This window comes from Sphingomonas sp. LY29, from assembly GCF_035593985.1.
Taxonomy (GTDB): domain Bacteria; phylum Pseudomonadota; class Alphaproteobacteria; order Sphingomonadales; family Sphingomonadaceae; genus Sphingomicrobium.
Map to the genome: position 1 here is coordinate 339,374 of NZ_CP141587.1, position 113,439 is coordinate 452,812.

Genomic DNA, 113,439 nt, shown 5'->3' on the forward strand with positions numbered 1-113,439 from the left:
ACCGGCGGCCAGCAACAGGATGGGCGCGAACCACAACGGCCAGGTCAGCGGTGCGACCGGCGGTCGATAACTGACCCACTCACCATACCGATCGACCAGCCACGCGCGCACGGCTTCCGGCTCCTCGCCAGCGGATATTCGCTGACGGACCAGCGCGCGCATGTCCCCGGCAAGCTCGGCATCGCTGTCGGCGATCGACTGGCCTTGGCAGACAAGGCAACGCAGCTCTTCCATCAGCGCCTTGGCCTTCGCCTCCTGCACGGGATCGGCCAATTGCTGATTGGCAAACTGGGCGGGTGGAAGGCTGCTGTCCGCCCATGCGGGCGCCGCAAGGAGCGCGAGGGCAAGAAGAATAGGCTTCATCGCGCTGCCTGCCATTCACGCATCAGTGCCGGAAGGTCGGCGGGCTCGATCGGACCGAGATGCTGATAGCGGATGATCCCACGACCATCGACGATGAAGGTCTCGGGCACGCCCGATGATCCCAACGCCAGTTGCACGCGGCTTTCGGGATCGGTGCCGATCCTCTGGAACGGGTCACCGTGTCTGGCCAGGAATTGCTCAACGTCTTCCTGCCGGTCGCGAACCGCGATGGCGTCGATGGGAATCCCACCCTTCGACATTTCGAGCAGCAGCGGCGCTTCGGCGATACATGGCACGCACCAGCTGGCGAAGACGTTGACCATCCGCGGCTGTCCCGACGCCAGGTCAGCCGACGCCAGGCCCGGTTTGCCGGGCACGGCAGCGTCAAGCTGGAACGTCGGAACGGGCTTGCCCGCAAGCTTCGACCGCACTTCCTCGCTGGCGGGAACGGCTAGGCGCCAAGCCAGTCCACCGACGAGAAGCAATAGCACCGCCAGTGGCAGAAAACGCAGCCAACGGTTCACGGGTAAAGCTCCATGTCGGCAAGACGGCGGCGCTGGCGGCGCTCGGTCCAGCTTCGCCCGGCCAGCGCCATCACGCCGCCCAGCGCAATGAGGAAGCCTCCGAGCCAGATGAGCGTGACGAATGGCTTCCACCAGAGGCGAAGCTGCCAGCGGCCGTCGGCGTCGCGCTCGCCGAGTACGGCGTAGAGTTGCCCGTTCCAGAAGCTTTCGATCGCTGCCTCGTTGGTGGTCGTCGGCGGCTCGGAAAAGAACCGGCTTTGCGGACGCAGGACGTTGACGCCGCTTCCGCGCGAGGCGCGTAGCTCCGCTTCGAGCGCGGTCCAGTTCTGCCCCGCGACCGGCATGACACTGCGGAAATTGACCAGCCACGGACCGACATCGACGGTCTGCCCCGACCGGACCGACGCCAGCTTCTCCTTGGTGAAGGCCGAGTCCGACGCAGCTCCCAGGATCGCCACTGCGACACCAAGATGGGCGATCACCATGCCGTAAGTCGCCAGGGGCGTTCGACGGAGCGACCTGCCGAACAAGGGCTGAAAGCTGGCCGGGACGAGCCCCAGGCCGATCGCCAGACCAAGGCGAGGCAACCACCCGATCGTCGGCGCGGCCCAGAACGTCAGGCCGAGGATCGCGAGCGCGACGAATACGCCAGGCAGCAGTCGCGGCAGGATCGGCGCCGAATCGCGACGCCAGCGAAGTTGCGGGGCGATGATCATCATGGCGGCAAGCGCGAGGGCGAGCGGGCTGGCGACCGAATCGAAGTAGGGCGGCCCCACCGACAACTTCTCACCCGTCATCGCCTCCGCGAAAAGTGGGTACAGCGTGCCGACGAAGACGATTCCGAGGATGACCGACAGCAGCAGGTTGTTAGCGACGAGGCCGCCCTCCCTGCTGACGACCTCAAACGGCGCGCCCTCCTTCACGTCGCCGATGCGCAGCGCGAACAGAAACAGCGCGCCGCCGATGTAGATCGTCAGCAAGGCAAGGATGAAGCTGCCGCGCGCCGGATCGACCGCAAAGCTGTGCACCGACGTGAGGATGCCCGACCGCACGAGGAAGGTCCCGACCATCGACATGGAGAAAGCGATCAGCGCGAGCATCATCGTCCAAGCGCGAAGACCCCCGCGTGCTGCAAGCACGTTGACGCTGTGAAGCAAAGCGGTCGCCGCGAGCCACGGCATGAGGGAGGCATTCTCGACCGGATCCCAGAACCACCATCCGCCCCAGCCAAGTTCGTAATAGGCCCAGTAGCTACCCGCGGTAATTCCAAGCGTCAGTAGGATCCAGGCGGCAAGCACCCACGGGCGCATCGCGCGCGCCAGGGCCGGACCGACGTCGCGCGTGATCAGGGCGCCGACGGCGAGACTGAACGCGACCGACAGGCCGACGTAACCGAGGTAGAGCGTGGGCGGGTGGAAGGCGAGGCCGGGATCCTGAAGCAGCGGATTGAGTCCCCTTCCCTCCAGCGGTGCCGGATTGAGCCGTTCGAACGGGTTGGACGCGAACAGCAGAAAGGCGAAGAAGCCCAGCGCGAGCGCAGCCTGCGCGCCGAGAGTCGCGCCGAGCGTCCGCTCGTCGAGACGGCGTTCGAACAAGGCGACGGCGGCCCCTGCCAGTGCCAGCACGGTGACCCACAGGAGCATCGAGCCTTCGTGATTTCCCCAGGCGCCGGCGAATTTGTAGAGCCATGGTTTCTGGCTGTGGCTGTTGCTGGCGACCAGCAGCACGCTCATGTCGCTGCGGAGAAAGAGTGCGAGCAGCGCGGCAAAGGCGATCGCGGACATGAGGCCCTGCCCGATCGCGACTGCCTGAACGGTCGCGATTCGCCGCCCTTCCCCACCACCAAGACCGAAAGCCAGCCCGAGTTGAAGCAACGCCAGCGCTGCCGCCAGCCACAGCGCGGCGAGGCCGGCTTCGGCGATCACTGGACGTTGGCCGTCATGTTGCCGGTCATCGGCTCCATCTGCGGAGGCATGTAGCGCTCGTCATGCTTGGCGAGGATGGTGTCGGCGACGAACAGATCGCCTTCCATACGCCCTTCGGCCACCACGCCGCTGCCTTCACGAAACAGGTCGGGCGTGATGCCGCGGAAACGGACCGGGGTCGTCGCCTTGCCGTCGCCCACGATGAAATCGACGGTGACGCCGTCGGCGTTGCGGCGGAGCGACCCGTTGACGACCATGCCGCCCAGGCGAACTGCGCGGCCATCGCCGGCCTTCCCCGCCGCGATGTCGACGGGCGTGACGAAATAGGCGGCACGGTCCTGAAGCCCCCACATCGCCAACAGCACCGCGCCCATCAGCGCGACGAGGGCGAGCGAAAGAAGGATCAGCCGCTGGTGCTTGGGGCGAATGGTCATCGGCGGCGGGTCACTGCTTCAGCATCTCGCTCTGCACGACGCATCGATGCGTACGACCAGAGCAGCAAGGCTACCGTCGCAAAGGTGGTGAGGCCGTATGACGCGACGACGAAGGGCCAGGGGTTCATGACGCGGCGTTCCGCCGAAGGCGCGCTTCGACCTTCATCCGCGCAAGATCGCCGCGCATCCGCATGAGCACCGCGGCGGCGAACAGCGACGTAAAGCCGAACATCGTCAGTGGCAAAGGCCACAACATTTCCGGCGCAATCGACGACCCGCCGGCGATGCTGATCGACTGCCCTTGATGGAGCGTGCGCCACCACAAGACCGAATAATGGATGATCGGCAGATTAACTGCGCCGACGATGCCGAACAGCGCGGTCATCTTGCCCTCGCCGCCCCGCTCGCGCTCCGCGGACGCCAAAGCAATGTAGCCGAGGTAGAGGAACAGCAGAATGAGCATCGAGGTCAGTCGGCCGTCCCACTCCCACCACGTACCCCAGGTCGGCCGACCCCAGATCGAGCCGGTCGCAAGGCAGATCGCAGCGAATGTCGCGCCGGCGGGTGCAAATGCCCGGCCGGCGACGGCGGCCAACGGGTGACGCCAGACCAGCTGGCTGATCGAGGCGGCGGCAAGCGCGGCCCATCCCGCCATGCCAAGCCATGCGGCCGGGACGTGGATGTAAAGGATCCGCGCCGTCTCGCCCTGCAGATAATCGGGCGGCGTGACGAACAGGCCGCCGCCGACGCCAGCGAGCACGAGCAACGCGCCGACCGCCAGCAGCCAGCCTGTGACGGGCCGGGCGATCTTGAGGAAACGGGCGGGATTGGCAAAGCCGTGCATGATTTCGCGCGCTTCTAGCGAAAGGCGACCGTCATGGCGAGGCGGTGTTTAGCCCCGACCGATAAGCTTGCGGGCCATGTCGTCGGCGACCGCGGCAGGGTCCTGCCCGGTCTCGGCGCTCTTCGCCCAGATCGTCTCGAGCCGTCCCGGAATGCCTTCGATCCGCTGACGCACCAGCGATGCATCACCGTCAGCAAGATACTCTGTCGACACGTTGATGATGCCTCCCGCGTTGATGACATAGTCGGGCGCATAGAGGATTCCCCGCGCCGCGAGGCGCTGGCCATCCTGCGCGGTCGCAAGCTGGTTGTTCGCGCCGCCCGCCACGATCGGCGTATTCAACGCGGCAATGCTTTCCTCGGTCAGGATTGCACCAAGCGCGCAGGGGCTGACGACATCGGCCTCGATCGAGAGAATCGAGGATGGGTCGACGATCGCGGCACCGGTTTCGGCGGCCAGCGCGGAGACCCGACCCTGATCGACGTCGGCGATCGACAGACGCGCGCCCTCGGCGGCGGCATGACGGGCGACGCCGCCGGCGACGCTGCCCGCGCCCTGGATGGCGAGGTGGAGGCCTTCAAGGCTATCCTTGCCGAGCGCGCGACGAACTGCCGCCTTGATACCGAGGAAAACGCCGAGCGACGTGTGCGGCCCGGGATCACCCCCGACCTCACCGCCTTCGACCGGCAGGCCGGCGACGAAGCGGGTCTGCCGCGAAACCGCGATCATGTCCTTCACCGACATGCCGACGTCTTCCGCGGTGACGTAATTGCCGCCCAGGCGATCAACCGCACGACCGAAGGCCGCAAGCATTTCCTGGGTCTTGGTGCGGTCAGCGTCCGCAAGAACCACCGCCTTGCCGCCGCCCAATGGCAGCCCGGCCATCGCATTTTTGAAGCTCATCCCGCGCGACAGGCGAAGCGCATCGGTCAGTGCGTCGGCGTCGTCGGCGTAATGCCACAGCCGCGTTCCGCCCGCGGCCGGACCGAGGTGGGTCGAGTGCATGGCGATGATCGCGCGCAGACCGCTCTTCTCGTCGGTGACGAAATGCAGCGCTTCGTGCGCGTCGAAGTCGGGAAAGCCCCAGGGCGTGTTCATGGATCGCTATCTGCCTGTCGTGGCGGAAAAAATGGGGCGATCGACGGGGCTTGAACCCGCGACCCTCGGTACCACAAACCGATGCTCTAACCAACTGAGCTACGATCGCCATGAGGCGCCTTGGAAGGGGCGCGTCGGCTCCTTAAGGTCGCTGAAACGAAATGACAAGCGAAGGTGCCGCCCTGCCATGATCAATGCCACGATGACCAAGTTCGGCTATCCGCACACGCTGATCCACGAAGGCGAGCATTGGGCGGTCCTCGTCCGGCCGGCGCAGGTCACGCTGGGCTCGCTGATCCTCGTCTCGAAGAGCGCGGCCACTTCCTACTCGGATCTTCCCGCAGCAGCCTTCGCCGAACAGCGCGACATGATCGTCGCCATCGAGCGCTTGCTTCGTAAATGCGTTCATTTCGAGCGGATCAATTACCGCATGCTCATGATGGTCGACCCTCACGTCCACTTCCACGTGATCCCGCGCTACGAAGGCTCGCGACAGCTCGGATCTTTGAGCTTCGCCGACAAGGGTTGGCCGGGACAGCCCGATCTCGGCTCTGGCGTCGCACTTCAAGATGAAGCCGTTACCGAACTTGCCGGAATGATTCGCTCGGCCATGCAGAGCGAATGAACTTGCTTTGCATCAAGTTGAGATCATAATTGCGCGAGGAGCAGAACCGTGGCGCAAATGTCGATAAGTCAGGAACGAGCGAGGCTGACTGAGACATTGGTCGCCGCCGGCTTGGACGAGCCCACCGCGCGGATGCTCGAGGAAATGCCCTCCACGCTCGTGCAGGTCGACCCTCGCCGCCCCTTCCGCGAGCCGGGCGCGGTTCGCGACGAGGTCATGTTCGTTCGCTCCGGATTATTGTCGAAATTCAAGGTGGACGGTTCCGGACGTCGGCAGATCGTAGCGCTGCGCTTTCCCGGCGAGGGTGTCCTTCCGCGCGAAGGCACCGCCGATTACGGCCTGCAGGCAATCGTCAAGAGCGAAGTGATGGTCGGACAGGCGAAGGATTTCGATCCCATTGTGGACGCCAATCCGCAGTTGGGTCGTTTCTTCTGGCGACTGGTTCAGCGCAACGAGTCGATCGGTTATGAGTGGCTGGTGAATTGCGGACGGCGGGATTCGGTCGCCCGCGTTGCGCACCTGCTGCTCGAGACGGCCGCGCGGACGGGGATCGACGAGAATGATCCCAATTTCGTCAATCCGTTCACGCAGCAACAGATCGCCGACATCACCGGGCAGACGTCGGTCAACGTCAATCGCGTGATGGCAGACCTTGAGCGGCATGGACTGATCGAACGGAAAGGTCGCGCGTTGCGCTTCACCGACCTAACGGGTCTTCGCCGCGTTGCGGAATTCCAGTCGAATTACCTGAGCTGAGGGCGGGCATGGTGGGCGCGGCAGGGATTGAACCTGCGACCCCACCCGTGTGAAGGGTGTGCTCTACCACTGAGCTACGCGCCCATGCCGCGCTGGCAGGCCCCTTAAGTGAGCCTGCCGAGGCTGTCCAGACTTACTGAACCGCGTCCTTCAGGACCTTGCCCGGCCGAAACTTAGGCTGTGAGGTCGCCTTGATCTGCATCGGCTCGCCGGTCCGCGGATTACGACCAGTCGATGCCTTGCGGCGGGTCACGGAAAAATTGCCGAATCCGACCAAGCGAACTTCATCGCCACGCTTGAGAGTCGATGTCACGACCTCAAGCATCGTCTCGACCGCACGGCTCGCGTCATTGCGCGATAGGCCTGCGCGGTCGGCAACATGGCCGATAAGTTCCTGCTTGTTCATGCTTCAACACTCCCGGATTTCATTGCCGCGGGGAATCGCCACAAGACAATGGCTCGTCTTAAAGGCCAGTTCCCCACTCCAAGTCAAAATTTAGTGCCGGATAGCCGACGTTTCGCCACCCACCGTCGGTGGAGTGAGGGGTTCAGTCGCCTGTTCGTCGGGATCGACCCATTCGATCGGCGTCAACGGCTTCGACAGGGCGCGCAGCAAGACTTCGTCCACATGGAAGACCGGAACGATCTCCAGCGCTTCCTTGATCGAAGCGGGAATGTCCGCCAAATCTTTCTCATTCTCGGCCGGGATGAGCACGGTAGTGATGCCGCCGCGAAGCGCTGCTAGCAGCTTTTCCTTGAGCCCGCCGATCGGAAGGACGCGGCCGCGGAGTGTGACCTCGCCAGTCATTGCAATGTCGCGACGAACCGGAATACCGGTCAGCGTCGAGATCATGGCGGTCACCATCCCGATCCCCGCCGAGGGACCGTCCTTAGGGACGGCGCCTTCGGGCAAGTGGACGTGAATGTCCTTCTTGGCGAAGATCGACGGCTTCACCCCGTAAGACGGCGAACGTGCCTTCACGAAGCTCATCGCGGTGGCGATGGACTCGGTCATCACGTCGCCGAGCTTGCCAGTGGTCTTAATCGCGCCCTTGCCGGGAACGGTGACCGCTTCAATCGTCAGGAGTTCGCCGCCGACCTCGGTCCAGGCCAGTCCGGTGACTGCGCCGATCTGATCCTCTTCCTCGCCAACGCCGTAGCGATAGCGCTTCACGCCCAGAAATTCGTTGACGTTGTCGTCGGTCAGGACGACCCGCTCAACCTTGCCTTCGAGGATTTGACGAAGCGACTTGCGGGCGACCTTGGCCAGCTCGCGCTCGAGCGTCCGAACCCCGGCTTCGCGCGTGTAGTGACGGATTGCCGAGCGAAGACCCTCGTCGGAGAATTCCAGCTCCTCCGCCTTCAGGCCGTGCGCTTCCATCTGCTTGGGGATGAGGTGACGCTTGGCGATCTCGACCTTTTCGTCCTCGGTATATCCCTCGAGCCGGATGATCTCCATTCGGTCGAGCAACGGCTGGGGCATGTCGAGGCTGTTCGCCGTAGTCACAAACATGACGTCGCTGAGGTCGTAATCAAGCTCGAGATAATGGTCCTGGAACTTCGAATTCTGCTCAGGATCGAGCACCTCGAGCAGCGCCGACGCAGGATCGCCGCGGAAATCGGTGCCAAGCTTGTCGATTTCGTCGAGTAGGAACAGTGGGTTTGACGTCCCCGCCTTCTTCAGGTTCGAGATAATTTTACCGGGAAGCGAACCGATGTAGGTCCGGCGGTGACCGCGGATCTCGGCTTCGTCTCGCACGCCGCCAAGCGACTGACGTGCAAATTCGCGGCCCGTCGCCTTCGCGATCGAGCGACCGAGCGAGGTCTTACCGACACCGGGCGGTCCGACCAGGCAAAGGATCGGCCCCTTCAAGCGGTTCGTCCGTGCTTGCACCGCCAGATATTCGACGATGCGGTCCTTGACCTTGTCGAGTCCGTAGTGATCCTCGTCGAGAACCGCCTGCGCCTCGGCAATGTCGCGCTTGAGACGCGACTTCTTGCCCCACGGAAGGCCGAGCAAGACATCGAGATAATTGCGCGCAACGGTGGCTTCGGCGCTCATCGGCGCCATGCCACGAAGCTTCTTCAACTCGGCGTTCGCACGGGTCCGCGCTTCCTTGCTGAGCCGAGTCTTACGGATCTTCGCGGCGAGTTCGTTCAGCTCGTCGCCGCCCTCCTCGCCCTCGTTCCCGAGTTCGCGCTGGATCGCCTTAAGCTGCTCGTTGAGATAATATTCGCGCTGGGTCTTTTCCATCTGCCGCTTCACGCGGCTGCGGATCTTCTTCTCGACCTGCAGGACGCCGAGTTCGCCTTCCATGAAGGCGAACACCATCTCCAAGCGTCGCCCAGGGTGCAATTCGCCGAGCAGGGCTTGCTTGTCCGCGACCTTGATCGAAAGGTTCGACGCGACCGCATCGGCCAGGACCGAGGCATCTTCGATTTCGCCAAGCTGCATCGACGTTTCGGCCGGGAGACGCTTGTTGAGCTTCGCGTAATTTTCGAATTGATCGATGACGGACCGCATCAGCGCCTGCGCTTCGGTCTGGTCGCCATCTTCCTCATCGACCAGCTCGACCTCGGCGGCTTGATGGCCATCGGCGTCGACAAGATTAACCAAGCGGGCGCGCTGCACCCCCTCGACGAGCACGCGCACGGTGCCGTCGGGCAGCTTGAGAAGCTGCATCGCGGTGGCGATGACGCCAAGGTCGTAGAGCGCGTCGCGGTCGGGATCGTCCTCGCTCGGATCGAGCTGTGCGACCAGGAAAAGTTGCTTGTCGGCGCCCATCGCCGCTTCGAGTGCGGCCACCGATTTCTCGCGGCCGACGAAGAGCGGAACGATGCGATGGGGGAAAACGACGATGTCGCGGAGCGGTAGAACGGGAAGCGTCTGTGTAGGCATGACGACTATATGGGCAGCACGAAGCCGGGGCGCAACGGCAGAACCGTTACGCCCCGGACAATCATCAGAACCTCGAAATTGTTAGGCGGCGTCGCCGGTCGTGCCCGACGCGGTCTTTTCCTTCTTCGAATAGACGCGCACCGGCTCCTTGCGGCCGTCGATCACGTCCTTGTCGACATGGACCTCGTCGACGCCTTCCATCGAGGGCAGGTCGAACATCGTGTCGAGCAGGATGCCCTCAAGGATTGAGCGGAGGCCGCGGGCACCGGTCTTGCGCTCGATCGCCTTCTTCGCGACGGCATTCAGCGCATCGTCGGAGAAAGCCAACTCGACATCCTCCATGTCGAAGAGCTTCTGATACTGCTTCACCAGCGCGTTCTTCGGCTCGACCAGAATCTTGACCAACGCGGTCTCGTCGAGGTCCTCCAGCGTCGCGATGACGGGCATACGACCGATGAATTCGGGTATCAGGCCGAACTTCATCAGATCTTCCGGCTCGGTCGACTTTAGGACTTCGCCAGTCCGTCGATCCTCGGGCGCCGAGACGTGAGCGCCGAAGCCGATCGACTTGCCTTGCAGGCGGTCGCCGATGATCTTGTCGAGGCCCGCAAAGGCACCGCCACAGATGAACAGGATGTTCGTCGTATCGACCTGCAGGAATTCCTGCTGCGGATGCTTGCGCCCACCCTGCGGCGGTACACTCGCGGTCGTGCCTTCCATCAGCTTGAGCAGCGCCTGCTGGACGCCCTCACCCGACACGTCGCGCGTGATCGAGGGATTGTCCGACTTGCGGCTGATCTTGTCGATCTCGTCGATGTAGACGATCCCGCGCTGCGCCTTTTCGACATTGTAATCCGATGCCTGGAGCAGCTTGAGGATAATGTTCTCGACATCCTCGCCGACATAGCCAGCCTCAGTCAGCGTGGTGGCGTCGGCCATCGTGAAGGGTACGTCGAGGATGCGCGCCAAGGTCTGCGCGAGCAGGGTCTTGCCGCATCCGGTCGGCCCGATCAGCAGGATGTTCGACTTGGCAAGCTCGACCTCGTTGCCGGTCTTGGCGCCGTGATTGAGCCGCTTGTAGTGGTTATGCACCGCAACCGACAGAACGCGCTTGGCGCGGTTCTGGCCGATCACATAATCGTCGAGGACTTTGTAGATTTCGCCCGGAGTCGGAACGCCGTCGCGGGTCTTCACCAGCGCTGACTTGGTCTCCTCTCGGATGATGTCGTTGCACAGCTCGACGCACTCATCGCAGATGAACACAGTCGGGCCGGCGATGAGCTTCCTCACCTCGTGCTGCGACTTGCCGCAGAAGCTGCAGTAAAGCGTGCTCTTGCTGTCGCCGCCGCCGGAAAGCTTAGTCATACCAGTCCTTGTCTCGTCACCCGCGATCGGGTTGTCCGCGGCCATGCTAGACCGCTTTATCGCACAATCAAACTGGCAGAGCGGTTAACATCTCCGCCAGTCTCGTGCCTTCGGGTCGAATATGGAGCCCTGGGCCAAGGGCCGCAAGGCCTTCCGAGAGGCAAAGTCGGCGCATCCTCAACATCTTGGCCGCGGCGATCCTGGTTCAATAGCGCTCGGTAATGATCTCCGGCTCGATCTCGCGAATGGTGTCCGGCCCCAATTCCCAATCCTGCTGGCCGTCGATCGCCGCCGCGATCGGCTGCCCCGTCGCGTCTCGGGCAGGCCGATATCGCAGCCGTCGTTCCAGCAGCGGGCATGTCGCCGCGTCGAGATCGCGGTGGCCGCTCGACCGCGTCACCCTGCAATCGCGGACCCGGCCGTCGCGAAGAACCGTGAAGCGGACGAAGGTCTTGCCTTGGGCGCGGCGCTGAATGGCTCTGCGTGGGTAATCGTCCGGATCGATGCCGCCCGAGAGGTAGCGCGCCTTGGCACCCCGGCCACCCCCTCCGCCGCCCGTTCCGTTGCCATACAGTCCGCTACCAAGGCCGTTGCCGACACCTCCAGCCCCGCTGCCGGGGCCAGGAACCGGCGCAGCGCCGGCGGCCGGCGCCGACCCTAGACCCGCCACCGGCGCCACGGGAATCGGCGGCGGCACCGGAAGCTGGATAACGGGTTCCGGCGCCACGACTTCGGTCGGCGTGTTCTTCAGGTTGGCGGGCGACGCTGCTCCTTCGGGGTCTTTGGGGCGCGGCTTTTCTTCGGTCTGCGTGTCGGGCTGCGCCGGGATTGCGGGTGGCGGCGGGGGTATCAAGGCGACGTCGATGAGTTGCGGGATGCTGCGTGCCGCGGGGTGTACCGTCACCCCCAAGCCGCGTAGCAATGCCAACCCGACGAGGGCGTGGATGACCGCCACGCCGAGCATGGATTTGATGCGATCGCGTGGCTCTGCGGACAGACGGGTCATCGACCACAGCCTAAGCCTATCCGACTGAAATTAAAGCCTAGAACAGCGTCGTGAGGAGGTAGAACAGCGCGGCCACGGTGGCGGAGGCCGGAATCGTGATCAGCCACGCGGTCACGACGTTCTGCGCCACGCCCCAGCGCACCGCCGACGCACGGCGCGCGACGCCCGCGCCGATAATGCTGCCGGTGATCGTGTGTGTGGTCGACACTGGAATGCCGAGCAGCGAGGCGGTGAAGAGCATGATCGACCCGCCCATCGACGCGGAGAAGCCCTGATGCTGGGACAGCTTGGTGATGCGGCTGCCCATCGTCTCGATGATCTTCCAACCACCCATCATCGTCCCGAGCCCGATCGCGATGTAGCAGCTGATCGCAACCCAGTGTGGGACCTCGAAATCGCCGCTGAGATAGCCGGTCGAATAAAGGAGGACGGTGATGATCCCCATCGTCTTTTGCGCATCGTTCAGTCCATGGCTGAGCGAATAGGCCGCCGACGAGACGAGATGAAGCGAGCGGAACGTCCGCTCGGCATTGCGTGCGCTGACCTTCACCAGCGCCCAACTCGACGCCAACATGATCAGCATCGACAGCAGCATGCCGAGCGTCGGCGACAGGACGATCGCGATCAGCGTCTTGTTCAACCCCGACCACTGAATTCCGGTCACGCCAGCATGCGCCACGCCTGCGCCGACCAGTCCGCCGACCAGCGCATGGCTCGATGACGAGGGAATACCCTTCAGCCATGTGACCACGTTCCAGAACATCGCCCCGACCAGCGCGCCGAAGACGACCGACGGCGTGACCAGATCCTTGTCGACCAGCCCCTTGCCGATCGTGTCCGCGACCGCATGAAGCTGCGGCCACGCCAAGGTCAGAAAATAGGCAGCGAAGTTGAAAAAGGCGGCAAACAAGACGGCCTGGACCGGACCGAGCAGCTTCGTCGCCACCACCGTCGCGATCGAATTGGCCGCGTCGTGAAGGCCGTTCAGGAAGTCGAACGCCAGCGCGAGCAGGATCAGGCCGACGAGCAGCGGGAAAGCAAGTTCATGCATCGGTCAGCCGTTTCAGCTGTGGTCGATGACGATGCCGTCGATGACGTTGGCGACGTCCTCGAAGGCGTCGACGATCCGTTCGAGATGCTTGAAGATTTCGCGCCGCACGACGAAATCGATCGCGTCGCCGTTCCGATGCGTCTGGAACACTTTTTTCAGGCCGGCCGAGTGAATTTCGTCGGCATGTCCCTCCATGCGCACGAGCCGCTCAGTCAGTTCGTGGAGGCGGCCGCCATTGGTAGCCACGTCGCGCAAAAGCGGCATCGCTTCGGCGACCAAGCGTCCGCTGTCGACGATGATCGCCGCCATGTCCTTCATCTCGGGCTCGAAGTCCTTCACCTCGTAAAGCTCGATCGCCGACGCGGCTGCCTGCATTTCGTCGACGGCATTGTCCATGGCGCTGATCAGGGCGGTGATCGAGCTGCGGTCAAACGGCGTCAGGAAGGTCTCGCGAACGGTCTTCAACACTTCGCGAATGATCTGGTCAGCGTCATTTTCGCGCTCGAAGATTTCGCGCGCGTTCTCGTGCATCGACGCGCCGCCCTGAACCAATCGACCAGTCGCGTCGGCTGCGGCGACGAGCGCGACCGCATGCGCCTCGAACAGTTCGAAAAAGCCGCCGGTCTTCGGCAAAAGGCGTTGGAACCAGGCGAACATCGGGCCTACTTTCGATTTTCGGGCCACCGAGACCAGCATGTTGGGTCGGCGGGCAATCTTGTTGAATTCGGACGCGCCAAAGGTGCGGATCAAGTCGCGAAGGTCGGGCTCCTCGACCGCGTTGGCCGCATCGGCAAGGCTGAACCAGCGCCGCTCGCGCTGCCCCTTTTCCTTCCATTCGGACAATTCCTCGCTAACGGCGAGCGGGAACACTTCGACGTCGGCCATCAGGGATGCGCCGCTGCCCTTCCGCTTTCGATAGCGATACGTGCCGAGCGAGGTCGGGCAGACCGCCCCGCGGACGCCAGCCTCTTCTTCGGCCTCAAGCGCCGCGGCGGCATGAGGCGAGATGGATTTACCGAAGTTGCCCTTGGGAATGACCCACCGCTTCGTTTCGCGCGACGTCACCAGCAGGACGTGCACGGGCGCATCGAGTTCGCGACCGACGTTGCGGTACGGAAGGGCGGCAATCTGGCGAATGGTGAACCTCGATCTGGCAACAGAAGGAACCCCGCCGCCTTTCGGCGACGGGGCTAATACGCGACCTTCCGGCCTGCAAGAAAAATGACCGGATGGTTACAGATTGGTGACAGGCTTAGGCGGGCGTGATGTCCGCGGCGCCGGTGGTGTCGCCCTCGCCCGCATCGGGGCGACGATCGAACACCTCGTCGATCAGGCCGAACGCCTTGGCTTCGTCGGCCTCGAGGAACTTGTCGCGATCCATCGCCGCCTCGATCTCCTCGATCGGCTTGCCGGTATACTTGGCATAGAGCGAGTTGAGGCGGCTACGCATGCGAAGGATTTCGCGCGCCTGGATCTCAATGTCCGCGGCCATGCCCTGCGCACCGCCCGAAGGCTGATGAACCATGATGCGGCTGTTGCTGAGCGCGACGCGCATGCCCGGCTCGCCGGCGGCAAGAAGGAAGCTGCCCATCGATGCGGCCTGCCCGATACACACCGTTCCGACGCGCGGACGGATGTATTGCATCGTGTCATGGATCGCGAGGCCAGCCGTGACGACGCCGCCCGGCGAGTTGATGTACATGAAAATGTCCTTCTTCGGATTCTCCGATTCAAGGAACAGCAGCTGGGCGGTGATCAGCGAGGCCATATGATCCTCGACGCCGCCAGTGATGAAAATAATCCGCTCGCGCAGCAGACGCGAATAAATATCGAAGCTCCGCTCTCCGCGATTCGACTGCTCGATAACGATCGGCACGAGGGCGGAGGCGATGTCCTGATGGTCCATGATGATGCGCTGGTCCTTTAGAATGGCGTGGGACCCTACATCGGGGCCTGTTCAAAAAGGTTCAAGCCTAAGCTGACGCCGGACCCGAATGGGCAAGGTAGGCGAGCCGCCTGACCTCGCGGCGCCCGCGCGTGACCGTGTCGAGGATCAGGCCGGCGAACAGACACAACACCGCAACGATCGTCATTCCAGTGACCAGGATGGCAGTAGGGAAGCGCGGGACCAGCCCGGTGTCGAGGTAAGTCAGGACGAGCGGCACAGCGAGGATGACGGCGGTGAGCATGAGCAGCAGACCGATCGAGCCATAAAACAACACCGGCCGCTCGACGCGGTAGAGCGTGCCAATGGTCTTCAGGATGCGCCAACCGTCTCGGTAAGTCGACAATTTGGACGCCGACCCTTCTGGGCGAACGCCGTAAGCCGTGACCATTTCGCCCACGGGCATTTTCAGTTCGAGCGCATGAACGCTCATCTCGGTCTCGATTTCGAAACCTTCCGACAGCACTGGAAAACTCTTCACGAAACGCCGGGAAAAGGCCCGATACCCTGAAAAAATGTCGGTAAAGCTTCTTCCGAAAAGCTTGGAGAGAAGCCCGGTAAATACCTGGTTTCCCAGCACATGCCCCCCGCGATAGGCATCTGCCTCGGCATGCTGGCGAGTGCCGACAACCATGTCGAGGCCTTCGTCGACCAGCATGCGCACCATTTCCGGTGCAGCCTTGGGGTCGTAGGTCAGGTCACCGTCGGCCATCAGGTAAACGTCGGCGTCAACGTCGGCGAACATCCGCCGCACAACGTTGCCCTTACCCTGCATCCGCTCGGTGCGGACGATCGCGCCGGCCTCGCGAGCACGTTCCACCGTCGCGTCCCGGCTATTGTTGTCGAACACGTAGATGACGGCGTCGGGTAGCGCCGCACGGAAGCCCTTCACCGTCTCGGCAATGGCGGCCTCTTCGTTGTAGCAGGGCAGGACGACTGCGATCCGACGCTGTTCGCTCAACCTGTCCCCCGTTCGTCAGGTCCCGCCCCGCGGAAACCCGGAATTGCTACCGGGTTTCCGTCTAGGCGCAAATCGCGAAGATTTGATTATTTCTTCGTCGTCTTCTTGGCCGGCGCCTTCTTGGCGGGCTTCTCGGCCACGGCAGCGTCGTCGGCCTTGGCCGCAGCCTTCTTCGGCTCTGCCTTCGGCTTATCGGCCTTTTCAGCCTTCGCCGGCGCGTCGGCCTTCTTCGCGGCAGCCTTCTTCTTAGCCGGCTTGGCTTCGGCATGGTCGTGGCCGCAGCCCGGACCATGGACGTGGCCCTCTTCGCTCTCCAGATCGGCTTCGACCTCGGCGCGGGTCACCGCGCGATCGGTGATGTCGGCCTTGCTGAACAGGAAGTCGACGACCTTATCTTCATACAGCGGCGCACGAAGCTGCGCGGCGGCCATCGGGTTCTGCTGAAGGTAGCGGACGAAATTGTCGCGGTCCTTCGGCTGATACTGCGACGCGGCCTGACCAATCAGGCGGTTCATCTCCGCTTGGGTCACTTCCACGCCATTTGCTGCGCCGATTTCGCTGAGCAGAAGGCCCAGACGAACACGGCGAACCGCGATCGTGCGATATTCGGCGGCGTCGCCTTCGATTTCCTTCAGCGCGGCTTCGGGATCGGCCTCATGGCCCGCTTCGTGACGAAGCTGCGCCATGATGTTTTCATACTCGGCTTCGACCATTGATTCCGGGACGTCGAAGTCGTGATCGGCGGCCAGCTGATCGAGCAGGCGACGCTTCATGTGCGTGCGCGTCAGGCCGTTCAGTTCCTGCTGCTGCTGGTCGCGAAGCAGACCCTTGAGCTGGTCAAGGTCGTTGAGGCCAAGCTGCTTTGCGAAGTCGTCGTCGATCTTGGTCTCGCCGGCCGTCTTCACCGCCGAAACCTTGACGTCGAACGTCGCCGCCTTGCCCTTCAGATTTTCGGCCTGGTAGTCGGCCGGGAATGTCACATTGAGTTGCTTCTCGTCGCCAACCTTGACGCCCACGAGCTGCTCTTCGAAGCCCGGGATCAACTGGCCGGAGCCAAGGATGACCGCCATGCCTTCGCCCGTTCCCCCGTCGAAGGCGACACCGTCGACCTTGCCGACGAAGTCGATGACGACCTGGTCGCCGTCCTTGGCCTTGGCACCCTTCTTCGCGTCGTCATAGCGCGCCTGCGAACCGGCAAGCTGCTTGAGCTGCTCGTCGAGGGCGGCATCGTCGGCTTCGATCGTGAGGCGCTCGAGCTTGATCCCGTCGATCTTCGGAGCGGGCACGTCCGGAAGCGTCTCGACGCTCACGCGCACTTCGGCGTCCTTGCCGGCGGCATACCCCTCGTCGAGTTCGACCTGCGGCTGCATCGCCGGGCGAATCTTCTTTTCCGCCATCAACTGCTCGACGCTCTGCTGGACAGTCGTGTTGAGCGCTTCGGCCATCAGCGCTTCGCCATGCATCTTGCGGATCAGGTTCGGCGGAACCTTGCCGGGGCGGAAGCCGGGCATTTTGATCGTCGGGGCAATGCGCTTGATCTCGCCGTCGACGCGCGCGTCGATTTCCTTGGCCGGAATGGTCAGCGTGTAGGCCCGCTTCAGGCCCTCGTTCTGCGTTTCGACGGTCTTCGTGCTCACGTGCGTAATCCTGCTCAATTTCAACGGTCTGCGCGATTTTCGTGCAACGGCATCCACCGGATGCCCATCACGCGAAAATGGTGCGGGCGAAGGGACTCGAACCCCCACATCTTTCGATACTGGTACCTAAAACCAGCGCGTCTACCAATTCCGCCACGCCCGCGCGGACGCTTTTAAAGGTGGGGCGCCTATAGCAAGGATCGTGACGCGGGCAAGAGCGACGAGACAGGCAACCTCTTGGTCGCGACAAGGTTATCTCCTTATCGAACAAGGAGAAGCGATCATGGCCACCAATCCAGGCGAGATTCCCACCGAACAGCCGCCCGAGCCCACCACCCCACCGTCGGAAGCACCGGTCAATCCGGGCGATGTCGATGTGCCCGCGCCCGGCACTGACGCTCCCGGCCGCTGAGCGATGGCAAGTCAGCCCCCTCTGACCGATCCGGTCATCCCGGAAGACGAGGATGGCGGCGCCATCCCGCCGCTTCCCGGGGAGCCGGTCGAGCCGCCCCCTACCGACCCGGTTTGAAGTCAGACGCGACGGGCAGAGCGGACGATCGCCTCATAATCGGGGAGCGAAGCACCGTAATAATGTGAAGCCGTTGCGTCGAAGAGAATGAGATACAGACGGCCATCGATGACGGCACCGACCGCGCGTCCCTTGCGACGGACTTCGTCGCTGTCGAGATGCTCGAAATCCTGCTGAAAGCCCGCCGCGCCGAGAAATGGGCGCGGCATCAGCGAAACGGTTTTGAAGTCGACCGTCCCGCCACGAATGCGGAACAGGCTTTCGATCATCGACGCGACCTCCGGCGCGGTCATGTTCGAACGGAATGTCGGCACCTGCCGATCGTCGCGGCGACGTTGCCTGACGACGGCCTTACCGTCGCGCATTCCGGTCACGAAACTGATCGTGTCGAGGTAGGGCCCGTTCTGGGTCCAGTCCTCGACCGTGGAAATATCGTCGAACAGGATCGTCGACTGGCGATTCCACTCGCGCGGCGGTGTCACCGCGAGACTGTTATTGCCAACTCGGACCTCCTTGGCGCGAATCAGCGAGTATCCCCCGAAGCCGAGCCCGCCTCCGCCAAGCGAAGAACAGCCCGCGAGCGCCAAGGCCGCACCGCCGATGATCATCCTGTAAAGTACGCGCATCATACCCCCTACCCGGCAACCATCTGGCGAACAAATGCGGCGTCCGGCGCGGTTGGCGCCATGCGAAGATAGCGCGCTAACGCCAGCTTCGCCTCCGCGCTTCGTCCCGCCTTCATCAGCATGATCCCGTGCCAGCGCCACGCGTCCGCAGGCGCATCGGCATAGAGGACCGCAGCCGCATACCCCTGCCCCGCGCGAAGCTCGTCACCCTTGAGGTTGCGCAGCCGCCAGATTTCGCCCTCGTGGAAGCGAAGCATTCCGTTCCACCCATCCTTGGCGAGCGTGTTGACGACATACTGGCTCGCGCCGGGATCGTTCAGCTTGACCTGGTCGTCGAGCAGTGTCGGTCGAACGTTGGCGGTCGCCGAAAGATACCGATCGCGGAACGCGTCATAGGACCGGCCCGCCTGCTTGGCCTCGGCCGCCGAGATCTTGAGATCGGCCATGCGCGCTTCGGGATTGGGATGCGTCGAAAATATCGAGAAGTCCCGATCGCGCCGCTTGCGCCGATACTTCGCGCTGAGGTCGAGCTCGCCGATCAGTTGCGCCCACGTGCGGCTCATTTCGGTCGGGTCATAGCCCGCCTCGGCCAGCAACCGCACGCCCATCGCATCGGCTTCGGCCTCGAGCACGCGGTTGTAGCGGAGCAGCGACAGGATCGTCCCGAATTCGGCCAAACGGACTAGGTCGCCCGCGTAGACACCCGCCGCCCCGCCGGCGACGCCCGCGCCCATCGCCAGGATCGAAAAGATGTCGGTCTTCCGCTTCAAATCGCGCCACTGCCGAAGTTGATGCTTGCGAAGGAAATGCGCGCTTTCATGCGCGATCACCCCGGCCAGCTGCGCCTCGTTCCGCATCCGCAGCAGCAGCCCACTGAAGATGACCGTAAAGCCGGTCGGGAACATCACCGCGTTGAACTCAGGGATGCGCGCCAGGTAGATGCGCATGTCGCGTGCTGCCGGGCCACCCACGCGGCCGATCAGGTCGCCGAGATAGCGCGTCAGCGCGGGGTCCTTGATCAGCAAATTGGATCCGGAGATTTCCTCCTCGACCCGCTCCATCTGCTGCCACATGCCCTTTTCGTCGACGTCTTGTGCGCGATATCCCGGGCCGATGAGCGGCACCATCTCGTTGGGCCGGATGCGGGCTTGGGCGACGCCGGTCGTCAGGCTGGCAGCAGCAATTCCTCCGCCCACCAGTAACGAGCGCCTTGAGACTGACGTCATGACGCCGCTCTTTCGCGCCGCCGTACTTCCCGACCGGGCTTCATCCGGCCGAGCAACCGCTCGACCATCTGGCCCGCACCTTCGTCGGTGCGGATATCACCGAGCTGCGATCGCAACAGGTTGAACCAAACCACTTCGCCAGTGCGAAGATCAACGAGGCTCGCGTAAGCGACCTGCTGGCCCAGCCCGATGTTCGGCGCGCAGAAGCCGACGAAGCAGCCGGCCACGCCCAGCACCTGCAGCGCGACACGACCGGTCGACGCGAAACTGTCCTCCGCATGAAGGAAGAGCGCATAATCGTACCCGGTGCGCCGACCCAGCGCGACCGCATCCTCGCCGAGCGTGTAATCAAGTCCCTTGCGCCGCTTCGTCGGCAGGGTCGCGCCCGAATATTTGTGGAGCGCGATCGAACCGCCGACCGCGGAATGAAGACGCTCCAGTTCGGCGATGCTGTCGGCGCTCACCCCGGCCAGCGAATCGCGGCGGTCGAGAACCATGACGTTGCCGCCTCGCCCCGCCTGCTGCGCCCGAAGCGCGGCAAGCAATTTGGCGCGAGCGCTTTCGGTCCAGTCGGCGCGCGGTTCGACCAGGCCGCCAGTCGTCATCGATCCGACGCTGACGTCGGGTCGCATGACGAGGAGTTTATAGTCGCCTTGAGGCGGCGCGAACTCGACATCCGCATATTGGCGCGTGCTGACGCAGCCCGCGAGCACCAACGACGCTGCCACCGTCACGGCAAGTCCCGCCTTACGCATACACCCCTCCCCCTCACTCGACGCCGAATGACTGGGCCGAGTTTGGGAAAAAGGCAAGACGATCAAACGCCTAGCGGGAAGGGCAGGTCACTCCCACGATTCCGGATAGGCATTCGCCGTCAATCTTGCCTGCATCGACGGGGAGGCCGATCGTCGCGGCGAGCGTCGGCATGATGTCGGCCGTCTCGATCGCATCCGCGCGATCCGATGCCGCCATGCCTCGGCGCCAGAACAGGATCGGGACCCGGCGGTCGTAGTCCCACGGGCTGCCGTGTGTGGCCACATAGCTGCCCGCCGATGGCTTTGGGATGGGAGTCACATCCCGCTTCAGCAGCACGATGAAGTCACCCGAGCGCTCTTCGTCAAATGATGCACGGACGCGCTCGATCAGGCTCCAGCGGTCGGGCGCTGCCGTCGGGGACGGCGTTCGACGGACCTGCTCACGCGTGAACACGGCCTCGACTTGCGGATGAGCCTTGTAGGCGGACACCGCGGCGGTGAGCACCCGCGCGTGCTCGGATGCAGACAGCGCGCGGTCAACGTAGATGTCGCCAAAGGCTCCTTCGCCGACCAGCACCGGTCCGCGAAGGCCGAGCTTGGCGCCAAGCGCTTTGCCCATTTCGTCGGCTTCCAGCGCCACGTCGACCCGCGAGGCGGCGGGATGTCCGGCATCGCGGCTTCGCTCGGGGATATCGGCCCCGCCGTGGTCGGCGGTCAGCATCACCAGATAATCGATCCCGCGGGAGTCGAGCAGCTTGAAGAAGTCCCCGAGATCGCGGTCAAGCGAGAACATCTGCAAGCACATTTCGGCGCCGTCGTTGCCGTAAGCGTGTCCGACGATGTCCGTGCCCGCCAGGCTCACCGACAGGATGTCGGTCGATTGCTCACGCCCAAGCTGCATCTCGTCGACAAGCGAAGCGGCGAGCGCCAGAGTGGCGCCGTCGAATTCGGGGCTATTGCGGAAAGCGCGGACGTCTCCGGCCTTCCGCGCGAAGGCCCCCGCCCCAACCGCCGCTGTCCCTGGCAGCGAGACCGACCGCGCCTTGCCTTGGCACAAGGTCGGCAATTGCAGTGCGGGACGATCCTGCGCGATCGCGTTGGCGACGATCGACCGCGTTGCCGTGACGCTCCGCGGAACGACAGCGTTCTTGATGTCGGTCGAGAAAGTCTTCCCATCCCAATACCAGCGCTGGTCGACATTGCGGCCGCCCATCATCACCGCGGACCGATCCTTGCCGGCGACGGCGACGTTGCGCGCACCCGGCTGCCGCTGTTTCCACAAGTCGCCAAGCGTCGGAACGCGCAGATGATAGGGACTGACGGTGTAGCTACTGGACGAGCTGCCGGCGACGCGTTCGTCCTCGGCGCAATAGACGCTCTTGTCGGACCGAGCTTGCGACAGGTCGAACCAATTGTTGGCAATGATCCCGGTGCGCGACGGACGCGATCCGGTCATGATGGTCGAGTGACCCGGACACGTCTCGGTCGCATTGTGACCCTGATAGCCGTTGCGGAACGTCGTGCCCTTAGAGAGGCGTCCGATCCCGCCGAACAACACCGGGCGATACCGTTCGAACAGGTCGGAGGAAAGTTGGTCGACCGACAGGGCGACGATCAGCTTCGGCGGAGGAGCCTGCTGGGCCAGTGCCGGCGCCGCGACCATCGAGGCAACGAGGGCTAGTTCGATACGCATCGCCATCTCCGCGGCTGTTAAGAATTGAGCTTGGATTTCAGCCGTTCGTTGACGACGCCCGGATTGGCCTTGCCCTGCATCGCCTTCATCGTCTGGCCGACGAAGAAACCGAACAACGCCTCCTTACCCGCCTTATATTGCTCTACCTTTTCAGCGTTCGCCGCGAGGATTTCGTCGATCTTCGCATCGATCTCGCCCGTGTCGCTGGTCTGCTTGAGGCCGCGCTCCTCGACGACCGCGCCCGCGCTCTGTCCGGTTTCGAGCATGATCTCGAACACCTGCTTCGCCAAGCTGCCCGAGAGAGTCTTGTCCGCAACCAAGCCAATCAGCTCGGCGGCCTGCGTCGGACTGACCGGGCTGTCCCCGATCGAGCGTCCGAGGCGGTTGAGTGCGCCGAATAGTTCTCCGGTCACCCAGTTCGCCGCGGCGACCGGCGCAGCACCTTCGTCGAGCAACTGATCAAACCAGCGCGCGATCTCGACCTCGGCGGTCAGGACCGAAGCATTGTACGGCGTGATTCCCAGCCCTTCGAAACGCTTTCGCTTGGCGTCAGGCAATTCCGGCAACGATGCCCGGCATTCTTCGAGGAATGCGTCGTCGAGTTCCAGCGGAAGCAAATCGGGATCGGGGAAGTAGCGATAGTCGTGTGCATCTTCCTTTGATCGCAAGGTCCGGGTGACGCCCTTGTCGGGGTCGAACAACCGCGTTTCCTGGACGACTGCGCCGCCTTCCTCGATCAGCTCGACCTGGCGCCGCGCTTCGTGCTCGATCACCGCCATGACGAAACGAACCGAGTTGACGTTCTTGGTCTCGGTCCGCGTGCCTAGTTCCTCGCCGGGTCGACGAACGCTGACGTTGACATCGGCGCGCATCGAGCCTTCTTCCATATTGCCGTCGCACGAGCCGACGTAGCGTAGGATCGCCCTCAACTTGCGCAGGTAAGCCCCTGCTTCGGCAGGAGAAGTCATGTCGGGCTTCGACACGATTTCCATCAGCGCCACGCCCGATCGGTTGAGGTCGACGTAGGACATCGTCGGATGCTGGTCGTGCATCAGCTTGCCCGCGTCCTGTTCAACGTGGATCCGCTCAACGCCGATCGTGACCGCGCTCGTTTCGTCCTTGTCATCGGTCAGGACGGTGATCGCCCCCTCGCCCACCAGCGGATGGTAGAGCTGCGAAATCTGGTAGCCCTGCGGGAGGTCGGCATAGAAATAATTCTTCCGATCGAAGCGCGACCATTTGTTGATCTGCGCCTCGATCGCCATTCCCGTGCGCACCGCCTGGCGAATGCACTCGCGATTGGGAACCGGGAGCATTCCTGGCATCGCCGCGTCGACCAGCGACACCTGCGTATTGGGTTCAGCCCCGAACGCAGTCGCGGCGCCGCTGAACAGCTTGGCGTTCGACACGACCTGCGCGTGCACCTCAAGGCCAATCACGACCTCCCACTCGCCGGTTTCGCCCTTGATCCGGTAGTCGCTCACCACCACTTCTCCGCCCTTGCCGTAAACCCGGACCGTTCCTCGATCGCCAGCCCGGCATTGAGCACGCCCTGCTCGTCCAACTCGTTACCGATCAGATGAAGGCCGAGCGGCAGCCCCTGGCTGTCGAGCCCACCTGGGACCGACATGGCCGGAAGACCCGCAAGGCTAGCCGGCACCGCGAAGACGTCGTTGAGATACATCGCCAGCGGGTCGCTCATCTTCTCGTTGAGCCCGAACGCCGCCGACGGTGCCGTCGGGGTCAGGATGAGGTCGCACTTGGTGAAGGCGTCGCGGAAGTCTTGCTTGATGAGCGTGCGAACCTTCTGGGCCTTGGTGAAGTAAGCATCGTAGAAGCCCGCCGACAGCACATAAGTGCCAATCATGATGCGGCGCTTGACCTCCGGCCCAAAGCCGGCAGCACGCGTCGCGGCGTACATCGCGTCGAGGTTCGCGCCTTCCGGCACCTCCCGCAGACCGTAGCGGACACCATCATAGCGCGCGAGGTTCGATGACGCTTCGGCGGGTGCGATGATGTAATAGGTCGGCAGCGCATATTTGGTGTGCGGCAGGCTGATCGGAACGACTTCCGCGCCCGCGTCTTTCAGCCATTCGATCCCGCGATCCCAGATCGCGTTGATCTCTTCCGGAACGCCATCGATCCGATATTCCTTGGGAATTCCGATCCGCTTGCCCTTGAGGTCGCTCGACAATCCCGCTTCCCAGTTCGGCACCGGCAGGTCGAGGCTCGTTCCGTCTCGCGGGTCGAAGCCGCACATATTTTGCAGCAGGATCGCGCAGTCGCGCACGTCCTTTGCCATTGGCCCGGCCTGGTCGAGCGACGAGGCGAAGGCGACCATGCCCCAACGCGAGCAGCGCCCGTAAGTCGGCTTGATCCCCGAAATGCCGGTGAATGCGGCGGGCTGGCGGATCGACCCGCCGGTGTCGGTACCGGTCACCCCCGGCGCCATCCGCGCCGCGACCGCTGCCGCCGATCCGCCCGAGCTTCCGCCCGGGGTCAGCGCGGCATTGCCGCCGTCGCTCCGCTTCCACGGGCTGATCACCGGGCCGTAGGCGCTGGTCTCGTTCGACGACCCCATTGCGAACTCGTCCATGTTGAGCTTGCCCAACATGCCCGCGCCAGCGTCCTTGAGCTTGCCCGACACCGTGCTTTCGTAAGGCGGCTTGAAGCCCTTCAGCATGTTCGATCCGGTCGTGCTGTCGACGCCCTCGGTCGCGAACAAATCCTTGATGCCCAGCGGGATGCCCGACAGTGGCTTCAACGCATCAGAGGAACGAGCCGCATCCGCGGCATCGGCCGCGGCAAGCGCTATCTCGGGGGTTTCGACGGTCCACGCATTGAGCGAGCGTCCCGCGACGACGGCGGCATTGAATGCCTCGGCAATCTCGCGCGCCTTGAAGTCGCCGCCGCGGAAGCCGTCGCGGAGTTCGGCAATGGTCTTGGAAGTCAGGTCGGACACTATTCGATCACCTTCGGGACCGCGAAGAAGCCATGCTGCGCATCAGGCGCATTGGCGAGCACCTTCTCACGGACATTGCCGTCATCGACGACATCGTCGCGAAGCCGCAGCTTCTGATCGATCACGGCGGTAAGCGGTTCGACGCCCTGCGTATCGACCTCACCAAGCTGGTCGACCCAGCCCAGGATATTATTGAGTTCGGGCACGAGCGCCTCGATCTCCGAATCGCTCATCGCGAGGCGCGCGAGCTTTGCGACATGGCGCACGGTATCGGCGTTGACGGACATGATGTTCCTGGTTGCTTTTGGGTCTGCAATCGGTTGCGAAGGCGGCTAGCAGGGGGAAGGCGGGCCTTCAAGCTTGCCGGTCGCCGCGTCACGCCATAGAGGCCGCGCCATGTGTGCCCGCCGCTTCCTTATCGTCATTGCGCTGCTGACGATCCTCGCCGTCACGGGCGCGTTCGCCATCTTCCAGTTCGGCGATCGCGCCCTCACCAGCATGGCGACACCGTCCGGTCATTTCGAGGCACCGGCGCCCCAGACCGGACCGGATTACCTGGCCGACGCGAGCTGGCTGGCCAAGCCCGGCCTCGCCGACGATCCGTCGCGGTGGGTGCCCGAAGGCGTCGTGTCGACGAGTGAGGCACAGCCTGCCGCGACCTTCTTCGTGCATCCGACTACCTACCTCGAGCGTGACCGCTGGAACGCGCCGCTAGTCACCGGCGGCGAAGCCGCCACGCGCGCCACGCTGTTCGTGCGCAGTCAGGCGAGTGCGTTTAACGCCGTGTCGGACGTGTGGGCGCCGCGCTACCGGCAGGCGGCGTTTGGCGCGTTCCTGCTCACCAACGAAGATGCGACCAAGGCGCTCGACCTCGCCTATGGTGACGTTCTCAAGGCCTTCGATGCGTTCATCGCCGCGCAGGGCGCGACGACCCCGATCATCGTCGCCGGTCACAGCCAGGGATCGCTCCACCTGCTTCGTCTTCTGCGCGACCGACAGGATGCGCTGAAGGGGCGATTAGTTGCGGCCTATGTCGGCGGCTGGCCCGTCTCGACCGCCGCCGATCTGCCCGCGACCGGCCTCATGGCGTGCACCAATGCCGCCGAAGCAGGCTGCCTGCTTAGCTGGCAAAGCTTCGGCGAGCCGGCCAATCCGCAACTCGTCACTGGGGCATGGGTCGGCACCACCGGCCTGACCGGCGCGACGCGCGAGCGCCGCGACATGCTTTGCGTCAATCCGCTCACCGGTACGAAGGACGGGGTGGCTCAACCGTCGGCGAACCTTGGCACCTTACTGCCCGACAGCGCTTTTTCGACCGCTGGTCTCGGCGTCGGGCAGGTCGGCGCGCGCTGCGAGGATGGCTTCCTGCTGATTGGCGGCGCGGTGCCGGAGATGGGGCCATACGTCCTGCCCGGAAACAATTATCACGTTTATGATTACGCCCTTTTCTGGGGATCGATCCGCGCCGACGCGGCGCGGCGACTGGCGGCATGGCGGGCGCGCTGATCACTGCCAACGCCGCGGACTTCGCAAGCGCCATCGGCGCAAGCGGGCGGCTCGCCGGCCTTGACGTCGGGACCCGGACGATTGGCATGGCGACCTGCGATTCGGGATGGAGCTTTGCCACCGCGGCGGGCACGATCAAGCGTACCAAGTTCGGCGCCGATCTTGCCGCGCTAAAGGATTTCGCCACGAGGCACGGCACCGTCGGACTGGTAGTCGGCCTTCCCCTCAACCTCGACGGTAGCGACAGTCCCCGCACCCAGTCGGTTCGGGCCTTCGCCCGCAATCTCGCGCCCACAGGCTTGCCGGTCCTGCTGTGGGATGAGCGCTGGTCCACGGTGGCGGTCGAGCGCGCGATGATCGCCGCCGACATGAGCCGCGCCAAGCGGGCGGAAAAAGTGGATTCCCACGCGGCCGCACACATCCTGCAAGGCGCGATCGACGCGCTGGTCAATCTGCCAGAGGCTCGCTAGCGAACAGGATCATGGACCTGCTTTCGATCGACAGCCTTTCCGACGCCGACATCGCGGTTCTCCTCGACGAGGCCGCGCGCTGGTTCGACTATAATCGGCAGCCCCGGCGGAACGACCATCGGCTCGACGGTCTCACGATCGTAAACGCCTTCTTCGAGAACTCGACGCGGACGTTGCTCAGTTTTGAAATCGCCGCGCACCGCCTCGGCGCGCAGGTCGTGACGATGCAGGTCGAGCACAGCTCGATCAAGAAGGGGGAAACGCTCGACGATACCGCCAGAACGCTCAACGCGATGCGACCCGATGCGCTGGTGATCCGTCACGGCAGTCGCGGCGCGCCGGCCGACGTCGCCCGGCTGATGGACTGCCCGGTGATCAATGCCGGTGATGGGACGGGCGAGCATCCGACCCAGGCGCTGCTCGACGCCGCGACGCTTAGTCGTCACTTCGGCCGGATCGAAGGTCTGACGATCGCGATCTGCGGCGACCTGAAACACAGCCGCGTCGCGCGCTCTAGCGCCGTGCTGCTGAAACGTCTTGGGGCTAACTTACGCTTCGCGGGACCGCCGTCCCTCACCAGCGAGATCGAAGGTGCGGCGAGCATCGACGACGCCGTGGTCGGCGCCGACGCCGTCATGATGCTGCGCGTGCAACGCGAGAGGATGTCGGAGGAATTGGGCGACGGCCCGGGCGAGTATCTCGAGCGCTACGGCCTGACCCGCGACCGTTTTGCCCTCGCCTCCCCCACGGCGGTTGTCATGCATCCCGGTCCGATCAACCGAGGAGTCGAGATCGACGGCGCCCTAGCCGACGATCCCGATCGATCATTGATCGTCACGCAGGTCGAAATGGGTGTGGCGATACGGATGGCCTGCCTCGACCGCCTCACCGCCTCACGTCGCGATTAGCGCTGGGCGAATCGCACCGGCGCGTCGTTGAATGTCGCCCGGACGAAGCAATTGCCCCCTGCTCGCTTGAGCGATCCGCAAAGGGCAATCGCGTCACGCTGGCTGGCGAAGCCCTTTACCGACAGGCGATAGAAGGTGCCCTTCGCCGTCGTGAAGCGAGCCGTCACTGGCTCGTACGAGCGCAGGCTGGGCTGGCGGGCGACGCGGCGGGCCCAGGCGCCGGCCAGCTGTTCGCGCGATGAATAGGCGCCAAGCTGGACGACGGCGCGGCTGTTACCGGCAGTCGGACGGACTGCGACCGCGCTACGCGCCTTGGCCTTTGCAAAGATTTCCCGCGAAAGGGCCGGACGCGCGACTGGCGCACTTTCCACTGGCGCACTGGCCTCGATCACCGGCGCGCTGACGGGTTCCTGCACGGGCGGCGGCTCGACCGTTTCAGCCTGAGCGACCTCGACCGGTGCGGGCGGCGGCAGGTCGACGGTAACCGCGGAGGCGACCTCGACCGGCGGCGCTACGACCGGCGCAGGCGCCGGGACCGGAGCCGCTTCAGCCTGACGAGTGTCGTTGCCCGAAGCATTGAGCGCCAGACGCGTCGGCTGGCCAGGATCACTTGCGACCGGCTGAATTCCAATGAAGGCGGCAACCTGGTCCGAAGGCCGAGCCGGCTTGGCGAGCGCCATCCATTGCTCGAGCCGGGCATCCAACTGGTCTGCGGGAACATCCTGCGCCGCGACAACGCGGGCTTGGGTCCAGTCACCCGCGAGCGCATGGGCGAGTGCCAGATTCTGACGAAGCCGCGCGTCGGCGCCCGGCTGCCGCGCGGAAGCGTCGAGAAGCTGGACGGCAGACGCCGCATCACCCGACAGGGCAAGTGCCAGGCCAAGGTCGGCCGGATCGAGCATCGTTTGGGCGGAGGCGAGCAGCGATGCCGCATCCGGACCCTTGCCAAGGGCGATCTGGACGAGTGCCAACTTCAGTACCTGTTGCGGCTGGTTGTTCACGAGCGTCAGCGATTCGCGGAACGCGGTCTCGGCCGACGAGAATCGACCTGCGGCGAGATAGACGTTGCCGAGAAGCGCGCGGAAGCCGGCGTCGTTCGGGCTATTCGCAACGGCCCGCTCGGCCAGCGACAAGGCCTCGTCCACCTTGTTATCGGCCAACGCGAGTTGTGCGCGGGTGGCCAGGCCGATGTTGGACTTGTCGACCTTGCCGCCGAAGATCGAGGCGCTGCGGACGCCCGATCCGCCGGGGGAAGCACAAGCCGCGACGAGCGCGACCATCGAGGCTGCTGCGAGCTTGGCCCCCAGACGATTGTTCCTCAACATGGCAATTCCCCCCATTTTTGTATCAGCGCGCGGTGCGCGGAGCCTTGCTGGCCATTCCGTCGAGTTCCGGCATGTCTGCCAGCAGCCGGTCGAGCGCTTCGGTCACCAACTGCTGGGCGGACTGACCCGTGACCGCGCAGGCAAGCCGAAGCTTGAGATGGCGGTCGGGATCGAGACGCAACGTGAAGGCGGCCTTTGGCTTGCTGCCAGGTGCTGATCGCGTGCGGCGCGAACGCGCCGGAGCGACCTTGACCGGTTCGACGGCGACCGGGACGTCCGGCGGCAGAACGACCTGCGCCTTGGCGAACGGTGCCAGCGAGACGGGCTCGGCAACCTCTTCCAACTCGAGCGTTTCCTCGACGTCGGCTTCGTCCTCGAACGCCGGCGCATTGACCGACGATTTCGACGTAAGCACCACGTGCGAGCGATCGTCCTCGACCTTCGGGTCGTAGAGTTCGGCGGTCTCGTCGATATATTCGCCGTCCTCGTCCTCTCCGTCCTCGTCGTGCGCAGCGAAGCGCTCGGCGATTTCGGCCTGCTGGTCGTGGACCGGCGATGCGATCGGGGTCAGCGCGCTCAGCGGGTTGCGAAGCGGCTGTTCGCCAACCTCGTTACCGAAGGCGTCATGATCCTGGTCGAGAACGGGGGCGAGAACCGGCTTGGGCGCTTCGAAGCCCATGTCGTTCCAGCCAAGATCCTCGAGCCCTGCGCCAACCTGCCCGAAGCCCTGCGGCCGCATGGCGGGTCGTGCGGCACCCTTACGGGCCAGCAAGCCTGAGGAAAGGGAGGCAAATGCCTTGGGTTCACCCATGACGACCAACTCCCTTACTGGCCGACAACGCGGCGGCCGAAGCCACCCACGGGACGCGGCGAAATCGACGGGGCGGCATTCGGCGCCGCGAACACAGTGCGACGGAAATTCTTTTCAAGCCGATCCGAGATATAATCCCACAGCTCGGTCACTTCGCGTGCCGAACGACCCTTGGGGTCGACTTCCATCACGGTGCGACCGTCGATCATCGATGCGGCGAAATCGGTGCGGTGGTGAAGGGTGACGGGAGCAACGGTGCCGTGCTGCGACAGAGCGACGGCGGCCTCGTAGGTGATCTTGGCTTTCGGGGTCGCCGCGTTGACCACGAAGATCAGCGGCTTGCCGGCGCGATCGCACAGATCGACGGTGGCGCCCACGGCGCGAAGATCGTGCGGGCTGGGACGGGTCGGAATGACGATCAATTCGGCCACGGCGATGACCGACTGGATCGCCATCGTGATGGCGGGCGGCGTATCGATGACGGCTAGGCGGAAGCCTTGCTGGCGAAGAACCTCAAGGTCCGACGCGAGCCGGGCGACGGTTGTCTGCGCAAAGGCCGGCATGTCGTCGGACCGCTCGTTCCACCAGTCGGCGAGCGACCCTTGCGGATCGATGTCGATAAGGCAGACGGGGCCGGCTCCGGCCAGCTGCGCCTGCACCGCAAGATGTCCGGACAGCGTCGTCTTGCCCGACCCACCCTTCTGCGATGCCATTGCCAGAACGCGCATTCTATTCCCCTCGCCAAATGACGCTGATTTCCCTGCCAACTGACAGCAAAGCCCCTAAATATTGGTTAATCCCGGCCCGACCTTGTTGTGCGGCACGAGCGGCGCGCTAGGGTGAGCCGCCGAAGACGGGGAATGAAATGCGGACGAAATTGTTGTGCCTCGCGATCCTCCTCGCTGCCCCGGCGGCGGGGCAAACGGTGCGTGCGGGTATCGACGCCTGGCAAAAGGGCGATGCCAAGGCCGCGGTCGCGATCTGGAAGCCGCTTGCCGACAAGGGTGACCCCGACGCCGCCTTCAATCTCGGCCAGGCCTACCGACTCGGCAAGGGCGTGCCACTCGACCTCGCCCAAGCGCAGGGTTGGCTCGAGCGTGCCGCGCGCAAAAACCATGTCGACGCGCAAACGACCTTGGGATTGCTGCTTTTCCAGAACGGCAATCGCTTCGCGGCGATGCGGTGGCTTCGGCCTGCGGCGACTGCCGGGGAAGCGCGGGCCATGCTGATTTATGGGACCGCACTCTATAATGGGGACGGTGTCCCGGAGGACGAGATCGCCGGCTATGCCTTCATCAGCCGCGCCGCCGCGCAGGGCCTCGGTCCAGCCGCCGCGGCGCTTGCCGATCTCGACCAGACGATGCCGCTGGAAAAACGCAAACAGGGACTTGCCCGCGCCCAGGCGATGATGGCCGTCAAATCGAAGTCGCCGGAGCCGGCAAAGGCAGCACCGAGCCGAAGCGCACATGTCCAGCAGATGACTCCAAAGCCCGTCGCAGCTGGGCCAGTCGTTTCGCAACCGGTGGCCGTCGGCGCACGAGGAAGTTGGCGGATCCAACTTGGCGCATTCAGCCAGAAGCAATCGGCGGAGCGGCTTTTTGGACAGGTGTCGCCGCGCCTGCCCGGCGTCGGCGCGTCTTACGTTCCGGCGGGAAAGATGATCCGGCTGCAGGTCGGACCCTTTTCTTCGCGGGCAGCAGCCTCTTCAGCCTGCGCCCGCCTCACCCCTCAACCCTGTTTCCCGGTCGGCGGACGCTAGACTTCAATCCACTCGGATCGCGGAATACCCTGCGCCCACAGCAGAGCATCGAGCGGGTGATGATCAAGCCTGGCGTCGGCGATGTCGGCAAGGATCGGCTTGGCTCGGTACGCAATGCCGAGGCCTGCTTCCTCGATCATCAAGGCGTCGTTCGCGCCGTCGCCAATCGCCATAACGTCCACAGGCCCAATCCCGCCCTCCTCGCGCGCAGCAATCAATGAGGAACGCTTGAACCCGGCGTCGACGATTCGGCCAGTGACCCGGCCGGTCAGCCTTCCGGCTTCGATGCCGAGCACGTTGGCCTCAACATGCTCGACGCCCAGGATTTCGGCCACCGGCCGGGCGAAGGCTGTGAACCCGCCGGAAACGAGGAGCGTTTTGGCTCCCCACGCCCGCATCGTCCGGACCAGCGTTCCGGCACCAGGATTGGGGCGCACCCTCTCCGCGAGGCACTGGGAAATGATCGCCTCGTCTAGCCCCTTGAGCAGCGCGACACGCTCGCCGAGAGCCCCCGCAAAATCGAGTTCGCCCTTCATGGCGCGCTCGGTGATCGCAGACACCTCCGCCTTGACGCCGGCATAGTCGGCCAACTCGTCGACGCATTCCTGGCCGATCATGGTAGAATCCATATCGGCGATCAGAAGCGATTTTCGCCTCGGGCCGCCGGTATGCATGACGATATCGACTCCTTCCCACCCTTCGTAGGCGGAACGGATCTCGCTAGGTGTCGCATCAAATTCCACGTCAGCAGCATCGCGGCGCTCGACCCATCGCGCCAGCCGCGCTCCCTCGATCCGCGCCAACGCGCCCGCCAGCAGCCTTTCGTCGAGCCGTCCGGCTGCTATCAGTGTGGCAATGGTCACGTCGCGCCCTCCAGTTCTTCTCATTGCCGGTCCCACCGCCAGCGGCAAGTCGGCGCTCGCGCTGGCGGCCGCCGAGCGATGGGACGGCGTCATCGTTAACGCGGATAGCGCACAGCTCTATCGGGACCTGCCGATCCTGTCCGCGGCGCCTGGCAGAGACGATCGTGGCCGCGCCGACCACCGCCTCTACGGCTTCCGCGATGGTGCAGAGCCCTGCTCGGCGGCGGAGTGGGCAGCGCTTGTAAAGCAGGAACTCGCCGACATTCACGACAGGGGTCGTGTGCCCATCCTTGTCGGAGGGACCGGCCTCTACATCCGGACCTTACTCGACGGCATCGCCCCAATCCCGCCGATCGACCCCGCCGTGCGGGCCGAAGTTCGCGGCGCTGGCGTCGCGGAGAACCTTGCCGCGCTTACCTTGCTCGATCCCGTGTCGGCGGCCAGCCTCAATGCTGGGGACACGACCCGAATTGCCCGCGCCCTCGAAGTGGTGAAGTCGACCGGCACCACTATCGGACGGTGGCAGCAGCAGAAAGAAGGCGGCATCGGCGCCACGATCGAGCTTCGACCGATCATCCTCTGCCCTGATCGCGCGTGGCTCAACGCCCGCTGCGACGCGCGGTTCGAAACGATGCTTGAGGTCGGCGCCGTAGAGGAAGTGGAAAAGCTGCGCGCGCGCCACCTCGACCCCCAGTTGCCGGTGATGCGCGCCATCGGAGTTGGCGAAATCGGCGCCTATCTCGATGGTCATCTAGAGCTCGACCAAGCAGTCGCCGCCGGTCAGGCCGCAACACGGCGATATGCCAAGCGGCAATATACGTGGTTCGCGCACCAGCCACCAGCGCACTGGCCGCGATTTGCGGGGCCGCCTGAAGGAGACGGCCTCGAGCGGGCGCTGGCGCACTTAGGGCCGAAGGAGTAGCGCCGTCCGATGGATGCGATCCGCGATCACGACATCGACCCCGCCGCGCTCGCCGACAAGCGCGTTGCCATCGTCGGCTATGGCAATCAGGGGCGAGCACAGGCGCTGAATCTGCGTGATAGCGGCATCGAGGTTGTCGTCGCGCTTCGCGATGGCTCGGAATCGGCCAGCCGCGCGGCCAGCGACGGCGTAGCCACCGCCACCATGATCGACGCGGTGTCGAGCGCCGACCTCACCATGTTGCTCGCCCCCGACGAGACGCTGTCCAGAATATACGAAAGTGTCGTCGGAGCGCTTCGGCCCGGATCGGCGATCGGCTTCAGCCACGGTCTCGCCATTCGCTTCGGCCAGATTGTCCCCCGAGATGACCTCGATGTCATCATGATCGCGCCGAAGGGTCCGGGCACCGCGCTTCGGTCGCTTTATGCGGAAGGCCGCGGCATGGTGGCCCTGTTCGCCATTGCCCAGGACCGGAGCGGACAGGCGGAGCGGCTCTCTTTGGCCTATGGGCGTGCGATCGGTTGCGGGCGCGCCGGCTTGCTTCGCTCGAGCTTTGCCGAGGAATGCGAAGCTGATTTGTTCAATGAGCAGGCCGTCGTGTGGGGGGCAGTACCGGAAATCCTCATCGCGGGCTTCGACACGCTCGTGGAGGCAGGGATTAATCCCGAGGTCGCCTACATGGAATGCGTCGGCGAACTGAAATTGCTCGCGGACCTTATCGAGCGGCGAGGCATCGCCGGGATGCGGGAGGCGATCAGCAACACGGCCGAACTCGGCGCGGTGCTTGGCGGTCCGCGCATCGTCGGCAATGCTGTACGCGCTCGAATGCGGGAAATCTTGTCCGAGATCCGCGCGGGCGAATTTGCCGACGCGCTAAGTGCTGAGGCGGCTAGCGGATATCCGCAACTGAAGGCGGCACGATCGGCCGCGGCCGTGCTGCCGGTGGAAGAGGCGCGGCGACTGATCGAGGATTAGCCGACGATTTGCGGCTGCTCGATTTCGCGATCGCCGATCGAGGCCCGCTCGATGTAGGCTCGTTGCAATCGACGATGGGCTTCCTGCGCCTGCGGATCGGTCGTTTCGAGCGCGCGTTCGGCCTCTTCCGCCGCCCGCCGTGCGAAATAGCTCTTGTCCCGTTCGCTCATCACACTCTCCCGCCGCCGGATGGCCGGTGCCGTTCCGAATAGGGAAAAACCGCTCTTTTCGCAAGCTTGCGCGATATCCTTCAGCGGCGTCCGAACAGTTTCTCAATGTCGGCGTGGGCGAGTTTGACCCATGTCGGCCGCCCGTGGTTGCATTGGCCGCTGTGCGGCGTGACTTCCATCTCACGAAGAAGGGCATTCATTTCCGTCACCGACAGGATGCGTCCCGCGCGAACCGAGCCGTGACACGCCATGGTGGCGGCGACGTGGTCGAGCCGATCGCGAAGCGCAAGCGCTGTTCCGAGTTCGGCGAGTTCACCGGCGAGGTCGTGAAGGAGACCGCTGACGTCGGTCATTCCGAGGGGTGCGGGTGTCGCTCGAACGATCATCGCCGAGGGACCAAACCGCTCGATCTCCAGTCCAAGCCCGGCAAGCTCGGTCGCGGCTGCCTCCAGCCGGTCGCAGTCGGGCTCGTCCATTTCGACGACGTCGGGAAGGAGCAAGGCCTGCCGCGCCACCTCGCCCCCGCGGGCCGCAGCACGCATCCGCTCGAGGACCAGTCTCTCATGCGCGGCATGCTGATCGACAATGACCAATCCGTCTTCCGCCTCGGCAACGATGTAGGTTGCGGCGACCTGCCCCCTCGCCGCCCCTAGCGGAAAACTCGGGACAGGCGCGGTCGCCGGCTCGGCGCGAGCGAGTGGCCGGAAATCGACATGGCGATCCGCGACCGCCGCCGAGGGGACGGCGTCGGGCGACCAAGGTGCGAATGCCGGGGCGAAGGTCGATTGCGGCGGCGGAGCGAGCGGTTCCTGCTGCCAAGCGGCCGGCGCCGCAAATTGCTCTCGCGCGACGCCGCGATGGCCTGCTTCCTCCAGCGCCGCACGCAGGCCCCCGACGATCAGGCCGCGGACGGCAGCAGGATCGCGAAAGCGGACTTCGGTTTTCGCGGGGTGGACATTGATGTCGAGTTCGCCGCTGGGCACGGTCACAAATAGGGCCGCGACCGGATGGCGATCGCGTGGAACGAGGTCGCGGTAAGCCGCCCGCAAGGCCCCCGTCAGCAGGCGATCCTTTACCGGCCGCTCGTTGACGAACAGATATTGCTGGTCCGCCATTCCCCGGTTGAAGGTCGGCAGGCTGATCACTCCGGTCAATCGCAATCCGTCACGGACGCAATCGATGCCGAGGCCGTGCCGCTCCAATTCGTGGCTGAGCAGCGCGGCGACACGCGTCGGCGCGTCCGAAGGCTGCACGCTCAACGTGCGCCGACCGTCATGGTCGACGCTGAAGCCGACATCGGGACGCGCCATTGCCAAGCGCTTCACCACATCGAGGCAGGCGGCATATTCGGCGCGGGGCGATCGGAGAAACTTGCGCCGGGCCGGGACCTTGTCGAATAGGCCTTCGACCCGGACCGTGGTTCCAGGCGGGACGGCTACCGGCCCCTCGCCCGCCGGTTCTCCGTGATCAACGACGATCCGCCACCCCTCGCCCTCGACTGTCCGGCTCGTCACGGACAAACGCGCGACGCTGGCGATCGACGGAAGCGCTTCGCCGCGGAAACCGAAGCTCGCCACGTCCTCGATCCGGTCGTCGGGGAGCTTGGAGGTCGCGTGCCGCTCGAGGGCCAAGGCCATCTCGGATGGCGCCATGCCCGACCCGTTGTCGGCCACCTCCACGAGGTCCAGACCACCCGCCGCCAATCGAATCCCGACCATCGAGGCACCGGCGTCCAGCGCGTTTTCGACGACTTCCTTCAACGCACTGGCTGGCCGCTCCACCACCTCACCGGCAGCGATACGATTGATGAGGTCCGAGGGCAGCCTTCTTATTGACATGTTAACGGTCCTAGCCCAATCGAAAGGCTCCTGCGAAGCGGTGAATTTTGCACGCAATTCATGTCGTTTTCACAAGGGCTTGGACAAGGATAATTATATCGCGCCGGGTGGGCGGTGCGACGATCTTCACACGATAGAGCGAGAGACGGGGAAAGCATGTTCTGGACGCGCTGGTTCAAATGGATGTCGCACGACATGGCGATCGACTTGGGCACCGCCAATACGTTGGTGTATGTTCGCGGCCGGGGCATCGTCCTCAACGAGCCGTCGGTCGTCGCGATCGAGACCATCAACGGCGTCAAGAAGGTCAAGGCGGTCGGTGACGACGCCAAGCTGATGATGGGCAAGACCCCCGATCAGATCGAGGCGATCCGTCCGCTACGCGATGGCGTCATCGCCGACATCGATGTCGCCGAGCAGATGATCAAGCACTTCATTCACAAGGTTCATGGCGGCAAGATGCGCGCCTGGCGCTTCCCGGAGATCGTGATCTGCGTGCCATCCGGCTCGACCAGCGTCGAACGCCGCGCGATCCGCGACGCGGCCTCGAATGCCGGCGCCAGCGCGGTCTTTCTGATTGAGGAGCCGATGGCCGCCGCGATCGGCGCCGACATGCCCGTGACCCAACCGATCGGATCGATGGTCGTCGACATTGGCGGCGGCACGACTGAAGTCGCCGTGCTCTCGCTTCGCGGCCTAGCCTACACCACTTCGGTGCGCGTCGGCGGGGACAAGATGGACGAGGCGATCTCGTCCTACGTCCGCCGCAACCACAATTTGCTGATCGGCGAAGCGACGGCCGAGCGGATCAAGAAGGAAGTCGGCATCGCCAAGCCGCCCGTCGATGGCATCGGTAAGACCGTGCACATCAAGGGCCGCGATCTCGTCAACGGCGTGCCCAAGGAGATCTCGATCAATCAGGGCCAGATCGCCGAAGCGCTGAGCGAGCCTGTTGGCACGATCGTCGAAGGAGTTCGTATCGCGCTGGAGAATACTGCTCCTGAGCTTGCCGCCGACATTTGTGACCAGGGCATTGTCCTTACCGGGGGCGGCGCGCTGCTTCAGGGTCTCGACGAAGTTCTCCGCGACGAAACCGGCCTGCCGGTGACGGTCGCCGAGGACCCGTTGACCTGCGTCGCGCTTGGAACGGGCCGCGCGCTCGAAGAAGAGCAGTTCCGCGGCGTCCTCCAGACGGCGTAGCGGTTCGCGATGGCAGCCTCGGCGGGACCGCGCCCGGGCTGGTCGCGGCGTGCACAATATAGCCTGTTCTTCAGCTTTCTGGCGGTGCTCGCCGGGCTGATCGTCGGTCTGGCGATGCTGATCCTGTCGATCGCTGCGCCGCAGAGCTATTCGGCGGTCCGCGGAGCCGCACTCGACGTCACCGCGCCGATTACCGGCGCGCTCGACGAGGTGACGACGACCGTCGCGGGCCTCAGCAATGGCGCCGGCGACTATTGGGACGCGATCGATCAGAACGGCCAGCTGAAACGCGAGCGAACGGTCATGATGCGCCGAATGGTCGAGGCGCGCGCGATCCTCGAAGAGAACCGCCAACTCAAGTCGGCGCTCGGGCTTCGCGATCAGCTTCCGGAGTCGGTCGCGACCGCGCGGGTCGTCGGATCGTCGTTCGAAAGTCCGCGCCGGTTCGCGGTAATCACGGCTGGGTCGAACGACGGCGTCTCGATCGGAATGCCCGTCCGGGCCGCGGAAGGCCTGATTGGTCGAGTGGTTGATTCGGGACGGATCGCCAGTCGGGTTCTTTTGGTCAGCGATCGCGCGAACATCGTCCCCGCCCGAATCCTTCGCGGCGGCCAGCCGGTGATCTCGACCGGGCGCGGCGACGGGACGATCGATGTTCGGCCGTTGGAGGTCGGGCGCAATCCTTTCAAACCCGGCGATATCATCGTCACCTCCGGCACCGGTGGGCTCTATCCTCCGCTCGTCCCGATTGGAAAAGTGATCCGGCTGGACGATGACGGCGCCGTGGCGATCCCGATCGCCGATCCATCCAAGGTCAGTTTCGCCGTCATTCAGCGGCCTTACCAACCGGCGGCGCTGGCCGCCGCCGCCGCGCCCGACCCCGAGGCGCCCTGATGGTCCGCTCCGCGCTCGGCAACCGCGGTGGCACCGGACCGCTCGCGAAGGGGCCGCGAGCCTTCGCGGCCTATTACCCTGCGGCGACCGTCGTGGCGGGTTCGATGATGTCGCTCCTGCCGATCGTCTCGCACTCCGGCTGGTGGCCCGATTGGGGCCTGCTGATGCTGGTCGCATGGCGCCTTCTTCGCGCCGATCCCTTCCCCGCGTGGTGGGCGGCGCCACTCGGCTTCGTGAACGACCTGATCGTCGGGAATCCCATCGGCCTGTCGGTGGCGCTATGGGCCGCGATCATGGTCGCGATGGATATCCTCGACCGTCGGACGATGTGGCGGGACTATTGGATCGAATGGGCGATTGCCTGCCTGTTTATCGCGCTCGACGAACTGGCGCAGTGGCAGGTCGCCGCGCTTCTCGGTGCGCCGGTCCCGATGCGTCTCTCGACTACTCCCGCCATCATCCTCTCGATCCTGTGCTTTCCGATCGTGGCCTTCCTCGCCGCGCGGATTGATCGGTGGAGGCTGGGCCGATGAAGGGCGGACGCTTCACCAACGTTCACCAGTCGATGACCTTCACCCGGCGGATGACCATCGTCGGCGGGGTCCAGGCCGCGTTCGGGTCGTTGTTGATCGCTCGGCTCGGCTACCTGTCGGTCAACCAGAACGAGCATTACCAGCTGTTGTCCGAAAGCAACCGCGTCCAGTTGATCGTCGTCCCGCCCCGCCGCGGCTGGATCGTCGATCGGGGCGGCAAGCCGATCGCGATCAATCGCTCCGACTTTCGCATCGACATCATCCCCGACCAGCTTGAAAAGCCAACCGAAACGCTTCGCCTGCTGACCAGCCTGCTCGCGCTGAGCGCAGATGACGTCGACCGGATCATCAAGGAACTGAAGGCGGCCAAGGGCTACCAGCCGGTGCAGGTCGCCGAGAACGTACCCTACGACCAATATGCGGCCGTGACGGTCCGTCTCCCGGAGATGCCGGGCGTCCAGCCGATGCGCGGCTTTTCCCGCTTCTACCCGACCGGACCGGCAGTGGGACATCTTGTCGGATATGTCGGCGCCGCCTCTGCGAAGGATTACGAAGAGGAAAAGAATCCCCTCCTGATCACACCGGGTTTCAAGATCGGTAAAGAAGGCCTTGAAAAGACCCTCGAAAAGAGTCTTCGTGGCGCACCCGGTGGTCAGCGCGTCGAACTCACCGCGCGAGGCAAGCTCGTCCGCGAATTGACGCCGAAGCCCGACAAGTCCGGATCCACCATCCGCCTGTCGATCAATGCCGACCTTCAGGAATTTGCGGCACGACGTTTGGGCGAAGAGTCTGGCAGTTGCACCGTCATCGACTGTTTGACGGGCGACATTCTTTGCATGGCGTCGATGCCTGCCTACGATCCGAACAGTTTCTCCGACGGGATCGGATCGACCGAGTGGCGAATGCTGTCCCAGGACGAGCGGCATCCGCTTAATAACAAGATCCTTTCGGCGCTTTACCCTCCGGGTTCGACGATCAAGCCGATGAATGGGCTGGCACTGATGGCGCATGGCATCGACCCGGACGAAACTGTCCATTGTCCAGGCGGCTATCGGCTCGGCAACCGCTTCTTCCGCTGCCTCGGGCGTCACGGGTCGGTGAACATGCGCCGTGCCATCGCGAAAAGCTGCAACACCTATTTCTACGCAATGGGCAACCGCATCGGCTACGACAACATCGCGCCGATGGCCAGGCGCCTCGGGCTCGGCCAGAAGTTCGACCTGCCGGTCGCCAGCCAGAGCTTCGGTACGGTGCCCGACAGCGCATGGAAGCGGCGGCGGTTCGAAACGACCAAGCGGCTAATCGAGCGTCCGGACTGGACGTCGTCGGACACGCTCAACGCCTCGATCGGTCAGGGTTTCCTGATCGTCAATCCACTGCAATTGGCCGTCATGTCGGCGCGCATCGCGTCGGGCCGCGACTTGCAGCCGGGCCTTGTCGGGGTGCGGACGAAACCTGCCCCGCTCCTCGGCATTCCCCAGGAACATCTCGACGCAGTGCGCGGCGGGATGTGGGAAGTCGTCAACGGCGACGGAACCGCGGGCGCGAGCCGGCTGCAACTCCCCGGAATTGAGATGGGCGGCAAGACGGGCACCGCGCAGGTACGCAAGATCGCCGGTTCCCAGAGGGGCCAGTCGGGCGAATGGAAGTATCGCGATCACGGCCTGTTCGTCTGTTTCGCGCCGACCAGCAACCCGCGATACGCCGCCTCGGTCGTGATCGAGCATGGGATGGGCGGCTCGCGCGCCGCGGCGCCGGTCGCGAAGGACGTGCTGACCTTCCTGTTCGACCGCGACAAAGCAATGGCCTCGCTTACGGCACTGGAAACGCAGTGGGGCGGAACGCTCGCCCAGCGAACCGCGCGACGCCAGTCCGAATTCGAAGCCTTGTCCAAGGCGGCGTTGAGCCAGTCGGCATGATCAGCTCGGCCATCATTCCACAGCCACTCGCCCGCCTTCCTTGGCGGCTGATCTGGCTGGTCGCGCTGATCTGCACGATCGGCGTCGTCACGCTCTATTCCGCGGCGGGTGGATCGATGTCGCCGTGGGCGGTCAAGCAGGGCGTCACGATTCTCGGCTTCGCCGCTGTCTCGATCGCGATCAGCTACATCCCCGAAAGCTTCATCAAGCAAACGACCTTCCCTGCCTATCTCGCGATCGTGGTGATGCTCGTGATCGTCGAAATGGTTGGATTCGTCGGCAAGGGCGCCCAGCGCTGGATCGACCTTGGCTTCATCCGGCTGCAGCCTTCGGAGTTCATGAAACCCGCGATCGTGCTGACGCTGGCACGCTTCTATGAGCTCCTGCCCGCTGGCGACGTCCGCAAGTGGCGAGGTCTATGGCCCGCAGCCGCGCTGGTGCTGGTCCCGTTCGCGCTCATCCTCGTCCAGCCCGACCTCGGCACCGCGACCATGGTACTCCTTGGCGGGATCACCGTCATGTTCATCGCCGGACTGCCGATGTGGTATTTCGTGTCCGCCGGCGCCGCGCTCGCGGCCGCACTTCCGGTCGTGTATGCGATGATGCACGGCTATCAGCGCAAGCGAGTGCTCATCTTCCTCGATCCCGAGAGCGATCCGCTCGGCGCCGGCTACCATATCAGCCAGTCAAAGATCGCGATCGGTTCGGGTGGAATCTGGGGCAAGGGCTATCTCAACGGCAGCCAGAGCCACCTCGACTATCTTCCCGAAGGTCACACCGACTTCGTGTTCGCGACCTTTGTTGAGGAATGGGGCCTCGTTGGCGGCGTCTTGCTGATTGCCGCCTTCTTCCTGGTTATTCGGTGGGGAATGAGCGTCAGCAAAAAAGCGAAGACGCGCTACGGCCAGCTGAGCGCGGCCGGCCTGACCGCGACGATCTTCTTTTACGTCTCGATCAACCTGATGATGGTGATGGGCTTGGCGCCCGTCGTCGGTATCCCGCTTCCGCTCGTCAGCTTCGGCGGCTCGGCAGTGATGACGGTCATGATCTGCCTGGGGCTGCTGATGTCGCTCGAACGGCAGGCGCGAACACGATCGACGCTGCAATAGGAAATTTAGCGCAGACGGTGGTTGCGCGGTTCCCAAAGCCTTGTTAGATGCCCGCCCGCGCCCCCGCCACATCGGCGGCGACCAGCGCACTCCCCATGGGGACGCATAGCTCAGTTGGTAGAGCAGCTGACTCTTAATCAGCGGGTCCTAGGTTCGAGCCCTAGTGCGTCCACCATCCTCCTTCGTTTCTCGCATATCAGCCGGGACGGTGCAGGCCGGAAGAGGCTTGCGCTATCGTTTGTTCGATATTGCGCCTAAGGGCCGCAGAATGTCCCATCCCCAGATTCCCCCCACGCTCGCCCGCGCGCTCGATGCGCGTGGCTATGAAACATTGACCGAAGTGCAGTCGGCCGCCGTCGCGCCGGAAGCCGCAGACCGCGACCTGATCGTGTCGGCCCGCACCGGCTCGGGCAAGACGGTCGCCTTCGGCCTCGCCATGGCGCACCAAATGCTCGAAGGCGACAAGATGCCGTGGGCGCGCGTTCCGCTCGGCCTGATCATCGCGCCGACCCGCGAGTTGGCGCTTCAAGTCAGCAAGGAGCTCGAGTGGCTCTATGCCGACGCGGGCGCGCGCGTCGTCAATTGCGTCGGCGGCATGGACCCGATGAAGGAGCGCCGCGCGCTCGCCGGGGGGGCGCACATCGTCGTCGGGACGCCGGGCCGGCTCCGCGATCATCTCGAACGCGGTGCGCTCGACCTTTCGGGACTGCGCGTCGCCGTGCTCGATGAAGCCGACGAGATGCTCGACATGGGCTTTCGCGAAGAGCTCGAGGAGATCCTCGACGCGACCCCTGCCGAGCGTCGCACTTTGCTATTCTCCGCCACCATGCCGCGACCGATCGTCGCGCTGGCGCGGCGCTACCAGAAGGACGCGCTGCGGATCGAAACGCTGGGCGACAACAAGGGCCATGGCGATATCGCCTATCAGGCCGTCGCTGTGTCGCCGCCCGACATCGAGCATGCCGTGGTCAACCTGCTCCGCTTCCATGAGGCCGAAACGGCGATCCTTTTCTGCGCCACGCGCGACGCGGTCCGGCGCCTGCATGCGAGCCTGATCGAACGCGGGTTCCATGCCGTGGCACTCTCGGGCGAGCATAGTCAGAGCGAACGCAATCATGCGCTTCAGGCGCTTCGGGATCAGCGCGCTCGCGTGTGCGTGGCGACCGACGTCGCCGCGCGCGGCATCGACCTGCCGTCGGTCAGCCTCGTCATCCACGTCGAACTTCCGCGCGATGCCGAGGCGCTGCAGCATCGCTCCGGCCGGACGGGGCGCGCGGGGCGCAAGGGAACTGCCATTCTCGTCGTCCCCTTCCCTGCCCGTCGCCGGGTCGAAGGCATGTTGCGCGGCGCGCGGATCGAGGCGGAATGGATCACTCCGCCAACCCCGTCGCAGATCGCCGAGCGCGACCGCGCCCGCTTGATGGAAGGGCTGAACGCGCCCGCCGAACCGGACGAGGAAGCACTGGAACTGGCGGGCCGCCTAATGGCCGAGATGACTCCGGACGCCATCGCGCTCGCCTTGGCGAAATCGCTGAGGGCCAGCATGCCGGCGCCCGAGGACATCATCGAGCAAGCCGATCGTCCGGCGGGGCCAGGGCAACATGCCCAGCGTGCCGGGTTCGACGGATCGACGTGGTTTAGGATGAATGCAGGCCGCCGCCACCGGGCCGACCCGCGGTGGTTGCTTCCGCTGATCTGCCGCTACGGACACGTCAATCGCAACGATATCGGCGCGATCCGCATCGCCGCGGACGAAAGCTATTTCGAGGTTTCGGCTCGCGCGGCGCCGGGCTTCGTCAAGGCGTTGAAGCGCGCCCAGTTCCCAGACGCCGACGGCCTCGTCATCGAGCCGTCGGGAGGGCGGCCGCCACCTCCGGCACCGGGTCCACGGCGCAAGGGCCCGCCGCCGCGGCGCTGACTTGAGGATGCTGCGCGCTCCAAAGATCGCCCAGCATCCGGTCGAGCGAAAGGGGCCGGAACGGGTCCAGACCCGATCCGGGAAACAGGCAGAATTCTCCAAATTTTGCCTGCCCGCCGATATCGTAGAAATCGACCCGTAGAAAGTCCTGGCCACCTGCCAGCCGGCTCGCTGCGTCGATCATCGCGTCGAGCGAAGGCGGAGGCGCCTGCTCAAAGGCGTTGGCTGACAAGGGCCGCCACTCGGTCGTCAATTGGCTCCACCGATGATCGGCGCCGCGTCCCTGATGCACCTGCACCATCACGACGCGGCCACCGAACACGTAGAATTTATAATCGGTCGGGAGGGCGTCGGTTTCGCTGATGAACGGTTCAACGATCAACGACCGGTCGGCCAGTTCATAATGCCATTCGTCCAGCCATCTGCCGTATGCATGGTTCAGCCAATGCGGCGAAATCGCCCGGGCCTTCTCCCAATCATCCGCAGTTCGGACCACGGTGAATTGGTTACAGCCATGATTGGCCTTCACGATCAGCGGCAGCGGGGCCGGCGGATGCTCGGGAAGCAGCATGCCCTGCCACACGGTCGGAATGAGGAATTCTTCGGGCAATACGCTAGTGGCAACCCTCTTGGCATGAGCCTTATCCGTCAACCGAGCCAAACCCACGTCGCGATCGAACAGCTTTCGCCACTGTACCCACTCGGTGAAAAGTTGGGGTCGGTTGAGAGCCGGCCAGCGTCCGTGTCTCCATCGATAGGCGGTGGCAACGCGAACCCGTGCCGCGAGACTCAACCGATCTCCCAGTAAATCGGCTTGAACGATCCATTGTTCGATTGCGGGGCCGAGCAAGCGGTCAGGCCGATCACCAGATCCATGTCCGCCTCGAAGACGATCCGGTCGCCGGCCTTCGACAGCGGCGGAAGAACGCGGACGATGCCGGTCTCGCCGTCGACCGGCACGTTCATGAAGATGTTGAACGCAGTCGGGATTTGGTCGGGACCGATCCCATGCGAATCGAGTGCCGCGGCGAGATTGCCGAAACAGCCGCGATGCGGATGCTCGTCGCCATAAATGATCCTGAACATCTCGGCCGAACAGGGCGTCAGCAGAAAGTCGTGTCGCCCCACGTCATCCTCGACGATCCGCAGCATGACGTTCGAGCGGTTCGAATAGAGCGGATCACCCTTCGACAGGTAGATCCGGCTGGCGTAGTCGATCGATCGTCCCGAGGAGATTGCCTCACCGTGCTCTGCGCGATTGAACGCGACCAGGTCGGCCACCTGCTCGCCTTCGGGATCAATCACCGTCAGCCGCTGCCCCTTGTCGAGCGTGAACGCCACGCCCGAGCGTGGCGCGATTTTATGCGGCATCGCGCGAACCCCGACCGGAGAATGGACATTGCCAGTCAGGCCCGACCGCGCGGCCGCTATACTGGCGGGCTGCGGAGATCGTGCCATGTCCCGCCAGCATCGGGTTGGGCTCACCGGCGAGCGCGACGTCGCGGTCGATAATCGTATCGCGAAGCCGCTCGTAGCGCCCCTCGGCGCGCAAACGCTCAAACTGATCGTGGAGATTGAACACCATCGCCGGCACCGCAAACCGACGCGCTGGGCGGCTGGCCTGTGGGTGAAGACCGACGACAAAGAACGCTTCTCCGCCGAAACTCATCGCAAAATGAGGATCGTCGGGATCGTTGGCGACGCGCGGGTCGGGCTTCTTTCCCAACCATTCGTCCTTGTCGCTCAGTGACTGGAGGCGCTTCCACAGGCCGCGCTCGAAATCACCTTCGTTGTCGGGAATTCCCGTCTCGAACATCACGACGAGCGAACGGAACAGGTCCGGCGCCCGCGAATAGTCGGCGGCGATCCCATGCAGTGCCGGGAGGATGCGAAGGTCGTCCCATGCAGAACCGAAGTCGCGGCCGACGACGAAGCGCATTCCGCCGCGGTTGAGCGCTGCCTTGGCGCCGACGCACGGAAAACTGCGATCTTCGACAAAGCTTCGGAACCGCTTCGCCAGCGGGTGGTCTCGATTATCGGGGGAGGAGGTCATGTCCCGCAACAAACCGCGCTCGGGCCATAAGGTTGCGTCGGCAAGCCGCCTTAGGCGACCGGCGGCCGTCCCGCGATGAGTTGATCGACCACCGACGGGTCGGCCAAGGTCGATGTATCCCCGAGCGTCGACACGTCCCCCTCGGCGATCTTTCGCAAGATTCGACGCATGATCTTTCCCGACCGGGTCTTCGGGAGCGACGGCGCGAACTGCAACACGTCCGGGGTCGCTATCGGGCCGATCTCCTTGCGCACCCACTGGGTCAATTCCGCCCGCAGCGCTTCGTCGGGCGTCACCTCTGTATTCACGGTAACGTAGGCGTAGATCCCCTGCCCCTTGATGTCGTGCGGCATGCCGACGACCGCGGCCTCGGCAACCGCCTGATGAGCAACGAGCGCGCTTTCGACCTCCGCGGTGCCCATGCGATGCCCCGACACGTTGATGACGTCGTCGATCCGGCCGGTGATCCAATAATATCCATCGTCGTCGCGTCGGCAGCCGTCACCGGTAAAATAATAGCCGGGATAGGCGGAGAAATAGGTCTGAAAGAAGCGATCGTGATCGCCCCACACCGTTCGCATCTGCCCCGGCCAGCTCCGCGCGATGGCCAGCGAGCCTTCGCCCGCGCCGGCGATCTCCTTGCCGCCACGGTCGAGCAGGACCGGCGCAACGCCAAACATCGGCAGGGTCGCGCTTCCCGGTTTCAACGCGGTCGCGCCTGGCAAGGGCGTGATCATCGCGCCGCCGGTTTCGGTCTGCCACCAGGTGTCGACGATCGGGCAGCGCCCTTCCCCGACAACGCGGTGATACCATCCCCAAGCTTCGGGGTTTATCGGTTCGCCTACGGTCCCCAGCAGGCGTAACGAAGCACGCGACGTCCGCGTCACCGGCTCGTCCCCCTCGCGCATCAAAGCCCGCAACGCGGTCGGGGCGGCATAAAAGATTTCGACCTGATATTTGTCGACGACCTGCCAGAAGCGACTGGCGTCGGGCCAATTCGGCACCCCTTCGAACATGAGCGTCGTCGCTCCGTTCGCGAGCGGTCCGTAGACGACGTAGCTGTGCCCGGTGACCCAACCGATGTCGGCGGCACACCAGTAAATCTGTCCGGGCCGATAATCGAAAACATATTCATGGGTCATCGACGTCCACACGGCATAGCCACCGGTCGAGTGCAGCACGCCCTTCGGCTTTCCCGTCGATCCGGAGGTGTAGAGGATGAAGAGCGGATCTTCCGCGCTCATCTCCTCCGGCGGGCAAATATCTTCCATTCCCCGAATGGCGTCCGTCCAGGCGACGTCGCGGCCCTCAAGCATCGCGACGGGAGCGCCGGTTCGCTCGAGGACGATGACATGGTCTACGGCCGGACACTGGGTGAGCGCCTCGTCGACATTTGCCTTGAGCGGGATCGACTTCCCCCCGCGCTTGCCTTCGTCGGCGGTAATAACCAGCCGACTGTCGCAATCGCGAATCCGGCCGGCCAGCGCTTCGGGCGAGAAGCCGGCGAAGACGATAGAATGGATCGCGCCCACCCGCGCGCAGGCGAGCATCGCCACGGCCGCCTCGGGAACCATAGGGAGGTAGATCGTCACGCGGTCGCCGCGCCCGACGCCAAGCGCCTTCATCGCATTGGCAAAGCGGCAGGTCGTGGCCAACAGCTCGGAATAGCTGATCGAACGGCCCGGCTCGGCGGGGTCGTCGGCTTCCCAGACGATCGCGGGCGCGTCGCCGCGTTCGGCGACATGGCGGTCGAGGCAATTCACGCTTAGGTTCAGCGTGCCGTCGGCGAACCACCTGATGCCGAAGTCCGCTTCCGCAAAGCTGGACTCGCTGACAGTCGAGAAGGGTCTAATCCACTCGATCCGCTGCGCCTCCGTCCGCCAGAAAGCGTCAGGATCGGCGATCGATTGCGCGTACATCTCGCCATAGCGTTTCGCGTCGATCAGCGCCGATTTGGCCCACTCCTTGGGGACGGGATAGAGGGCCTCGGTCATCGTCGCTTGCTCCTTGCCAAGTGGCGTCACTCTACCCTTCCGCGCGATGGTGCAAACCCCCTCGCGCCCGCGCGCCGGCTCCGCTAGGCAGCACACCCATGACCATCTTAGTTACCGGCGTGGCCGGATTCATCGGATCGACGACTGCCCGTGCGCTGCTTGCCCGCGGCGAAACCGTGATCGGCATCGACAACCTCAACGACTATTACGACGTCACGCTGAAGCACGCGCGGCTCGCGCGCCTGCAGGACGAGGGCGGCGACCGCTTCACCTTCGAAGCGATCGACTTCGCCGAGATCGACGACCTGAATACATTCGCTGCTCGCCACGACTTCGATCGCATCGTACATTTGGGCGCGCAAGCGGGTGTCCGCCACTCGATCGACAAGCCCCACGCCTATGTCCGCTCGAACCTGCTCGGCCACCTCAACATGCTTGAGCTCGCCCGTGCGCGGCAGCCCAAGCACATGGTCTATGCGTCGTCGTCGTCGGTGTACGGCGGCAACGACACGCTGCCGTTCCGGGTTGAGGATCGCACCGATCACCCGCTTTCGCTCTACGCCGCGAGCAAGCGCGCTGACGAGTTGATGAGCGAATCCTACGCAAACCTTTTCCGGACGCCGTTGACGGGGCTCCGCTTTTTCACCGTCTATGGCCCGTGGGGCCGCCCTGACATGGCGATGTGGCTCTTCACCAAAGCGCTCTACGCTGGTGAGCCGCTGCGCCTATTCAACGCGGGAAAGATGCGCCGCGACTTCACTTACGTCGACGACATCGTTCGCGGGATCATTGCCTGCCTCGACGGTCCCCCGGCCGATGACGGCAGCGAAAAGGCGGGCGGAAGCACCGGACCGCACGCGCTCTATAATATCGGCAATCACCGGTCCGAAGACCTGATGCGCGTGGTCGAATTGCTGCAGCGCGAGACCGGTCGCGAAGCGAAAATCGATTTCCAGCCGATGCAGCCTGGCGATGTGTCTGACACCTTCGCCGACATCAGCGCCATCCAGCGCGATCACGGCTTCGAACCGGCGACGACGATTGACGAAGGCGTTCCCAATTTCGTCGCTTGGTATCGCGATTATCACCGTTTGGACTGACCCCCTTTCCCGAAGGAATTAGACTTGGCCCTGCCCGACATCTTTTCCCGCCTTCGCCTTCCCGTCATCGGTGCCCCGCTCTTCATCGTGTCGGGGCCTGACCTAGTCATCGCGCAGTGCAAGGCGGGCATCGTCGGCAGTTTCCCCGCGCTCAATGCCCGCCCGCAAAGCCAGCTCGACGAGTGGATCCACCAGATCACCGAGGAACTGGCGGCCTGGGATCGTGACAATCCGGACACGCCGTCGGCGCCGTTCGCGGTCAACCAGATCGTTCATCGTTCGAACGACCGCTTCGAAGAAGACGTCGCGACGTGCGAGAAATGGAAGGTCCCGCTGGTCATCACCTCGCTCGGCGCGCGGGCGGAGCTGAACGACGCGGTGCACTCATGGGGCGGCATCACGCTCCACGACATCATCGACGATCGCTTCGCGCGGAAAGCGGTCGAAAAGGGCGCCGACGGCCTGATTGCGGTCGCGGCCGGTGCTGGTGGGCACGCGGGCAAGTGGTCGCCCTTTGCGCTTATCCAGGAGATTCGCACCTGGTTCGACGGTCCGCTGGCACTGTCGGGCTCGATCGCGACCGGCGGTGCCATCCTTGCTGCCAAAGCGATGGGGGCCGATTTCGCCTACATCGGCTCGCCCTTCATCGCCACGACCGAGGCAAGAGCGTCCGACGAATATAAGCAGGGGATCTGCGAAGGCGGCGCCGGCGACATCATCAATTCCTCGCTCTTTACCGGCATCAACGGCAATTATCTGCGCGGCTCGATTATCGCGGCGGGTCTCGATCCCGACAATCTGCCCGGCGCGGACGCGGCGGCCATGAACTTCCAGTCGTCGACGGGCGCAAAAGCGTGGCGCGACATCTGGGGGTCGGGTCAGGGAATCGGAGTCGTCGACAAGGTGGTCCCGACCGCGGAACTCGTCAGCCGCCTCGAACGCGAATACGCAGCCGCGAAGGCAGCGATCGCCGCCTAAGCTAGAGCAGCGAGCGACGCCCGCCAGACGTCGGGGATTGCTGCGGGCCGGCGAGTGTCTCGATCGACGTAAACGTGGGTGAAGTGCCCTTGTGCGGCGGGCTCGCCCGCGCCTGCCGCAAAAACGCCCAAGCGGTAGGTGACGCTTGAGGTTCCCAGGCGATCGATCGCCAGACCGATCTCCACGTCGCCCGGATAGGCGAGCGAGGAGAAGTAACTGCATCCCGTTTCCACCACGAGCCCGATCGGATTGCCGGAGGCAATGTCGAGCAGCCCGTGCTCGATCAGCCACTGGTTCACCGCAGTGTCGAACCACGCATAGTAGATCGTGTTGTTGACGTGACCGTAGGCGTCATTGTCTGCCCAGCGAGTGGCGATCGTCTGAAACGCGCGATATTGGTCGCGCCCGCGCGGGACCGGTCGGTTCACCACGCCGCCTCGTATAATCGGCGGGCGTCGGCTTCGTCAATCAGGCACGGATTGTTCACCAGCAACCGCTGCTGCTTCATGGCCTCGCGCGCCAGCATCGGAATTTCGTCCCAAACAATCCCATGCTCGCGAAGACGCGGCGAGAGGCCACTGCCGATGACAAGTTGCTCCAGGCGATCGATCAGCAAGGCGCAACGCGCCTGGCTGCCCTGCCCGGCACATTCGGGCGCGACGATCTCGGCAAGCTCGGCATATTCCTCGCGCGCCGCCTCGGCATTGTGCGTCAGGACGACCCGCAGCATCAGGGCATTCGACAGGCCGTGCGGGATGTGATGGATGCCGCCCAACGGATAAGCCAGCGCATGCACCCCGGCGACCGGCGCATTTGCAAAGGCCAGACCAGCCAAGTGCGCGCCCAGCAGCATCGCCGCCCTCGCTTCCAGGTTGGCTGGCTCGTTACAGGCGGTGATCAGGTTCTCGTTCAGAAGGCGAAGCGCTTGCCGTGAAAACCCGTCCGAAAGCGGGTTCTTGGCCTTGACCGAGGTGTAAGCCTCAACTGCATGAACCATCGCATCGATTCCGGTCGCGGCGGTCAGTCCGCGCGGCATCCCGACGGTGAGCGTGGCATCGAGCGCGGCCCAGTCGGCGATCAGTGCCGGCGAATTCACGCCCCGCTTCTCATCTCCCTCGCAAGTAATGACCGCGACCGGAGTCGCTTCGCTCCCCGTCCCTGCCGTCGTCGGCACGAGCGCTAGCGGTAGGCGCGTTCCGGTGGCGAGCCCGACGCCCCAGATCGAATCGAGGTCGTCGCCAGAGCCGATGAGATAGGCCGCTAATTTCGCGACATCCATCGGGCTTCCGCCGCCGAAGCCGACCACGTGGGTGACGTCATGGCGGCCACCCAAGTCGACCGCGTCCAGCAGGGTCTTGCGCGACGGGTCGGCCTCGACGGTGTCGAAAAGAATGACCCGTCCCCCGCGCTGTTCGATCGCGGTGCGCATCGGATCGGCCAAGCCAAGATCGGCAACGCCGCGATCGGTGACAAACAGGCAATTGCCGTCCGGCAGGTGAGCGGCAAGATCGGCCGCGCTGCCGGGTCCTGCGAGCAACCGAGGACCGGGATGATAGGTGAAGGATCGCATGGCGCGACCCTAAGCGCTCAGTTGGTGCGATTCCAGATCAAGTCGCGCTCTAGCCGACCCATCAGTGCGCGAGCAGGACTCGGCGCCGGCTCATCGTCGAGTTGCCCCTCGTCGAGCCGCGCAACGCGCGCATAGAGATCACTGCTGGAATGGATCAGCGCCTGCGCCCCTGGCGGCAATTGCTCGACCACCAGAGGATCGCTGCTTTGCGCGTTGCCGAGCCGGCGTTCGGGCCGACGTCCATCGATCGAGTTAAGCTCGCCCGTCTCGACCGCGCGCTGGGTCAGCAGCCACGCCACGATGTGCATGATCCGCGTGGTGACCTTCAGCGACTCGCAGGCGAAGCCGACCCGCGCGAAGGGCTCAAGTTGCTGCCGCTCCTCACGTCCCGCTTCATCGAAATAAGCGCGAGCTTCGTCAGCAAGCACCATCGCCTCGGTATACAGAGCGTCGATCAGCCTTGGCGTGATGCGGATTCCGCTGGTGGGTTGATCGGTCGAATCGGTCATGTGTGAGGTCGATCCTGCCATGTTGTTCTTGGCGAGGAAACGCATGAGCGGACGAGAGCGGCCTTGCCCTGCTCACCTGTCCCGCTTTCGGACATGCTCGATCAGGCGATGATGTCGGGGACGATCCGGTCGGCGAGCTGCTCGATCTCGTCCTTCATCACCAGTTTGCGCTTCTTCAATCGAGCAAGTTCGAGCTGGTCGCAGTTTCCCGCATTGCGCAGCAGGTCGATTTCCTCGTCGAGCCGACGGTGCTCAGCCTTTAGGAAAGCCAGTACTTCTCGCGGGTCGTCATCGTTCATCGTTTCGTCTTATCCCAGGTCCGGACCGGCGTCACTCGCCCCGGCGTCAACGGCGAACCGCGCCTTCGCCCGGTCGAATGGCGCCAATCGCATGACGACATGGCGACCGTTTCATGTTTTATTGAAGTCACTATCCGTGTCAGCCAACGAAAGGAAATTGACCGATGGAAAAAGGACAGGTGGACGCTCTGGCATCAAAGCACGCCGCGCTTCACGCAAAGATCGACGCCGAAGAGCATCGACCGCACCCGGACGACATCATCCTCCATCAGTTGAAGAAAGAGAAATTACGGCTGAAGGACGCGCTCACCGGCCATTGATCGCCGGCCATCTGTGGGGTGATGGACCGGGCGCTGCGGCACCCGGTCCCGCCTCATCCGATCAGTCGTCGCGCGAAACGCGCTCGACCCGCTCATGCTTTTCCTGCGCTTCGAGCGTCATTGTGGCAATCGGCCGAGCTTCGAGCCGCGCCAGCGAAATCGGATCGCCGGTCACTTCGCAATAGCCATATTCGCCCTCGTGAAGACGACGTACCGCCGCATCGATCTTCGAGATCAACTTGCGCTGACGATCGCGGGTACGAAGCTCGATCGACCAATCGGTCTCGCTCGACGCGCGATCCGCAATGTCCGGTTCGCGCATCGAATCGATCTGCAGCTGCGCCATGGTGGCGCGGCTTTCCTCGACGATCGATTCCTTCCAGTCGCGCAATTTGCGAAGGAAGTATGCGCGATGTTCAGCGCACATGAATTCTTCCTCGTCCGAAGGCCGATAGCCGTCGGGCAAGGTCATCTGATCGAAGCGAATGGAGTTCAGTCCGTAAAGGTCTACTAGAGCGGTAGCCATCTTACTCTCCCCGGCACAAGCGCCACCCGGCTCCGCACCGGGCCACCGGTAACGGCCGGAGGCGAATATACTTGGCTTTCAAAGCACTTAGGCCTTGTCTGCCGATATCCCCACCGCGCTATTAGTTAAGCCCCTTCTCCTTAACAAGGACTGACCGGGTCTTCGTGCAACTTTCTGTGGGTTGTTGCCGAATGGACGCATATTTACCGCGCTTGTCCGATGCTCCGACAATGCGCATAGCGTGGCGATGCGCATTCTCCTGACCAACGACGACGGAATCCACGCTCCCGGCTTTGCCGTCCTCGAACGGATTGCCGCGCAATTGTCGGACGATGTGTGGGTCGTCGCTCCGGCGGAGGAACAGTCGGGTGCGGGTCATTCGCTGACACTGTCCACGCCCATTCGACTTCGCCGCCACGGTGACAAGCGCTTCGCGGTCCGCGGCACGCCGACCGATGCAGTCATGCTCGCGCTTGCCCACGTCATGAAAAACACGCCTCCGGACTTGATCCTGTCAGGCGTCAATCGCGGCGCAAACCTGGGCGAGGACGTGACCTATTCGGGTACCGTTTCCGCCGCGATGGAAGGAGCGCTCGCCGGCGTGAGATCGATCGCGCTGAGCCAATCCTACTCGCGCGAAGGCATGGGCGACACGGTCCCCTTCGCAACGGCAGAATCTTGGGCCCCAAAGGTGCTCGCTCCGTTACTCGATGCCCCCTTCGCGCCCGGCACGCTCGTCAACGTCAACTTCCCCGCCGGCGACCCTGCCGACGTGAAGGGTGTCCGAGTCTGCCGCCAAGGCATTCGCGACTATGGCCGCCTGCGTATCGTCGAGCGCAAGGATCCGCGCGGCTATCCTTACTTTTGGTTTGGCCTCGCACCCATGGTCGAGACGCCCGGCCATTCGACCGATCTCGAGGCTATTGCCGACGGCTATATTGCGGTAACGCCGCTCCATCTCGACCTCACCCATGACGCCGGCCTCGCGCCATTGGCGGAGCGATTCACCATTTGACCCGCGACGGTCCCGTTTCGATGCTGCGATCGCTGTATCGTGCGGCCTCGTCGCAGGATCGCCGCCGGCTTCATTGGTTATTGCTGCTGATGCCAGTCGCCGCCTTTGCGGAGATGGCCGCGATCGGCGCGGTCGTCCCTTTGATCGGCATCCTCACAAACGCCAATCATTCCGGCGGCGAGTGGCTCAACTGGCTGTTCGACTTGGGCGCGGCCGATCAGCGAGGGGAGAAAATGCGCCTCTCGGCCATCCTGTTCGTCGTGGCATCGATCGCGGCGGCCGGCATGAGGCTGATCCTTTCGTGGGCGACGCAGCGCTTTGCCTATCACTACGGTCACGACCTGGCCTGCGACATTCAGGAACGGGTGCTCGCCCAGCCGTACAGCTTCCACATTTCGCGAAACAGCAGCCAGTTCGTCGCCGCGCTCGAGACGGTCGAGCAACTGGTGTTCACGGTGGTCCTTCAACTCGTCATGGCGATTTCGGCGGCCGTAGTCGGACTATCGCTGATCATTGCCCTAGGGCTGATCGACATCCGGAGCGTCGCGCTCGCGGCAGCGATCATCATCGTTGCCTATGGCGTCGTGCTGCTGTCGATCCGACGACGGCTGTCCGCGAACAGCGACGCGATCGGAATCGCCTATCAGCGCCGGGTGCAGGCAGTGCAGGAAAGCCTGGGCGCGATCCGGGACATCATCATCGATCACAGTCAGGCCGCCTATCTCGAGGCGTTTCGCGCCTTCGACGCGCCGCTCATGCGCGCGCGGGCGAGTACCGCCTTCATCTCGGCGGCGCCGCGGTTTGTCGTCGAATCGGTGACACTGGCGGCACTCACGATCATTGCGCTGTTCGTCGCGGGGCAGCAGCAAAGCATCGATCCCGCCTTACCCGCGCTCGGCGCGCTCCTGCTTGGCGCATTGCGCCTGATGCCCCTCACACACACGCTATATTATGGCTGGACGACCGTGGCAGGCAGCCGGTCGCTCATCGAACGTACCGCCGAGCTGATGGCGCTGCCGGTCGCCGTGGAAGAAGCCCAAAGCGGTCCGCTCATATTCAAGCGCGCCATACGCTTCGACCGCGTCGGCTTCACCTATCCGATGCGTCCCGAGCCCGCGCTTGAAGATATCGACCTGACGATCCCTCGCGGCACCCGGGTCGGCCTCATCGGGCGCACCGGCAGTGGCAAGAGTACCCTTGCCGACGTCTTCATGGGCCTCATCGAACCGTCGTCGGGGACGATCTGCATCGACGGCGTTCCGCTTGTCGCCGCCAACGCCAGCGCATGGCAGCGGCAGGTGGCCCACGTCCCGCAATTCATTTTTCTCGCGGATGCGACCATTGCTCGCAACATCGCGATGGGCGATCCTTCCCACCCGATCGACCCGATCAAATTGGCCCGCGCGGTCGAATTCTCGCAGTTGAAGAAGTTCGTTGCCACTCTCCCTGACGGCATCGACACGCTGGTGGGAGAGAATGGCGTCCGACTGTCGGGCGGGCAGCGACAGCGGGTCGGCCTGGCGCGCGCGATCTACAAGCAGGCGCCGGTTCTGGTCCTCGACGAAGCAACCAGCGCTCTGGACGAAGAAACAGAAGCCGCGGTGATGGCCGCGCTCGATCGCGTCAATGCCGATGGCGAGACCGTCCTGGTCATCGCGCACCGTCACTCGACCCTCGCAAGCTGTGACCAAGTCGTACGCCTCGCCAATGGCCGCATCGTCGCGATGGGACCGCCGAGCGAACTCCTCGATCTCGACGACTAGGCGGCTTCTGCCTGCACGCCTTGCGCAGCATCACGAAGCCAGCTTTGGAACATCAGGATCGCCCAGATCGCCTGCGTGGAATCGCGCTGGCCGGCGAGATGCTGCTTCCAACGCCTTTCGACGATTGCACTGTCGAAAAATCCTTCGCTTCGCATCCGTGCGGGATCGAGCAATTCTTCCGCCCACGGACGAAGCGGGCCCTTGATCCATTCGCCGACGGGGATCGCGAATCCTGCTTTCGGGCGGTCGAATAGGCGTCGCGGCGCTTTCTTGTAGAGCAGCTCACGAAGTACGTGCTTGCCCACCCCTCCCCGCACCTTCATCACCAAGGGGATACGGGCAGCGACCGCGGCGACGCGATGATCGAGGAACGGCACACGCGTTTCGAGGCTGACGGCCATCGAGGCGCGGTCGACCTTCGCGAGGATGTCGTCCGGCAAATAGCTGACCGCATCGCAGTACATCATGCGAAGCGTGTCCGGCGCCTTCGCGGCGAAATCCATCGAGAACGGCAAGGAGGCGGCCGAGCCGAGGACCGGTGACTGCTCCATGCTCCATTCGTCCAGGAAGCTGGCGTACACGTCGTCAAGACTACGCGCTGATCCCGCCAGCCGAAGCGCCTTCTGGATCTTGGCCCCGAACGCCGGGGTTCGCGACGGCCCGGCAAGGCTCGCCGCCTTGCTCCAGACGCCGGACGGAAGCCTGCCAAGCGCGCTTCCCGCCAATCCGCGGAGACCGGCCGGCACCGGCTCGAGCATGTTCCACAGTCGGGGGGCCGCGAAGTGACGGTTATAGCCTGCGAACAGTTCGTCTCCGCCGTCCCCGGTCAAGGCAACGGTCACCTGCTCCTTCGCAAAGCGACTGACGAGGAACGTCGGAATCTGCGAGCTGTCCGCGAACGGCTCGTCATACATCCGCGACAGGTCGGGAATGACGTCGCGCGCCTCGTAGACGCTGACATAATGTTCGTGATGAACCGTGCCGAGGTGCGCCGCGACTTCCTTTGCGTACACCGCCTCGTCGAACCCGGCTTCACCGAAACCGATCGTGAAGGTGCGGACCGGGATGTCGGAAAATTGCTGGTACATGGCAACGACCGCGGAGCTGTCGATACCCCCCGATAGAAACGCGCCGACGGGCACGTCCGCCACGGCTTGCCCGCGGATCGCCTGGTCCAGCACCCGCTCCAGTGCCTCGACCGAATCCTCCTCTGCAATCGGATCGGCCAGCCCATCGCGCATCACGTCTGCATAGGACCAGTATCGGGTCAGGCTCAGCGGACCCGATCCACCGACCACTGGCGGTTCCGCGATGCGCTGCCCGCAGACGTCGATGGTCGCGGTCAGGATGCAGCCGGGCTCGAGCTTGAAGATGGTTCGATAGATGGACCGCGGCGCGGGGATCCAGGTTTTCGCTGCAAAGTCATGAAGAGCCTGACGATCGATCGACGCGTCGAAGTCGGGATGGACCCGGATCGCCTTCAACTCGGACGCGAAGACGAAGTCACGCCCGGCCCAGCCGTAGTAAAGTGGCTTCTCGCCAAAGCGGTCGCGCACGAGTTGAAGCTTGCGCTCCTTGCAGTCCCACAGCGCGAACGCGAACATCCCGACGGCACGCCCAAGCGTCGCTTCGAGCCCCCACGTCGCAATCCCCTGAAGAAGTGTTTCGGTGTCGGAATGTCCACGCCACCCGCCGGAAGGCGCTGCGCCAGCCGCCTCGAACTCGGCGCGAAGGTCCTGGTGATTATAGATTTCGCCGTTGTAGCTGAGCCAAAAGCGCCCGTCGTCGGACGCCATGGGTTGATGCCCCATTGGGGATAGATCGACGATCGACAATCGGCGATGGGCCAGCCCAATACCGGCGGATTGGTCAATCCATTCGCCGCGGTCGTCGGGTCCGCGGTGCGCGATGGACCCGCCCATCCGACGAAGCAACGCCGGGTCGATCTCGTTGCTGCTCAGCAGGCCGGCAATACCGCACATCTAAAACTGTCCCAACGATCGATCCACCGGGCTTATCGCGACGCGGAAGTCAGAAGGAAATTGCGACCTTCGTCGTCGTCGAGCTTCTCCCACGAATAGTCGAAGCCGCTGAGCGCTTCCTCGATCCCCCGCCGGCACTCGTCGTCGAGCACCTCGATGAAGATCGTCGGGCGATCGCTTTCCAGGCGTCCGCGCATGCCCCGTAATGCCGCCGGCTCATGCCGCTCGACATCCATCTTCATCAGATCGATTTTTCCAAGGCCATGACGATCAAGCACGCTGTCGAGGCGGTAAGCCTGAACCTTGCTCTCGATCGATCCCCCCATGCTGGGCTGCAAGGACGCAGAATATTGATGCTCGCCGGGAAAATCGTAAAACGTCAAAACTTCATCGGCGTCCGATGCCGCGGCTTCTTCGACGATGATCGGGTAGTCGTTCATGCGCACATTCTGGCGCAAACGGTTTGCAGTGCGCGCAGACGCTTCCATCGCAAGAACCGTTGCACCGGGATTGATGGTTTGAGCGGATAGCGCAAACACTCCGGTGTTGGCGCCAATGTCGAGGATCACCTTCGACGACTTGGCCAACTGCACCCAGCGCTTGAGTGAATCCGCTTCCCACGACTTGCCGAAACCAGCCCAGAACAAGTCGTTTTCAACGACATCCCCGCGTGATTCCAGCTGGAATGATTTGCCCGGCTCTACGTCGACTGAAAAGCGTCCGACAAATGGCAGATGCTGATAGATCGAAGGCCCCGGCGACGCGATCTTGCGGACCGCGCGCAACGCCGAAGGTACCATCAATGCCGAGCGCATCGACCTGATCAACTGCTTCAACCTATTTTCCTTTTCACCGGTAATCCAATCATCGACCCGTCGATCCCCAATGTGCGCCTGACGTAGACCAGCATGCTGAGGTTCAACGTGGCAACGGCCGCAGAGGATGCAATCGCGCTGCCCAAAGGGCCCAGAATCGGGATGAGGATCACATTGATCGAAACGCTCAATAGCAAGGCCAGCGCTATGATGACCAGCGCGGCCTTCTGACGCCCCGTCATGATCATCAGGTAGCCGACCGATCCAGTCGCTGCATTGATCAGGCCGCCCAGGAGCAGCACCAGAAGCACCGGATAGGCCGCATCGAATTCCGGCCCGAACGCCCGAAGGATCGGCCTTCCGAAGATGGCGAGGAATGCTGCGACGGCCAGCGCGAATGCTAGGGATGCGCGTGAAGTCAGGCGAGCGATCCCCGCCAATTCGTCCCAATCGCGTCGGTGGTACGCCGATGCGATCATCGGTCCGGAAATCATGACGATGGCCGTCAGTCCGAAAGGGACCAGGCTCGACAGTCTCGTCGCGGCGGAAAATAATCCCGCCGAAGAAGCGTCGGCGAGCATGCCGAGCAACAGGATGTCAGCCTGGTTCATCATCTCTTGAAGAGCACCCATGATCAGGACGACCCAGCTGAGCGAAACCCACTCCGACCGCTCGCCGTAATTGGGCTTCTCCTCGATACGGCCGAACACTTTCTTGACCGATATCAGCATCGCGACGAGCACGACGCTCGCGCTGATCAGGGTCAATTGCATCGCGCTGATCGAGTCGATGCGAATGCCGAGGGACCAAAGGATGCCGATCCCGATCAACAGCATCAGCGGGCGGAGGAGATGCTCGAAGAATTGAGAGGACATGATCCGCTGCGCTGTTCGAAGCAGCGCCGACGCCCAACCGATTGCGGCCAGAGGAAAGATCATTCCCGCAATGCTCGCGATCATCAGCCAGGAAGTGTCCCGGAACGTCGGAACCGGAAATAACTTTGTCGCCAGAATGAGCGAACCGACACAGAATGAAGCCAGTGCCATCGAGATAAGCGAGAAGCGGATGAACCCGCGCAGCTCGCCAAGTCGTCCATGCTCCCGATATACGGTCGCGTATCGCAAGGTCGCGTGGTCGAGGCCAAGTCGGGCGGGGAGGACGAGGATCAACGCCCAGCCCAACGCGATGACGTAGAGCCCATATTGCTGTGCGCCCATCGTCCGCGAAAGCAAAAGATGGGACACGAAGGCGAGGACAAGTCCAAACGACCGCGTGGCCATCGAGACCGCACTGTCCCTCAACAATTGTGACGACAAAAAATATCGCCAGCCGTTACGGACGACGCCGCCCACGTTAACCATCACAGGCTCCGCGACGAACGGCGCGACCCCCTCCGCCCGGCCAACTGCCAAGCACCTCTACGACACACGGAATGAACAACGGGAAACTCATGGAAGCCATCGCGCGGGAGGCATGACACTCTTTGCCAATTTGTCTACCCGCCCCTCACCAGGTCGTCGCCTGCATACAACACCGAAACAGTTCTAGGGGCCTTGCCATCACCCATCCTGCAGTAACGACACTCTCCCCCGAGAAGGCGGTGGGCGGTAAGCGCGTGCTTTATCTCAGCTACGACGGAATGACCGACCCTCTCGGCGCTTCACAAGTCCTACCGTATCTGGCCGGCTTGTCCGCCGTGGGCCATCAGATCACGCTGATCAGCTTCGAAAAGCCCGAGCGCGGCGAGACTGAGCGCCAGGCCGTCCGCGACCAATGCGCGAAGATCGGGATCGATTGGCATCCCCTCTCCTATCACAAGCGTCCGCCGATCTTTTCGACGGTGTACGATCTCATGGCGATGCGCCGGCTGGCCGACCGGCTTCACCGGCAAAAGCGCTTCGATCTTGTTCATTGCCGCAGCTATCTTTCGGCGATGGTCGGTCACGCGATGCAAGCCTCGCTCGGCGTTGCCTTCCTGTTCGACATGCGCGGCTTCTGGGCAGACGAGCGTGTCGAGGGTGGACTATGGGACCTTCGCAAGCCGATCTATCGGACCGTCTACGACTATTTTAAACGACGTGAGCGGCTGTTCCTCGGCGATGCCGCGGCGATCGTCAGCCTGACCGAAGCCGGAAAGCAGACGATGCTGGCCCGCGACGATCAGGCGGCGGCGGATACGCCAATGGCCGTGATTCCCTGCTGCGTGAACTTCGACCTCTTCACGCCGCCGACCTCGGAGCGACGCGACCGCGCTCGGAAAGCACTTGCCATCGAACATGACCGCAAGGTCTTCGCCTACCTCGGCTCGATAGGCACATGGTACATGCTGGATGAAATGCTGGACTGTTTCGCGGTCCAGCTGACCCGGGATCCGGAGTCGATGTTGCTGTTCATCACCAGAGACGATCCCGCGCTCATTCGCGATGCCGCCTCGGCCAAGGGCATTCCGTCCGCCAACCTGATGATCCGCGCCGCAAGCCGCGAAGAGGTGTCGCTGTTCCTGTCCGCGGTCGACGTCGGCCTGTTCTTCATCCGGCCGACCTTTTCCAAGCTTGCCAGCTGCCCGACGAAGCTCGGCGAATTCCTGGCGGCGGGCATTCCGGTTTTGACCAACCGCAATGTCGGCGATGTCGATACCCAAGTCGAAGAGTCCGGAGCAGGCGCGCTGGTGGATGGCTTCGATACCGGTTCTTATGAGATCGCCTTGGCGACGATCGAACGATTGCCCCCGCGGCCGCAGGAATGGCGAAAGAGCGCGCGAAAGTGGTTCGATCTTCAGACGGGAATTGCGACTTACGACGCGGTGTATCGCTCCATCACGGACCGGAAGACGTCGACGAGGCGAGGCGCCTGAGACGCCAGGGAATATTCCTTCACGGCGATATCTCGTCCGGCACGACCCATCCGTTGGCGAAGGTCTGCGTCGGCGATCAGCCGTTCGAGGGCCGCCCGCCATTGCGACAGGTCGGTGGCCAAAATGCCGTTCATCCCTTCGCGCACGATGGACGAGTTCACACCGACCGGCGCCCCCACCACCGGCAGGCCGCATGCCATATACTGAATGAGCTTGTAGCCACTCTTGCCGCGCTCGAACGGCCCGTCGATGAGCGGCATGATGCCGATGTCCATTGACTGGACGTCGGCGATCTCGCGCTCTTCCGACCACTGGACGAGATCGAGACCGTCGAACCCATCTGCCGACGCGCCAGCCCCGGCACCGACCACGCGGATTCTCACGCCATGGCGCTCGACCAATTCCTTCAGCAGGGGAAGCAAGGGCCGCACCATCGGCCATGTAGATGGCGACCCGATCCACCCAATCGTCAACGGCTGGCTACCCTCGCGTGGGTCCGGCACATAGAGGTTGGTGTCGACGACGGTCGGCAGGACGATGCTGTTCTTGCAGAACTGCAAGGCATAGGATCGCAGATACTCGTTGCCGCAGCAGCAAGCCGTCGCGCCAGCCATCAAGCCGTCCAGCTTCCCCGTGAGCAAGCGCCGCCGGGCCCGCGATGCATGGTGAGCGAATGCCTCGAAAAAGGCGTCGTCCATGTCGTAAATGACCGGGCGCCCCGTCGCGAAAATGAGCTTCTCGAACACGGACGGAAGCATCGGGAATAGCTCGGCGTAAACCCATAGGACATCGTAATGGCGCGCCTCGATCAGCTGACCGAAGCGCCTCAGGTAGGAACAGGCGATCGGTCCCTTGGCGGCACCTTCCCCGGTAGCCAGACTGCGTACATAATCTTCACCCAGCAGCGGACGATAGTCGACGTGGATTCCCGCGTCGGCAAGCAACGGCAGATACTGCAGGACCCGCTGCCTCGTACTTGCGGCTTCGCGATCGTATTTCGTGAATGCCAGAACGCGCATCGATCCTACCAGAGCGGATATAACTGGTAGGGAACCCAATATTGGGCGTGCTCGGCGAAGTTGAGCCACACGAACTGAATCGCGAAACAGTAGACCGCAACCGCGACCTTGTGCAGCGAGAAGCCGGGAAACGCGATGCCAAGTCTACAAAATATCGCAATCTGGAGCGGCAAGACGTACAACGCGACGCGGTCCACCGCGGTCGACGAAGGCGTGGTCGCCAAGACGATGACTAGTGCCAGCGCGGCAAGCGCGAAGTTTCGCCACAACTTGCGCTCCCCCTCGTCGAAGGCAAAGCGGTGCATCCATGGCAGGTAGATGAGCGCCGGAAGCGCCCCCATCGCGACGCGGATGATGGCACCCTGCGATGAATATTCCGCCTCGACGTAGTTGCGCATCAGCCCTTCGACCGCGTCGGAGACGAAGACGTCGTAGAGCAGCACCGACGCGGCGAGCCCGACGATGAGGTTCAACGCCAGATTACGCTGTCCGGCGAAGATCGCGACCGGCAAGGCCAGGACCGCCGACTTATGGAAGGTCGCCGCGAGCGCGATGTAGCCTATATAAACAGTGATCGAACGCCCGCGACACAGGGCCGCAAGACCAGCCATCACGACCGCGAGTGCGACGCTCTGACGGGAATATCCCATCGCGACGACGATCGCGAAGTAAGGAAAGGCGATGAGAACGGCGAGCCACGGATTGGGCTGGATGCGGGCGAAAGAGAAGAGCCCGGCCGCGAAGACGACGCCGCAGAACATGTTGACGACCCAGATTTCGAACCCTGCGGCCTGAACGACCCAGTTGATGAACTGATATCCCGGATCGCCGAGCACAAGCATCTCGCCCAATTCGGAGAAGCGGGCGTACGAGAAGATGAACTCGTAATTCTCCCAGTCGGCGCCGACCTCGTACCGCAAGCCGATCATCAACGCGATGAAGACCATCGCCAGGAAAAGGAGCGGCAACGGCGCCTTGCCCGAAGGGTTGCTCCGTTCCCCGGTCACGAACGAGCCGAGCGTCAGGATTGCGAAAAATGACCAGTAAACAATCATGTCAGGCGTCTACCGCAGGAACCCGAGTGGGAAAAACCGCCATGCAAACATAATTGGGACGCTCCTCGGCCCCGGTGACGATCTGGTCATCCACCGTCAGCCATACATGGGCCTTCAGATCCTGAGGGTTGCGGCAAATGCCATAGTGCAGGAACGAAGCGATCCCGCGCCGACGCAAGGCCCAGTGCATCGCGAAAGCGCGCTGGATGCACACGATCCGTACAGGCAGCCGATTGTTCACGCGGTCGATCGCTCGCTTGATATCCGCAACGCAGCGCACCTTTGCAGGACTTGTGCGCAAATCGGCCCGCGGCGCGCCGACAAGTCGTACCAAATGGCGGAACGGCAGGATCGCGACCAGCAACGCGGCGGCCAGGCACCAGACCGTCATCTCGGCGAAGAGGAGATATTCGCGGACCGGCACCTTCGTCCGTGGTTGTTGGGGATGATTGTACGCGCTCACCGTTCCGGTTCCGTCCTTGGCCGTCAGGAGGCCGTCGTTCCTTCGGCCTCGCGTTGCTCGTCTAGGGTCCCGGCGTCCAACATGGAAGCCAGACACGGAGCGAACGACTCGATCTTTCGGTCTCGCCGTCCGCGATCCCCGGGAAAATGACACGACGCCTCCTTGCGCGCTGGAAGACTTTGAATTGACCGGCTACGCTCGACGACGAACGGGATCGCCGGTGAATTGCGAATGAAGCAGACCGACGTTTCCAAAGAAGGACTGCCCATGACGACCTACCGTCGATCCCCAGAAGCCTTATTCGAAAATGTCGACGGCGACATCCTTGCGCTGAATGTGCAGCGTGGCGCCTGCTACGGCATGGAGAACGTCACCGCTGAGGTCTGGAAGGCGCTTTCGGAGCCGCTCGACCTTGAAGGATTGTGCGACCGACTTGGCAGTGATTTCGACATGCGCGACCCGCAGTGTCGCCGCGACTTGACCCAACTGCTTCACGAGATGGTCGACGAAGGACTCATCGAAAGCATCGCGTGAACCCCTAATCCGGGAAATGCGTGTTCACGAACATCGCCACGGACAAGGTGCTCAGCAGCTTGTTGACATACAGGTCGTAAACGTCTGACCGCCCGCCCCCGGTCCGCGGCCAGCGGTTCAGGAGCTCGTCGATCGCCCGCCGGTCGATCATCTCCCGCACTATGCTGTTTCGCCCCACCCGGTCGAATGCCGCGCCGACTTCCCTCGGGTCGATGACCTCGTTCCAGTCGGCGCCCTGGAAACCCCGGATCGGTGAATGGCGCACCGCGTCCGGGATTCTCGCGCCGAAGGCAGCCTCGTAGACCGGGCGCGCCGTTCCGATCGGAACGAAGTGAGCCGCGGGAATCGCGAGACAGCGTTCAGCGAGGCGGCGGTCCCCGGTCGGATCGCGAACTTCCACGCCCTGATGGACCAGCGGCGAAGTGGATATCGGCTCCATCATCGTCAGGATGTGAGCGACATCGTCGCGATAGCTGCGTTCGGGTCGCCAATCGCGGGTGCGGCGGTGCCGTTGCCGTTCGGCGCTCACGCGAAATGCTCCCTTCAGCATCGGCATCGAGGCGTCGAAGTCGAGCCCCCTGCCCGTCACCCGAACCGCAGCCTTGTAAAGCGCCGCGGGAAGAAACGGCCCGAAGCTGACGCTGGCCACGCTTCGCCAGGAAGAGGCCGAGCGACCACCGATCGTCGTGGCTGCACGCCACCAGGCTGCCGCTCCGTCCTGTGTCAGTAGGTCTCCAAGCGCTTTGCTCCCGCCCATGCTGACGGTGAAATTGCCGACTTGACCGGTGAAAAGAACCGAGGCTCCGACGCCATCACACCGCTTCATGACCGCGTCCCACCATCCAATGTTGGCAGGTTGAACTGCGGCCAGAAGTGGCAGCGATTATGCTCCTCCAAGGCGGAGAGGAAGTTGCGCGATCCGGCCCGGACGATCTCATGATGGATGGTGGGATATGTTCTTGCAGTAACTCCAGCGAGGACGGACTCGTCCGCGATCCATCTATCGCGGGCCCCGTCATCGAACCCTGCGTCAGGAGCGGACGTCATGGCATGAAGACGTTCGCCACCTTCACCCAGAACAATCGCGGCTGAAGTGGCGACCGCGCTGCTGTAGCGCCCAGCGCTGAAGTGTGATGCGACGGATCCCGCATTGCGACGGAGGCGGGCGCGAACGGATCGATCCAGTTCCTCGCGCAACGATGCACCCGTGTCGGCAAGGCTTTCGCGAATGATTGGCACGTCGGCAGGAAACCATAATTGCCTGGTGCTGGTGCCGAATGCAGAGAATTCGACTGCCGTCCCCTGTCGAACCGCGTCGATGCCCTGATACAGGGTCAAGGACCCGTCGGAGAAAACTTCCCCCGACGTAGCGGCGGCTAGGTTCTCGAGGTTTGGCGTGGCGCCGATGCCATCGATAACGCGCAAGGACGCCGGTTGGCTGGCGAAGGCGATGCCGTGCGGCATTTCAGCGTAGAAGAGCGAACGCAGCGACATTGGGCTTCGCGCCAGCGTGAGCTTACGTTCTTCCCCCTCCCGAACCGCCAGCGCGATGTCGCCGATGACATGATCGAACAAGTCGACGCGCCAGCGCCTCCACGCGTGCAGGAGAAGCGAGGCATCACCGATTTGATCCACGCTGAGCTTTGGAAGGCCCAGCCGCGCGATGATTTCGGCGCGATTATCGATACGGGCATCGCTCACGAATAGCGACTGGCCACAGTGTGCAGGCATGACACCTGCATCGGAGCGATCCTCCCTAAGGACCGGCACGAGCAGGCAGGCGAAATCGGCCAGATCTACTTGACGTGAAACAACGGCGTTCGATGCCCGAAGCACCAATGCTTCGAGCATCGCACGACCGCTTGAGGGACAGCCATTCCCGCTTCGCGAAGCGAAGCCGGCTATCACCGACATTGATTAATTATAACGTCGAGACGACGAGATTAGGAACGTTTCGCCTGTCCGGTACCGTCGCCGCGGCTACCCGTCGGATGTGCTTCGGCCGAACCAGCGGAAATCTTGCGAAGGACTGGATTAGTCCACGGCTTGAGATTTTTGGCACACATCATTCCTAAAACTACATCGGCACTGCGTCGCCACGCGAACCCCCATCAGAAAAATCCTGTTAATCAATGTCGTTCAATCTGTGTTTCCGCCGATCGAATTAATGAGAAGTTGAAGATCGCCGACCATTCGATCGCGCGACCAAGGACGCACATAGCGAAGAACCTTCGTCGACTTCGCGAGGCGAAGGCACGATTCCCAGTGAAGCTTGGACTGATCGAGAGTCGGGACGTACCCCCCTCGATAGGTGTTGGCGACGAGCGCCTCGACCGCATGAACGCCTTGCATGGGCTCGAGGGACACGACGTCCCCTCGCGCCAGGATAACGATTGCTTTCAACGGGCGGTCCGTTTCCGCAACCGTTGAAAGCGGAACATCGAACTTCCGATATTTCTCGTCGCCCGCGTAGGAAAGTTCATAGTCGGCGGGATCCCGACCGGAACCGACGACCGCGGCCTCCCAGAGGCGCACGCGCGGGATGCCAGGACTGACGATCGGCTCGCCCCTTTCGTCGAAACTGACGACGACGACATCGTCCGCCAGCACGGGATATCCGGCGTCATGGAAACAGGCGGCCAGTGTGGACTTACCCGCGCCTGAGTGCCCCATGAAAGCGCACGCCTGCCCGTCGATCACGATGGCGTTGGCGTGCAGTGGAAGCAGACCGCGCTGATGAAGGACGACGCCCATCACCGAACCAAGCAAGAACAGCCGAACGTTCGCCCATTCGGCCCCCGGTGCGGGGTCGACCACGATTCGATTGCCGTCCTGGATCAGGTAGGAGGCGACATCCTCGATGCCGATCAACATCCCGCCGGGCACGCGATGCTCCCCAGGCCCGAGTTCTGCGCCTACCGGAACCGACCCGACTTCAATGCAGACGTCCGGGGTAACAGGTTCGATTGCTACGAGTTCAGGAAGATAGATGGCGCTCGCAAACGTCAATCCAAACAATCGGTAATATCGTAAATCGTTCATTAGCGATCGTTAGCTGCCCCCGCCGCTTAGCGCCATGCAGGCAACTGGAAAGCCGTAGCACAATTCGCCCGGCTTGCCCTATGCATCCTCAATGCTCGAAGATCCTGAATTCCGACTGCTCCTGTCCGCGTGCCGTGCTTCTTACCAGAATTCGGCCAAATTCGGATCGGCGCCAATCGACGAAGAGCGCTTTCTTCGGCTTGTCGGACGTCATCGTGTCGACGGCGTCGCCAATGCCGGAATATCTGCGCTCGTCGAGGGAGAGGGCTACGGATTCCAGGCTCAGCTTGCCCGCCAAGCAAGCGCGGTGATCAGTCGGAACATGCTTCAGCTGGTGGGGTATCGGGACCTTCACCGGGCCCTGGCCGGTGTCGGGGTGGATCATATCTTCGTCAAAGGCGCGACGTTGGGCGCGCTCGCCTATCCCTCTGCCTTTATCAAGCGCGGGCTCGATATCGATATTCTCGTCGACGACGTCATCGGCGCCGCAAATGTCCTGTCGGGACTCGGCTACACTTGTGACGACCAGACGCTATCGCACCCGGCGCGCCTCGCGGAGTGGCACCGCCACCACAAGGAGACATCATGGATCAGGGCCGACGGAGTGATGATCGATCTTCACTCTCGGCTGACCGATCATCGCGCGCTGATCCCGACAATAGGACTCGCCACCCCTCGGCAGACTGTCGAGCTGCCGGGCGGGATGGCTCTGCCGACGCTCGCCGACCCTGAACTCTTCGCTCACCTTTGCGTGCATGGCGCCTCAAGCTGCTGGTTTCGACTCAAATGGATCGTGGACCTTTCGGCTTGGGCACATGCCCGCGACATCGACGTGCTCTATTCTCGCTCGCTTGCACTGGGTGCGGGTCGCGCTTCGGGCCAGGCGCTGTTGCTCGCGGACCGGCTCGGCCTGCTCGATCTTTCCAATACTCTGCGGGACACCATCTCGCGCGACCGCATCACGCAATGGCTCGCGAAACTAGCAGAGCGCGAGCTTCTCGATATCCGCGAGCCGACCGAAGTCACGCTCGGCACGTTGCCGATACGGGGATCGCAACTGCTTATGCATAAGGGAATGTCCACCGCCCTTCGCGAAGGCTATCGCCAAATTTTGGAGGTATCGCGAGCCTGAACCGCAGTGCGTGGCGTTCGACGGCGGTGGAGTGGTATCAAATCAAGCAATTCATCGCGCACGCGACCTCGGTCAGCATGGATGCGTTGCATGTCGTCGTCGGGGTCATCGGGCTGTTGATCGCCGCAAGAGTTCTCCGGCTGTCGATTGCAGACGGTCGACCGTGGCTGATTCTGTTGGTGATCGAAGTGCTGAACGAGCTTAACGACCTTCATGTCGAGGAATGGTCCGAACGCGCGACACAATATGGCGAAGGCGCCAAGGACGTCGTCCTCACGATGCTCATTCCGACACTATTGCTGGTCTTGGCCAGAAGCCGTCGGCGACTGCTCGCAGGAAGATCGGCGTCAGTCGATGACGAGATGCCGCGTCGGCCGGAGATCATCCTCCCCGCGAGCGATCCGCCGCGAGGCCATCATCAGGCCGAGACACATAGCGAAGACTGAAGCGATCGCGGCGGTCCTCAGCGGATAGTCGACCGCCGAGTGAATTAGGATCGTCGCCGTAGCGATGGTCGACGCCATTGCAAAATGATCCGCCGATGGTGTTGTCACCACATCCCTGACCCGTGCCAGCCACCACAGCATGAAGATGACGATCAGCAGCACGCCGGCGAAGCCGAGTTCCAGCAGGATTTCGGCGTAGTCATTGTGGGCATGGTTGATGAACGTGCGATCGACCTTCGAAGGCTGTTCGAAGAGCGGATAAACTTTCGAGTAGGTGCCGAGTCCAGTCCCGATCAGACCAAACTCGTCGATGGCCGACTTCGTCGTCTCTAGGATCTCCCCGCGCGAACTGATCGACACGCTGTCGTCCCCTGCCATCAGCTTGTTCCCAAGCGGGCTGGCGATGAGTACAGCGACACCGAGCAAGGCGGCGACTGCCAGTCCCGCAGCGGCACGCCGTAACATCCGCGACTTCACGGCAAGGATCGTAGCCGCACTCGCCAACGCGACGGGAACTGCGAGACCATATCCGGCGAAGGAGCGATTGAGTGCAAGTCCGACCAGCACGACCCCAACCCCGGCCGCGGTCAACGCAATCGCAGCAGACTTCTTTCGCGAATCCTTCGAAGATTCGAGGATGGTGGCGCCGAGCGCCATAATCATCGGAATGGCGACCAGCAGCAACGTCGCCATGTGATTGCTGTTGGCGAAGAAGCCGACGGCCGTCCCGAAATTGCTGATCGGGTAGAGATAAACCGACGAATCCGGGTCCGACATCGACGATTGCAGAACGCCTAGCATGACTGCCAGGAGCGTCGTTCCGACCAACGTTGCGGCCAGCCTAACCGCGTTCGACTCGCTCAGCCGGAGCACCGCCACCAGCATTGCAATGGGCGGAATGAGCGTCGGCAACGTCGTCAGGGTGTCATAGGGCGACAAGGACATCGGCATCGCTTCCGCCGACAGACCCAGCGTCCTGAACCCGTCCGCCAGCAAGCTGCGGCCTGGCAATGACTCCCACAAAGATGCGGGCAAAGGAACGAGCTGCAGAAAGACGAAGCCGATCGCCGCGACGACGATCCAACGCAGCACCGTCTCCCCACGATGAGGACGGCCACGCTGCGAACCAAAGCTGGCCCAGCCCAGAATGACAATGCCCAGTATCTGGAGGACCATCGCCGCCCAGATCCCCTGGACGCTTCCGCCCAAAAGCAGGCAGAGCGCAAGATAGATGGGAGCCACCCAATTCTGCAGTTTCGCGATCATCAAGGGGCCACCTTCGTAAGCCGAAGATTCTCCACCGTCGCATTGACGGTATCGGGAAACTCAGGTGCGCTTCCCAATAGCTCCAGGCGCTGCGCGGCGCAGCCGGATGGGACGCTGAAGTCGGCGGAACGATCTTGGCTTTTGTCCCCGCCTCTGAGCGGAATTCGCACGAGCGCTGACGAGGCGCCGACACAATTGATCGACCAGCCGAGCACCGCCGCATTTTCGCTTCCACCGGTCGTACGCATCGACAGGCGGTATCGACCGGGCGTCAAGCGAAGCAACTGCTGCGCCAGAACGGCGTTTTCGCGACCATAATAGAGAATGTTCAGCCGACCGGCGGAGGGCTCGGCGACGCCGGCACCACTGGATAGCAGCGTCCAATTGAATGGGGGCGGCGCTTTCGAGGCCTCGAATGTCGGATTGAATATCAGCGCGGGAGCTGAGCCGGTCTGTCCAGACACTCGCCTCCAGACATCATAGGCGCGATCGATTTGCTCGGCTTTCACCAGGACGGCGAGCAGTCGTTTTGGCCAATTCGTCGCCGGATCAACGGCCCCTCCCGACCAAAGCGACATGACGAGCGCGGCGTTGGCAGGGTCCGCCGCGAGCGCGTCGAGGAGCACCGGTTCCAGCGCAGGATTGTCGCGCAAGATGAGGCGAAGCTGGCGCTCACCGCCGGGCATCCTTGCATATTTTACAAGTGCTGGGACAAGCGTGCTGCCGGCCTGCGGGACAAGTTTCGACAGCACCGAAACTTGCTGGAGGCCACTGACGATCTGCCCAGTCTCCGCAAAACGTTCGGCAAGGAAATAGCGGGCCGGGATCGAACGGGGGTCACGCCGAACGGCGGCCTGCAAAGACGCCAATGCCTCGTCGGGTTTGCCGCGCTGCTGTTGGTTGATCCCATGAACGACGAAGGGCTCTGGCGACAGCGGACTCTTGCGGGCAGCCGACACGACCGAAGTGACGACGGATCGATTCACGTCGCGACGGTCGACAGCGCTCCGCCCGATCGCTTCCAGGCCCTGGCGAATGACGACCTGGGGATGCCCCGGCCACAGCTTGGCCGCCAAGTCCGGGGCTTGCCGGGACCAGGCGCTGACCGCCGCCGTACGAACGACCAGCACGAGCGCGGAGATCGCCATCCCGGCAACCAGAGTCAGGCGCAGGGTCTTCATGCGAACCTCAGGCCCGTCCGAGTCAGGCGTCACCTTCGTGCGGTATCATCAGGATCTCGGTCCGCTTCTTGTCGATGGCGCCATAGCCGTACGCCTTATAGCCGTAACCGCCCATGTCTTCCGCAGCCTTGGTCAAGGTTGCGCCAACGATCTGTGCCCCGGTTCCGCGAAGCATTCCAAGCGCCTCCAGCGCCGCCTTGGTCCGCGTCTTTCCGCTTTCGACCACGAACATGACGGCGTTGGCGAAGGACGCGAGCATCAGGGAGTCGGCCAGGCCCATCACCGGCGGAGCGTCGATGACGATGATGTCGAAGTGACCCGACGCTTCGGCCAGGATCTGCTGGAACCGTCCGGTCGACAACAGATCGGCCGGATTCGGCGGGATCGGCCCGCTCGGCATCAGCCAGAGGTTCTCGAACTGTGTCGGAAGGACATGCTTGCGCAAATCCTCGCCCTCGTCGGTCAGAAGACGAGTTAGGCCATATTTGTCCGACGCCGCCTTGAATGCCGGCTTGCGAAGATCCGAGTCCATCAGCAGCACCCGCGCGCCGCGACGAGCGAAGTTCTGCGACAGCGCTAGAGACGACGACGACTTGCCTTCCGACGGCCGGGTGGACGTGACTACCAACGTCTTCGGAAGCCCGCCTTCGGTACTGAACCGCAGTGACGCCACGACCGACGAATAGGCTTCGGAGACGATCGACTTGGGGTCCTTCAACTCGTCGACGAAGCTGTCCTTGCCGGTGGTCTTCGGTATTGCGCCAAGGCAGGCGAGGCCCAGCTTCGAACGAACGTCCTCACGGGTCTTGATGGTGTCGTAGAGGAATTCGAGCGCGATCGCGGTCAACATGCCGAGGACGAGACCGAAGAGCGACCCAAGCAGCAGGTTGAAGAACAGGTTCGGCCTGAACGGACCGCCGGGCACTTCTGCCTTGTCGACGATCGACACGGGTGCCGACCCGATCCCGCCCGCGACGCCGACTTCCTTGAAGCGCTGCAGCAGGGCGTCATAGAGGCTGCGGTTGGTGTCTACTTCCCGCTGCAGAATATTATACTGAATGCTGCGTCCACGCAGGTTGAGCACCGAGCCCTTCAGCGCGTTCACGCGGCCCTGAAGCGCATTCTCGGCGGCCTGCGCCCCCCGATATTCGCTAAGCAGGCTGTTCGAACGGCCAGACGCGACCTGCGACGTTTCGCGGCTGATCTGCCGGTTCAATTCGTCGATCCGCGAACGAAGGCTCAGCATTTCCGGGTGATCCGGCTTCATGAGCGTCCGCTTGTCCTGATACTCGGCCTCGAGCGCCGCGCGCGACTGACGAAGCGCCTGGGTGCCGCTATTGTCTTCGGTCGTCGGTCCGACGGTCATGGACTGACGGTAAGCGCCCTCCGCGGCAACGCGCCGAGCTACGGCGGCCGACAAAGCCTGGTTCAAGGCCACCAGCGATTCACCCTGGAGAGACCCGACGTCGCCGTTGGGCTGGCCATTCTCGCCGCTACCGATGTTGATGATCCCCTGCGCCTGGGCGTAGGCCACCAGCTGCCGCTCGGAGCGTTCGAGATCGCTCCGCACCTTGACGATCTGACGCTCCAGGAAGGTTCGCGCGTACGCAGAGGCATCGTATCGGCGCTGCAGCGTCGAATTAATGAAGCTGTCCGCCACGCCATTGGCGATCGAGGCCGCCAGCTGCGGCGTCTCGGCCTCGTAGCTGTACTCGATCAGTTGGCCTTCCTTGGGCGCCTTGACGTCCAACCCTCCGGCGACACGAGACGTCGCGATCTCGAGACGCGATTCTGCGGTCCCGCCTGTTCCGACGAAGTCTTCGTTGTTCGCAAGGTTCAGATCCTGCGCCGTACGCTCGGCGATGGCCCGGCTCGACAGGAGACCGACTTGGGTAGCGATCACACCCCAGTTCGTCTGCGCTGTCGCCGACTCGCGGCGTCGTTCGTCCATGATTTCTACGGTCGGCGGGCTGACCTCCAGCGTCACGAACGACCGGTACATCGGCTTCGTCAGCATCGTCACGACGATCGCGGCCAAGATCCCGAGTGCGATCGCGCCAAGGATTAGCCAGCGCCAATGGCTGACGATGCGGAACAGCGCCGCAAAGTCGAGGCCGGGCAACATGCCCTGCTCTTTTTGCGGAGCCTGCGGGCGCTGATCTGGCGAATAGCGATCGACAACCCACGTGTTGTCATCGCTAACAGCGATGTTGTTATTCAAGACTTGAAGCCCTTTTCACGAGACACGGTCGAAGAACAGGCTTCAGAACGGCCGGAAAATAGAGAGGATCGGAATCGAGTTCATCAGCTGCTTCTGGGCAGCCTTGATCTGCGAACCATCGATGACGACAATGTCGCCGGGATAGACCTGCGGGTCCTTGGCTTCGCCGCGACGAATGCTGGCAAGGTCGAAAGCAGCCGCCTGACGCTGGCCGCTGATCGTCCGGAAAATCGCGACGCGGCGCGAATTCGCATCCTCGCCCAGACCGCCGGCCAGCGCCACCGCCTGCATCAGCGTGGTCGGCCCATTAATCGGGAAGGAGCCCGCCCGTCGAACCGAGCCGTCTACCGTCACGCTACGCCGGGTCGAGGACTTGATGCCCACGCTGACGTCGGGATTTTCGAGATACTTCTCGCCAAGCTTGCGGGTCAGCGCGTCATCAAGCTGCGCCGTCGTCAGGTCGGCGGCGGCAAGGTTACCGATCAGCGGCAGCGATACCTGGCCAGTCAGATCGACTTCATAATCGCCCGACAGGTCCGGCATTTTGAACACTTTGATCGCCAGGGTATCGGCTGGCGCGATCTTGTAGCCAGCCTCCAATGTCTGCGTCGTCGGCGAATCCGGAACGCCGAAGGTCGGAACGTCATAGGGAATAGGGCCGCCGCGCTTGTCTCCGCATCCCGCCAGCATCGCAGCCACGCACGCGGCGATCGGAATTGATCGCATTTGGAGGAATGTCTTGGTTGGTACGCGTTTGCTAATCATCACTTAGATCCCGTCACTTGTAATTCAACAGCGCTCGCGCACTCGCTCACTAACCTGCGGCGCCAGCCTAATCAATCGACCGCCTGCCCGCGCTTGCAGGGCCGGACGTCGCCAGGAAGCGCCGTGACGTTCCTTCCAACACGGCGGCGGTCAACACGCCGGTTCGATAAGCGCCGGTATCGATGCCCAAGCGATTGGGCCGCTCGATCACTTCCTCTTCTATGGTGTGACCATGAACGACCACACAACCATGATCCGTGTCGCTTTCGAGGAACGGCTGGCGGATCCAGCGCAAATCCGACTGAAGCTGGAGCGACAAGTCGACGTCGGGCCGAATGCCGGCATGAACGAAAAGATAGTCACCAATCTTCAGCGTGTCGGCAAAGCTTTCGAGGAAACGCACATGGTCGAGGGGGATCGCCTCCCGGATAGCAGCAATCGTCCTTCGTCCCGACATTGACCGAAGCGATTCGGCGCTGACGCCATAGCTTTCGAGAAGTTCGGCACCGCCGTACTTTAGCCAGCCGTCTACAAGATTGCGCTCGCCGGCCAAGATACGAAGCAACACTTCTTCATGGTTTCCCAGCAAGAACACTGGCTCGACGCCGGACCGGTCAAAGCGGCGCAATGACTCGATCACCTCTCGCGACTGAGGGCCGCGGTCGACCACGTCCCCGAGAAACACTATTATCGTCCGGGTTTGATCATTACGCGCCATGTCCTCGTCGATTTGAACGAGCAAATCCTGAAGAAGGTCCAGCCTACCGTGAATGTCGCCAACCGCGTAGACTCGCATGCCTGCGGGCAACCGCGGCAGACGATCTTCGGAAGATCGAGAAAAGAAGCGTTTGAATATCATGCGGTCGCAGAGCCAGTCACTTAGCGATGATGAATAGGTCGTTAAGAGCAATCATTGAGGGCAGATCCGTAAGCCTCCAAGATAATGTGCTCGTCGAAGTCACGCTCTACCTTGGCGCGTCCGGCGAGGCCAAGCTGATGACGGCCCTCCTCCCCAATATCGATCATTCGCTCGATGGCGTCGGCTAGGGAGCGAGCCGAACGCACCTGGCATAGGTAGCCGTTAACGCAATCATCGACGATATCACGACATCCCGGGACATTAGTGCCGATAATCGGCGTAGCCATGGCCGCCGCTTCGATCAGGCTGCGAGGTACACCTTCCCGATATGACGGCAAAACGACACAATCGGCTTTAGAAATCGATTGGCGTACGTCTGTCACCTCGCCCCAATACTCGACGACACCCTCCCGCACCCACCGATCGATCGTTCGTCGATCGATGGCGGCTCGATTATCGACACCGATCGGCCCAAGCAGCACAAAGTTCGCGAAGTTTGGCCTTGACTTCAAGATGAGGCGCGAGGCGTCGACAAACTCTGCGACACCTTTGTCGGACAGCATCCTCGCGACCAGCAGAAATCGCACCGCGCCGGAGCGACGACGCCTATCGATTGGAGAAAAGCGGCGTAAATCAACTCCGGATCCCGGAAGAACGCCTCCCTGCCTTGGTTGACTGATTCCACGCCCCTCAAAAAGTGCTCGGTCTTCCTTGTTCTGAAAAAACACTTTACACGACCCGGCCAATGCCAATCGATAAAGAATTGCCACCAGGCGCTGCAAAGGCCCCGGCCGAGCGAAGGCCGTCCCCAGACCACTGATGTTATTGTAGCGCCGTACACCGCACAGCCGGGCGGCAAGGCCTCCGTAAATATTCGGCTTGATCGTGAACGCAAGAAAGGAGTCTGGCCTGATTCGGCGAAATAAACGGATGTAGGATACGAAAGTGACGACGTCGTCTATCGGCGAAAGGCTGCTACTTTTCAGAGGAATGGAGTAAACTTCCGCTCCAAGCTCACGAAGTTTCGGGCCATGCCCGTCGTCTGGAGCAATGACATGGACCTCGCGCCCGGACGCGATGAGATGCTGGACGAGACCCGACCTAAAGTTGAGAATATTCCAATATCCGTTCGCCGACACAACAAGGGTCCGACGGGGCTGCTCGGCCGAAACCGCAGGCAACCTCCGCACTCTTGCGACATTTAATTCCTCGCTAAGCTTGACCGACACGTCTTGCCTCGTAAGCAAACTGAGGAGACCACATTCTCGGCACCTCACTGCGCGTTCCGGCGCCTTCACGCAACAATTTTGAGTTGACGGCGTTTGTGGGTTGGCAATCGGAGATTTTATCCGTTATGGAGTTCGAGTTGCCCCAACGTGAAACGAGGGATTGAGATATGCGTAAGTTGACGACACTCACCGGAATGCTTGCGCTCTGCGCGGTTTCGACCAGCGCGGTTGCTGCTGCGCCTGCGCGCGCTGCTTCGGACTGGGCCGCTCTTAGCGCCATGTCGGCAACGACCACTTCGGCTGCTTCGGCTGCCGTTGCTCAGGATTATGATCGTGGCGAGCGCGCTTTCCCGATCCTTCCGCTCGCACTGATCCTGCTGACCATCGGCGTCGGAATCTATCTCGTCGTCTCGGACGAAGATAGCGACCTCGACCTCGACTTCGATCCGGTCAGCCCGGCGTAAGCAAACGTCGTAACGACTTTGGAACGGCCCGCCTAAACAGCGGGCCGTTTTTTGTGTCTTGAAGGTTCAGCCTCGACGTGGCGCGAGCAATGGAAACTTAGGGATCTGCGCCTGAAACGGTGCCCCGTCCTCATCGACGAACTGATAAAGTCCGCTCATCGAGCCGCTTGAGGTATCGAGCGGACATCCGGAAACATAGTCGTAGCTATCGCCGGGCAGAATGACCGGCATGTCCCCGACAACGCCCTGCCCTCGCACTTCGTGGATGGCACCGCGCCCGTCGACGATCGTCCACTGCCTCGCAAGCAATTGTACCGACGTCTCCCGCCGGTTCTCGATTCGGATGTGATAGGACCAGAACCAACGCTGCTGATCGGGCGCCGATTGGTCGGCGAGGTAGCTCGTCGCGACTCGGACGACGATTCCTTCGCTCTCGGCGGAATGCGGAAACAGCAGAGCGAGGGTGTCGACCATGACCTAATGCTATGCGCGCCTTGAAATCTTGCGCAAGCTATCCATTGCCGGCCGCCCCCCGCAGGCGGTCGATCAGCCGGTCGCGCGACGCCGCGATCGGGGCGGCGCGACCGGCGATCAGGTCCCGCTCGAGGAAATGACCACTCAGCGTCAGCCCCTGCAAGATGTCCTGCCATCCCGCCGGCCCTCCCCCCCGGACGAAAGCGGGCAACGCGAGCAACTTGCCCGCATGAGGAGCGGCGGCGACACGGCCGACCGCCCGACCGGATCGGGGACTGACGGCGACCAGGTCGTTGTCCGTCCCGGTGACGGCGCATTGCTCGAGGTCGAGCCCGAAGCCCAACTCCGCAAGCATCAGCAATTCGTAGCGCACGAGTGAAGCGCCCCAACCACTGGCGGACGGCGCCGCCTCGATAGCGGCCAACAGACCGTCGAGCGCGGCATAGAGCCGGCCATAGGGCTGCCCCTCCGGAAGTGCCGTCGCCGTCAGGGCGCACACCCAGTCGATCGCGGCCGCGGGCAAGGCTTCGGACAATAGCGGCGCCCGGCTGTGCACTAGCTCCACCGTCGCCTGCGGCAACTGGACGTCGTTGCGCGCGGTCAGCCGCGCCTCGACGATGTTTCCGCCCATCAGCACGGGTCGCATCTGCCGCCCCCGTGCGCCCCGCACATAGGCAGCCTGCAGACCGTCGCGCGGAGTCATCAGCCGAACGACCGCACCATGCTCGCCATGCGCGCGAAGCGCAACGACGATCGCTGCGGTGTCGATCCTGATCATCCGCGCGGGTGGAAGTAATCGTAAAGCTGCCGCGCCATCGTGCTCGATATTCCGGGCGCACGCTCCAGGTCCGCAAGGGCGGCATTCTTCACCGCCCGCGCCGTCCCGAAGTGCATCAGCAAGGCGCGCTTCCGGTTCGGTCCGATGCCCGGCACCTCGTCCAGCGTCGACGTCGTCAGGCTCTTCGCCCGCTTGGCGCGGTGCGTTCCGATCGCGAACCGATGCGCTTCGTCGCGCAGGCGCTGAAGGTAGAACAGCAACGCATTGTTTGGCGGGAACGTAATCTCGCGACCATTGGGCAGGTGGAAGGTTTCGCGCCCGGCATTACGATCGGGCCCCTTCGCGACCCCGATCACCGGAATGTCGTGAACCCCGGCATTCTCCATGATCTCGCATACTGCCGACAACTGTCCCTTGCCGCCGTCGATCAGCAGCAGGTCGGGCCATTCGCCGCTCGACCGATCCGGATCCTCCTTCTCCAATCGGGCAAAGCGCCGCTCAAGCACCTCGCGCATCATCCCGAAGTCGTCGCCCGGCGTGATTCCCGACTTGATATTGAACTTCCGATAGGCGTTCTTGCGAAAGCCCTCCGGCCCCGCGACGATCATCGCGCCGGTGGCGTTGGTGCCCATGATGTGGCTGTTGTCGTAGACCTCGATGCGCTTGGGAATGACGGGCAGTTCGAACGTCTCGGTCAGTTCCTGGAGCAATTTGCCCTGCGTCGTCGACTCGGCCATTCGCCGCTCCAGCGCTTCCTCGGCGTTGCGCTTGGCCTGATCGATCAGTCGCTTTCGGTCGCCGCGCTGGGGCCGCTGGATCTCGACTTTTCGCTCGGCGCGTTCCGAAAGTGCTTCGGCCACGAGTTCCCCTTCGACCAAGTCGCGGTCGAGCAAGATCCGGCGCGGCGGCGGGACGTCTTCGTAAAATTGCACGAGGAAGCTCGACAGCACTTCCTCTTCGGGGACCTCGGCGGTTTGCGCGGGGAAGAAGGACCGATGGCCCCAATTCTGTCCGCCGCGGATGAAAAAGGCCTGGATGCACATCTGTCCGCCCTTGCAGGCGAGCGCGAAGATGTCGCCGTCGCCAAGCCCTTCGGCGTGGACCGTCTGGCTTCCCTGAATGTAGGTCAGCGACCGCAAGCGATCGCGATAGACGGCGGCAAGTTCATAGTCCTGCCGCTCGGCCGCCTCCGCCATCTGCTTGCCAAGCCGGACCTGAACCCCGGTCGACTTTCCCGCCAAAAACGACTTCGCGTCATCGACCAGTTCGGCATAGTCGCCCGGCTCGATCCGACCCACGCACGGTGCGGAGCAGCGGCGAATTTGGTAAAGCAGGCAGGGCCGCGACCGGTTCGCGAAAAAGCTGTCCGAACAACTTCTTAGAAGGAAAAGCTTCTGCAGCGCGTTAAGCGTCTTGGTGACCGAACCGGCGCTGGCGAAGGGTCCATAATATTGCCCCTTGGCCCGCCGCGCACCGCGATGCTTCTGCACGCGCGGGAAGGCATGATCCTCGCGCAGCAGGATAAAAGGAAAGCTTTTGTCGTCGCGGAGCAGCACGTTGTATGGCGGCCGAAAACGCTTGATCAGTTGCGCTTCGAGCAGCAGCGCCTCGGCCTCGGTATTGGTGGTGACGATCGTCATCGATCGCGTCTGGCCGACCATGCGCTGCAGACGCTTCGGCAGGCGATTGACCTGCGTGTAGCTGTTGACCCGGTTCTTCAGCGCCCGCGCCTTGCCGACGTAGAGCACGTCGCCCTTGGCGTCCTGCATCCGGTAAACGCCGGGACGAACCGGTAACGTCTTCAGCACGTTGCGGATCGCCTTCACGCCGGCGTCGAGGTCGGGCGCGTCGCTTCCGCGAACGGTGTAGGTCGCTTTTTCCTCGTTAAATCGCGCGCCGGCGCGCGGATCGTCAGGTCGTTCGGCTTTGCTCACCCGGTCGATCTAGGAACTTTATGGCCTCCTTGCGAGGCCTGCGTGGCCGTCCTTTCGGCGCATTCATCCCGTCCCCTCATCGCATCGAGCGTTGACGGTGACGCAACGATCAGGTTGCTTCGCCGTTCAAGATCGCCGGAGGGACCATTGATCCGACAGTCGAAGCAGCATCTGTCCGCCGCGGGCGAACGCTACGGAGAGCATTTCCGGTTCGCGACCACCGTCGGCTGTTTGGCCGTCGCCGCGGGAATCGCCTGTCTTCTCCACGCCGTGATCCCGGCGCTATGCACGGGCACGTGCAGCCGGATCATCCGCCGACTGAACGTCCTGTTCGACGAACGCGAGCGCCTTTCCGAAATCAGTGACGAATCGAGCGACGCCATTGCCTTCGTCGTCCTCCTCGGCCTCGCCACGATCGCGGTCGTTCCGCTGTGGGCGATGGCGGTGCCGACGCCGATCCGTCTACTTTACACCGCTCTCGCCTTCGCCATTCCAGCCGCCTTGTTGCTCAGCAATCGCGAACTGGCGAGTGAACCCAGAACTGTTCCCGCCTAAGCGGCCGCGCGCGCCGCGCCCTTCTCCTCGGTCAGCATCCACTCGACCGCCGCTGCCGCGTGAATCGCGGTAGTGTCGTAGACGGGGAGCACGTTGGCGCGCACGTCGACTGCCAGCACCAACTCGGTGCAGCCAAGGACGACCGCCTGAACCTTCTGCTTGCCGAGTTCGGTGATCAGAGTCTTCAGCTTGCGCTGGCTGTCACGGACGACGCGGCCCGCCGCCAGCTCTTCGTAGATGATCCGATCGACCTCATCGCGCCACGACTGCGTCAGTTCGGTAATGACGATGCCGTGCTGCTCATAGGCATGCCGCGCGGAAGGGTCGGTCATGGTGTGCCGGGTTCCCAGCAGGGCGATGCGGCTGCGGCCGTCGGCGACGATCCGGTCCGAGGTTGCTTCGGCGATGTGCATCATCGGCAGACCGGTCGCTTCGACCACCGGCTCGTAGGCGCGGTGCATCGTGTTCGACGCCAGCAGCAGGCCCTCGGCCCCCGCCCCGGCCAATCGCTTGGCGGCATCGACGACCATCTCATTGGCGGCGGTCCAGTCGTCCTTCCGATGAAGCGCGGCATAGTCGGCGAAGTCGAGGTTCTCGAGCAGCAGCCTTGCGCTGTGGAGCCCGCCGAGCCGTCGTCCCACTAGGCGATTGATATGTTCGTAATAGAGCGCGGTCGAAGCCCAGCTCGTCCCGCCGATAATCCCCAGCTTTTTCAAATTCGTCCCTCCCCGGACACACCCCGGCCGGGGTATCCGGCTGGGGGCTTTAACCCAGAAACAATGTCGTGCTGCTGCCCCTAGCCGAGGCTCTTCACGATTTCCTCGACCATCTTCTTGGCGTCGGCCAGCAGCATCATCGTATTGTCGCGATAGAATAATTCATTGTCGACGCCGGCGTAACCCGCGCCGCCCATCGATCGCTTGATGAACAGGACGGTGCGAGCCTTTTCCACGTCGAGCACCGGCATGCCGTAAATGGGCGAACTCTTGTCGGTTTTCGCGGCCGGATTGGTGACGTCGTTGGCGCCGATCACGAAGGCGACATCGGCCTGCGCAAACTCGCTGTTGATGTCCTCCAGTTCGTGCACCTCGTCATACGGCACGTTGGCTTCGGCCAGCAGCACGTTCATGTGCCCCGGCATCCGGCCAGCGACGGGGTGGATGGCGTATTTGACCGACACGCCCTTCGCTTTGAGCATGTCCGCCATCTCTCGCAGCGCGTGCTGTGCCTGCGCGACCGCCATGCCGTAACCGGGGACAATGATAACGCTGTCAGCCTGCTCCATCAAGAAAGCGGCGTCTTCGGCCGAGCCGCGCTTGTAGGGACGATCTATCGCTTCCGCCGCAGGGCCACCCGCGACCGCGCCAAAGCCACCGGCGATCACGCTGATGAAACTACGGTTCATCGCGCGGCACATGATGTAGCTGAGGATTGCGCCCGACGATCCGACCAGCGCGCCAGTAATGATCATCGCCGTGTTGCCCAGCGTGAAGCCCATCGCCGCAGCCGCCCAGCCCGAATAGCTGTTGAGCATGCTGACCACGACCGGCATGTCCGCGCCGCCGATAGGAATGATCAGCAGGAAGCCGATCACGAACGACAGGGCCATGATCGTCCAGAAGATCCACGGCGACTGATCGCCAGTGAAGTAGACGATGAGTCCCAGGATCGCGCCGAGCGTCGCCAGATTCAGGAAGTGGCGCGCTGGCAAGAGGATCGGCGCCCCCGACATGCTGCCGTTGAGCTTCAGGAAGGCGATGACCGACCCCGAAAAGGTGATTGCGCCGATGGCGACACCAAGGCCGAGCTCGACCCTGCTGACCGGCAGGATGCTGAGGAACGACGGGGACGCGATCGGCGTGATGCGCACCGCGATTCCGAACGCCTCTGGATTCAGAAAAGCCGCAGTGCCCACGAGCACCGCGGCCAGTCCGACAAGCGAGTGAAAGGCTGCGACCAGTTGCGGCATCGCCGTCATCTGGATCCGCCGCGCAGTCACGATGCCGATGACCGCGCCGATGGCGATGGCGATCCCGATTTCCGGAAGCGACGCCACGTCGTGCACCGCCAGCGTCGTCGTGACCGCGGTCCCCATGCCGATCATGCCGAGCTGATTGCCGCGCTGGCTGGTCGCCGGGCTCGACAGCCCACGAAGGGCAAGGATGAAGCAGATTCCGGAAACGAGATAGGCGATCAGCACCCAAGCCGGGACGGCAGCGGCCTGGTGCATCCTAGCGCTCCTTCTTCTTGTACATCGCCAGCATGCGCGCAGTCACCGCGAACCCGCCAAAGATATTGATGCTCGCCAGCACGATCGCGATGAGCCCCAGCCACTTGGCGATTGGGTTGCCCGCGGCGGCGGCGGCGATCAACGCGCCGACGATGATCACGCTGCTGATCGCATTGGTGACGGCCATCAGCGGCGTGTGCAGCGCTGGCGTCACCGACCACACCACGAAATATCCGACGAAACAGGCCAGCACGAAGATCGACAGGATCGAAATGAAGTCCACGCGCGCCCCTTTCGCAAAAGATCGACGGACTGTGGCAATCCGCGCGACCCTTGTCGAGCGGATTGGGACGCGCTCGGCGGCACGGTTAATCAAGGTGCGGTTTCCGATTTAATAACCTTTTGCGGTGCAGAGCGGACTTCTGACATTGCAAGGAACCACCGGCTCATGCGCTCGGTCATGAATCGCCAACGTGCAGACGGGACGAAACGCCCGGTGAAGCTGCTCGCCTGGGCGATCGTGCTCGGCCTGATCTTCGGCCTGATCGGCTTCGGAGAAATCGCCGAAAACGGCCTTCGCGTCGCCCGCAACCGGATCAACGAAAAGCCCGTCAGCGGCAACATTGTCCTCGTCGCAATCGACGAGAAGGCCATGCAGCAGTATGAACATTGGCCTTGGTCGCGAAGCCTGCACGCCGAACTGGTCGAACGAATTGCCGCCGCCAAGCCTAAGTCGATCGCGGTAGACTTCCTTCACGTCGGCAAAAGCGAGCCAGAGGACGATCGGCGGCTGGTCGAAGCGCATCGCATGGCGTCGAACGACTATATTGCGATGGGCGACCGCACGGGTGGCGGCGAAGGAGGTGGCCAAGCCGCCCTGCCGATCCCGCAACTTCGTTCGGTTGCCGGAGTCGCGACGGTCGCCGCTAATCACAATTATGCGAACGAGATCTGGAACCTACGGTACGCGGGTCTCTACGACGGCCGCGTCATCCCGACGATGGGTGCCGTCATGGCGAACGTTAAAGGCCCGCCGGGAGAATCCTTTCCGATCAACTACGCTTTCGACGTGCGAACTGTCCCGACGATTAGCGCAGCCGACATCCTGTCGGGGTCGGTTGGCCCGGAGCGGCTTGCAGGCAAGACGGTCATCATCGGACCCAACAGCGTTCGTATCGGCGACCAGTACCTTGTCCCAGGCTATGGCCGGCTGGGCGGCGTCTTTGTTCAGATTCTTGCCGCGGAGACCTTGATGGCAGGGCGTCCCGTGTCGCTGGGCTGGCTTCCGGGTATGCTGATCGCGATCGCGTCCGTGCTTTGCATTCTGGCGAAGCGCCGCATCGTCAGCGTCGTTGCGCTGACATTGTCGGCGACCGTCCTGCTGGTGGGGCCGGTCTTCCTGGAGCAGCGAAACATCTTCACGGATGTCACGCCGGGCCTGTTCGTTCTGCTTGTGGTCTCGTCCGGACTCGTCTGGCGCTTCTTGACCTCGCGTGGCGTCAAGAATGCCGTCACTGGGCTTCCCAACCTCAACGCTCTGAAGCGGTCGAGAAGTGAACGGGATCGGCCGCTGATCGCCGCACGAGTCATCAACTATCCGGAGATCGCGTCGACCTTGTCGATCGAGCAGGAGCGCAGCCTGGTCGAGCAGATCGTTGCCCGCCTGCGCGTCGGATCACAATCGTCCACCGTCTATCAAGGCGATGAAGGCATTTTTGCCGTCACTGCCGATCCGGGCACCGCGCTCGGTAATCACGTTGAGGCATTGGCCGCACTGTTCCGCAGCGCTGCCAAGGTCGACGGACGGCGCTTCGACCTCGTCGTTACCTTCGGCGTGGAGATCGGCAGCGGTCGTTCCGTCGCGAACCGGCTCGGCAGCGCGCTATCGGCAGCTGACGACGCGGCACTCGAAGGACTTCGCTGGAAATATCACGATCCCGAACGCCTGAAGGACGTAAACTGGAAGCTGTCGCTCCTCAGCCAGCTCGATCAGGCCGTCGATAACGGCGAGGTATGGGTCGCCTATCAGCCCCAGGTCGAGCTTGCGACGGGCCGGATTCGCGGCGCCGAAGCGCTGGCGCGCTGGACGCACCCGGAAAAGGGTCCGATCAGCCCTCACGAATTCATCACGGCCGCAGAACAGAACGACCGGATCGAGAAGCTAACCTTTTTCATCCTCAACAAGGCAGTCGAGGCAGCAGCGGAGATCAATCGGCGCCAGCCCGGGTTCGATATGGCCGTGAACCTTTCGGCCAAGATGCTTGCGGACCGCCAGCTCCCGTCCAAGGTGAAGGCGATCCTGGGCCGGCATGGGCTCGACCCAGCGCGCCTGACGCTCGAGCTGACCGAGACGGCGGCGATCGTCGGCGATGGTTCGGGCATCGAGCCGCTCCTCCGCCTCCGCGACCTCGGCGTCCAAATTTCGATCGACGACTATGGCACCGGCATGTCGACGCTCGAATATCTCAAGAAGGTGCCGGCCGGCGAGATCAAGATCGACCAGAGCTTCGTCAAAGCGATGCGCGACAACCGAAGCGACCTGGTCATGGTGCAATCGACGATCGCGCTTGCGCATTCACTTGGCCGCACCGTCGTCGCCGAAGGGGTGGAGAGCCGCGAAGTCCTCGACCTGCTGGTCGCAATGAAATGTGATTTTGCTCAAGGGTTTATCATCGGTCGGCCTGCCAGCTTCGAAGGTCTCAAGCGACGACTATTTGCCCGGAAAGGTCGGCAAGTCGCGTAATTGGTAAATATCTTGATAACCATTTCTATTAGGGTTAATGTCTCCGTCTGCGGTGCGAGTCGCCGTGTAACGACAGGGGACGAATATGAAGAAGCAAGCAGCATCGCGTGGCTTCTGGTCCTGGCTTCTCGGCTCCGGATGGGGCACGACGGGCGGTTCCAGCTAAGCAACGGCAAAAGCCCGGGCTCGGCCGGGTTTTCCAAATTTCTAAAGGCGACCAGCGCAAGCGCGGGTCGCCTTTTTCATGTCCGGTGATTGCGCCTAGTCGAAGCGGCTTCAGCTAGACCGCTAGCCGAGCAGTCGGTCGTTAACGATCTTGCCGCCGCTAGTCAGGCGAATTGCCTGAACGATCTCATCGTCCTCGGGCAGCGCCACGGCATTCCCGTCCTTGTCCCAGAAGGCCGCAAGCAAATTGTAGAGGTTGCGTGCGAACAAGGCAGACGAGTCCGCCGCGAGCGTCCGCGCCAGTTGCACCGCCCCAATAACGGTGACGCCATGCCGCTCGACCGCTTCGCCAGCGACACAGCCCTCGACGTTCCCGCCGGCTTCGGCCGCCAGGTCGATGACGACACTGCCCGCGCGCATCGTCGCGAGTTGGGCATCGCTGATGAGGCGCGGCGCGGGACGCCCCGGGATTAGCGCGGTGGTGATGACGATGTCCTGCCTGGCAATATGCCCGCTGACCAGTTCGGCTTGCGCAGCCTGATATTCGGGGCTGGTTTCGCCGGCATAGCCGCCCTGCCCCTCGCCCTCGATGCCCGCAACATTCTCGACGAAGATCGGCTTGGCGCCAAGCGACTGGATCTGCTCGCGCGTCGCCGACCGGACGTCGGTCGCGCTGACCTGGGCGCCGAGCCGCTTCGCGGTCGCGATCGCCTGCAATCCCGCCACGCCGACGCCCATCACGAATACCTTCGCCGGACTGATCGTGCCTGCGGCCGTCATCATCATCGGAAAGGCGCGGCGGTAAATGGATCCAGCGTCCACCACCGCCTTGTATCCCGCCAGGTTCGACTGCGACGACAAAATGTCCATCGACTGCGCGCGGGTGATGCGAGGCATCCATTCCATCGCCAGCGCGTCGAGGCCGAGCCCGCCGTAGGCGCTGATCGCCTCCGTACGACGAAGCGGGTCGAGCGCGCCAATCAATAGCGCGCCCGGCTTCACACCCTGCAATGCGTCAGGCTCAGGCCCGGACACGCATAGGATGATATCGGCATCGGACAAAAGGGAGGCGCGGTCGCGGATATCCGCGCCAGCGTCCCGATATTCCTGATCGGTTACCGAGGCCGAGGCCCCGGCGCCCTGTTCGATCGCCACGCTCGCGCCAAGCGCGATGAGCTTCCTCACGGTTTCGGGAATGGCCGCGACGCGGGTCTCGGCGCCGACTTCCTTGAGGACCGCGATCTTCAATCCGGCGGCCTAGTTGGCGATGATCAGGACGACGACCAGTGCGACGATCGCCGAGAGGATCGTGCCCCACTTCAATAGCTTCAGGAAGCCCGAGTAATTGCGGGTGTGCGCCGGATAATCCATCTCGACGGCGGTGTGCTGGGTGTTGTCGGCGGCCATGGTCGTCCCTTTTCGTGTCTTCTTTGATCCGGTCTTATCAATCCCCGCGCATGCGCCCAAGGCCCTTTTTGCATCACGCTCGGCTTAAGCCCCCTTTTACTCCTTCGCCTTATGCTCGCCCGATGGAGGGCTTCGAATGACGGAAGAGGTGGTGCGCTCGCTATTGCTGGTCGATGCCGACGCGCAGGAGCGGCGGCAATTGTCTGCGGTCGCCGGCCGTACCGGCTGGACCACCGTCGGCGCAGCCTGCTCAGAGACGGCCGTCGGCCTGCTCCAAGGCCCACACGGCCGCGAAGTCCGCGCCGCGATCCTGTCCAGCTGGGACGGGGAACAAGGGCCCGCGCTCATCCGGGCGATCCGCGAGTGCCGCGCCGACTTGCCGATCATCGTGCTCGCCGACGGTGGCTCGGTCGCGCTGGCGGCGGAGGCCATGCGCGCGGGCGCGTCCGACTATCTCGCGAAGCCGATCGCGCCAGAGCGCTTGCTCGACGCGCTTACAACGCATGCCGATCGCCGCCGCGGGTCAGGCGAACTGGCCCCGCTGTCCGAAAAGATCGCTCCGAACCTCACGCTCGACCAGCTGGTCGGATCGTCGCCCGATTTCCGCGCCGCGCTTGCGATCGCCGCCAAGGCCGCGCGCAATCGGCTTCCCATCCTCATCGTCGGCGAAGCCGGATCCGGAAAGCAGACCTTCGCCACCGCGATCCACCACGCCAGCCTTCGCGCTCGTGGGCCGCTGGTCCAGCTCGATTGCAAGGCGGTCCCGGCCAACAGCATCGACAGCGTCCTGTTCGGCCACGTGCCGGGCGCCTTCCCGGGTGCCTTTGCCGAAAGGGTCGGAAGCCTGGTGTCCGCCGACGGCGGCACGCTGCTGCTCGACGATGTCGGCGCACTGCCCAAGGAAACCCAGGCCCGTCTCGACCGAGTGCTGGCCACGGGCGAAGTCCGGCCAGTCGGCTGCAACGGATCGAATTCGGTCGACGTGCGGGTGATCGCGACGTCGGGCGGACCGCTTCCCGACACCTTCGACCCGGTCCTTGCCGAGCGGCTGTCGTCGACGACGGTCACCCTGCCCGCGCTCCGTGACCGCAGCGGAGACATCCCCGCCCTCGTCCGTCATTTCCTGGCGCGCTTCGCCGACGAACCGGGGATGCGCAGCCTCTCCATCGGCAACGACGCGCTCGAAGTGCTGATGCGCTACGGTTGGCCCGGCAACGTGCGCCAGCTTGCCAGCGTGCTATTCCGCGCCGCGCTCGCAAACGACGGCGGATCGCTCGGCGTCGACGCCTTTCCACATATCGCCATCCAGTCGCGCTTCACCGGTCGGAGAAGCGACGGCGCACCCGACATCGGCCGTGTGCCTACCGCGGCGGCGATGAGCGGCGGCGGGCAGGTCACGCTTTATCGTCAGGACGGCCATCTTCGCACGCTCGAGGAGATTGAGGCCGACCTCATCCGCCTGGCGATCGGCCATTATCGCGGGCGCATGACCGAGGTCGCGCGGCGTCTTGGGATCGGCCGTTCGACGCTCTATCGAAAACTTGGCGAACTCGGCATCGACACCGCCGCCTGAACCCGGCTAGCTCGGCGCCATGCGCGCCTTGCTGCTTGTCCTGCTCCTGACCGCGTGCGCGCCCGACGCACGTCCGCCGCCACCGCCCGTATCGGCCTGTACCGAACAACGGTTCGAAGGCAGCGGCTTCGTCGTCTGTAATCCCGGCAAAGCCACGATCGAAATCCGAAGCGGTTCGCGATCCTTTCCCGACCTGCACTCGACACTTGGCAGTAGCGCCGCCGACGTCTCGTTCGCGATGAACGCCGGCATGTTCGACGATCGCGGTGATGCCATCGGCCTGCTGATCGAAAATGGACGCGAACGACATGCCATCAACCGCCGCAAGGGCTTTGGCAATTTTCACCTGATGCCGAACGGCGTTTTTCTGGTGCGCCGCAACGGTCGGGCGGAAGTTGTCACGAGCGAGGCGTACGAGCCTTCCCCTGACATCGCCTTCGCAACGCAATCGGGCCCAATGCTGCTCATCGCGGGAAAGCTTCACCCCTCATTCGAAGCCGACGGCGTATCGCGCTACGTCCGCAATGGTGTCGGCATTTCACCAGCGGGCACACCCCTGTTCGTCATCAGCAGCGACGCCGTCTCCTTCGGTCGTCTGGCGCGCTTCATGCGTGACCGCCTCGGCGTCCGCAACGCGCTCTACTTCGACGGATCGGTGAGTTCGCTGTGGGATCCGGCATCGAACCGTATGGACGCCTTTACCGAGCTTGGCCCGATGGTCGTCGCGTTCAAGCCAGGCGCGGAGTCAGCGCCGCGTCGCGAAGCCCGCGCCATACCTTGAACGCCTGCACCGTTTCGGGAACGTCGTGCACGCGAACGATCTGCGCACCCTGCTCGACCGCTTTCAGTGCCAGCGCCAGACTCCCGGGAAGGCGCTGATCGGCAGGCGCCTCGCCGGACAAGGCACCGATCATTCGCTTGCGGCTCGCGCCCAGCACGATCGGGCAGCCAAGGACGTGAAAGAGCGCAAGGCCATTCATCAACTCCAGATTGTGCGCGACCGACTTGCCGAAGCCGATGCCTGGATCGACAAGAATGTGCTCGCGGGAAATCCCCGCTTCGACGGCGGCGGCAACGCGCTCCTCGAGCCATTCGAAGACCTCGACCAGCACATCGCGATAGCGCGGTGCGTCCTGCATCGTCTGCGGATCGCCCTGATGATGCATTAGCACGACCGGAACGCCGGCCTCCGCGACGACCGACGCCGATTGCGGATCCCAGGTCAGCGCCGACACGTCGTTGACGAGGCCAGCACCCGCGCCGCACGCCGCCTTCATCACGCCCGACTTGCGGGCATCGATCGACACCGCAGTCCCGCTCGCGGCGAGGCGCTGGACGACCGGAAGAACCCGCTCGATCTCGTCGCCTTCCCAGACGTCGCTCGCACCCGGCCGGGTCGATTCCCCGCCGACGTCGACGATCGCCGCCCCCGCCGCGGCCATGCGCGATCCCGCCTCGGCGGCCTCGTTAGCGGATGCGTAGCTCCCGCCGTCGGAGAAGCTATCGGGCGTCGCGTTGACGATCCCCATCACCTGCGGCTGGTCGAGCCGAATGACGCGCTCGCCCAGCGACAAGGCTGCACGAGGCGCCTGGATTCGCGCCCAGTCCGCCGCCATCGCCTCGTCGAGCCGCGCCTCGATCCCTTCGACCGGTACCAGTTCGCGCACACCGTCGGCGTGGATCAGCTCGACACTCGCGAACCAGTTGAGCCCGCCCGCGAGCCGCGCGACCTTGCCGTCGTGCCCAAATGGCGAATCGACGAAACCCGTCGGGCGGAGGAGCGTCCGTTCTGTCACCGTCACAAATTCTTCAGATGCCGCTGCCTCAGGACGTCGATCTCGATCAGCTTGCCGCCCTCCTCGATGTTCCAGAAGGTCCAGCCATTGCACGACGGCGCGCCCTGAACCGCGGCGCCGACCTTGTGGATCGACCCGGCGTGGCCGTCGCACGTCAGCGACCCGTCCGCCCCGACAACGGCGCTCCAGCGGCGCTTGCTGTCGGTCAGCGTCGATCCTGGCGGCACCGCGCCGCCTTCGACGAGCAGCCCGAATGCCACGCGCGGCGCCGACCTCTTGTCAGGCATCACCGTCATCGCGCTTTCGTCGAGCGGCAGCGTCGCGTCGATTCGCGCCCGCGCCACCTTCACATAGTTGGGCTCGCGTTCGATCCCGATCCACTTGCGCCCAAGCCGCCGCGCCACCGCACCCGTCGTCCCCGTTCCGAAGAAGGGATCGAGCACGACGTCGCCCGGCTTCGTGCACGCCAGCAGGATCCGATACAGCAGCGATTCGGGCTTCTGCGTCGGATGCGCCTTGTCGCCCGCCTCGTCCTTCGCGCGCTCGGCGCCGCCACAGATCGGAAGCACCCAATCGCTGCGCATCTGCAGGTCGTCGTTAAGCGCCTTCATCGCGCGATAGTTGAAGGTGTATTTCGCCTTCCCGTCCTTCGCGCACCAGATCAGCGTCTCGTGCGCGTTGGTGAAGCGGGTGCCGCGGAAGTTCGGCATTGGGTTCGACTTGCGCCACACGATGTCGTTGAGGATCCAGAAGTCGGCGTCCTGCAGCAGCGACCCGACCCGGTAGATGTTATGATAGCTGCCGATCACCCAGATCGTGCCGTCATCCTTCAGGATGCGGCGCGCCTCTGCCAGCCATTCGCGGGTGAAATCGTCATAGGTCGCCAGGCTGTCGAACTTGTCCCATTCGTCGTCGCACGCGTCGACGCGCCCGCCTTCGGGACGGAACAGATCGCCTTGAAGCTGCAAATTGTAGGGCGGATCGGCGAAGATCATGTCGACCGACTTGTCGGGCAGGCGCGCCATCTCGGCGATGCAGTCGCCCTGCAGGATTGTGTCGAGCGGAAGGGTTTTGGTCTTCGGACTGGTGCGCGGGCGCAAGCGCCCGTGTGTCTCCGTGACCGGAACGATCATGTTCATGACTGGCTATCCCCCTCTTCGTTTTTGGGGATGAGTCACGCCGGACTCGCGGTCAAGCGGATGCGTTTTCGGGAGTGCTCTGCGCCGATCGGAACAAAAGGAATCCGGCCACGCCCGGACACAAGATGTTGAGTCCGGAATGCCAGGACAGACTCAATCCCTAGCGGTGTGACTCGAAAGACTCAGGCCGCGAAAAGCGGTGCTCGGGCGACCGGCGCAAAGCTCCGGCGATGCAGGTCGCACGGTCCATGGGTGCGAAGCGCAGCCAGATGCTCGGGCGTTCCATATCCCTTGTGGCGCGCGAATCCGTAATGCGGGACACGCTCATGCTCGGCGATCATCAGCGCGTCGCGATGCTGCTTGGCGACGATCGACGCCGCCGAAATTGCGCGTACCTTGGCGTCGCCGCCCACGACCGGACGCGACGGCCAGCGCCATTCGTCGCGCCGGCCGCGCGGGGTCAGATTGCCGTCGACCAGCACCTCGACCGGGTCGCATCCGACCTCGGCGCACAGCATTTCCACCGCGCGGGTCATCGCCAGCATCGTGGCGTGGAAGATGTTCAGGCTGTCGATCTCGGCGACGCTGGCGATCCCGACGCCGACATGACAGCGCTCGCGGATGCGCAGCGCCAGCTTGGCGCGCGTCGCCGCGTCGAGGATCTTGCTGTCGGCAAGCCCGCGGATCTTCTTGCCGCACAGGATCACCGCCGCGGCGACCACCGGCCCCGCCAGTGGCCCGCGTCCGGCTTCGTCGACGCCTGCAACAAGGGCTGGGGCGATCATGCGTCGGTCATCCGCCACGGCGGGAAGCGGCGCGCCTCACCCGCCTTGTAGAGGAAGATCGTATTGCCAGACGGATCGCGAAGACGCGCCTCGCGCCACATCCACGGCTGCCCCCGCGGCCCATGCTCAAACGCCAGACCCGACCGCGCCAGTCGCTCGACCCGCTCGTCGAGGTCGTCACACTCGAAGTAGACCGCGACCGTCTCGCCGATCTCGGCCTCTGGATCGCACTGGACCGAAAAGGTCGCCGCCCCCGCTTCGAACCGCGCGTAGAGATTCTCGGGGCTGTCCACGATCTGCTTCAGGCCTAGCCGCTTATAAAAATCGACCGACTTGGCGTAATCCTTGCCCGTCACCGTCACTTGGTTGAGCCGAAGCCCAAGCCCGGTGTCGAGCCGCACCGACTGCTGTCCCAGCGGGCCATGGCCCTTGCCCAATCCCGGCGCCTCGTGGAGCGCCATCCGCACAAACAGCCGCGCCCGCTCGACCGCGGAGGCGAGACTGCGCCCCGACCCGAGATAGAAGGCGATCGCGCTCGCCAGCGTGCACCCGGTCCCGTGCGTGCTGGTCGTTTCGATCCGCTGGCCCTGCCAGCTGGTCATATTATCCTCTTCGATCAGCGCATCGGCGAGCGCGTCGCCTTCCTCGTGACCGCCCTTGATCAGCACCGCGCAGCGATGCTTCGACACCAGGCTCAGCGCCCCCGCGACTTCATCCTCTTCGCCCGACAGTCGGCGCAGTTCGGGCAGATTCGGGGTCGCCAGCGTCGCCACGTCCATCAGCCGCCCGAATGCCGCAATCGTGGCGTCGTCGGCCAGCGTCGCGCCGCTCGTCGCGACCATCACCGGGTCGAACACCACCGGAACGTCGAGCGCCGCAAGCCGCTCGGCAATGTGCAGCGCGGTGAACGGCGATCCGATCATCCCGATCTTGACCGCGTCGACGCCGATGTCGCCGACCACCGCGTCGATCTGCGCAAGCACCGTTTCGGTCGGGACCGAATGCACCGCCGAGACGCCGAGCGTATTCTGCGCGGTGATCGCGGTGATCGCGGTCATCGCATGCCCGCCCAGCATGGTGATCGTCTTGATGTCGGCCTGGATACCCGCGCCGCCGCCCGAATCGGACCCCGCGATGACGAGGATCCGGGCCGTCGTCATGCCGCCGCCACCGCGGCGCAGATGTCGTCGACGAGGCGCTCGACCATCGCCGGATCGTCACCCTCCGCCATGACGCGGATCAGCGGCTCGGTCCCCGACTTTCGAATGACCAGCCGGCCGCGTCCATCGAGCTCGCGCTCTGCAGTGGCAATCGACGCCTTCACGCCGTCGGTTTCCAGCGGCGTGCCGCCGGCGAAGCGCACGTTCTTGAGCAATTGCGGGACCGGTTCGAAGATATGCAGCACCTCGCTCGCGGGCTTCCCGCTCTCGACCAGCGCCGCCAAGATCTGCAGTCCCGCGACCAGCCCATCACCCGTGGTCGCATGATCGCTGAGGATGATATGCCCGGATTGCTCGCCGCCGACATTGCAGCCGCGCCGCCGCATTTCCTCAAGCACGTAGCGGTCGCCGACCTGCGTCCGGAGCAGCGCAATGCCGTCTTGCTCCAACCGACGCTCCAGTCCCAGGTTCGACATCACCGTCGCCACCAGCGCATCGCCGCGAAGCGTGCCGCGGCGCTTCTGCGTGAGCGCGATCAACCCCATCAACTGGTCGCCGTCGACCATCCGGCCCTTTTCGTCGGCAACGATCAGACGGTCGGCATCGCCGTCGAGCGCCAGGCCCAGATCGGCGCCCGACGCGACCACCGTTTCGCACAGCACCTGCGGAGAGGTCGAACCGCAGCCGTCGTTGATGTTGGTCCCGTTGGGCTTGGTGCCCAGCGTCACCACCTCCGCGCCCAATTCCCACAACGCGTCGGGCGCGACCTGATAGGCGGCGCCATGCGCGCAGTCGACGACGACCTTCAGCCCGTCCAGACGAAGCTGGTCGGGAAAGGTCGACTTCGCAAAGTGGATATAGCGACCGCGCGCATCCTCGATCCGCTTCGCACGCCCGATCTTGGAGGCATCGACCAGCCCCGCCGGGACCTCCAGCAGCGCCTCGATCGCCACTTCGTCGGCGTCGCTCAATTTGTACCCGTCGGGGCCGAACAGCTTGATGCCATTGTCGAAGAACGGGTTGTGGCTGGCCGAAATCATCACGCCCAGGTCGGCGCGAAGCTCGCGGGTCAGCATCGCGACCGCCGGAGTCGGCATCGGTCCGAGCAGGATGACGTCCATGCCCACCGACGTGAAGCCGGCGACCATCGCCGATTCCATCATATAGCCCGACAGGCGCGTGTCCTTGCCGATCACGACACGGTGGCGGTGATCGCCGCGAAGGAAATGCGCGCCCGCCGCCTGCCCGACCCGCATCGCGGTGTCGGCCGTCATCGGCGCGGTATTGGTGCGCCCGCGAATCCCGTCAGTACCGAAGAATTTACGTCCCATGTCTCTCGCTTAGCCTGAAAAGGGTTAAGCGAAAAAGGCCCATGGCCCGGCCGGACGATAACCGAGCGCGCCATGCGCCCAGGTCGCCGCCAGAAACAGCAAAGTCCCGCCAATCACTGCGAAGCCGTCGGGCATCGCCAGCCCGCGTCCGAACGGCAGGAAACTGGTCCGCCGTTCCCAGTCGCGCCACGGCTCGCCGATCAGCCGTTCTTTCTTCACATCCTGTCCCGCCGCGCCGCCCAGCGCGAGGACCGCGATCGCGACCGACAGGGTCAGGCTGGGAAGCGTCGGATTGACGATCGCATGCGTCGTCGCCCACGCCGCGAAACCCCACATCATCGGGTGGCGCGTAATCGAGAAGACGCCACGCGCCGCGCCGATCTCCCTCACCGGTTTGCCCGGTGTCGGGAAGGCCGGATTTCTGCGCAGCGATCCAACGAACAGCATTGAGCCAAACCACAGCAGCAGGCTGCCGACGATCCAGCCCACCTGCCCCGCGTTCCACAGCATCGCCGGCGCTTCTTCCGATGCCGGACCGTAGGAACGGCTCATCGCGTAGATCAGGGCAAGCGCAACGACCGAGTAGACGCCGGCAAATCCCTTTTCGCCCAGCGCGCCGACCATTGCCGGCCGCAACGGGTGCGACATCAGGAAGTGGGTGCCGACGAAGGCGGCACTGGCCAGCGCTAGCCAGCCAAGCGCCGTCACTTGCGATAGACCTCGGGCAGCACGCCGCGCTCAAGGCTGCGATAGCGGTCACGCAGCTTGCTCTGGTGATTCTCCAGTGGCTGGCGAACGCCGTCGATCCACACCGCCTCGGGCGCCGACGCCAGTTCGAGCGGATCGCCCGACCAGATGACGACATCGCCGCGTCGTCCGGCCGCCAAGGTGCCGATCTCGCGACCGACCCCGACCGCTTCGGCGGGACGCGACGAGATCATCGCAAACGCCTCGCCCCACGACACGCCTGCGGCGCCCGGCACCTTCGACAGGCCGACGAGGTTACCGGCATATTGGCGCTGGTTGCGGACGTAGCGCGTGTCGTTGTCGTCGATCATCCCGATCGCAACCTTGACCCCGGCGCGCTGCATCCGGCCCACGTTCGACTGGGTCGCGGCAAGCATTTCAAAACTGGCCGGCAAGTCGTTGAGCGCGGATGCGATCACCCACACGCCCGACGCCGCGATCCGATCGGCGACGGTCCAGCCTTCGCTCACCCCCACCAATGCGATCCGCAGTGACGGGAATTCGCGTCGAAGGCTGAGGACGTTGAGAATATCGACAGCCCGCTCGACATGGACCAGCAGCAGCTGCCGGCCACGGACAACCGGCACCAGCGCCGCTGCATCGAAGCGGTTGAGCAGGGCATCGTCACCGCGACGGATGTCGGCGCCCAGCAGGCGCGGATCCTGTTGTTCCTCGTACGGCACGTCGTCGGTCTGCGGCTGCGGATCGCGGGCACGCCCCGAAATGGTTTCGCCGCCACCGCCAAGGTTGCGTGCCTCGCGAAGTGCGTTGCGGAATAGGACGAACGTCGACGCGCGCGATCCGCCCGCCTTGGCTGCGCCGCTCTCGCCCATCTCGACGAACTGGAAGGCACGCGCGCGAAGGATCGGGTTCATGTCCGACCCGGTGTCGATCACCGCGCCCTGCCCCCCGAAGATCGACCGCCCCGCCACCGGCGCCACGATGGCGCGCGTCACGCCGTCGGCGCGGCTGACCGCGATCGTCGAGGCAAGCGGGTTGATCGCCGGGGCGACGTCGATCGCGGCGCTGAACGGGCTTCCACCGGTTTCGGTATCGTCCGATCCGTCCGCGCCGAGGTCGACTTCGGCCAGGCCAAGGCGCGAGAAGCCCGCGACGATCCCCGGGGTCACCCATTTGCCGCTCGCGTCGATCACCTCGGCGTCGGCGGGGACCGCAATGCCCTGCCCGACCGCAGTGACGCGGCCGTTGCGCACGATCACCGTCGCGCCCTGCACCGGGTCGCTGCCGTCGCCGGTGGCGACGATGCCGTTGGTGATGGCGACCGTCTGCGCCGCGAGCGGCGAAGCACTGCCGAGCAATGCGGCGGTGAGGAGAAGGAGGCGGTTCATTTCACGTCTCCTTCGCCGGGCTGGCCAAGCTCGAAATCGGTCACCGGGCGAAGTCGCGGGTTGGCCGAATCGAACAGCAAGGCGCCGTCGATCCACACCTTGTCGGGGCGCGTGTAGGCGCTGAACGGATTGCCGTTCCACAGCACCACGTCGCCCATCTTGCCCGCCTTCAGGCTTCCGGTCCGGTCGAAGATGCCGAGCGACTTGGCCGGGTTCGAGCTCAGCCACGTCCAGGCGACCTGTTCGCTGACGTTGATGCCTGCACGGCGCCCTGCCGCGATCGCCTTTGCCGCTTCCTGGTTCAGGCGCTGGATCCCGTTGGCGTCATCGCTATGGACGATCGTGCATGCCCCCGCATTGTGGGTCAGCGCAATATTCTCGTTGATGCCGTCGTAGCTTTCCATCTTGAAGCCGTACCAGTCGGCCCACAGCGCGCCGCAGATGCCGTTGTCGCGCATCAGGTCGGCGATCTTGTACGCCTCGACCCCATGCTGGAAGCTGGCGATCTTGTAGCCGAACTCCTTGGCGACATCGATCATGATCGCCATTTCGTCGGCGCGGTAGCAGTGGTTGTGCACCAGGATTTCGCCGTCGAGCACCCCGCGGAGCGTTTCCATGGCAAGATCGCGCTCGGGCATTGCGCCGCCGTCGCGCTCATATTTGTCCCACTTGCCATCATAGGCCTTGGCCTGGATCCACGTCTCGCGGACATAGGCGATGTTGCCCATCCGGGTCTGCGGCATCTGACCCTTCGACCCATAGACGCGCTTCGGGTTTTCGCCGCACGCCATCTTCAGGCCGTAGGGAGCACCGGGGAACTTCATTCCCTGCACCGTCCGCGCGGGCACGTTCTTCAGCACGACCGAGCGACCGCCGAAGAGGTTGGCCGATCCGGGTAGAACCTGGAGCGCAGTCACGCCGCCATTGGCGAGCGCCCGCGTAAAGCCGGGGTCCTGCGGCCATACGCTATGCTCGGCCCACACTTCGGGCCGCGCCGGACTCGTCGCCTCGTTGCCGTCGCTGTGCGATTGGGTGCCGGGCGACGGATAGTCGCCAAGGTGGCTGTGCACGTCGATGATGCCGGGCGTGACGTAGCGGCCCTGTGCCTCGATCGTGATCGCGCCCGCAGGTGCCACCAGTTCGGGTCCGCCGACCGCCTCGACCTTGCCACCGGCAATCAGGACCGAGCCGTTCTCGATCCGTCCGCCCTCGCCGTCGAGCACGGTCGCGCCGCGGATCAGCGTCGGCGCGCCCGGATAGGCGGCGTAGGTCGAAGGATATGGGTCCGCGTTGATGCGGATGCCGGGTGACTTGGGACCGCTATCGGTCGCGCATCCCCCGACGAGAGCGGCGGCAAGGACCGCCGCTCCAAGGAGGGGGGTCCTCGCCGCCGCGCGCATCATGCGCGGGTCTCGCGGTCGAGGTTGGTCGCACCGGCAGCCTGCGGCTCGCCGATTTCCTGCTTGCCGGCAAGATCGTCGCGATCCTGCAGCGTGTCGAGGTGCATCCACTTCTTCACGATCGGCGACAGCAGCAGCACGACGACGGCAATGCCGATCGTGATCCAGCCAAACAGCTCGTACACGTCGAGCAGGCCCTGCTTGCTCATTTCGCCGTCATGGCCGCCGGTGGCTTCACCGATCTTGCCGGCGACGAAGTTGCCGACCGCGGTCATGTAGAACCAGGCACCCATGATCAGCGACGCCATGAAGCTCGGCGCCAGCCGGTTCATCGCGCTGAGGCCGACCGGCGACAGGCACAGCTCGCCGGTGGTGGCGAACAGGTAATAGAGGAACACGAAGATGACCGGGGTCATCGCTTCGATCCCGACCGCCGACGCGCCCCACACGAGGACGAGGTTGGCAAGGCCGACCTGCGCAAGCGCGAGGCCGAACTTGGCCGGAGCCGACGGCTCCATATTGCGCTTGCCCAGCCACACCCACAGGCCTGCGAAGATCGGGGCGAGCAGGATGATGTAGATCGGGTTGATCGACTGGAAGATCGACGCCGGGACGCCGCCGCGATCGACGAAGCGGTCGGTGTAGAGGTTCATCGAACCGCCTGCCTGCTCGAACAGGCCCCAAAAGATCGGGTTGAGCGCGATCAGGAACAGGATTGCGAAGATCCGCTCGCGCGGTTCCTTGTCGAGCTTGAACGCTTGGAACAGCACGTAACCGAGCAGGCCGACGCCCGAAATGATCAGCAGCGTCTGGATGACGTCCTGATACTGGACGAGGCCCCAGATCACTGCGACCGCGGCGACGCCGATGCCGTAAAGCGTGAACTCTTTGCTCTTCGACAGCGGCCCGGGCGCTTCGCCCGCGCCGTTGAGCGCCTTCTTGCCGAGCACGAAGACGACGAGACCGGCGAGCATGCCAATGCCGGCAAGTCCGAAGCCGTAGCCCCAGCCCAGCGTCTCGCCGAGATAGCCGACGAGGATCGTGCCGAGCGCGGCGCCGACGTTAATGCCCATGTAGAAAACGGTGTAGGCACCGTCGCGGCGAATGTCGGTCAGCTTGTAGAGCTGCCCCACCATCACCGAGATGTTGGCCTTCAGGAAGCCCGAGCCGACGATGATGAATGCCAGCGCGAGCCAGAAGACGTTGATGGTCGGGTCGCTCTGCCCGCCGACGCCTTCGACCGCCATCAGGCTGTGTCCGGCCGCCAGCAGCAGGCCGCCGAACAGCACCGCCTTGCGCTGCCCCAGGTAACGATCGGCCAGATAGCCGCCGAGCACCGGGGTGATGTACACCAGGCTGGTGTAGGCACCGTAGATCAAATTCGCCTTGTCGTCGGCGAACAGCCAGTGCTTGGTCAGGTAGAAGATCAGCAGCGCGCGCATGCCGTAGTAGGAGAAACGCTCCCACATTTCGGCGAAGAACAGCATGTACAGGCCCTTAGGGTGGCCCACGAATTCGGGTTCTTGCTGGATGGCGATCTTGCCACCGATCGCAAGGAAGATGCCGAGAACGACGACCGCGATTGCCGCGATCCAGTCGCCTTCGACCCAGACTGCCATATCCTTCATTCGGCTACTCCGCCCTGTGGTGGCGCGCCTCGTGTCGGGCGCACCTGTTATGATTGCGGCGGCACCCTAACGGCAGAATCGCCCATGTGAAGCCGATTGTTGCGAACCGGTTGCAGGCTTAAGGGGTGTGCATGTTGCTCAACGACCGCTCGTCCGCCCTCTCGCTTCTCGCCACCCGCCGCTCGGGCCGCCCGCGTGAGATGGTCGCGCCCGGCCCCTCACCCGACCAGCTCGACCAGATTCTGACCATCGCGTCGCGCACGCCCGACCATGGAAAGCTCACCCCGTGGCGGTTCGTGATCGTCTCCGCCGAACAGCGCGCGGCGCTTGCCAAGCTTCTTGCGGCCGCCCTCCCCGAATCCGACCCCGCCGCCGGCGACGCTCATTTCGCCAAGGCCGCCCAGTTCGCGCACCAGGCGCCGACCCTCGTCGTTCTGCTGTCCTGCCCGATCGAGGGACATAAGATTCCCGTATGGGAACAGCGGCTGTCGTGCGGGGCGGTCGGCATGAACCTCCTCCACGGCGCACATGCGCTCGGCTTTGTTGGCAGCTGGATCACCGGCTGGGCCGCCTATTCGGCGCGAGTCCGTAATGCCTTCTGCCGGCCCGGCGAGGAAGTTGCCGGCTTCTTCTTCTTCGGTTCGCCCGGCGCGCCGCTCGAAGAGCGTCCGCGCCCGGCACTTTCCTCGATCGCGAGCAACTGGACCCCGCCTCAGGGTTGAACTTTATCCGCCTTGCTGTATTGTTACAGCATGACGCTCGGAGTGCCCCACGAAAAGCCGGTTTACGTTCGCCTCCGCGACGTGATTGCCGATTCCATCCTTGCCGGCCGCTATGGCGACGGCGACCCGTTGCCCTCGGTCCGCGCCTTCGCCGCCGAACAGGGCGCCAACCCGCTCACCGTCGCGAAAGCCTATCAGGGCTTTCAGGACGAAGGACTGATCGAGGTGAAGCGCGGCGTCGGCATGTTCGTCGCCACGGGTGCGCAGGCACGGCTTCGCCACGCGCAGCGCGATTCCTTCATCAAGAGCGAGTGGCCCGAGATCCGCGACCGCATGGCGCGGCTCGGAATCGATCCCGCCGACTTGCTCGCGAGCGCTTAAGCGAGCGCTTCGGCGGGCACCGAGTAGAGCAGCGCCGCGCCTTCCTCCGCCGCAGCCGCCAGGCCGATCGCCTCGGGCACGACCACCGCCAGAAAATAGCCCGCCGCCGCCTTGGTCCGCTCGTCGGCACCCTCATCCAGCGACAGCCGCTCGACCAGCCATCCGGCGACCAGCACCGACGTCATCGTCAGGAACGGATAGCTTCCCGCCAGCCGATCGTCCGGTGCCGATGCGCGCAATGTCGCCGCCGCCACTTCGACTGCGTCGGACAGCGCGATGAGCCGTACGTCGCGCGTGTCGGCGCGAACGTCGGCAATCACCGAATCGAATGCCAGGCCGCCGTCCAGGTCAAGCTTGCGCCCGACCAGGTCCGCCGCCTGAATGCCGTTGGTCCCTTCGTAAATCGGCGCGATCCGCGCGTCGCGCAGGTGTTGCGCCGCGCCGGTCTCCTCGATGAAGCCCATGCCGCCGTGCACCTGAATGCCCAGACTGGCGACCTCACAGCCAACGTCGGTCCCCCACGCCTTGGCAAGCGGAGTCATGATTTCCGCGCGAAGCTTCGATGCCGGGTCTCCGCGCGCGCCACGATCGACCTCGCCGAACGCATAATAAACCAGCGCGCGCGCCGCCGTCGTGAGGCTGCGCATCCGAAGCAGCATTCGACGAACGTCGGGGTGATCGGCGATCGCGACGGGCAGGCGATTGCGCTGCCCCTGCTTGCGCTCGATCGCATACGCCACCGCGCGCTGCGTGGCGCGCTCGGCGATGCCAACGCCCTGGAGTCCGACATTCAGCCGCGCATTGTTCATCATCGTGAACATCGCGCGCATCCCGCCCATTTCGGGCCCGACCAGCCAGCCGATCGCCCCGCCATGGTCGCCATAGCTCATCACGCACGTCGGCGACGCGTGAATGCCAAGCTTATGCTCGATCGACACGCAGCGAACGTCGTTCGGCGTTCCGTCGGGAAGCACCTTTGGCACCAGGAACAGCGAGATCCCGCGCGTTCCCTCGGGCGCATCAGGCGTCCGCGCGAGCACGAGGTGGACGATCTGCTCGGCCAGGTCATGCTCGCCGTAGGTGATGTAGATCTTGGTCCCGCTCACCCGCCACGATCCGTCGCCGACCGGTTCGGCCTTCGATCGAAGCGCGCCGACGTCGCTTCCCGCTTGTGGCTCGGTCAGGTTCATCGTCGCGGGCCATTCGCCGCTGACGATCTTGGGCAGATAGTCGCGCTTCAACTCCTCCGATCCGTGCTGCTCCAGCGCTTCGATTGCGCCCATCGACAACATCGGCAGCAAGGCGAAGCCGAGGTTCGCGGCGTTGAGGTTCTCCATCAGCGCCGCGGCCAGCGCGAACGGCAGCGCCTGCCCGCCTGCATCCTCGGGAGCCGACAGCGTCATCCAGCCCCCCTCGACGAAAGCGCGATAGGCAGCGTGGAAACCTTCGGGCATCCGAACGACGCCGTTGTCCCAGCGAGCGCCGACCGTGTCGCCGATCCGGTCGAGCGGCGCGAACTCGCCTTCGGCCAACGCCGCCGCGCCTTCCAGCACCGCCTCGATCATGTCGGCCTCGGGCGCACCTTCGATCTCGCCGATCCGCACCGCCGTGTTGAGGGCGAGCCGCTGGTCGCGGATGGGGGCGGTGAAGCTCATGGGGCGTTCGTCCTTGCTGAAGTGTGGTCCGCGCTATAGCGGGCGGACCATGGCGCATCCAGCCGACACGAGCGTGCTTCCCTTCGACGATGCCTCGATCGAAGAAGCCGCGCGCCTCGTGCTGGCCGGACAGCCCATCGCCGTCCCGACCGAGACCGTCTACGGCCTCGCCGCCGACGCCACCAATTCCGAGGCCGTCGCGCGCATCTACGCCGCCAAGGGCCGCCCCAGCTTCAACCCGCTGATCGTCCACGTCCCCGATCTCGCCGCTGCTCAGGCAATCGGCGAATTCGACGAAGCCGCGCTTGGTCTTGCTGCCAAATATTGGCCGGGGCCGCTTACGCTGGTCGTGCCGCTTCGCCCGGACTCTGGGATTGCTGCACTGGTCACCGCGGGCCTGCCGACGATCGCGCTTCGCGTTCCCGCTCACCCGGCGATGCAGGCCTTGCTCGCCGCATGCGGCCGCCCGCTCGCGGCCCCGTCGGCAAACGCCAGCGGCCGCATTAGCCCGACGCGCGCAGCACATGTGCTGGCCTCACTCGACGGCCGGATCGCGCTCATAATCGACGGCGGCGCGACCGAGCGGGGGATCGAATCCACGATCGTCGCCGCGACCGGCGGCCCACGCCGCCTGCTCCGCCGCGGCCCGATCGAGGTCGATGCACCGATGGCGGAGGCGTCCACGATCGAAGCCCCCGGCCAGCTCGAAAGCCACTACGCCCCCTCGAAGCCCCTCCGCCTCGACGTCAGCGAAGCGGAGCCCGACGAATATCTGATTGGCTTCGGCGACATCGCCGGCGACGCGTCGCTTAGCGCCAGCGGCGATCCAGTCGAAGCCGCCGCCCGCCTGTTCGACCTGCTCCACCAGGCAGACGCCGCTTCAACGTCGCGCATCGCCGTCGCCCCCATCCCCGGCCCCGGCATCGCCGAAGCCATCCGCGACCGCCTGAAAAGAGCCGCCGCGCCGCGGACATAGAAAAGGCCCCGGCGGTGTCCCGCCGAGGCCAAGTTGAGCCGCAAGCTAACTTTCAGCGGGTCACGGAATTAAGCGGCCGGCGGCAACGCAATGTCTTGATCGAGAAATGCTCGGCCAGGCATATTGAGCGGCATCTCTGCGCTGGTCCCGGTTACGAAAAAACCAGCTATCGGCATGACGACAAGCGCCCCCACGACGCCCGCAGTGCCGGTGTCCCCACGGGAGTCCATGTCGCCCGTTAGACGGATATTTGTCCCATTAATATTGACGGATTTGATCTGAAGATGAATTCCGCCCGACTTGCCCCACATGCCCTTGTTGCGCACTTCCGTGAGCACTCCCTCGACTGGACTACGCGCCGGGATCACAACGCGGCCATTGAGAAGCACATCCTGAGCAACCTCAAGCTGAACTCGTTGGCCAACCTTCAGGCGTTTGCCTTTCGTGGTCAGCCCTTCTGAGAGTGCCACGGGAATGGGTGCGCCAGCGCGCAAAATGTTTCCGGCAACTTGCTGTTGGACGACGGTTACATTCGGTGACGCGGTCGTCGCCGGAAGAACTATTGTCTGAGCAGAAAGAGACGTGGCTGCGAACACAAGTCCGCATGCGAAATAGCGTAGGTACATTGATTCCCCCCTTGGATGGCCTTGGCAAATTCTCGGCCTAACTACGTGCTGCCAAATAAAACGGGGAAATCAAAGTACCATTAATCGAAAGCGTTAACGGCCAACTGTACCGGCTTCCTAATAATCTAAACGACTTGCGCCGACTTCAACCGCGCCTGATAGCTCTTGCGAAATTTCTGCAACTTCGGCGCTACCACCGCGACGCAGTAAGGGTTCGCCGCCCCCGTCCGCGCGACATAGTTCTGGTGATAGTCCTCGGCCGGATACCATGGCGCGTTCGGTTCGATGGTCGTGACGACACGTTCGTCATTCGCCTCGTTCGCGCGCCCGATCGCCGCCTCGGCCTCGGCCCGCTGCGTTTCGTCCTGCGGGAAGATCGCCGAGCGATACTGCGTGCCGACGTCCCCGCCCTGCCGGTTCAGCGTCGTCGCATCGTGCGTCGCAAAGAAGATGTCGAGCAGGTCGCCATAACTCAGAACGTCATTGTCGAACTCGATGCGAACCGCCTCGGCGTGGCCCGTGTCGCCGCCGCACACCTGCTTGTAGGTGGGATTGTCGACCTCGCCGCCGATGTAACCGCTCTCGACCGCTTCGACGCCCTGAAGGTCGAGGTAGATCGCCTCGGTGCACCAGAAGCACCCGCCGGCGACGATTGCGATTTCCTTGGCCATGTCCGCTTCACTCCGTTCGATGTGTCGAACGACAGATAGGAAGCGTGGACGCGGGTTGAAAGATCAGCGCTTGATGCTGGCCTTCAGCGTGGCCATCTCGAGCCGCTTGCCGACCCAGTCGGCCAGTTCCTCAAACGACAGCGGCTCGTCGAACACGATCCCCGCCTTGCGATCGGCGAACCAGCGCACCTCGCCGCGGATCGGGCGAAGGCTTTCGACCACCACTACGACTTGTCTGCCCAGGCAATACTCCTCGATCGGCGCGACCTTGATCCCGCCGAGCGAAATGTCCTGCACGTCGACCGTGTAGTATGTGCTGCCGACCTTCACGTTGCCTCGGCAATCGACGTCGAGCCGCGGCGGCCGCGGCCGAAAGCCGAGCCGCTGCTTGCGCCCGGCCAGCAGTTCGCCAAGGTCGATATTCTGCTCGAACTTGAAGCCCGCGGTGCCTTCGCGGATCCAAACGACGGTCGCCGGCACCTTTTGCGAGCTGATTTCGATCGAGACTTCATCGCCCACCGCGACCGGCAAGCCGATTTCCGCCATCAGCCCGCCGGCCGACACGTTGCGCACGCGGATCAGCTGTTCGCGGCCCTTTGCTTCGATCAGCTTCGCCACGCGCAGCATCGCCATCACGCGCTGGTCGTCGCGCCGTTCGCTTGGGCGGGGCACGGCGGTGCTCAACGTGAACGTCGTCGATTCGAACGCCACATTCTCATCCACGACCGGCTTGGCCGCGGCTTGCCTGCGGCGGATCAGCGTCCCGAACATCGCGTCAGTCCCTCCATAAGCGACCAAAAACTGCGTCAATCCGGCACAATGCCGTCGGCGAGGTTAAAATCCGGTTTCGGACGTTTGACGCTCGTTGCGAAAGCTGTTTGTGAGGATGTGCGCAAGCCGACACGAGGAACTGGATGACGAAGCCCGAACTGCTGCTGATCGACGACGAGCCGGCCTTGGCCGCCTTCCTCGCCGACGCGGCCAGCCTGTGCGGCTATCATCCCGTCGTCACCGAGGAAGATGCCGAATTCCGCGAGCGTTTCCTGGCTCACCGGCCGAACATGATCGCGCTCGACCTCGGCATGCCCGGGATGGACGGGGTCGAGCTTCTCCGCTTCCTCGCGGCCGAGAAGTTCACCGATCCGGTCCTCATCATCTCCGGCTTCGACCGGCGCGTCCTTGAAAGCGCGTTCAAGCTTGGCGAGGCGCTTGGCTTGACGATGGTCGGCCCGATCGAAAAGCCCGCCCGGCTCGAGGAACTTGAAGTGCTGTTCACCACGCTCAGGCCGACGCTGACCCCGTGATCGCCCACGCCGACCTCGGGCTGCTCGACGGCTTTGAGCGGGCGCTGATCAACCGCCGACTGACGATGGTCTACCAGCCCAAGGTCTCGCTGACCGACGGCAATCTGATCCGCGTCGAGGCGCTGGTGCGGTGGGAAGATCCGGAGCTCGGCCCCGTCCCGCCCGCGCGCTTCGTGCCGCTCGCCGAGCAATATGGCCTGATCGACCAGCTGACGAGCTGGGGGCTCGATACCACGCTTCGCCAGTGGCATCGCTGGCGCGAGCAGGGCCTCGACACCCGCCTCGCCTTCAACATCAGCGCGCTCAGCCTCAATGAGCTCGATTTTCCCGACTTGGTCGAAAAAATGTGCCGCGCGCTAGAGGTGCCGACAAATCGCCTCGTGCTAGAGCTGACCGAGGGCTCCACCCAGTCACTCATCAACCTGATGGACACGCTGACCCGCTTCCGGATCAAGGGCATCGACCTTGCCATCGACGATTTCGGAGTCGGCTATTCGACGCTGATGCAGCTTCGCCAACTGCCCTTCACCGAACTCAAGATCGACCGCTTCTTCGTCGACGACGCCACCACGTCGAAGGACAGCGCGCTGATCGTCAAATCGGTGATCGACCTGGCGCACGGCCTCGGCATGACCGTCACGGGCGAAGGCGTCGAAACCGAGGCCCAGTTACGCCTGTTGCGCTCGCTCGGCTGCGATGTGGCGCAGGGCTATTTCCTCGCCCGCCCGCTGGAGCCCGCCGCGCTCGTTCCGTGGAACGCCGAGTGGCAGGAGCGCTGGCCAGCGCTCGCCGCCTAGACGAACAGCGCCCGGGCGCGCGCCATCGCCGCCACGCCCGCATCGATCGTCATATCCTGTTTTGCAAAGCAAAGCCGAACCAGATGGTCGGGCTTCCGGTCGTCGGCGAACGGCGACAGCGGCACGACCGCGACGCCGGCCTCTGCGACCGCGCGCTTCGCGAAGGTCTCGTCGTCGACCATGATCCCGGACGCAGCGAGATCGACGCACAGGAAGTAGGTCGACGCGCTCGGCAACACCGCAAAGCCCGCCGCTTCCAGCCCCGCCACCATGCGGTCGCGCGCCGCCGCGAATCGCGACCGCATCGGCGACAGCCAAGCATCGCCGTCCGCCAATCCGAACGCCACTGCCGCCTGCAGGTTCGGCGCCGATGCGAAGGTCAGAAACTGGTGCGCCCGCGCGCCGAGCGTCGCGAGCTCGGGCGCCGCGATCATCCACCCGATCTTCCAGCCGGTCAGCGAAAAGATCTTTCCCGCCGATCCGCATTTGAAGGTCCGCTCCGCCATGTCGGGGAGCGAGGCGAACGGGACGAACTCCTGCCCGTCGAGCAGGATATGCTCCCACACCTCGTCCGAAATCACGATCAGGTCGTGCGCGCGCGCCACCGCCGCGACCGCTTCCAGCTCCTCGCGATCGAACAATCGTCCCGTCGGATTGTGCGGATTGTTGAGGATAATTGCGCGCGTTGTCGGCGTGATCGCCGCTTCCAGGGCAGCCTGTTCGATCCGCCATTCCGGCGGCAGAAGCGCGACCTCCCTGACAACTCCGCCTGCGCGCCGCACCAATGGTGCGTAAGCGTCATAAGCGGGGGTCATCAGCACCACTTCGTCGCCCGGCGAGACCGTCGCCAGGATCGCTGCCGCCAACGCTTCGGTCGCGCCGCTCGTTACACACACTTGCGAGGCGTCGATCGTCACGCCGTGGTGCCGCGCGTAATGATCGGCGACCGCGTCCCTCAGCGTTGGAAGCCCGCGCGACGGCGCATATTGGTTCGACCCCTCGCGCACCGCGCTCGCGGCCGCGTTGAGAATTTCCTCGGGCCAGCCGAAGTCGGGAAACCCCTGCCCCAGATTGACTGCCCCATGCTTGGCGGCGGCAAGCGACATTCGCTCGAACACGCTCGTGTCCATCGTTTCGTACAGCGGGTTCAGCGTCGGTCCTCCAGAAGGTCGGCAATCGCGGCCTCGTCATAGCCAAGCTCGGCCAGGATCGCCGCGCCATCCTCGCCTTCGCGTCGCGGCGGATCGGGGCGCACTGTTGGCGTGCCCGAATATCGCGGCGCGGGCGCGGGCTGAAACACCCCGTCGATGTCCAGGAACGTGCGCCGCGCGATATTGTGCGGATGGACCGGCGCTTCGCCAAGATCGAGCACCGGCGCCACGCACGCGTCGGTGCCTGCAAAATGTGCCGCCCAGTCGTCGCGACTTCGAAGCGCGATCACCGCCGCAATCTCCTCGCGGCCCGATCCCGGCGCGAGCGCGAGCCCGCGATACAGCGCCGCCTGGAACTGCGGCTCGATTGCGCCGATGCTCAGGAACTTGCCGTCGAGGCAGCGATAGACGCCGTAGATCGCCTCGCCCCCGTCGAGCAGATTCGCCTCACGCTCGTCGCGCCACAGCCCCGCGGCGCGCATGCCGTAAGTCAGCGTGCCCAGCAGCGCGGTCCCGTCGGTCATCGCCGCGTCGATCACCTGCCCCTTGCCGCTCTTGGCAACCTCGAGCAGCGCCGCGACCATCCCGAACGCCAGCATCATCGCGCCGCCGCCATAGTCGCCAAGATAATTGACCGGTGCGACCGGCCGCTCCGCCGGGCCGATCCCGTGCAGCAGCCCACTCAGCGCGACATAGTTGATGTCGTGTCCGGCATCGGTCGCCAGCGGCCCATGCTGGCCCCAGCCCGTGATGCGCCCATAGACCAATCGGGGATTGGCGCCGATCAGCTCGTCCGGCCCCAGCCCCAGACGCTCCATGACGCCCGGCCGATACCCTTCAATCAGCCCGTCCGCCGTCGCCGCCAACTTGCGCACGATCGCCCGGCATTCCTCGCGCTTCAGGTCGAGCGAAATCGACTTGCGGTTGCGAAGCAGCGGGTCGCCCGGCACCCCGATCATTCCCTTGCGCTCGACGCGGATCACCGTCGCGCCATGGTCGGCAAGCATCATCGCCGCGAACGGTCCCGGCCCAAGCCCTGCCATTTCGACGATCGTATATCCGGTCAGCGGTCCAGCCATGACGTCACGCTAACGGGGCCATCGCCAGCCGCCAAGAAAATGCTGTCCTATCGCGCGCTCGATCGCCTAGCATCGGGCGCAGCCGGAGAATGGCGGCCCGAATTCCTTAAGTTCGCAAATCCGCCCCAAAAAGTGCACGAACTCCACGACCTTTGTGAACCTAAGGACCGCGCCCATGATCGAATCCGCCGACCGTCCGATCTTCGACGACGATCACCACGCCTTCCGCGACACCGTCCGCCGCGTGCTCGGCGACGTCATCGCCCCTCGGCTCGACGCGCATGAGGCCGACGGGATTGTCGAGCGCGACGCGTGGGAGAAAGTCGGCGCTGCCGGAATGCTCTGCCCGCAGGTTCCCGAGTCCTATGGCGGGCTCGGTCTCGACTTCGCGTTCAACGCCATCGTCGGAGAGGAGCTGAGCTACCTGGGATCGGCCGCGGGCTTCACGCTCCAGTCCGACATCGTCGCCGACTATCTGGTCCACTACGGCAGCGAGGAGCAGAAGCGGCGCTACCTGCCCGGCATGGTCGACGGCACCCGCATCACCGCCATCGCGATGACCGAACCCGGCGCGGGAAGCGACCTGCAAGGAATCCGCAGCATTGCGCGGCGCGACGGCAATGGCTGGCGACTGTCGGGTTCGAAGACTTACATCACCAATGGCCAGAGCGCCGACCTGGTCATCGTCGCTGCGCGGACGACCGAGGAAGGCGGCGCGCGCGGCCTGTCGCTGTTCCTGGTCGAAGAAGGCGACGAAGGCTTCACCCGCGGCCGCAACCTCGACAAGATCGGGCTTCACGGCAACGACACGTCCGAACTCTTCTTCGACGAGGTCAAGCTTCCCGCCGACCGGTTGCTCGGGGCGGAGAACGGCGGCTTCGCGATGCTGATGCAGCAGCTTCCGCAAGAACGTCTGTCGATCGCCGTCCAATGCCAGGCGGCGGCGCAGCGCGCCTTTGACGAAGCGGTCAAGTTCACGACCGACCGCAAGGCCTTCGGCAAACGCATCGCCGATTTCCAGAACACCCGCTTCGAACTGGCCGACCTCAAGACCCGGCTGCAGGTCGGCTGGGCGCATCTCGACTGGGCGATCGCGCGTCACATTCGTGGCAAGCTGACGCCTGCCGAAGCGAGCGCGGCGAAGCTTTGGCACAGCGAAATGCAATGGCATGCGTGCGATCGGTCGCTGCAGCTTCACGGCGGCGCCGGCTACATGAACGAATATCCGATCGCGCGGCTGTGGCGCGATGCGCGCGTCGCGCGCATTTACGGCGGCACCAGCGAAATCATGAAAGAACTGATCTCGCGAAGCATCGCCTAATACCGGTGCGGGCGTCGCGGTCGAGGGCACGAACCGCGACGCCCTATCCGGGCAAAGGGGCCTTAGCCCGGAAGCGAAACTGCGTCGGTGACGTGGATCACGCCGTTCGACTGGAAGACGTCGGCCTGCGTAACGTGGCTCATGCCGCCCTTGGCGTCGGTCAGCATGACGCGATCGCCCATCATGCTCGCGGTCAGCGTGCCGCCGTTGACCGTGGTCAGCGACGCCCTGCCTCCGCCCGCCTGGATCTGAGCCACCAGGTCGGCGGCGCTGACTCGGCCGGGAACGACATGGTAGGTCAGGACCGACGTCAGCATTGCTTTGTTGGCCGGTTGCAGCAGGGTGTCGACCGTGCCGGCCGGCAACTTGGCGAACGCCGCGTTGGTCGGCGCGAAGACCGTGAACGGACCCGGGCCCGACAACGTCTCGACAAGGCCAGCAGCCTTGACCGCGGCGACCAGCGTCGTGTGGTCGGCGGAGTTGACGGCATTCTCGATGATGTTCTTGGTCGGGTACATGGCGGCGCCGCCGACCATCACCGTTCCGTCGGCGCTGGCCGATTGGGCGGTGGCGGTGTCCGACATTCCCATGCAACCGGCGAGCGATACGCTCACCAGCAACATCGTTGCTCCGTTCCGAAGTGCATAGATCATGGTTCGCGTCCCTTTGTTGTTCGGTCCCCCATCATCGTGAGGGTCCGCAAAGCTACGCATCAGGTCCGTGGACGGATGCCTGCCGAAAGTTCGTCGATCAAATGTTGGCGAGCGGTCCCGCGGCGATCGGCGCGCCACTCGGTTTCCCGCCCGGCCCACCGCCCGGCGGCTCGACCGTCACGGCGATCGTGTCCTGCGCCCGCATCGCGTTCGCCAACGGCGCCGCGACCGCGATGCGCGTCGGTGTGGCAGTGTCGATGAGGCCGAGCGAATGCGGCACGCCATCGCCCCCGATCAGCCACAGTTCGTGGACACGTCCCTCCGGCGCGGCGGCGACGGCGGGCATGACCATCATCGAGCGATGATCGGAATCCACCGTCACGACATAGGCGGTGGCACGGTCCTCGCTGATCACCTTGGCAAGCATCGTCGGCGCAGTCGGCTGGGCCGCTGGCTGCTCGATCGGTACCGTCGGTTCCGGACGGATGAGTCCTGGCACGACGACCACCGCCAAGGCGGCAGCCACCGCGCTCGCAGCGAGCGCCACGTTCGACCACAGCTTCACGCGGCGCTTAAGCGCGACGACGGTCGGCCCTTCCATCCCGTCGACCCTGTCGCCGCCGATCGCCGCCTGGATCCGCGACCACACCGATGCATCGGGCTCGACGCTTTCGATCCGATCGAACAGAGGTGCGAAGCGCTCGTCCCAGGCCGCGACTTCGCGGGCGAAGTCGGGATCGCGCTCGGCCAGCGCGCGCGCTTCCTCGAGCTCGCGTCCGTCGAGCAGCCGCAACGCCAGTTCGGCGGCGAGCAGGTCGCGTTCGGGATCGTCGGCGCTCATCGCTGCAAACATTCCTTCAATCGCCTCAGGCCGCGACGAATTCGGCTTTTCAGTGTCCCGAGCGGAAGGCCGTCGGCCTGCGCCAACTCGGCATAAGTCGTCCCGCCGAAGAAGGCGCGGCGGATCGCGCCCGCCTGCTCGTCGTCGAGTTCCTGCAAGCAGGTGTCGAGCCGGCGATTGACCTCGCCCATCTCCATCAGCGCGGCGGCGCCAGGCGTCTCGTCGGCGACTTGCAAATCGTCGTCGTTCATCGGCCGCGTGTCGCGACGC

At 64.0% G+C, this 113,439-nt stretch carries 113 protein-coding genes and 4 tRNA genes (2 of these 117 only partly in view); 36 read left to right on the forward strand and 81 right to left on the reverse strand.

Translation table 11 applies throughout. The annotated features are described in order from the left end of the window. The 7 genes from SH584_RS01690 to SH584_RS01720 all read right to left on the reverse strand — a co-directional run. A protein-coding gene (locus SH584_RS01690) for a cytochrome c-type biogenesis protein (protein ID WP_324808058.1) crosses the window boundary here: on the reverse strand, positions 1 to 363 show its 5' portion. 42 nt of this gene lie to the left of the window's left edge; only the first 363 of its 405 coding nucleotides appear in the window; the start codon lies at positions 361 to 363; the stop codon falls past the left edge of the window. After that, positions 360 to 887, reverse strand: coding sequence for a DsbE family thiol:disulfide interchange protein (locus SH584_RS01695; protein WP_322840483.1), 528 nt, complete (start codon positions 885 to 887; stop codon positions 360 to 362). The genes SH584_RS01690 and SH584_RS01695 overlap by 4 nt, the downstream gene beginning before the upstream one ends. Then, the gene (locus SH584_RS01700; protein WP_324808061.1) at positions 884 to 2,812 is read right to left on the reverse strand and encodes a heme lyase CcmF/NrfE family subunit; all 1,929 of its coding nucleotides are present in this window, start codon (positions 2,810 to 2,812) and stop codon (positions 884 to 886) included. The genes SH584_RS01695 and SH584_RS01700 overlap by 4 nt, the downstream gene beginning before the upstream one ends. Then, the gene (gene ccmE, locus SH584_RS01705; protein ID WP_324808063.1) at positions 2,809 to 3,246 is read right to left on the reverse strand and encodes a cytochrome c maturation protein CcmE; all 438 of its coding nucleotides are present in this window, start codon (positions 3,244 to 3,246) and stop codon (positions 2,809 to 2,811) included. The genes SH584_RS01700 and ccmE overlap by 4 nt, the downstream gene beginning before the upstream one ends. Positions 3,247 to 3,370: 124 nt before the next feature. Further along, positions 3,371 to 4,090, reverse strand: coding sequence for a heme ABC transporter permease CcmC (gene ccmC / locus SH584_RS01710; RefSeq protein WP_324808065.1), 720 nt, complete (start codon positions 4,088 to 4,090; stop codon positions 3,371 to 3,373). Between the two features lie 48 nt (positions 4,091 to 4,138). Next, complete coding sequence (locus tag SH584_RS01715) at positions 4,139 to 5,188, reverse strand: Leu/Phe/Val dehydrogenase (protein ID WP_324808067.1); 1,050 nt, start codon at positions 5,186 to 5,188, stop codon at positions 4,139 to 4,141. Between the two features lie 32 nt (positions 5,189 to 5,220). After that, a tRNA-His gene (locus tag SH584_RS01720) sits at positions 5,221 to 5,297 on the reverse strand. Between the two features lie 81 nt (positions 5,298 to 5,378). Between SH584_RS01720 and SH584_RS01725 the strand changes: the two genes are divergently transcribed. Next, positions 5,379 to 5,813, forward strand: coding sequence for an HIT family protein (locus tag SH584_RS01725; RefSeq protein WP_324809428.1), 435 nt, complete (start codon positions 5,379 to 5,381; stop codon positions 5,811 to 5,813). 111 nt (positions 5,814 to 5,924) lie between these two features. Further along, positions 5,925 to 6,569 carry a Crp/Fnr family transcriptional regulator gene (locus SH584_RS01730; RefSeq protein WP_324808068.1) on the forward strand — a complete coding sequence of 215 codons (645 nt, stop codon included), beginning with the start codon at positions 5,925 to 5,927 and terminating at the stop codon, positions 6,567 to 6,569. 9 nt (positions 6,570 to 6,578) lie between these two features. Here SH584_RS01730 and SH584_RS01735 read toward each other — a convergent pair. The 11 genes from SH584_RS01735 to SH584_RS01785 form a co-directional block, all read right to left on the reverse strand. Continuing rightward, a tRNA-Val gene (locus SH584_RS01735) sits at positions 6,579 to 6,653 on the reverse strand. Positions 6,654 to 6,702: 49 nt separating this feature from the next. After that, a complete protein-coding gene (locus SH584_RS01740; protein WP_322840469.1) occupies positions 6,703 to 6,975 on the reverse strand; it encodes an HU family DNA-binding protein in 273 nt (90 codons plus the stop codon). A 90-nt stretch (positions 6,976 to 7,065) separates the two neighbouring features. Then, complete coding sequence (lon, locus tag SH584_RS01745) at positions 7,066 to 9,468, reverse strand: endopeptidase La (protein ID WP_322840468.1); 2,403 nt, start codon at positions 9,466 to 9,468, stop codon at positions 7,066 to 7,068. A gap of 81 nt (positions 9,469 to 9,549) precedes the next feature. Next, entirely contained in the window at positions 9,550 to 10,833 is a 1,284-nt protein-coding gene (clpX, locus tag SH584_RS01750) for an ATP-dependent Clp protease ATP-binding subunit ClpX (RefSeq protein ID WP_322840467.1), read from the reverse strand. Positions 10,834 to 11,038: 205 nt separating this feature from the next. Then, entirely contained in the window at positions 11,039 to 11,839 is an 801-nt protein-coding gene (locus tag SH584_RS01755; RefSeq protein ID WP_324808071.1) for an energy transducer TonB, read from the reverse strand. 37 nt (positions 11,840 to 11,876) lie between these two features. Further along, positions 11,877 to 12,890 (reverse strand): inorganic phosphate transporter, encoded by a 1,014-nt coding sequence (locus SH584_RS01760; RefSeq protein WP_322840465.1) that lies wholly within the window; start codon positions 12,888 to 12,890, stop codon positions 11,877 to 11,879. A gap of 12 nt (positions 12,891 to 12,902) precedes the next feature. Then, entirely contained in the window at positions 12,903 to 14,027 is a 1,125-nt protein-coding gene (locus tag SH584_RS01765) for a DUF47 family protein (RefSeq protein WP_324809430.1), read from the reverse strand. 115 nt (positions 14,028 to 14,142) lie between these two features. Beyond that, positions 14,143 to 14,796, reverse strand: a complete 654-nt coding sequence (locus SH584_RS01770; protein WP_416385138.1) for an ATP-dependent Clp protease proteolytic subunit — start codon at positions 14,794 to 14,796, stop codon at positions 14,143 to 14,145. A 67-nt stretch (positions 14,797 to 14,863) separates the two neighbouring features. Continuing rightward, complete coding sequence (locus SH584_RS01775) at positions 14,864 to 15,796, reverse strand: glycosyltransferase (protein WP_324808073.1); 933 nt, start codon at positions 15,794 to 15,796, stop codon at positions 14,864 to 14,866. A gap of 86 nt (positions 15,797 to 15,882) precedes the next feature. Beyond that, entirely contained in the window at positions 15,883 to 17,433 is a 1,551-nt protein-coding gene (tig, locus tag SH584_RS01780) for a trigger factor (protein ID WP_324808075.1), read from the reverse strand. Between the two features lie 78 nt (positions 17,434 to 17,511). Beyond that, a tRNA-Leu gene (locus tag SH584_RS01785) sits at positions 17,512 to 17,596 on the reverse strand. A gap of 120 nt (positions 17,597 to 17,716) precedes the next feature. Here SH584_RS01785 and SH584_RS01790 point away from each other — a divergent pair. Further along, positions 17,717 to 17,845 (forward strand): hypothetical protein, encoded by a 129-nt coding sequence (locus tag SH584_RS01790; protein WP_322840462.1) that lies wholly within the window; start codon positions 17,717 to 17,719, stop codon positions 17,843 to 17,845. A gap of 119 nt (positions 17,846 to 17,964) precedes the next feature. Here the strand turns inward: SH584_RS01790 and SH584_RS01795 are convergent, their stop codons facing one another. The 7 genes from SH584_RS01795 to gatC all read right to left on the reverse strand — a co-directional run bounded on the left by SH584_RS01795 (position 17,965) and on the right by gatC (position 25,511). Then, a complete protein-coding gene (locus tag SH584_RS01795) occupies positions 17,965 to 18,588 on the reverse strand; it encodes a hypothetical protein (protein WP_324808078.1) in 624 nt (207 codons plus the stop codon). Between the two features lie 8 nt (positions 18,589 to 18,596). Continuing rightward, positions 18,597 to 19,784, reverse strand: a complete 1,188-nt coding sequence (locus SH584_RS01800) for a M48 family metalloprotease (RefSeq protein ID WP_324808079.1) — start codon at positions 19,782 to 19,784, stop codon at positions 18,597 to 18,599. 26 nt (positions 19,785 to 19,810) lie between these two features. Further along, a complete protein-coding gene (locus SH584_RS01805) occupies positions 19,811 to 20,569 on the reverse strand; it encodes a hypothetical protein (protein ID WP_324808081.1) in 759 nt (252 codons plus the stop codon). Between the two features lie 70 nt (positions 20,570 to 20,639). After that, positions 20,640 to 22,268 carry an alkaline phosphatase family protein gene (locus tag SH584_RS01810; RefSeq protein WP_416385139.1) on the reverse strand — a complete coding sequence of 543 codons (1,629 nt, stop codon included), beginning with the start codon at positions 22,266 to 22,268 and terminating at the stop codon, positions 20,640 to 20,642. Positions 22,269 to 22,279: 11 nt separating this feature from the next. Continuing rightward, a complete protein-coding gene (gene gatB / locus SH584_RS01815; RefSeq protein ID WP_324808085.1) occupies positions 22,280 to 23,746 on the reverse strand; it encodes an Asp-tRNA(Asn)/Glu-tRNA(Gln) amidotransferase subunit GatB in 1,467 nt (488 codons plus the stop codon). After that, positions 23,743 to 25,224: an Asp-tRNA(Asn)/Glu-tRNA(Gln) amidotransferase subunit GatA gene (gene gatA, locus SH584_RS01820; protein WP_324808087.1), complete on the reverse strand. Its 1,482-nt coding sequence runs from the start codon at positions 25,222 to 25,224 to the stop codon at positions 23,743 to 23,745. Before gatA ends, gatB begins: the two co-directional genes overlap by 4 nt. Continuing rightward, the gene (gene gatC / locus SH584_RS01825) at positions 25,224 to 25,511 is read right to left on the reverse strand and encodes an Asp-tRNA(Asn)/Glu-tRNA(Gln) amidotransferase subunit GatC (RefSeq protein ID WP_322840455.1); all 288 of its coding nucleotides are present in this window, start codon (positions 25,509 to 25,511) and stop codon (positions 25,224 to 25,226) included. Before gatC ends, gatA begins: the two co-directional genes overlap by 1 nt. Before the next feature lie 109 nt (positions 25,512 to 25,620). Here gatC and SH584_RS01830 point away from each other — a divergent pair, with 109 nt between their 5' ends. From SH584_RS01830 to SH584_RS01840, 3 genes are read left to right on the forward strand one after another with little or no spacing between them, the layout of a single operon-like run. Then, the gene (locus SH584_RS01830; RefSeq protein ID WP_324808089.1) at positions 25,621 to 26,730 is read left to right on the forward strand and encodes a DUF3089 domain-containing protein; all 1,110 of its coding nucleotides are present in this window, start codon (positions 25,621 to 25,623) and stop codon (positions 26,728 to 26,730) included. Then, on the forward strand, positions 26,727 to 27,200 hold the full coding sequence (gene ruvX, locus SH584_RS01835; RefSeq protein ID WP_322841349.1) for a Holliday junction resolvase RuvX: 474 nt from the start codon (positions 26,727 to 26,729) through the stop codon (positions 27,198 to 27,200). The genes SH584_RS01830 and ruvX overlap by 4 nt, the downstream gene beginning before the upstream one ends. A gap of 11 nt (positions 27,201 to 27,211) precedes the next feature. Then, a complete protein-coding gene (locus tag SH584_RS01840) occupies positions 27,212 to 28,108 on the forward strand; it encodes an aspartate carbamoyltransferase catalytic subunit (protein WP_324808090.1) in 897 nt (298 codons plus the stop codon). Here the strand turns inward: SH584_RS01840 and SH584_RS01845 are convergent. From SH584_RS01845 to SH584_RS01855, 3 genes are read right to left on the reverse strand one after another with little or no spacing between them, the layout of a single operon-like run. Next, positions 28,105 to 29,433 carry an SPOR domain-containing protein gene (locus SH584_RS01845; RefSeq protein ID WP_324808092.1) on the reverse strand — a complete coding sequence of 443 codons (1,329 nt, stop codon included), beginning with the start codon at positions 29,431 to 29,433 and terminating at the stop codon, positions 28,105 to 28,107. The two genes, SH584_RS01840 and SH584_RS01845, sit on opposite strands and share 4 nt — an antisense overlap. Positions 29,434 to 29,455: 22 nt before the next feature. Continuing rightward, complete coding sequence (locus tag SH584_RS01850) at positions 29,456 to 30,244, reverse strand: hypothetical protein (protein ID WP_416385140.1); 789 nt, start codon at positions 30,242 to 30,244, stop codon at positions 29,456 to 29,458. A 14-nt stretch (positions 30,245 to 30,258) separates the two neighbouring features. Next, positions 30,259 to 30,972 (reverse strand): ParA family protein, encoded by a 714-nt coding sequence (locus SH584_RS01855; protein ID WP_322840451.1) that lies wholly within the window; start codon positions 30,970 to 30,972, stop codon positions 30,259 to 30,261. Between the two features lie 137 nt (positions 30,973 to 31,109). On the opposite strand from SH584_RS01855, the gene SH584_RS01860 reads away from it, so the two are divergent. Then, entirely contained in the window at positions 31,110 to 32,003 is an 894-nt protein-coding gene (locus SH584_RS01860; protein ID WP_324808095.1) for an SPOR domain-containing protein, read from the forward strand. Here the strand turns inward: SH584_RS01860 and serB are convergent. Continuing rightward, a complete protein-coding gene (serB, locus tag SH584_RS01865; RefSeq protein ID WP_324808097.1) occupies positions 32,000 to 32,866 on the reverse strand; it encodes a phosphoserine phosphatase SerB in 867 nt (288 codons plus the stop codon). The genes SH584_RS01860 and serB overlap by 4 nt on opposite strands. On the opposite strand from serB, the gene miaA reads away from it, so the two are divergent. Both miaA and ilvC read left to right on the forward strand, forming a co-directional pair. Beyond that, positions 32,859 to 33,788, forward strand: coding sequence for a tRNA (adenosine(37)-N6)-dimethylallyltransferase MiaA (gene miaA, locus SH584_RS01870; RefSeq protein ID WP_324808099.1), 930 nt, complete (start codon positions 32,859 to 32,861; stop codon positions 33,786 to 33,788). The genes serB and miaA overlap by 8 nt on opposite strands. Positions 33,789 to 33,797: 9 nt before the next feature. Further along, positions 33,798 to 34,763 (forward strand): ketol-acid reductoisomerase, encoded by a 966-nt coding sequence (gene ilvC / locus SH584_RS01875; protein WP_324808101.1) that lies wholly within the window; start codon positions 33,798 to 33,800, stop codon positions 34,761 to 34,763. Here the strand turns inward: ilvC and SH584_RS01880 are convergent. Next, positions 34,760 to 34,933: a hypothetical protein gene (locus SH584_RS01880; protein WP_324808103.1), complete on the reverse strand. Its 174-nt coding sequence runs from the start codon at positions 34,931 to 34,933 to the stop codon at positions 34,760 to 34,762. The two genes, ilvC and SH584_RS01880, sit on opposite strands and share 4 nt — an antisense overlap. Before the next feature lie 80 nt (positions 34,934 to 35,013). Next, the gene (gene mutL / locus SH584_RS01885) at positions 35,014 to 36,771 is read right to left on the reverse strand and encodes a DNA mismatch repair endonuclease MutL (RefSeq protein WP_324808105.1); all 1,758 of its coding nucleotides are present in this window, start codon (positions 36,769 to 36,771) and stop codon (positions 35,014 to 35,016) included. A 156-nt stretch (positions 36,772 to 36,927) separates the two neighbouring features. Here mutL and SH584_RS01890 point away from each other — a divergent pair, with 156 nt between their 5' ends. The 7 genes from SH584_RS01890 (at position 36,928) to SH584_RS01920 (ending at position 44,344) form a co-directional block, all read left to right on the forward strand. Next, positions 36,928 to 37,971 (forward strand): rod shape-determining protein, encoded by a 1,044-nt coding sequence (locus SH584_RS01890; RefSeq protein WP_322840444.1) that lies wholly within the window; start codon positions 36,928 to 36,930, stop codon positions 37,969 to 37,971. A gap of 9 nt (positions 37,972 to 37,980) precedes the next feature. Continuing rightward, entirely contained in the window at positions 37,981 to 38,865 is an 885-nt protein-coding gene (locus SH584_RS01895; RefSeq protein ID WP_324808109.1) for a rod shape-determining protein MreC, read from the forward strand. Continuing rightward, a complete protein-coding gene (mreD, locus tag SH584_RS01900; protein WP_324808111.1) occupies positions 38,865 to 39,398 on the forward strand; it encodes a rod shape-determining protein MreD in 534 nt (177 codons plus the stop codon). The genes SH584_RS01895 and mreD overlap by 1 nt, the downstream gene beginning before the upstream one ends. Beyond that, a complete protein-coding gene (gene mrdA / locus SH584_RS01905) occupies positions 39,395 to 41,317 on the forward strand; it encodes a penicillin-binding protein 2 (RefSeq protein ID WP_324808113.1) in 1,923 nt (640 codons plus the stop codon). The genes mreD and mrdA overlap by 4 nt, the downstream gene beginning before the upstream one ends. After that, entirely contained in the window at positions 41,314 to 42,426 is a 1,113-nt protein-coding gene (gene rodA / locus SH584_RS01910) for a rod shape-determining protein RodA (RefSeq protein ID WP_324808115.1), read from the forward strand. The genes mrdA and rodA overlap by 4 nt, the downstream gene beginning before the upstream one ends. A gap of 99 nt (positions 42,427 to 42,525) precedes the next feature. After that, a tRNA-Lys gene (locus SH584_RS01915) sits at positions 42,526 to 42,601 on the forward strand. A gap of 93 nt (positions 42,602 to 42,694) precedes the next feature. Then, positions 42,695 to 44,344, forward strand: coding sequence for a DEAD/DEAH box helicase (locus tag SH584_RS01920; protein WP_322840439.1), 1,650 nt, complete (start codon positions 42,695 to 42,697; stop codon positions 44,342 to 44,344). On the opposite strand, the gene SH584_RS01925 is transcribed toward SH584_RS01920, so the two are convergent. The 4 genes from SH584_RS01925 to acs are packed head-to-tail and all read right to left on the reverse strand — an operon-like array spanning position 44,268 to position 48,391. After that, a complete protein-coding gene (locus tag SH584_RS01925; protein WP_324808118.1) occupies positions 44,268 to 45,137 on the reverse strand; it encodes an ATP-grasp fold amidoligase family protein in 870 nt (289 codons plus the stop codon). The genes SH584_RS01920 and SH584_RS01925 overlap by 77 nt on opposite strands. Beyond that, on the reverse strand, positions 45,134 to 45,715 hold the full coding sequence (locus SH584_RS01930) for an urea carboxylase-associated family protein (RefSeq protein WP_322840438.1): 582 nt from the start codon (positions 45,713 to 45,715) through the stop codon (positions 45,134 to 45,136). Before SH584_RS01930 ends, SH584_RS01925 begins: the two co-directional genes overlap by 4 nt. Beyond that, positions 45,705 to 46,397: a guanitoxin biosynthesis heme-dependent pre-guanitoxin N-hydroxylase GntA gene (gntA, locus tag SH584_RS01935; RefSeq protein ID WP_322841346.1), complete on the reverse strand. Its 693-nt coding sequence runs from the start codon at positions 46,395 to 46,397 to the stop codon at positions 45,705 to 45,707. The genes SH584_RS01930 and gntA overlap by 11 nt, the downstream gene beginning before the upstream one ends. A gap of 50 nt (positions 46,398 to 46,447) precedes the next feature. Further along, complete coding sequence (gene acs / locus SH584_RS01940; protein WP_324808120.1) at positions 46,448 to 48,391, reverse strand: acetate--CoA ligase; 1,944 nt, start codon at positions 48,389 to 48,391, stop codon at positions 46,448 to 46,450. A 98-nt stretch (positions 48,392 to 48,489) separates the two neighbouring features. Between acs and SH584_RS01945 the strand changes: the two genes are divergently transcribed. Then, a complete protein-coding gene (locus tag SH584_RS01945; protein ID WP_324808122.1) occupies positions 48,490 to 49,491 on the forward strand; it encodes an NAD-dependent epimerase/dehydratase family protein in 1,002 nt (333 codons plus the stop codon). A gap of 24 nt (positions 49,492 to 49,515) precedes the next feature. After that, complete coding sequence (locus SH584_RS01950) at positions 49,516 to 50,469, forward strand: NAD(P)H-dependent flavin oxidoreductase (protein ID WP_322840435.1); 954 nt, start codon at positions 49,516 to 49,518, stop codon at positions 50,467 to 50,469. Here the strand turns inward: SH584_RS01950 and SH584_RS01955 are convergent. The 4 genes from SH584_RS01955 to SH584_RS01970 form a co-directional block, all read right to left on the reverse strand. Beyond that, a complete protein-coding gene (locus SH584_RS01955) occupies positions 50,466 to 50,897 on the reverse strand; it encodes an acyl-CoA thioesterase (RefSeq protein ID WP_322840434.1) in 432 nt (143 codons plus the stop codon). The two genes, SH584_RS01950 and SH584_RS01955, sit on opposite strands and share 4 nt — an antisense overlap. Further along, positions 50,894 to 52,039, reverse strand: coding sequence for an iron-containing alcohol dehydrogenase (locus tag SH584_RS01960; protein ID WP_324808125.1), 1,146 nt, complete (start codon positions 52,037 to 52,039; stop codon positions 50,894 to 50,896). Before SH584_RS01960 ends, SH584_RS01955 begins: the two co-directional genes overlap by 4 nt. Positions 52,040 to 52,056: 17 nt before the next feature. Further along, positions 52,057 to 52,548 carry a DUF1465 family protein gene (locus tag SH584_RS01965; protein WP_324808127.1) on the reverse strand — a complete coding sequence of 164 codons (492 nt, stop codon included), beginning with the start codon at positions 52,546 to 52,548 and terminating at the stop codon, positions 52,057 to 52,059. 101 nt (positions 52,549 to 52,649) lie between these two features. Further along, a complete protein-coding gene (locus SH584_RS01970; protein ID WP_322840431.1) occupies positions 52,650 to 52,847 on the reverse strand; it encodes a YdcH family protein in 198 nt (65 codons plus the stop codon). 164 nt (positions 52,848 to 53,011) lie between these two features. Here SH584_RS01970 and SH584_RS01975 point away from each other — a divergent pair, with 164 nt between their 5' ends. Continuing rightward, complete coding sequence (locus SH584_RS01975; protein WP_322840430.1) at positions 53,012 to 53,167, forward strand: YdcH family protein; 156 nt, start codon at positions 53,012 to 53,014, stop codon at positions 53,165 to 53,167. Positions 53,168 to 53,228: 61 nt separating this feature from the next. Here the strand turns inward: SH584_RS01975 and dksA are convergent, their stop codons facing one another. After that, entirely contained in the window at positions 53,229 to 53,693 is a 465-nt protein-coding gene (dksA, locus tag SH584_RS01980) for an RNA polymerase-binding protein DksA (protein WP_416385141.1), read from the reverse strand. A gap of 247 nt (positions 53,694 to 53,940) precedes the next feature. On the opposite strand from dksA, the gene surE reads away from it, so the two are divergent. Then, on the forward strand, positions 53,941 to 54,708 hold the full coding sequence (surE, locus tag SH584_RS01985) for a 5'/3'-nucleotidase SurE (protein WP_324808130.1): 768 nt from the start codon (positions 53,941 to 53,943) through the stop codon (positions 54,706 to 54,708). A 20-nt stretch (positions 54,709 to 54,728) separates the two neighbouring features. Further along, positions 54,729 to 56,471: an ABC transporter ATP-binding protein gene (locus SH584_RS01990; protein ID WP_324808132.1), complete on the forward strand. Its 1,743-nt coding sequence runs from the start codon at positions 54,729 to 54,731 to the stop codon at positions 56,469 to 56,471. On the opposite strand, the gene asnB is transcribed toward SH584_RS01990, so the two are convergent. From asnB to SH584_RS02005, 3 genes are read right to left on the reverse strand one after another with little or no spacing between them, the layout of a single operon-like run. Further along, entirely contained in the window at positions 56,468 to 58,453 is a 1,986-nt protein-coding gene (gene asnB, locus SH584_RS01995; protein ID WP_324808134.1) for an asparagine synthase (glutamine-hydrolyzing), read from the reverse strand. The two genes, SH584_RS01990 and asnB, sit on opposite strands and share 4 nt — an antisense overlap. Positions 58,454 to 58,485: 32 nt before the next feature. Next, positions 58,486 to 59,268, reverse strand: a complete 783-nt coding sequence (locus SH584_RS02000; RefSeq protein WP_324808136.1) for an FkbM family methyltransferase — start codon at positions 59,266 to 59,268, stop codon at positions 58,486 to 58,488. Positions 59,269 to 59,285: 17 nt separating this feature from the next. Further along, positions 59,286 to 60,629 carry a lipopolysaccharide biosynthesis protein gene (locus SH584_RS02005; RefSeq protein WP_324808138.1) on the reverse strand — a complete coding sequence of 448 codons (1,344 nt, stop codon included), beginning with the start codon at positions 60,627 to 60,629 and terminating at the stop codon, positions 59,286 to 59,288. Between the two features lie 239 nt (positions 60,630 to 60,868). Between SH584_RS02005 and SH584_RS02010 the strand changes: the two genes are divergently transcribed. After that, on the forward strand, positions 60,869 to 62,122 hold the full coding sequence (locus SH584_RS02010) for a glycosyltransferase (RefSeq protein ID WP_324808140.1): 1,254 nt from the start codon (positions 60,869 to 60,871) through the stop codon (positions 62,120 to 62,122). Here SH584_RS02010 and SH584_RS02015 read toward each other — a convergent pair. The 3 genes from SH584_RS02015 to SH584_RS02025 are packed head-to-tail and all read right to left on the reverse strand — an operon-like array spanning position 62,062 to position 64,659. Then, positions 62,062 to 63,141 (reverse strand): glycosyltransferase family 4 protein, encoded by a 1,080-nt coding sequence (locus tag SH584_RS02015; protein WP_324808142.1) that lies wholly within the window; start codon positions 63,139 to 63,141, stop codon positions 62,062 to 62,064. The genes SH584_RS02010 and SH584_RS02015 overlap by 61 nt on opposite strands. 5 nt (positions 63,142 to 63,146) lie before the next feature. After that, on the reverse strand, positions 63,147 to 64,196 hold the full coding sequence (locus SH584_RS02020) for an EpsG family protein (protein WP_324808144.1): 1,050 nt from the start codon (positions 64,194 to 64,196) through the stop codon (positions 63,147 to 63,149). A 1-nt stretch (position 64,197) separates the two neighbouring features. Further along, a complete protein-coding gene (locus SH584_RS02025; RefSeq protein WP_324808146.1) occupies positions 64,198 to 64,659 on the reverse strand; it encodes a lasso peptide biosynthesis B2 protein in 462 nt (153 codons plus the stop codon). Between the two features lie 231 nt (positions 64,660 to 64,890). Between SH584_RS02025 and SH584_RS02030 the strand changes: the two genes are divergently transcribed. After that, on the forward strand, positions 64,891 to 65,193 hold the full coding sequence (locus SH584_RS02030; RefSeq protein WP_324808148.1) for a PqqD family protein: 303 nt from the start codon (positions 64,891 to 64,893) through the stop codon (positions 65,191 to 65,193). A gap of 4 nt (positions 65,194 to 65,197) precedes the next feature. On the opposite strand, the gene SH584_RS02035 is transcribed toward SH584_RS02030, so the two are convergent. The 3 genes from SH584_RS02035 to SH584_RS02045 all read right to left on the reverse strand — a co-directional run bounded on the left by SH584_RS02035 (position 65,198) and on the right by SH584_RS02045 (position 68,079). Then, positions 65,198 to 66,019: an asparagine synthase-related protein gene (locus SH584_RS02035; RefSeq protein ID WP_324808150.1), complete on the reverse strand. Its 822-nt coding sequence runs from the start codon at positions 66,017 to 66,019 to the stop codon at positions 65,198 to 65,200. Further along, the gene (locus SH584_RS02040) at positions 66,016 to 67,044 is read right to left on the reverse strand and encodes an asparagine synthetase B family protein (RefSeq protein WP_324808152.1); all 1,029 of its coding nucleotides are present in this window, start codon (positions 67,042 to 67,044) and stop codon (positions 66,016 to 66,018) included. Before SH584_RS02040 ends, SH584_RS02035 begins: the two co-directional genes overlap by 4 nt. 288 nt (positions 67,045 to 67,332) lie before the next feature. Next, entirely contained in the window at positions 67,333 to 68,079 is a 747-nt protein-coding gene (locus SH584_RS02045; RefSeq protein ID WP_324808154.1) for a hypothetical protein, read from the reverse strand. A 247-nt stretch (positions 68,080 to 68,326) separates the two neighbouring features. Here SH584_RS02045 and SH584_RS02050 point away from each other — a divergent pair, with 247 nt between their 5' ends. Together SH584_RS02050 and SH584_RS02055 are read left to right on the forward strand one after the other, a co-directional pair. Further along, on the forward strand, positions 68,327 to 69,367 hold the full coding sequence (locus SH584_RS02050; RefSeq protein WP_324808156.1) for a nucleotidyltransferase family protein: 1,041 nt from the start codon (positions 68,327 to 68,329) through the stop codon (positions 69,365 to 69,367). Positions 69,368 to 69,393: 26 nt separating this feature from the next. Then, a complete protein-coding gene (locus tag SH584_RS02055; RefSeq protein ID WP_324808158.1) occupies positions 69,394 to 69,813 on the forward strand; it encodes a hypothetical protein in 420 nt (139 codons plus the stop codon). Here SH584_RS02055 and SH584_RS02060 read toward each other — a convergent pair. From SH584_RS02060 to SH584_RS02085, 6 genes are all read right to left on the reverse strand, one after another. Next, positions 69,715 to 71,079 (reverse strand): O-antigen ligase family protein, encoded by a 1,365-nt coding sequence (locus tag SH584_RS02060; RefSeq protein ID WP_324808160.1) that lies wholly within the window; start codon positions 71,077 to 71,079, stop codon positions 69,715 to 69,717. The genes SH584_RS02055 and SH584_RS02060 overlap by 99 nt on opposite strands. After that, the gene (locus SH584_RS02065; protein ID WP_324808162.1) at positions 71,079 to 72,260 is read right to left on the reverse strand and encodes a tetratricopeptide repeat protein; all 1,182 of its coding nucleotides are present in this window, start codon (positions 72,258 to 72,260) and stop codon (positions 71,079 to 71,081) included. Before SH584_RS02065 ends, SH584_RS02060 begins: the two co-directional genes overlap by 1 nt. A 22-nt stretch (positions 72,261 to 72,282) precedes the next feature. Continuing rightward, positions 72,283 to 74,481, reverse strand: a complete 2,199-nt coding sequence (locus tag SH584_RS02070; RefSeq protein ID WP_324808164.1) for a GumC family protein — start codon at positions 74,479 to 74,481, stop codon at positions 72,283 to 72,285. 42 nt (positions 74,482 to 74,523) lie between these two features. Further along, the gene (locus tag SH584_RS02075) at positions 74,524 to 75,171 is read right to left on the reverse strand and encodes a polysaccharide biosynthesis/export family protein (RefSeq protein WP_324809438.1); all 648 of its coding nucleotides are present in this window, start codon (positions 75,169 to 75,171) and stop codon (positions 74,524 to 74,526) included. Between the two features lie 142 nt (positions 75,172 to 75,313). Beyond that, positions 75,314 to 76,105 carry a metallophosphoesterase gene (locus SH584_RS02080; RefSeq protein WP_324808166.1) on the reverse strand — a complete coding sequence of 264 codons (792 nt, stop codon included), beginning with the start codon at positions 76,103 to 76,105 and terminating at the stop codon, positions 75,314 to 75,316. 41 nt (positions 76,106 to 76,146) lie between these two features. Then, positions 76,147 to 77,334 carry a glycosyltransferase family 4 protein gene (locus SH584_RS02085; protein ID WP_324808167.1) on the reverse strand — a complete coding sequence of 396 codons (1,188 nt, stop codon included), beginning with the start codon at positions 77,332 to 77,334 and terminating at the stop codon, positions 76,147 to 76,149. 167 nt (positions 77,335 to 77,501) lie between these two features. Between SH584_RS02085 and SH584_RS02090 the strand changes: the two genes are divergently transcribed. Continuing rightward, complete coding sequence (locus SH584_RS02090) at positions 77,502 to 77,798, forward strand: hypothetical protein (protein ID WP_324808168.1); 297 nt, start codon at positions 77,502 to 77,504, stop codon at positions 77,796 to 77,798. A gap of 66 nt (positions 77,799 to 77,864) precedes the next feature. Here SH584_RS02090 and apaG read toward each other — a convergent pair whose 3' ends face one another. From apaG to uvrC, 3 genes are read right to left on the reverse strand one after another with little or no spacing between them, the layout of a single operon-like run. Next, positions 77,865 to 78,272: a Co2+/Mg2+ efflux protein ApaG gene (gene apaG, locus SH584_RS02095; protein ID WP_324808170.1), complete on the reverse strand. Its 408-nt coding sequence runs from the start codon at positions 78,270 to 78,272 to the stop codon at positions 77,865 to 77,867. 37 nt (positions 78,273 to 78,309) lie between these two features. Beyond that, a complete protein-coding gene (recO, locus tag SH584_RS02100; protein WP_324808173.1) occupies positions 78,310 to 79,050 on the reverse strand; it encodes a DNA repair protein RecO in 741 nt (246 codons plus the stop codon). Beyond that, positions 79,047 to 80,984 (reverse strand): excinuclease ABC subunit UvrC, encoded by a 1,938-nt coding sequence (gene uvrC, locus SH584_RS02105; RefSeq protein ID WP_324808175.1) that lies wholly within the window; start codon positions 80,982 to 80,984, stop codon positions 79,047 to 79,049. The genes recO and uvrC overlap by 4 nt, the downstream gene beginning before the upstream one ends. 147 nt (positions 80,985 to 81,131) lie before the next feature. On the opposite strand from uvrC, the gene SH584_RS02110 reads away from it, so the two are divergent. After that, positions 81,132 to 81,539, forward strand: coding sequence for a DUF6356 family protein (locus SH584_RS02110; protein ID WP_324808177.1), 408 nt, complete (start codon positions 81,132 to 81,134; stop codon positions 81,537 to 81,539). On the opposite strand, the gene SH584_RS02115 is transcribed toward SH584_RS02110, so the two are convergent. The 3 genes from SH584_RS02115 to SH584_RS02125 all read right to left on the reverse strand — a co-directional run bounded on the left by SH584_RS02115 (position 81,536) and on the right by SH584_RS02125 (position 84,052). Further along, the gene (locus SH584_RS02115; protein ID WP_324808178.1) at positions 81,536 to 82,255 is read right to left on the reverse strand and encodes an aspartate/glutamate racemase family protein; all 720 of its coding nucleotides are present in this window, start codon (positions 82,253 to 82,255) and stop codon (positions 81,536 to 81,538) included. The two genes, SH584_RS02110 and SH584_RS02115, sit on opposite strands and share 4 nt — an antisense overlap. Positions 82,256 to 82,335: 80 nt before the next feature. Then, on the reverse strand, positions 82,336 to 83,769 hold the full coding sequence (locus tag SH584_RS02120) for an NAD(P)(+) transhydrogenase (Re/Si-specific) subunit beta (RefSeq protein ID WP_324808179.1): 1,434 nt from the start codon (positions 83,767 to 83,769) through the stop codon (positions 82,336 to 82,338). A 1-nt stretch (position 83,770) separates the two neighbouring features. Further along, positions 83,771 to 84,052, reverse strand: a complete 282-nt coding sequence (locus tag SH584_RS02125) for a proton-translocating transhydrogenase family protein (protein ID WP_322840402.1) — start codon at positions 84,050 to 84,052, stop codon at positions 83,771 to 83,773. A 165-nt stretch (positions 84,053 to 84,217) separates the two neighbouring features. Between SH584_RS02125 and SH584_RS02130 the strand changes: the two genes are divergently transcribed. Beyond that, entirely contained in the window at positions 84,218 to 86,512 is a 2,295-nt protein-coding gene (locus tag SH584_RS02130; protein WP_324808181.1) for an EAL domain-containing protein, read from the forward strand. A gap of 288 nt (positions 86,513 to 86,800) precedes the next feature. On the opposite strand, the gene SH584_RS02135 is transcribed toward SH584_RS02130, so the two are convergent. Then, positions 86,801 to 87,925: an NAD(P) transhydrogenase subunit alpha gene (locus SH584_RS02135; RefSeq protein ID WP_324808183.1), complete on the reverse strand. Its 1,125-nt coding sequence runs from the start codon at positions 87,923 to 87,925 to the stop codon at positions 86,801 to 86,803. Positions 87,926 to 87,934: 9 nt separating this feature from the next. Continuing rightward, positions 87,935 to 88,084 carry an aa3-type cytochrome c oxidase subunit IV gene (locus SH584_RS02140; RefSeq protein ID WP_324808185.1) on the reverse strand — a complete coding sequence of 50 codons (150 nt, stop codon included), beginning with the start codon at positions 88,082 to 88,084 and terminating at the stop codon, positions 87,935 to 87,937. Positions 88,085 to 88,220: 136 nt separating this feature from the next. Here SH584_RS02140 and SH584_RS02145 point away from each other — a divergent pair, with 136 nt between their 5' ends. Together SH584_RS02145 and SH584_RS02150 are read left to right on the forward strand one after the other, a co-directional pair. Further along, positions 88,221 to 89,657 carry a sigma-54-dependent transcriptional regulator gene (locus SH584_RS02145; protein ID WP_324808186.1) on the forward strand — a complete coding sequence of 479 codons (1,437 nt, stop codon included), beginning with the start codon at positions 88,221 to 88,223 and terminating at the stop codon, positions 89,655 to 89,657. Between the two features lie 19 nt (positions 89,658 to 89,676). Further along, a complete protein-coding gene (locus tag SH584_RS02150) occupies positions 89,677 to 90,438 on the forward strand; it encodes a phosphodiester glycosidase family protein (RefSeq protein ID WP_324808188.1) in 762 nt (253 codons plus the stop codon). On the opposite strand, the gene folP is transcribed toward SH584_RS02150, so the two are convergent. From folP to SH584_RS02195, 9 genes are all read right to left on the reverse strand, one after another. Then, complete coding sequence (gene folP / locus SH584_RS02155; protein WP_416385159.1) at positions 90,386 to 91,453, reverse strand: dihydropteroate synthase; 1,068 nt, start codon at positions 91,451 to 91,453, stop codon at positions 90,386 to 90,388. The genes SH584_RS02150 and folP overlap by 53 nt on opposite strands. Positions 91,454 to 91,455: 2 nt before the next feature. Beyond that, positions 91,456 to 92,592 carry a site-specific DNA-methyltransferase gene (locus tag SH584_RS02160; RefSeq protein WP_324808191.1) on the reverse strand — a complete coding sequence of 379 codons (1,137 nt, stop codon included), beginning with the start codon at positions 92,590 to 92,592 and terminating at the stop codon, positions 91,456 to 91,458. A gap of 182 nt (positions 92,593 to 92,774) precedes the next feature. Further along, positions 92,775 to 93,377: a ribonuclease HII gene (locus SH584_RS02165; RefSeq protein ID WP_324808192.1), complete on the reverse strand. Its 603-nt coding sequence runs from the start codon at positions 93,375 to 93,377 to the stop codon at positions 92,775 to 92,777. Continuing rightward, a complete protein-coding gene (thiD, locus tag SH584_RS02170; RefSeq protein WP_324808193.1) occupies positions 93,374 to 94,537 on the reverse strand; it encodes a bifunctional hydroxymethylpyrimidine kinase/phosphomethylpyrimidine kinase in 1,164 nt (387 codons plus the stop codon). Before thiD ends, SH584_RS02165 begins: the two co-directional genes overlap by 4 nt. Further along, positions 94,534 to 95,868, reverse strand: a complete 1,335-nt coding sequence (gene glmM, locus SH584_RS02175; protein WP_324808195.1) for a phosphoglucosamine mutase — start codon at positions 95,866 to 95,868, stop codon at positions 94,534 to 94,536. Before glmM ends, thiD begins: the two co-directional genes overlap by 4 nt. Before the next feature lie 24 nt (positions 95,869 to 95,892). Then, a complete protein-coding gene (locus SH584_RS02180) occupies positions 95,893 to 96,576 on the reverse strand; it encodes an NnrU family protein (protein ID WP_324808196.1) in 684 nt (227 codons plus the stop codon). Beyond that, on the reverse strand, positions 96,573 to 97,964 hold the full coding sequence (locus SH584_RS02185) for an amidohydrolase family protein (RefSeq protein ID WP_324808197.1): 1,392 nt from the start codon (positions 97,962 to 97,964) through the stop codon (positions 96,573 to 96,575). The genes SH584_RS02180 and SH584_RS02185 overlap by 4 nt, the downstream gene beginning before the upstream one ends. Further along, positions 97,961 to 99,367 carry an amidohydrolase gene (locus SH584_RS02190; protein ID WP_324808198.1) on the reverse strand — a complete coding sequence of 469 codons (1,407 nt, stop codon included), beginning with the start codon at positions 99,365 to 99,367 and terminating at the stop codon, positions 97,961 to 97,963. The genes SH584_RS02185 and SH584_RS02190 overlap by 4 nt, the downstream gene beginning before the upstream one ends. After that, a complete protein-coding gene (locus tag SH584_RS02195; RefSeq protein WP_324808200.1) occupies positions 99,364 to 100,992 on the reverse strand; it encodes a peptide MFS transporter in 1,629 nt (542 codons plus the stop codon). The genes SH584_RS02190 and SH584_RS02195 overlap by 4 nt, the downstream gene beginning before the upstream one ends. A 131-nt stretch (positions 100,993 to 101,123) precedes the next feature. On the opposite strand from SH584_RS02195, the gene SH584_RS02200 reads away from it, so the two are divergent. Next, complete coding sequence (locus tag SH584_RS02200) at positions 101,124 to 101,714, forward strand: nitroreductase family protein (protein ID WP_324808202.1); 591 nt, start codon at positions 101,124 to 101,126, stop codon at positions 101,712 to 101,714. A gap of 30 nt (positions 101,715 to 101,744) precedes the next feature. Further along, positions 101,745 to 102,095: a GntR family transcriptional regulator gene (locus SH584_RS02205; RefSeq protein WP_322840386.1), complete on the forward strand. Its 351-nt coding sequence runs from the start codon at positions 101,745 to 101,747 to the stop codon at positions 102,093 to 102,095. Here SH584_RS02205 and SH584_RS02210 read toward each other — a convergent pair. After that, a complete protein-coding gene (locus SH584_RS02210) occupies positions 102,092 to 103,750 on the reverse strand; it encodes an acyl-CoA dehydrogenase family protein (protein WP_324808205.1) in 1,659 nt (552 codons plus the stop codon). The two genes, SH584_RS02205 and SH584_RS02210, sit on opposite strands and share 4 nt — an antisense overlap. Before the next feature lie 49 nt (positions 103,751 to 103,799). Between SH584_RS02210 and SH584_RS02215 the strand changes: the two genes are divergently transcribed. Beyond that, entirely contained in the window at positions 103,800 to 104,726 is a 927-nt protein-coding gene (locus SH584_RS02215) for an L-threonylcarbamoyladenylate synthase (protein WP_324808207.1), read from the forward strand. Between the two features lie 68 nt (positions 104,727 to 104,794). On the opposite strand, the gene SH584_RS02220 is transcribed toward SH584_RS02215, so the two are convergent. From SH584_RS02220 to SH584_RS02230, 3 genes are all read right to left on the reverse strand, one after another. Beyond that, the gene (locus SH584_RS02220; RefSeq protein WP_324808209.1) at positions 104,795 to 105,352 is read right to left on the reverse strand and encodes a hypothetical protein; all 558 of its coding nucleotides are present in this window, start codon (positions 105,350 to 105,352) and stop codon (positions 104,795 to 104,797) included. A 125-nt stretch (positions 105,353 to 105,477) separates the two neighbouring features. After that, positions 105,478 to 106,023 (reverse strand): peptide-methionine (S)-S-oxide reductase MsrA, encoded by a 546-nt coding sequence (gene msrA, locus SH584_RS02225; protein WP_324808211.1) that lies wholly within the window; start codon positions 106,021 to 106,023, stop codon positions 105,478 to 105,480. A 63-nt stretch (positions 106,024 to 106,086) separates the two neighbouring features. Beyond that, the gene (locus tag SH584_RS02230) at positions 106,087 to 106,833 is read right to left on the reverse strand and encodes a PilZ domain-containing protein (RefSeq protein ID WP_322840381.1); all 747 of its coding nucleotides are present in this window, start codon (positions 106,831 to 106,833) and stop codon (positions 106,087 to 106,089) included. Positions 106,834 to 106,937: 104 nt separating this feature from the next. On the opposite strand from SH584_RS02230, the gene SH584_RS02235 reads away from it, so the two are divergent. Then, a complete protein-coding gene (locus SH584_RS02235) occupies positions 106,938 to 107,327 on the forward strand; it encodes a response regulator (RefSeq protein ID WP_322840380.1) in 390 nt (129 codons plus the stop codon). Beyond that, positions 107,324 to 108,124 carry an EAL domain-containing protein gene (locus tag SH584_RS02240; RefSeq protein ID WP_324808214.1) on the forward strand — a complete coding sequence of 267 codons (801 nt, stop codon included), beginning with the start codon at positions 107,324 to 107,326 and terminating at the stop codon, positions 108,122 to 108,124. Before SH584_RS02235 ends, SH584_RS02240 begins: the two co-directional genes overlap by 4 nt. Here SH584_RS02240 and SH584_RS02245 read toward each other — a convergent pair. Both SH584_RS02245 and SH584_RS02250 read right to left on the reverse strand, forming a co-directional pair. Continuing rightward, positions 108,121 to 109,254, reverse strand: coding sequence for an aminotransferase (locus SH584_RS02245; RefSeq protein WP_324808216.1), 1,134 nt, complete (start codon positions 109,252 to 109,254; stop codon positions 108,121 to 108,123). The genes SH584_RS02240 and SH584_RS02245 overlap by 4 nt on opposite strands. Before the next feature lie 17 nt (positions 109,255 to 109,271). After that, positions 109,272 to 110,354: a CaiB/BaiF CoA transferase family protein gene (locus SH584_RS02250; protein ID WP_324808218.1), complete on the reverse strand. Its 1,083-nt coding sequence runs from the start codon at positions 110,352 to 110,354 to the stop codon at positions 109,272 to 109,274. 175 nt (positions 110,355 to 110,529) lie between these two features. Between SH584_RS02250 and SH584_RS02255 the strand changes: the two genes are divergently transcribed. After that, positions 110,530 to 111,675 carry an acyl-CoA dehydrogenase family protein gene (locus SH584_RS02255; RefSeq protein WP_324808220.1) on the forward strand — a complete coding sequence of 382 codons (1,146 nt, stop codon included), beginning with the start codon at positions 110,530 to 110,532 and terminating at the stop codon, positions 111,673 to 111,675. 62 nt (positions 111,676 to 111,737) lie between these two features. On the opposite strand, the gene SH584_RS02260 is transcribed toward SH584_RS02255, so the two are convergent. The 3 genes from SH584_RS02260 to SH584_RS02270 form a co-directional block, all read right to left on the reverse strand. Then, on the reverse strand, positions 111,738 to 112,265 hold the full coding sequence (locus SH584_RS02260; protein WP_416385160.1) for a fasciclin domain-containing protein: 528 nt from the start codon (positions 112,263 to 112,265) through the stop codon (positions 111,738 to 111,740). Positions 112,266 to 112,425: 160 nt separating this feature from the next. Beyond that, positions 112,426 to 113,169, reverse strand: coding sequence for an anti-sigma factor (locus tag SH584_RS02265; protein ID WP_324808222.1), 744 nt, complete (start codon positions 113,167 to 113,169; stop codon positions 112,426 to 112,428). Further along, positions 113,166 to 113,439: the final stretch of a sigma-70 family RNA polymerase sigma factor gene (locus SH584_RS02270; protein ID WP_324808224.1), read on the reverse strand. Its footprint extends 296 nt past the window's final position; only the last 274 of its 570 coding nucleotides appear in the window; its start codon lies off the right edge, out of view — the gene reads right to left on this strand; its stop codon occupies positions 113,166 to 113,168. Before SH584_RS02270 ends, SH584_RS02265 begins: the two co-directional genes overlap by 4 nt.

Coding starts and splice junctions, on each gene's coding strand:
- ccmE (WP_324808063.1), bottom strand. CDS start 3,246: ATGACCATTCGCCCCAAGCACCAGCGGCTGATCCTTCTTTCGCTCGCC.
- ccmC (WP_324808065.1), bottom strand. CDS start 4,090: ATGCACGGCTTTGCCAATCCCGCCCGTTTCCTCAAGATCGCCCGGCCC.
- SH584_RS01715 (WP_324808067.1), bottom strand. CDS start 5,188: ATGAACACGCCCTGGGGCTTTCCCGACTTCGACGCGCACGAAGCGCTG.
- SH584_RS01740 (WP_322840469.1), bottom strand. CDS start 6,975: ATGAACAAGCAGGAACTTATCGGCCATGTTGCCGACCGCGCAGGCCTA.
- lon (WP_322840468.1), bottom strand. CDS start 9,468: ATGCCTACACAGACGCTTCCCGTTCTACCGCTCCGCGACATCGTCGTT.
- clpX (WP_322840467.1), bottom strand. CDS start 10,833: ATGACTAAGCTTTCCGGCGGCGGCGACAGCAAGAGCACGCTTTACTGC.
- SH584_RS01755 (WP_324808071.1), bottom strand. CDS start 11,839: ATGACCCGTCTGTCCGCAGAGCCACGCGATCGCATCAAATCCATGCTC.
- SH584_RS01760 (WP_322840465.1), bottom strand. CDS start 12,890: ATGCATGAACTTGCTTTCCCGCTGCTCGTCGGCCTGATCCTGCTCGCG.
- SH584_RS01770 (WP_416385138.1), bottom strand. CDS start 14,796: ATGGACCATCAGGACATCGCCTCCGCCCTCGTGCCGATCGTTATCGAG.
- SH584_RS01790 (WP_322840462.1), top strand. CDS start 17,717: ATGGCCACCAATCCAGGCGAGATTCCCACCGAACAGCCGCCCGAGCCC.
- SH584_RS01795 (WP_324808078.1), bottom strand. CDS start 18,588: ATGCGCGTACTTTACAGGATGATCATCGGCGGTGCGGCCTTGGCGCTC.
- SH584_RS01805 (WP_324808081.1), bottom strand. CDS start 20,569: ATGCGTAAGGCGGGACTTGCCGTGACGGTGGCAGCGTCGTTGGTGCTC.
- SH584_RS01810 (WP_416385139.1), bottom strand. CDS start 22,268: ATGGCGATGCGTATCGAACTAGCCCTCGTTGCCTCGATGGTCGCGGCG.
- gatC (WP_322840455.1), bottom strand. CDS start 25,511: ATGTCCGTCAACGCCGATACCGTGCGCCATGTCGCAAAGCTCGCGCGC.
- SH584_RS01830 (WP_324808089.1), top strand. CDS start 25,621: ATGTGTGCCCGCCGCTTCCTTATCGTCATTGCGCTGCTGACGATCCTC.
- SH584_RS01840 (WP_324808090.1), top strand. CDS start 27,212: ATGGACCTGCTTTCGATCGACAGCCTTTCCGACGCCGACATCGCGGTT.
- SH584_RS01845 (WP_324808092.1), bottom strand. CDS start 29,433: ATGTTGAGGAACAATCGTCTGGGGGCCAAGCTCGCAGCAGCCTCGATG.
- SH584_RS01850 (WP_416385140.1), bottom strand. CDS start 30,244: ATGGGTGAACCCAAGGCATTTGCCTCCCTTTCCTCAGGCTTGCTGGCC.
- SH584_RS01855 (WP_322840451.1), bottom strand. CDS start 30,972: ATGCGCGTTCTGGCAATGGCATCGCAGAAGGGTGGGTCGGGCAAGACG.
- SH584_RS01860 (WP_324808095.1), top strand. CDS start 31,110: ATGCGGACGAAATTGTTGTGCCTCGCGATCCTCCTCGCTGCCCCGGCG.
- miaA (WP_324808099.1), top strand. CDS start 32,859: ATGGTCACGTCGCGCCCTCCAGTTCTTCTCATTGCCGGTCCCACCGCC.
- ilvC (WP_324808101.1), top strand. CDS start 33,798: ATGGATGCGATCCGCGATCACGACATCGACCCCGCCGCGCTCGCCGAC.
- SH584_RS01880 (WP_324808103.1), bottom strand. CDS start 34,933: ATGAGCGAACGGGACAAGAGCTATTTCGCACGGCGGGCGGCGGAAGAG.
- mutL (WP_324808105.1), bottom strand. CDS start 36,771: ATGTCAATAAGAAGGCTGCCCTCGGACCTCATCAATCGTATCGCTGCC.
- SH584_RS01890 (WP_322840444.1), top strand. CDS start 36,928: ATGTTCTGGACGCGCTGGTTCAAATGGATGTCGCACGACATGGCGATC.
- SH584_RS01895 (WP_324808109.1), top strand. CDS start 37,981: ATGGCAGCCTCGGCGGGACCGCGCCCGGGCTGGTCGCGGCGTGCACAA.
- mreD (WP_324808111.1), top strand. CDS start 38,865: ATGGTCCGCTCCGCGCTCGGCAACCGCGGTGGCACCGGACCGCTCGCG.
- mrdA (WP_324808113.1), top strand. CDS start 39,395: ATGAAGGGCGGACGCTTCACCAACGTTCACCAGTCGATGACCTTCACC.
- rodA (WP_324808115.1), top strand. CDS start 41,314: ATGATCAGCTCGGCCATCATTCCACAGCCACTCGCCCGCCTTCCTTGG.
- SH584_RS01920 (WP_322840439.1), top strand. CDS start 42,695: ATGTCCCATCCCCAGATTCCCCCCACGCTCGCCCGCGCGCTCGATGCG.
- SH584_RS01930 (WP_322840438.1), bottom strand. CDS start 45,715: ATGCCGCATAAAATCGCGCCACGCTCGGGCGTGGCGTTCACGCTCGAC.
- gntA (WP_322841346.1), bottom strand. CDS start 46,397: ATGACCTCCTCCCCCGATAATCGAGACCACCCGCTGGCGAAGCGGTTC.
- acs (WP_324808120.1), bottom strand. CDS start 48,391: ATGACCGAGGCCCTCTATCCCGTCCCCAAGGAGTGGGCCAAATCGGCG.
- SH584_RS01945 (WP_324808122.1), top strand. CDS start 48,490: ATGACCATCTTAGTTACCGGCGTGGCCGGATTCATCGGATCGACGACT.
- SH584_RS01960 (WP_324808125.1), bottom strand. CDS start 52,039: ATGCGATCCTTCACCTATCATCCCGGTCCTCGGTTGCTCGCAGGACCC.
- SH584_RS01965 (WP_324808127.1), bottom strand. CDS start 52,548: ATGACCGATTCGACCGATCAACCCACCAGCGGAATCCGCATCACGCCA.
- SH584_RS01970 (WP_322840431.1), bottom strand. CDS start 52,847: ATGAACGATGACGACCCGCGAGAAGTACTGGCTTTCCTAAAGGCTGAG.
- SH584_RS01975 (WP_322840430.1), top strand. CDS start 53,012: ATGGAAAAAGGACAGGTGGACGCTCTGGCATCAAAGCACGCCGCGCTT.
- dksA (WP_416385141.1), bottom strand. CDS start 53,693: ATGGCTACCGCTCTAGTAGACCTTTACGGACTGAACTCCATTCGCTTC.
- surE (WP_324808130.1), top strand. CDS start 53,941: ATGCGCATTCTCCTGACCAACGACGACGGAATCCACGCTCCCGGCTTT.
- SH584_RS01990 (WP_324808132.1), top strand. CDS start 54,729: ATGCTGCGATCGCTGTATCGTGCGGCCTCGTCGCAGGATCGCCGCCGG.
- asnB (WP_324808134.1), bottom strand. CDS start 58,453: ATGTGCGGTATTGCCGGCCTGCTGAGCAGCAACGAGATCGACCCGGCG.
- SH584_RS02000 (WP_324808136.1), bottom strand. CDS start 59,268: ATGCGCTCGGCATTGATGGTACCTTCGGCGTTGCGCGCGGTCCGCAAG.
- SH584_RS02005 (WP_324808138.1), bottom strand. CDS start 60,629: ATGGTTAACGTGGGCGGCGTCGTCCGTAACGGCTGGCGATATTTTTTG.
- SH584_RS02015 (WP_324808142.1), bottom strand. CDS start 63,141: ATGCGCGTTCTGGCATTCACGAAATACGATCGCGAAGCCGCAAGTACG.
- SH584_RS02020 (WP_324808144.1), bottom strand. CDS start 64,196: ATGATTGTTTACTGGTCATTTTTCGCAATCCTGACGCTCGGCTCGTTC.
- SH584_RS02030 (WP_324808148.1), top strand. CDS start 64,891: ATGAAGCAGACCGACGTTTCCAAAGAAGGACTGCCCATGACGACCTAC.
- SH584_RS02035 (WP_324808150.1), bottom strand. CDS start 66,019: ATGAAGCGGTGTGATGGCGTCGGAGCCTCGGTTCTTTTCACCGGTCAA.
- SH584_RS02040 (WP_324808152.1), bottom strand. CDS start 67,044: ATGCTCGAAGCATTGGTGCTTCGGGCATCGAACGCCGTTGTTTCACGT.
- SH584_RS02050 (WP_324808156.1), top strand. CDS start 68,327: ATGCTCGAAGATCCTGAATTCCGACTGCTCCTGTCCGCGTGCCGTGCT.
- SH584_RS02060 (WP_324808160.1), bottom strand. CDS start 71,079: ATGATCGCGAAACTGCAGAATTGGGTGGCTCCCATCTATCTTGCGCTC.
- SH584_RS02065 (WP_324808162.1), bottom strand. CDS start 72,260: ATGAAGACCCTGCGCCTGACTCTGGTTGCCGGGATGGCGATCTCCGCG.
- SH584_RS02075 (WP_324809438.1), bottom strand. CDS start 75,171: ATGCTGGCGGGATGCGGAGACAAGCGCGGCGGCCCTATTCCCTATGAC.
- SH584_RS02080 (WP_324808166.1), bottom strand. CDS start 76,105: ATGATATTCAAACGCTTCTTTTCTCGATCTTCCGAAGATCGTCTGCCG.
- SH584_RS02090 (WP_324808168.1), top strand. CDS start 77,502: ATGCGTAAGTTGACGACACTCACCGGAATGCTTGCGCTCTGCGCGGTT.
- apaG (WP_324808170.1), bottom strand. CDS start 78,272: ATGGTCGACACCCTCGCTCTGCTGTTTCCGCATTCCGCCGAGAGCGAA.
- recO (WP_324808173.1), bottom strand. CDS start 79,050: ATGATCAGGATCGACACCGCAGCGATCGTCGTTGCGCTTCGCGCGCAT.
- SH584_RS02120 (WP_324808179.1), bottom strand. CDS start 83,769: ATGCACCAGGCCGCTGCCGTCCCGGCTTGGGTGCTGATCGCCTATCTC.
- SH584_RS02130 (WP_324808181.1), top strand. CDS start 84,218: ATGCGCTCGGTCATGAATCGCCAACGTGCAGACGGGACGAAACGCCCG.
- SH584_RS02140 (WP_324808185.1), bottom strand. CDS start 88,084: ATGGCCGCCGACAACACCCAGCACACCGCCGTCGAGATGGATTATCCG.
- SH584_RS02145 (WP_324808186.1), top strand. CDS start 88,221: ATGACGGAAGAGGTGGTGCGCTCGCTATTGCTGGTCGATGCCGACGCG.
- SH584_RS02150 (WP_324808188.1), top strand. CDS start 89,677: ATGCGCGCCTTGCTGCTTGTCCTGCTCCTGACCGCGTGCGCGCCCGAC.
- SH584_RS02160 (WP_324808191.1), bottom strand. CDS start 92,592: ATGAACATGATCGTTCCGGTCACGGAGACACACGGGCGCTTGCGCCCG.
- SH584_RS02165 (WP_324808192.1), bottom strand. CDS start 93,377: ATGATCGCCCCAGCCCTTGTTGCAGGCGTCGACGAAGCCGGACGCGGG.
- thiD (WP_324808193.1), bottom strand. CDS start 94,537: ATGACGACGGCCCGGATCCTCGTCATCGCGGGGTCCGATTCGGGCGGC.
- glmM (WP_324808195.1), bottom strand. CDS start 95,868: ATGGGACGTAAATTCTTCGGTACTGACGGGATTCGCGGGCGCACCAAT.
- SH584_RS02185 (WP_324808197.1), bottom strand. CDS start 97,964: ATGAACCGCCTCCTTCTCCTCACCGCCGCATTGCTCGGCAGTGCTTCG.
- SH584_RS02190 (WP_324808198.1), bottom strand. CDS start 99,367: ATGATGCGCGCGGCGGCGAGGACCCCCCTCCTTGGAGCGGCGGTCCTT.
- SH584_RS02195 (WP_324808200.1), bottom strand. CDS start 100,992: ATGAAGGATATGGCAGTCTGGGTCGAAGGCGACTGGATCGCGGCAATC.
- SH584_RS02200 (WP_324808202.1), top strand. CDS start 101,124: ATGTTGCTCAACGACCGCTCGTCCGCCCTCTCGCTTCTCGCCACCCGC.
- SH584_RS02205 (WP_322840386.1), top strand. CDS start 101,745: ATGACGCTCGGAGTGCCCCACGAAAAGCCGGTTTACGTTCGCCTCCGC.
- SH584_RS02210 (WP_324808205.1), bottom strand. CDS start 103,750: ATGAGCTTCACCGCCCCCATCCGCGACCAGCGGCTCGCCCTCAACACG.
- SH584_RS02215 (WP_324808207.1), top strand. CDS start 103,800: ATGGCGCATCCAGCCGACACGAGCGTGCTTCCCTTCGACGATGCCTCG.
- SH584_RS02220 (WP_324808209.1), bottom strand. CDS start 105,352: ATGTACCTACGCTATTTCGCATGCGGACTTGTGTTCGCAGCCACGTCT.
- msrA (WP_324808211.1), bottom strand. CDS start 106,023: ATGGCCAAGGAAATCGCAATCGTCGCCGGCGGGTGCTTCTGGTGCACC.
- SH584_RS02235 (WP_322840380.1), top strand. CDS start 106,938: ATGACGAAGCCCGAACTGCTGCTGATCGACGACGAGCCGGCCTTGGCC.
- SH584_RS02245 (WP_324808216.1), bottom strand. CDS start 109,254: ATGGACACGAGCGTGTTCGAGCGAATGTCGCTTGCCGCCGCCAAGCAT.
- SH584_RS02250 (WP_324808218.1), bottom strand. CDS start 110,354: ATGGCTGGACCGCTGACCGGATATACGATCGTCGAAATGGCAGGGCTT.
- SH584_RS02255 (WP_324808220.1), top strand. CDS start 110,530: ATGATCGAATCCGCCGACCGTCCGATCTTCGACGACGATCACCACGCC.
- SH584_RS02260 (WP_416385160.1), bottom strand. CDS start 112,265: ATGGGAATGTCGGACACCGCCACCGCCCAATCGGCCAGCGCCGACGGA.
- SH584_RS02265 (WP_324808222.1), bottom strand. CDS start 113,169: ATGAGCGCCGACGATCCCGAACGCGACCTGCTCGCCGCCGAACTGGCG.